This window comes from Aromatoleum evansii (assembly GCF_012910805.1).
GTDB lineage: Bacteria > Pseudomonadota > Gammaproteobacteria > Burkholderiales > Rhodocyclaceae > Aromatoleum > Aromatoleum evansii.
Genome location: NZ_WTVK01000023.1, coordinates 1 through 82,983, shown reverse-complemented (window position 1 = coordinate 82,983; position 82,983 = coordinate 1). Strand labels below are relative to the sequence as shown.

The 82,983-nt window shown below is 66.1% G+C and carries 70 protein-coding genes, 2 tRNA genes and 1 pseudogene; 34 read left to right on the top strand and 39 right to left on the bottom strand.

The features are described 5' to 3' along the window. Positions 1 to 39: 39 nt before the first annotated feature. Positions 40 to 825 carry a DODA-type extradiol aromatic ring-opening family dioxygenase gene (locus GO615_RS13600; protein WP_169128893.1) on the bottom strand — a complete coding sequence of 262 codons (786 nt, stop codon included), beginning with the start codon at positions 823 to 825 and terminating at the stop codon, positions 40 to 42. 256 nt (positions 826 to 1,081) lie between these two features. Between GO615_RS13600 and GO615_RS13595 the strand changes: the two genes are divergently transcribed. Further along, a complete protein-coding gene (locus GO615_RS13595) occupies positions 1,082 to 2,008 on the top strand; it encodes a CobD/CbiB family protein (RefSeq protein WP_169128891.1) in 927 nt (308 codons plus the stop codon). 19 nt (positions 2,009 to 2,027) lie between these two features. Then, a complete protein-coding gene (locus GO615_RS13590; RefSeq protein WP_169128889.1) occupies positions 2,028 to 3,209 on the top strand; it encodes an acetyl-CoA C-acyltransferase family protein in 1,182 nt (393 codons plus the stop codon). A gap of 73 nt (positions 3,210 to 3,282) precedes the next feature. Here GO615_RS13590 and rsgA read toward each other — a convergent pair whose 3' ends face one another. Further along, positions 3,283 to 4,215, bottom strand: a complete 933-nt coding sequence (gene rsgA, locus GO615_RS13585; RefSeq protein WP_169128887.1) for a ribosome small subunit-dependent GTPase A — start codon at positions 4,213 to 4,215, stop codon at positions 3,283 to 3,285. Between the two features lie 13 nt (positions 4,216 to 4,228). Next, positions 4,229 to 5,485 carry a M48 family metallopeptidase gene (locus GO615_RS13580; protein WP_169128885.1) on the bottom strand — a complete coding sequence of 419 codons (1,257 nt, stop codon included), beginning with the start codon at positions 5,483 to 5,485 and terminating at the stop codon, positions 4,229 to 4,231. Between the two features lie 83 nt (positions 5,486 to 5,568). Between GO615_RS13580 and orn the strand changes: the two genes are divergently transcribed. Then, positions 5,569 to 6,120 carry an oligoribonuclease gene (gene orn, locus GO615_RS13575; RefSeq protein ID WP_169128884.1) on the top strand — a complete coding sequence of 184 codons (552 nt, stop codon included), beginning with the start codon at positions 5,569 to 5,571 and terminating at the stop codon, positions 6,118 to 6,120. A gap of 59 nt (positions 6,121 to 6,179) precedes the next feature. Here orn and GO615_RS13570 read toward each other — a convergent pair whose 3' ends face one another. Both GO615_RS13570 and rpmE read right to left on the bottom strand, forming a co-directional pair. Further along, entirely contained in the window at positions 6,180 to 7,817 is a 1,638-nt protein-coding gene (locus GO615_RS13570) for an ArnT family glycosyltransferase (RefSeq protein ID WP_169128883.1), read from the bottom strand. Between the two features lie 143 nt (positions 7,818 to 7,960). Next, positions 7,961 to 8,179 (bottom strand): 50S ribosomal protein L31, encoded by a 219-nt coding sequence (rpmE, locus tag GO615_RS13565; protein WP_169128882.1) that lies wholly within the window; start codon positions 8,177 to 8,179, stop codon positions 7,961 to 7,963. Positions 8,180 to 8,491: 312 nt separating this feature from the next. On the opposite strand from rpmE, the gene GO615_RS13560 reads away from it, so the two are divergent. The 5 genes from GO615_RS13560 (at position 8,492) to GO615_RS13540 (ending at position 11,731) form a co-directional block, all read left to right on the top strand. Continuing rightward, positions 8,492 to 9,478 carry a tRNA dihydrouridine synthase gene (locus GO615_RS13560; RefSeq protein ID WP_339380030.1) on the top strand — a complete coding sequence of 329 codons (987 nt, stop codon included), beginning with the start codon at positions 8,492 to 8,494 and terminating at the stop codon, positions 9,476 to 9,478. 14 nt (positions 9,479 to 9,492) lie between these two features. Continuing rightward, positions 9,493 to 10,197, top strand: a complete 705-nt coding sequence (gene trmB, locus GO615_RS13555) for a tRNA (guanine(46)-N(7))-methyltransferase TrmB (RefSeq protein WP_169128881.1) — start codon at positions 9,493 to 9,495, stop codon at positions 10,195 to 10,197. 21 nt (positions 10,198 to 10,218) lie between these two features. After that, positions 10,219 to 10,944 carry a UPF0149 family protein gene (locus GO615_RS13550; protein WP_169128880.1) on the top strand — a complete coding sequence of 242 codons (726 nt, stop codon included), beginning with the start codon at positions 10,219 to 10,221 and terminating at the stop codon, positions 10,942 to 10,944. Positions 10,945 to 10,972: 28 nt separating this feature from the next. Then, the gene (locus GO615_RS13545) at positions 10,973 to 11,302 is read left to right on the top strand and encodes a YkgJ family cysteine cluster protein (protein WP_169128879.1); all 330 of its coding nucleotides are present in this window, start codon (positions 10,973 to 10,975) and stop codon (positions 11,300 to 11,302) included. A gap of 69 nt (positions 11,303 to 11,371) precedes the next feature. Next, the gene (locus GO615_RS13540) at positions 11,372 to 11,731 is read left to right on the top strand and encodes a YkgJ family cysteine cluster protein (protein WP_169128878.1); all 360 of its coding nucleotides are present in this window, start codon (positions 11,372 to 11,374) and stop codon (positions 11,729 to 11,731) included. Here the strand turns inward: GO615_RS13540 and GO615_RS13535 are convergent, their stop codons facing one another. Then, positions 11,732 to 12,595 carry an ATP adenylyltransferase family protein gene (locus tag GO615_RS13535; RefSeq protein WP_169128876.1) on the bottom strand — a complete coding sequence of 288 codons (864 nt, stop codon included), beginning with the start codon at positions 12,593 to 12,595 and terminating at the stop codon, positions 11,732 to 11,734. A gap of 107 nt (positions 12,596 to 12,702) precedes the next feature. Here GO615_RS13535 and GO615_RS13530 point away from each other — a divergent pair, with 107 nt between their 5' ends. Further along, positions 12,703 to 12,921, top strand: a complete 219-nt coding sequence (locus GO615_RS13530; RefSeq protein ID WP_169128874.1) for an RNA-binding S4 domain-containing protein — start codon at positions 12,703 to 12,705, stop codon at positions 12,919 to 12,921. 30 nt (positions 12,922 to 12,951) lie between these two features. Here GO615_RS13530 and GO615_RS13525 read toward each other — a convergent pair whose 3' ends face one another. The 4 genes from GO615_RS13525 to acnA form a co-directional block, all read right to left on the bottom strand. Then, entirely contained in the window at positions 12,952 to 14,685 is a 1,734-nt protein-coding gene (locus GO615_RS13525) for an NAD-binding protein (protein WP_169128872.1), read from the bottom strand. Positions 14,686 to 14,699: 14 nt separating this feature from the next. Continuing rightward, positions 14,700 to 15,083 (bottom strand): DUF6394 family protein, encoded by a 384-nt coding sequence (locus tag GO615_RS13520; protein WP_169128870.1) that lies wholly within the window; start codon positions 15,081 to 15,083, stop codon positions 14,700 to 14,702. Positions 15,084 to 15,192: 109 nt separating this feature from the next. Further along, positions 15,193 to 15,582, bottom strand: coding sequence for a YchJ family protein (locus tag GO615_RS13515; RefSeq protein WP_169128868.1), 390 nt, complete (start codon positions 15,580 to 15,582; stop codon positions 15,193 to 15,195). Between the two features lie 18 nt (positions 15,583 to 15,600). Continuing rightward, a complete protein-coding gene (acnA, locus tag GO615_RS13510) occupies positions 15,601 to 18,318 on the bottom strand; it encodes an aconitate hydratase AcnA (protein ID WP_169128866.1) in 2,718 nt (905 codons plus the stop codon). Between the two features lie 327 nt (positions 18,319 to 18,645). On the opposite strand from acnA, the gene GO615_RS13505 reads away from it, so the two are divergent. From GO615_RS13505 to GO615_RS13490, 4 genes are all read left to right on the top strand, one after another. Continuing rightward, positions 18,646 to 21,243, top strand: coding sequence for a bifunctional aconitate hydratase 2/2-methylisocitrate dehydratase (locus GO615_RS13505; RefSeq protein WP_169128864.1), 2,598 nt, complete (start codon positions 18,646 to 18,648; stop codon positions 21,241 to 21,243). A 464-nt stretch (positions 21,244 to 21,707) separates the two neighbouring features. After that, the gene (locus tag GO615_RS13500; RefSeq protein WP_169128862.1) at positions 21,708 to 21,965 is read left to right on the top strand and encodes a DUF4212 domain-containing protein; all 258 of its coding nucleotides are present in this window, start codon (positions 21,708 to 21,710) and stop codon (positions 21,963 to 21,965) included. Positions 21,966 to 21,975: 10 nt separating this feature from the next. Then, the gene (locus GO615_RS13495; protein ID WP_169128860.1) at positions 21,976 to 23,787 is read left to right on the top strand and encodes a sodium:solute symporter family protein; all 1,812 of its coding nucleotides are present in this window, start codon (positions 21,976 to 21,978) and stop codon (positions 23,785 to 23,787) included. 126 nt (positions 23,788 to 23,913) lie between these two features. Further along, positions 23,914 to 24,291, top strand: a complete 378-nt coding sequence (locus GO615_RS13490) for a hypothetical protein (protein ID WP_169128858.1) — start codon at positions 23,914 to 23,916, stop codon at positions 24,289 to 24,291. A 36-nt stretch (positions 24,292 to 24,327) separates the two neighbouring features. On the opposite strand, the gene GO615_RS13485 is transcribed toward GO615_RS13490, so the two are convergent. The 5 genes from GO615_RS13485 to GO615_RS13465 all read right to left on the bottom strand — a co-directional run bounded on the left by GO615_RS13485 (position 24,328) and on the right by GO615_RS13465 (position 29,496). Beyond that, positions 24,328 to 24,588 carry a DUF4212 domain-containing protein gene (locus GO615_RS13485; RefSeq protein ID WP_169128856.1) on the bottom strand — a complete coding sequence of 87 codons (261 nt, stop codon included), beginning with the start codon at positions 24,586 to 24,588 and terminating at the stop codon, positions 24,328 to 24,330. Between the two features lie 18 nt (positions 24,589 to 24,606). After that, positions 24,607 to 26,658, bottom strand: a complete 2,052-nt coding sequence (gene fusA / locus GO615_RS13480) for an elongation factor G (RefSeq protein WP_169128854.1) — start codon at positions 26,656 to 26,658, stop codon at positions 24,607 to 24,609. Between the two features lie 76 nt (positions 26,659 to 26,734). After that, a complete protein-coding gene (locus GO615_RS13475) occupies positions 26,735 to 28,357 on the bottom strand; it encodes an MFS transporter (protein ID WP_169128852.1) in 1,623 nt (540 codons plus the stop codon). Positions 28,358 to 28,408: 51 nt separating this feature from the next. Then, positions 28,409 to 29,140 carry an LrgB family protein gene (locus GO615_RS13470; protein WP_169128850.1) on the bottom strand — a complete coding sequence of 244 codons (732 nt, stop codon included), beginning with the start codon at positions 29,138 to 29,140 and terminating at the stop codon, positions 28,409 to 28,411. Next, complete coding sequence (locus GO615_RS13465) at positions 29,137 to 29,496, bottom strand: CidA/LrgA family protein (RefSeq protein ID WP_169128848.1); 360 nt, start codon at positions 29,494 to 29,496, stop codon at positions 29,137 to 29,139. Before GO615_RS13465 ends, GO615_RS13470 begins: the two co-directional genes overlap by 4 nt. Before the next feature lie 378 nt (positions 29,497 to 29,874). Here GO615_RS13465 and GO615_RS13460 point away from each other — a divergent pair, with 378 nt between their 5' ends. Further along, complete coding sequence (locus GO615_RS13460; protein ID WP_246262276.1) at positions 29,875 to 31,926, top strand: TonB-dependent receptor plug domain-containing protein; 2,052 nt, start codon at positions 29,875 to 29,877, stop codon at positions 31,924 to 31,926. 7 nt (positions 31,927 to 31,933) lie between these two features. On the opposite strand, the gene GO615_RS13455 is transcribed toward GO615_RS13460, so the two are convergent. Continuing rightward, positions 31,934 to 32,872, bottom strand: a complete 939-nt coding sequence (locus GO615_RS13455; protein ID WP_169128844.1) for a nucleoside recognition domain-containing protein — start codon at positions 32,870 to 32,872, stop codon at positions 31,934 to 31,936. A gap of 130 nt (positions 32,873 to 33,002) precedes the next feature. Between GO615_RS13455 and GO615_RS13450 the strand changes: the two genes are divergently transcribed. Then, the gene (locus GO615_RS13450) at positions 33,003 to 33,428 is read left to right on the top strand and encodes an acyl-CoA thioesterase (protein WP_169128842.1); all 426 of its coding nucleotides are present in this window, start codon (positions 33,003 to 33,005) and stop codon (positions 33,426 to 33,428) included. A gap of 91 nt (positions 33,429 to 33,519) precedes the next feature. On the opposite strand, the gene GO615_RS13445 is transcribed toward GO615_RS13450, so the two are convergent. From GO615_RS13445 to GO615_RS13435, 3 genes are read right to left on the bottom strand one after another with little or no spacing between them, the layout of a single operon-like run. After that, positions 33,520 to 35,697, bottom strand: a complete 2,178-nt coding sequence (locus GO615_RS13445) for a malate synthase G (RefSeq protein WP_169128840.1) — start codon at positions 35,695 to 35,697, stop codon at positions 33,520 to 33,522. A gap of 13 nt (positions 35,698 to 35,710) precedes the next feature. After that, positions 35,711 to 36,487 (bottom strand): sulfite exporter TauE/SafE family protein, encoded by a 777-nt coding sequence (locus tag GO615_RS13440; RefSeq protein WP_169128838.1) that lies wholly within the window; start codon positions 36,485 to 36,487, stop codon positions 35,711 to 35,713. Continuing rightward, complete coding sequence (locus GO615_RS13435; RefSeq protein WP_169128836.1) at positions 36,484 to 37,191, bottom strand: haloacid dehalogenase type II; 708 nt, start codon at positions 37,189 to 37,191, stop codon at positions 36,484 to 36,486. The genes GO615_RS13440 and GO615_RS13435 overlap by 4 nt, the downstream gene beginning before the upstream one ends. Before the next feature lie 177 nt (positions 37,192 to 37,368). Between GO615_RS13435 and GO615_RS13430 the strand changes: the two genes are divergently transcribed. Next, on the top strand, positions 37,369 to 38,310 hold the full coding sequence (locus GO615_RS13430) for a LysR family transcriptional regulator (protein ID WP_169128834.1): 942 nt from the start codon (positions 37,369 to 37,371) through the stop codon (positions 38,308 to 38,310). A gap of 7 nt (positions 38,311 to 38,317) precedes the next feature. On the opposite strand, the gene GO615_RS13425 is transcribed toward GO615_RS13430, so the two are convergent. Continuing rightward, on the bottom strand, positions 38,318 to 39,934 hold the full coding sequence (locus GO615_RS13425; protein ID WP_169128832.1) for a bacteriohemerythrin: 1,617 nt from the start codon (positions 39,932 to 39,934) through the stop codon (positions 38,318 to 38,320). Between the two features lie 156 nt (positions 39,935 to 40,090). Between GO615_RS13425 and GO615_RS13420 the strand changes: the two genes are divergently transcribed. Then, positions 40,091 to 40,166: transfer RNA gene (locus tag GO615_RS13420), tRNA-Thr, on the top strand. Here the strand turns inward: GO615_RS13420 and GO615_RS13415 are convergent. Beyond that, a complete protein-coding gene (locus GO615_RS13415) occupies positions 40,150 to 40,347 on the bottom strand; it encodes a hypothetical protein (RefSeq protein ID WP_169128830.1) in 198 nt (65 codons plus the stop codon). The two genes, GO615_RS13420 and GO615_RS13415, sit on opposite strands and share 17 nt — an antisense overlap. Positions 40,348 to 40,370: 23 nt before the next feature. On the opposite strand from GO615_RS13415, the gene GO615_RS13410 reads away from it, so the two are divergent. Both GO615_RS13410 and GO615_RS13405 read left to right on the top strand, forming a co-directional pair. Beyond that, a complete protein-coding gene (locus GO615_RS13410; protein WP_169128828.1) occupies positions 40,371 to 40,931 on the top strand; it encodes a DUF2889 domain-containing protein in 561 nt (186 codons plus the stop codon). Positions 40,932 to 41,100: 169 nt separating this feature from the next. Then, entirely contained in the window at positions 41,101 to 41,499 is a 399-nt protein-coding gene (locus GO615_RS13405; protein ID WP_339380029.1) for a cupin domain-containing protein, read from the top strand. A 198-nt stretch (positions 41,500 to 41,697) separates the two neighbouring features. Here GO615_RS13405 and GO615_RS13400 read toward each other — a convergent pair whose 3' ends face one another. Genes GO615_RS13400 through GO615_RS13385 form a run of 4 tightly spaced genes read right to left on the bottom strand, consistent with a single transcriptional unit; the run spans position 41,698 to position 47,518 of the window. Beyond that, positions 41,698 to 42,819, bottom strand: coding sequence for a mechanosensitive ion channel family protein (locus GO615_RS13400; RefSeq protein WP_169128826.1), 1,122 nt, complete (start codon positions 42,817 to 42,819; stop codon positions 41,698 to 41,700). Continuing rightward, entirely contained in the window at positions 42,816 to 43,964 is a 1,149-nt protein-coding gene (locus GO615_RS13395; RefSeq protein ID WP_169128824.1) for an osmoprotectant NAGGN system M42 family peptidase, read from the bottom strand. Before GO615_RS13395 ends, GO615_RS13400 begins: the two co-directional genes overlap by 4 nt. Next, complete coding sequence (gene ngg, locus GO615_RS13390) at positions 43,954 to 45,723, bottom strand: N-acetylglutaminylglutamine synthetase (protein ID WP_169128822.1); 1,770 nt, start codon at positions 45,721 to 45,723, stop codon at positions 43,954 to 43,956. Before ngg ends, GO615_RS13395 begins: the two co-directional genes overlap by 11 nt. Before the next feature lie 16 nt (positions 45,724 to 45,739). Continuing rightward, positions 45,740 to 47,518 carry an N-acetylglutaminylglutamine amidotransferase gene (locus GO615_RS13385; protein WP_169128820.1) on the bottom strand — a complete coding sequence of 593 codons (1,779 nt, stop codon included), beginning with the start codon at positions 47,516 to 47,518 and terminating at the stop codon, positions 45,740 to 45,742. 248 nt (positions 47,519 to 47,766) lie between these two features. On the opposite strand from GO615_RS13385, the gene GO615_RS13380 reads away from it, so the two are divergent. From GO615_RS13380 to GO615_RS13355, 6 genes are all read left to right on the top strand, one after another. Beyond that, positions 47,767 to 49,203 carry a circularly permuted type 2 ATP-grasp protein gene (locus tag GO615_RS13380; RefSeq protein ID WP_169128818.1) on the top strand — a complete coding sequence of 479 codons (1,437 nt, stop codon included), beginning with the start codon at positions 47,767 to 47,769 and terminating at the stop codon, positions 49,201 to 49,203. A gap of 51 nt (positions 49,204 to 49,254) precedes the next feature. Continuing rightward, on the top strand, positions 49,255 to 50,208 hold the full coding sequence (locus tag GO615_RS13375) for an alpha-E domain-containing protein (RefSeq protein ID WP_169128816.1): 954 nt from the start codon (positions 49,255 to 49,257) through the stop codon (positions 50,206 to 50,208). A gap of 71 nt (positions 50,209 to 50,279) precedes the next feature. Further along, positions 50,280 to 51,008, top strand: coding sequence for a proteasome-type protease (locus tag GO615_RS13370; RefSeq protein WP_169128814.1), 729 nt, complete (start codon positions 50,280 to 50,282; stop codon positions 51,006 to 51,008). A 106-nt stretch (positions 51,009 to 51,114) separates the two neighbouring features. Next, positions 51,115 to 54,480 (top strand): transglutaminase family protein, encoded by a 3,366-nt coding sequence (locus GO615_RS13365; RefSeq protein ID WP_169128812.1) that lies wholly within the window; start codon positions 51,115 to 51,117, stop codon positions 54,478 to 54,480. 8 nt (positions 54,481 to 54,488) lie between these two features. After that, positions 54,489 to 57,104, top strand: coding sequence for a circularly permuted type 2 ATP-grasp protein (locus GO615_RS13360; protein ID WP_169128810.1), 2,616 nt, complete (start codon positions 54,489 to 54,491; stop codon positions 57,102 to 57,104). A gap of 2 nt (positions 57,105 to 57,106) precedes the next feature. Continuing rightward, complete coding sequence (locus GO615_RS13355) at positions 57,107 to 58,009, top strand: transglutaminase family protein (RefSeq protein ID WP_211167096.1); 903 nt, start codon at positions 57,107 to 57,109, stop codon at positions 58,007 to 58,009. A gap of 30 nt (positions 58,010 to 58,039) precedes the next feature. On the opposite strand, the gene GO615_RS13350 is transcribed toward GO615_RS13355, so the two are convergent. The 9 genes from GO615_RS13350 to tssJ all read right to left on the bottom strand — a co-directional run bounded on the left by GO615_RS13350 (position 58,040) and on the right by tssJ (position 68,093). Beyond that, complete coding sequence (locus tag GO615_RS13350) at positions 58,040 to 58,582, bottom strand: hypothetical protein (RefSeq protein WP_169128743.1); 543 nt, start codon at positions 58,580 to 58,582, stop codon at positions 58,040 to 58,042. A gap of 167 nt (positions 58,583 to 58,749) precedes the next feature. After that, the gene (locus GO615_RS13345) at positions 58,750 to 59,199 is read right to left on the bottom strand and encodes a hypothetical protein (protein ID WP_169128808.1); all 450 of its coding nucleotides are present in this window, start codon (positions 59,197 to 59,199) and stop codon (positions 58,750 to 58,752) included. Positions 59,200 to 59,203: 4 nt separating this feature from the next. Further along, positions 59,204 to 60,148 carry a hypothetical protein gene (locus tag GO615_RS13340; RefSeq protein ID WP_169128806.1) on the bottom strand — a complete coding sequence of 315 codons (945 nt, stop codon included), beginning with the start codon at positions 60,146 to 60,148 and terminating at the stop codon, positions 59,204 to 59,206. Between the two features lie 4 nt (positions 60,149 to 60,152). Further along, positions 60,153 to 60,866: a hypothetical protein gene (locus tag GO615_RS13335; RefSeq protein ID WP_169128804.1), complete on the bottom strand. Its 714-nt coding sequence runs from the start codon at positions 60,864 to 60,866 to the stop codon at positions 60,153 to 60,155. Beyond that, positions 60,863 to 62,530, bottom strand: coding sequence for a hypothetical protein (locus GO615_RS13330; protein ID WP_169128802.1), 1,668 nt, complete (start codon positions 62,528 to 62,530; stop codon positions 60,863 to 60,865). Before GO615_RS13330 ends, GO615_RS13335 begins: the two co-directional genes overlap by 4 nt. 76 nt (positions 62,531 to 62,606) lie before the next feature. Then, the gene (locus tag GO615_RS13325; protein ID WP_246262274.1) at positions 62,607 to 65,393 is read right to left on the bottom strand and encodes a type VI secretion system Vgr family protein; all 2,787 of its coding nucleotides are present in this window, start codon (positions 65,391 to 65,393) and stop codon (positions 62,607 to 62,609) included. A 5-nt stretch (positions 65,394 to 65,398) separates the two neighbouring features. Further along, the gene (gene icmH / locus GO615_RS13320) at positions 65,399 to 66,169 is read right to left on the bottom strand and encodes a type IVB secretion system protein IcmH/DotU (protein ID WP_169128800.1); all 771 of its coding nucleotides are present in this window, start codon (positions 66,167 to 66,169) and stop codon (positions 65,399 to 65,401) included. Next, on the bottom strand, positions 66,166 to 67,509 hold the full coding sequence (gene tssK, locus GO615_RS13315) for a type VI secretion system baseplate subunit TssK (protein WP_169128798.1): 1,344 nt from the start codon (positions 67,507 to 67,509) through the stop codon (positions 66,166 to 66,168). Before tssK ends, icmH begins: the two co-directional genes overlap by 4 nt. Before the next feature lie 20 nt (positions 67,510 to 67,529). Next, positions 67,530 to 68,093, bottom strand: a complete 564-nt coding sequence (gene tssJ, locus GO615_RS13310) for a type VI secretion system lipoprotein TssJ (protein ID WP_246262273.1) — start codon at positions 68,091 to 68,093, stop codon at positions 67,530 to 67,532. On the opposite strand from tssJ, the gene GO615_RS28630 reads away from it, so the two are divergent. Genes GO615_RS28630 through tssH form a run of 8 tightly spaced genes read left to right on the top strand, consistent with a single transcriptional unit; the run spans position 68,092 to position 77,649 of the window. Next, entirely contained in the window at positions 68,092 to 68,946 is an 855-nt protein-coding gene (locus GO615_RS28630; protein ID WP_211167095.1) for a tetratricopeptide repeat protein, read from the top strand. The genes tssJ and GO615_RS28630 overlap by 2 nt on opposite strands. 53 nt (positions 68,947 to 68,999) lie before the next feature. Further along, positions 69,000 to 69,521: a type VI secretion system contractile sheath small subunit gene (tssB, locus tag GO615_RS13300; protein WP_169128786.1), complete on the top strand. Its 522-nt coding sequence runs from the start codon at positions 69,000 to 69,002 to the stop codon at positions 69,519 to 69,521. Further along, on the top strand, positions 69,518 to 71,005 hold the full coding sequence (tssC, locus tag GO615_RS13295; protein WP_169128775.1) for a type VI secretion system contractile sheath large subunit: 1,488 nt from the start codon (positions 69,518 to 69,520) through the stop codon (positions 71,003 to 71,005). Before tssB ends, tssC begins: the two co-directional genes overlap by 4 nt. A gap of 30 nt (positions 71,006 to 71,035) precedes the next feature. Continuing rightward, positions 71,036 to 71,572 (top strand): Hcp family type VI secretion system effector, encoded by a 537-nt coding sequence (locus GO615_RS13290; protein WP_169128766.1) that lies wholly within the window; start codon positions 71,036 to 71,038, stop codon positions 71,570 to 71,572. A 52-nt stretch (positions 71,573 to 71,624) separates the two neighbouring features. Further along, a complete protein-coding gene (gene tssE / locus GO615_RS13285; protein WP_169128764.1) occupies positions 71,625 to 72,104 on the top strand; it encodes a type VI secretion system baseplate subunit TssE in 480 nt (159 codons plus the stop codon). A gap of 1 nt (position 72,105) precedes the next feature. Continuing rightward, positions 72,106 to 73,938 (top strand): type VI secretion system baseplate subunit TssF, encoded by a 1,833-nt coding sequence (gene tssF / locus GO615_RS13280; RefSeq protein ID WP_169128762.1) that lies wholly within the window; start codon positions 72,106 to 72,108, stop codon positions 73,936 to 73,938. Continuing rightward, the gene (gene tssG / locus GO615_RS13275) at positions 73,902 to 74,972 is read left to right on the top strand and encodes a type VI secretion system baseplate subunit TssG (protein WP_169128753.1); all 1,071 of its coding nucleotides are present in this window, start codon (positions 73,902 to 73,904) and stop codon (positions 74,970 to 74,972) included. Before tssF ends, tssG begins: the two co-directional genes overlap by 37 nt. Positions 74,973 to 75,003: 31 nt before the next feature. Then, entirely contained in the window at positions 75,004 to 77,649 is a 2,646-nt protein-coding gene (tssH, locus tag GO615_RS13270; protein WP_169128751.1) for a type VI secretion system ATPase TssH, read from the top strand. 93 nt (positions 77,650 to 77,742) lie between these two features. Here the strand turns inward: tssH and GO615_RS13265 are convergent. The 5 genes from GO615_RS13265 to rpsU form a co-directional block, all read right to left on the bottom strand. Next, a tRNA-Ile gene (locus GO615_RS13265) sits at positions 77,743 to 77,821 on the bottom strand. A gap of 85 nt (positions 77,822 to 77,906) precedes the next feature. Continuing rightward, a complete protein-coding gene (rpoD, locus tag GO615_RS13260; RefSeq protein ID WP_169128749.1) occupies positions 77,907 to 79,901 on the bottom strand; it encodes an RNA polymerase sigma factor RpoD in 1,995 nt (664 codons plus the stop codon). Between the two features lie 49 nt (positions 79,902 to 79,950). Continuing rightward, a complete protein-coding gene (dnaG, locus tag GO615_RS13255; RefSeq protein ID WP_169128747.1) occupies positions 79,951 to 81,777 on the bottom strand; it encodes a DNA primase in 1,827 nt (608 codons plus the stop codon). Positions 81,778 to 81,814: 37 nt separating this feature from the next. Next, positions 81,815 to 82,261, bottom strand: coding sequence for a GatB/YqeY domain-containing protein (locus GO615_RS13250; RefSeq protein ID WP_169128745.1), 447 nt, complete (start codon positions 82,259 to 82,261; stop codon positions 81,815 to 81,817). A 97-nt stretch (positions 82,262 to 82,358) separates the two neighbouring features. After that, the gene (gene rpsU, locus GO615_RS13245) at positions 82,359 to 82,571 is read right to left on the bottom strand and encodes a 30S ribosomal protein S21 (RefSeq protein ID WP_011238288.1); all 213 of its coding nucleotides are present in this window, start codon (positions 82,569 to 82,571) and stop codon (positions 82,359 to 82,361) included. 145 nt (positions 82,572 to 82,716) lie between these two features. Between rpsU and GO615_RS13240 the strand changes: the two are divergent. After that, positions 82,717 to 82,983: pseudogene (locus GO615_RS13240) on the top strand (tRNA (adenosine(37)-N6)-threonylcarbamoyltransferase complex transferase subunit TsaD); the annotation flags it as partial.

Here is an 82,983-nt window from a genome sequence, read left to right as displayed (position 1 = left end):
GGAGAGGTGTATAAGAGACAGGTCGGGGCGGCCGTCCGATCAGCTCGCGCCGAAGACGTAGGCGTCCATCGCGAGCATGCCGTAGCGCACGTCGGCGGCGGCCAGGCGGCGTGCGCCCGCCGGCATTCCGGCCGCGCCGTGGGCGAACATGAGCGGCATGAGGTGCTCGTCGGTCGGATGGGCGCGCTCGGCATGCGGCGCGCGCCGCCGATAGTCCAGCAAGGCATCGACGTCGCCCACGGCCAGCGTGTCGGCGACCCACTCGGCGAAAGCATTGACGTAGGGTGCGGTTCCCGTTGCCGCGCCGGTGAACTCGTAAAGGTTATGGGTGAGGCTTCCGGATCCGACGATCAGGACGCCCTCCTCGCGCAGCGGCGACAGCGCCCGCCCCAGGGCATGGAACCAGCTCGCCGAGCGGCGCCCGGGCATCGAGATCTGCACGACCGGCACGCCGGCGTCCGGGTACATGTGCCGCAGGGGCACCCACGCGCCGTGATCAAGGCCGCGAGTCCCGTCCGGCTGTGCATCGATTCCGGTGGCGGCGAGGAGCCCGATCGCGCGGGCGGCAAGGTCCGGATCGCCGGGCGCCGGGTAGCGCAGGTCATACAGGGGGGCGGGGAAGCCGCCGAAATCGTGGATCGTTTCCGGCTGTCGGCTTGCCGACAGCTTCAGTGCGGGAGTCATCCAGTGCGGCGAGGCGATCAGGATTGCGCGGGGCGTGGGGATCGTTCGTGCCAGGGCGGCGAGTTCGCGTCCGGCTTCGCCCGGCTCGAGCGCGAAAGTGGGGGCTCCGTGGGAAACGAAGAGGGTGGGCATCGTACTCATTTGGGCTCCAGTGCATGCCGGGTGCGGCCCTTCCTGACCGCTCCCGTTTGCTGCAGTCTATGGAGCGCACGCGCGGCGATAAACCCGGAGCGGCGGCACGCACTGTTCAGTCATTTGCAACAATCGCCGGTTTGCTGTTGTCGAACCCATCAATCCAATTTCGTGCGCGCTTTTTCCGCGTTGCACAATCGCGCAGTGCTTTTATGGTATCGTCAGTGGCTATCACGGGTCCGGCCCTTTCTCAATCGCAATACGAATGACGCTTCTTTCGCTGATCGTTGCGCTGCTGCTCGAGCAGGTTCGGCCCTTGCCGGTGCGGCACATCGTCCTGGATCCGCTCCGTCGCCTGTCGGGCGTCCTGGTCGAACGTTTCAACGACGGCCAGGCCCGCAACGGCGTCGTTGCCTGGCTGCTCGTCGTCGTCTCGGTGGTCGCGGGCGGTGCGCTCGTCTTCTTCCTGCTGTGGCTTGTCCATCCGCTGCTGGCGGTGCTCTTCAACATCGCGGTGCTCTACCTGACGATGGGCTTCCGGCAGGAAAGCCATTTCTTCACCGACATCCACCTCGCCCTGCGCATGGGCGAACTCGACCGCGCGCGGTCGCTGCTGGGCGAATGGCGCGGCGGACAATACGTCGGGGCGAGTTCCAGCGAGGTCGCGCGGCTCGCGATCGAGGAGGGGCTCGTCGCCGCTCACCGCAACGTGTTCGGCGTGATCTTCTGGTTCATCGTCCTGCCCGGGCCGAGCGGCGCGCTGCTGTATCGCCTTGCCCGCTTCCTCGGCGAGGAGTGGGGGGAGCGCACGGATGCCGAGTTCGGCCAGTTCGGGCGCTTCGCCCGCAAGGTCTTCGAGGTGATCGACTGGCTGCCCGCGCGCATGACCGCGGCGTCGTTCTCGGTGGTGGGCGACTTCGAGGACGCGGTGTTCTGCTGGCGCACCCAGTCGATGCTCTGGGCCGACAGGGCGTCCGGTATACTCATCGCGGCAGGCGCGGGCGCGCTCGGTGTGCGCCTGGGCATGCCCGTCCATGAATCCGGCGAGATCGTCGAACGACCGGAAATGGGCGTCGGGGAAGAGGCCGACGCCGACTACATGCAGAGCACAGTGGGGCTGATCTGGCGCGCACTGGTGCTCTGTTTGCTGATGCTGGCCCTGCTGGTGATTGCCGGCTGGGTTGGTGCCTAACATCCAGGAGGGAGCACAGATGGCGAATCGTGAAGTTGTGGTTTTGAGCGCAGTCCGTTCGGCTGTTGGCGGTTTTAACGGCTCGCTGAAGGACATGGAGCCCGCCGAGCTGGGCGGCGTGGTCGTCAAGGAAGCGATCGCCCGTGCCGGCGTCGATCCGAAGCAGGTGACCTTCGCCACCGTCGGCAACTGCATCCCGACGGAATCGCGCTATGCCTACGTCGCGCGCGTTGCGACGATCCAGGGCGGCATGTCGATGGATTCGGTGGCTTTCGCCGTCAACCGTCTGTGCGGCTCGGCGCAGCAGGCCATCGTCAACTCCGCCCAGGCGATCATGCTGGGTGATGCGGACTTCGCGATCGGCGGCGGCGTCGAAGTGATGTCGCGCGGCGCCTACCTGCTGCCCGCGCTGCGCAGCGGCGCACGCATGGGTGACACCAAGGCCATCGACGCGATGGTTTCCGTGCTGACCGACCCGTTCGGCGTGGGCCACATGGGCATCACGGCCGAGAACCTGACCGCCAAGTGGAGCATCAGCCGCGAGGATCAGGACGCCTTCGCGCTCGAGTCGCAGAACCGTGCCGCTGCTGCGATCGCCGACGGCCGCTTCAAGAGCCAGATCGTCCCGATCACCTTCGAAACCCGCAAGGGCCCGGTCGTGTTCGATACCGACGAGCACCCGCGCATGACCACCATGGAAGCGCTGGGCAAGATGAAGCCCGCCTTCAAGAAGGATGGTTCGGTCACCGCCGGTAACGCGTCCGGCATCAACGACGCGGCTGCCTTCCTCGTGCTGGCCGACGCGGCCAAGGCTGCGGCCGGCGGCCACAAGCCGATCGCGCGCCTCGTGTCCTATGCGATTGCTGGCGTGCCCAACGACGTCATGGGCGAAGGCCCGATCCCGGCGTCGAAGCTTGCGCTGCAGCGTGCCGGCCTGTCGCTGGACAAGATCGACGTGATCGAATCCAACGAAGCCTTCGCGGCGCAGTCGATCGCGGTGAACAAGGGGCTCGAACTGGATCCGAAGAAGACCAACCCGAACGGCGGCGCGATCGCGCTGGGTCACCCGGTCGGCGCAACCGGCGGCGTCATCATTACCAAGCTGCTGCACGAGCTGATCCGCGTCAACGGCCGCTACGGCATGGCCACGATGTGCATCGGCGGCGGTCAGGGCATCACGACGATCTGGGAACGCATCTGAGCGATCCATTCCCGGAAAGCAAAAAACCCGCTGCGGCGGGTTTTTTTTCGGGCGTCGGGCGGGCCGCGGAAGGCTACCAGCCCTGTGACTGGCGTTTCGCCTCGCGGATCTCGTCGCGGATCAGCCGGTAATGTTCGAAGCGGCGCGCATCGATCGCGCCGGACGCGAGCGCAGCCTGCAGGGCACAGCCCGGCTCGGACTCGTGCCGGCAATCGCGGAAGCGGCATTTGCCGAGGTGATCGTTGAATTCGACGAAGCTCGCCGCAAGCTCATCGGGCGTGAGGTGGGCGAGACCGAAGGCCTGCAGTCCGGGGCTGTCGATCAGCCAGCCGCCGTCTAGCGGATACAGGCGGGCAAAGGTGGTGGTGTGCTTGCCGCTGTTGAGTGCTTCGGAAATCTCGCGTGTCGCGGCACGGGCTTCCGGGATGAGCGCGTTGGTGAGGGTCGATTTTCCCATGCCCGACTGCCCGACGAAGATGCTGCGCTGGCCGGCGAGGTAGGGCCGCAGCTCGTCGGCGCCGGCGCGTGCGCTCAGCTCGATCACCTCGTAGCCGAGCCGCTCGAAGGGTGCGAGCATGCGGTGCGCGGCAGGCAGGGAATCGGCGAGGTCGGCCTTGTTCAGGACGATGAGGGTCCTGAGGTGCTGGCTTTCGGCCGCGGCGATGCAGCGGGAGATGAGCAGATCCGAGAACCCCGGCTCGGTTGCCGTCACCAGCACGACCTGGCTGAGGTTTGCCGCGATGAGCTTCTCGCGGAAGGCGTCCGAACGCCACAGCAGGTTGCGCCGCGGCTTGAGCGCAGTGATGACGCCCTGATCGCTGCCGGTCGCTTCGATCTCGACCTCGTCGCCGCACGCGAAGACGCTCTTCTTGCCGCGCGGGTAGCACTTCAGCGGTTTGGTTTCCTGCCTGGCCTGTCCCGCGACGACGACCTCGTAATGGCGGCCGAACGCGGCGACGATGACGCCCTCGAGGGCCGTGCCGTGCTTCTGTCTGGGCTTGCTCACGAAATGGCGGTTCTCAGCTGGAGGAGCGCAGGCGCGCGACACGCAATGCCGCCGGCGGGTGGGAGTCGAAGAAACTCGAGTACAGCGGGTCGGGGGTAAGTGTCGAGGCGTTGTCGCGGTAGAGCTTGACGAGTGCCTGCGCAAGATCGGCGGCGCGGGTTTGCCGCACCGCGTACGCGTCGGCCTCGAATTCATGCACCCGCGACCAGTAGCTCATCAGCGGCGCGGCGGGGAAGGTGAAACAGGGCAGGGCCAACGCGAACAGCGCCAGCGCGACCGCGGTGCCGGCCGAGGCAGGGGCAACGCCCAGTCCGGCATAGAACCACGGCTGCCCCATAAGCCAGCCCAGTAGCCACAGCAGGCCGAGGCTTGCGGCGGAGATCACCGCGAGGCGTTTCCAGATGTGGCGGTGGTGGAAATGACCGAGCTCGTGAGCGAGCACGGCCTCGACTTCCTCGGGTCGGAGCTTTTCCAGCAGGGTATCGAAGAAGACAATGCGCTTGGCGGCGCCGAAGCCGGTGAAGTAGGCGTTGCCGTGTGCCGAGCGGCGCGAGCCGTCCATCACGAACAGGCCGCGGGAGCGGAAGCCGCAGCGTGCCAGCAGTGCCTCGACGCGCGACTTGAGCGCCTCGTCCGAGAGCGGGGTGAACTTGTTGAACAGCGGCGCGATGAAGGTCGGCCAGATGAAGAGCGCCAGCAGGTTGAAGGCGAGCCAGAAGAGCCACACCCACAGCCACCAGCGTTCGCCCATTGCGCCCATCAGCCACAGCACGGCCGCAAGGACCGGTAGCCCGATCAGGGCGGCAAGCAAGGCCTCGCGCGCGAGGTCGGCGAGGTAGAGGCCGGGCGTCATGCGGTTGAAGCCGAAGCGCTTCTCGATGCCGAAGGTGCGGTAGAGCGCGAACGGCAGCTCGATGGCCCAGCCGGCGACGCCGAGCGTCGCGAGCAGGGCAACGCCATGCACAAGCGTTCCCGCTTCGAGAAATCCGGCGAGCAGGTCGTGGATGGCCTGCAGCCCGCCGCCGAGGGTGAGGGCGAGCAGCCAGGCCGTGCCGATGGCAGCATCGACGGTGCCGAGCCCCATCCGTGCGGCGGTGTAGTCCGCCGCCTTGCGATGCGAGTCCAGGCTGATCGATTCCGCGAACGCGGGCGGTACCGATTCCCGGTGCGCACGCACGTGCCGGATCTGGCGCATCATGAGCACGAGCCTGGCGAACAGGGTGAGTGCGGCGGCGGCAAGGAAGAGGTACGAGAAGGCGTGCGGGGACATTCGGCGAGTGTGGGCAGACGGACAGGCGGGCGGCGCGGCATCTATGCCACAATCGCGCCTTTGCTCAAGCGGGGCGGACGATTATGGCACAGGATCAGAATCACCTCATCTGGCTCGACATGGAGATGACAGGGCTCGAGCCGGATACCGATCGCATCATCGAGATCGCGATCGTGATCACCGATTCGCAGCTCAACACCGTTGCGGAGGCGCCCGTGATAGCGGTGCATCAGCCCGACAGCGTGCTCGACCGCATGGATCAGTGGAACCGCGATACGCATGGCAAGTCGGGCCTGACCGACCGCGTGAAGACGTCGACGACCGGTGAGGCGGATGCCGAGGCGCAGATGCTGGCCTTCCTGCAGCAGTACGTGCCCGCGCGCACCTCACCGATGTGTGGCAACTCCGTGTGCCAGGATCGCCGCTTCCTCGCTCGCTACATGCCGCAGCTCGAGGCGTGGTTCCACTACCGCAACCTCGACGTGTCGACGCTGAAGGAGCTCGCGCGCCGGTGGCGCCCGGAGATCTACAAGGGCGTCGTCAAGAAGGGCAAGCACGAGGCGCTGTCGGACATCTACGAGTCGATCGGCGAACTGCGCCACTATCGCGACAACTTCCTGCGCCTACAGGACTGAGTCGGCAGCCCCGGCGGCGCCCCTTGAGGGCACGCGCCGGGGTCGAGTGCCGGCCCGGTTCAGTCGCGCCGGTACAGGCGGAAGATTTCCTGCTGTCTCCCGCCGCCGCGACGGAATTCCCAGATCTGCTGCCATTCCGGCGCGGGTTTTTGCGTCTCGCTGCGATCGTCGAAAACCAGCAGGAAGCCGCACGGGGTTTCGTTGTTGACGACCCGCTCCGGCCGGATGCCGGCGAAGTAATGGAAGGAGGCGCGCTGGCTGGCTGACAAGCCCACCATCGCGACACAGCCCTCACGCTCGCCCGACAGCGCGATCTTCAGCGAGGTTGCGGCCGGACGATAGCTGCGGTCATGGTCGAACCAGGGCTTGAGCAGCGCGATCGTGAGGCACCACAGCATCGTCATCCCGAGCGCCCAGTTCGCCGGCGCGCGGTTCGGCGAGCGCGGCAAACGCCACGCCAGCAGTACCCATGCGGCGATGATGGCGATGCCGGCGATGGCCGAGATCTCGGGTGCGCGCAGGGCGAAGTCCGGCGCCACGCGCACGAGGTGGCGTGCGAGTCCGGGCGGCCACAGGAAAACCTGGGCGCTCCATGCGATCCACACCAGCAGGGCGAAGACGCCGAAGGTCATGATCCCGAACCAATCGAAGGCGTTCGCGGCGCCGCGTCGCAGGGTCGGCACCCCTGATGCCGCAAGCAGCGCGAGCGGCGGCACGAGCGGCAGCATCGAGGCCGGGCTGAGGCTGCCGTTCAGGATGATCCAGGCCAGGGCGAAGACAAGGGCCGTGATCGGCAGCAGCGCGGACGCGCGCAGCAGGCGGCGGCGCGTGCGCCACAGCGACCACAGCGCGATGGGCCACAGCGGCCAGGCGAACCAGCCGAGCAGTTCGACCAGGCGCGCGAATTCGTTGCCGCTCATCGCTCCGGCCCACAGGTCGTGCCACTCGTTGCGCCACCACAGCGCGAGCAGTTCGGGGGACTGATAATGCAGCGCCAGCGGCCACAGCGCCGATGCGCCGAGGGCGATGCTCAGCCCGATGATCAGTCCGCTACTGGCGCGCGGATTGCGGCATTCGGGACAGGCGGCGATGACGACGACGAAGAGTGGCAACGAAAGCACGACACCGGGCAGGCCGCCGGCGAGGAAGGCGAGCGCCGCGCCCATTCCGGCCTGGACGCCGCCGAGCACGGGCCGGGTCGGGATGTGCGAGAGGCCCGCCAGCGTGAGGGTCTGCATCGCCATGAGCGCAATCATCGGTTGCGTTTCATGCGCATGCAGCACGAGGCCCAGCGTGCCGAGGGTCAGCAGGGCTGCGGGGGTGCGTGTCTCGCGCCCGTAGAGGCGGGTTGCCGCGCGCGTGATCCAGAAGATCGCCAGGGCCGTGAACAGCGTGGTCGCCAGCCGGGCGCCGTCGTGCAGCGGCAGCAAGGGGGCGAGCAGGCGCGCGAACGCGGCGCCGGCCCAGTAGTAGAGCGGCGGGAAATCGGTTTCGGGCTGGCCGGCGATGGCGGGGAACAGCAGATGGTTTCCCTGCAGCATCTCCAGGATCGGGCCGAAATGGCGTGCGTCGTCGCCGCGCCAAGGGTCATGGCCGGTCAGTCCGGTGAGCAGGTACAGGGCGATGAGCAGCGCCAGGCCGGTCGCGCCGTACAGATGCCGCCGGATCATCGAGGTCCGGAAGGATTCTCCAGTCATGTCATGGTGCGCCATCCGTCATGGTGCGGACGGCGTCGGAACGTCGGGTGCGGAATTTTAGCCGGCGCGCGCGGCTGCGCCGTGTTTCGAGGAACAAAAAAGGCAGCCGAAGCTGCCTTTTTGTCGCGACCGGAAACCGGGGTTCAGCCAAGGCGCTGAACGCTGCCGTATTTCTGGCGGAAGCGCTCGACGCGGCCGGCGGTATCGACGATCTTCTGCTTGCCGGTGTAGAACGGGTGGCAGGCTGCGCACACTTCGACGTGCAGCACGGGCTTGCCCAGCGTCGAGCGGGTTTCGAAGGCGTTGCCGCAGGAGCAGGTGACCTGGACGACTTGGTAATTCGGGTGGGTATCCGCTTTCATGGTGATTCCTCGAACGAGCGGGCGGTGAATGTGGCCGCCCTGACAGCAGGTGGAAACCGTAGATTATCACTGATCCGGTGTCGCAAGGCAAGCAAGCCGCTGTTTTGCAGGGCAAACGCACGATCGGCCGGGCAGCATTTCGGGTGCGCCTTCCGTCGTGAATCGAGCGGTCCGGAAACGCCGGACGTCGATTCGCGGCTGAAGCCGCTCACACGGTCGGACTGAAGTGCGTCCGGGGGCGTACATCCGGGTCGCAGGTGGCTCTCCTGCTGCCGTTGGCCGTACAATACGCCCCTTTTTCAGGGAGTTGGTGTGCGTCTGCTGCTCGCGCCGATGGAAGGTCTGCTCGACGCCGATTTGCGCGACGTTCTCACCCGCGCCTGCTCCTATGACTGGGCCGTGAGCGAGTTCGCGCGAGTGTCCGGCACGCTCCTGCCGCATCGCTTCTACCGGCGCATCAGCCCCGAGTTGCTGTCCGGCGGACGGACCGCGGCTGCGGTGCCGGTGCGCCTGCAACTGCTGGGCTCGGACCCTGCCTGTCTGGCCGATAACGCCGCGCGTCTCGTGGAGCTCGCGCCGCCTGGCGTGGACCTCAATTTCGGTTGTCCCGCTCCGACGGTAAATCGTCATCGCGGCGGAGCCGTGCTGCTCGACGAGCCCGAGCTGCTGCATCGCATCGCTGCCGCCGTGCGGGCTGCCGTGCCGGCCGGGATACCGTTCACGGCGAAGATGCGGTTGGGCGTCGCCGACACCGCGAGAGCCGTGGAATGCGCCCAGGCGCTCGCCGCCGGAGGCGTGGAAGCTTTGGTCGTGCATGCGCGCACCAAGCTCGACGGTTACCGTCCGCCGGCACATTGGGCGTGGATCGCCCGCATTGCCGAGGCTGTGGACATTTCCGTGACTGCCAACGGCGAAGTGTGGTCCGAGGCCGACTGGCGGCGCTGCCGTGCGGAGAGCGGGGTTGCCGACGTGATGCTGGGGCGCGGCGCGGTTGCCGACCCCTTCCTTGCGCGACGCCTGCGCGCACATGGCGGCGAGGCCGGTCGCGTTATCGACCGCGAGGCGGAGTGGGCTGAATTGCGACCCCTCCTGGCTCTTTACTGGAAGCGCGTCCAGGTCAGGTTGCGTCCGCAGCATTCGCCGGGCCGCCTCAAGCAGTGGCTGAACCTGCTGCGCCGCAATTACCCGCAGGCCGAGCAGCTGTTCCGCGAAATCCGCGCGGCGCGCAGGCCCCCCGAGATCGAAGCCGCGCTCGCACGCCACGGCATCGCCGCCGTTGCGCTGCCGCTGGCGGCCTGAACCGGAAGCATCCGATGAGTTACGCAAACTCGCGCATCCCCGAGAGCGCCCAGGCGGGCGTGCATGAACAGTTGCTGCGACGCGTGCAGCGCCACCTCGCGGAGCCCTTCCGCAAGCCCTGCCTGGACTACAACCGCGAAGCCTTCGAGGCCAGCCTCGCGGGATGGGACCGCAGTGCGCCGCTGATCCTCGATGCCGGTTGCGGTGTCGGTCACAGCACGATCCAGCTGGCGCGCGCCTTCCCGGATCACTGGGTGATCGGCGTCGACCAGTCCGAGGACAGGCTCAAGCGCCGCAAGCCTTATCCCGATGCACTGCTGCCGAAGAACATGGTCTTCGTGCGCGCGGATCTCGTCGATTACTGGCGCCTGATGAGCGATGCCGGCCTGCGGCTCGCACGTCACTACATCCTCTACCCGAACCCCTGGCCCAAGATCGGCCATCTCGCGCGGCGCTGGCACGCGCACCCGGTCTTCCCGTTCGTGCCGCGGCTGGGCGGGGTGCTCGAGTGCCGCACGAACTGGCGCGTGTACATCGAGGAGTTCGCGTGTGCGCTCGGCCTGGCGACCGGCCGCGACATCGCATGGGAAGCCTTCGAGGCTCCCGCTCCGCTGACGCCCTTCGAGCGCAAGTACCGCGATTCCGGCCAGACGCTCTTCCGCCTGGTCTGCGATCTCGACGCGCAGGCTTGCGCGCTGCAAGAGGATGGCGCACGCTGAAAGGCATTCCGGAGAAAGACGATGACGAACGAAACCGCTGCAAGCGCAGAGAACGACAACCCCCACCTGCTCGACGACGAGGAATTCGAGGCGCTCGAGGAACTGCTGACCTCGGATGTCGTGCCCGAGGATTGCATGGACCTGGAGATGCTCGACGGCTACCTCGCCGCGGTCATCGCCTCGCCCGTGCCGATTCCCCCTGAGGAGTGGCTGCCGCCGGTGTGGTCGGCGCACGGGGACGAAATTTCCTTCGGTTCGGGCAGCCAGATGCAGCGCGCGATCCGCCTGGTGCGGCGCTATTACAACGAACTCGCGACCACCTTGGGCGAGCCCGAAGGGTGGGAGCCGTTCTGCTACGCGGCGAGCGAGGGCGACACCATCGCGATAGGCGAGGAGTGGGTCGAAGGTTTCGCGCAGGGGCTCGAGTTGTGGCCCGAGGACTGGGATGCCGGACTGCCCACGGAGGCGGCGGAGGCCGTGCGTGACGCGCTCGACAAGCTGATGGCGCCTTGGGCTTCCGACGACGCCGAATTGGCGGACGAGGAAACCCGGCTGGAGTGGCTCGAACAGGCTGTGAACTGCATCGAGACTGTGCTTGGGCAATGGCGTGCGCTCGGAATGGCGGCGCCTGCGCTGCTGTCCGTGGAGCAGCCCGCCATGCACACGCCGGCCGCGGTCGGCCGCAACGATCCCTGCCCTTGCGGTAGCGGCAAGAAGTACAAGAAGTGCTGCGGAGCGCTCGAGTGAGGGTTTGCGCCAGGGTGCGGGGCGCGGCGTGAGCGACGACCACTGCACCCGCTGCGGCGCCTGTTGTGCCGCCTTCCGCGTCGATTTTCATCGCTCGGAACTGGCCAGCGTGACCGCAGGAGGCGTTCCCGATGCGATGACGGTTGCGGTGACCGGCGAGCTCGTGCGCATGCGCGGCACCGACGAAGCGCCGCCGCGCTGCGTCGCGCTGGCAGGGGACATCGGTTGCGGGGTCCGGTGCACGATCTACGCCGGGCGGCCGTCCCCCTGTCGCGACTTCGCGCCCTACGCGGCGCTCGGCATCGGTGAGGATGCCTGCGACCGCGCGCGGCGGCGCCACGGACTGCCTCCGCTGTGAGGTGAGCCTGCAAGGGCGTGGCGACCTTGGGTAGAATCGCGCCGAAACCTGCACCGGCACCGACTTGCGATGAGTGATCCGAACCCCTGCCTGGACTGCGGCATGTGCTGCGTCCAATTCCGCGTCTCGTTCTACTGGGGCGAGGCGGACGACGCGCCGGGCGGTTTCGTGCCCGCCGGGCTGACGGAAAAGCTCAACCTGCACCTGCGCTGCATGCAGGGGACCAACGCGGAGCCGCGCCGCTGCGTGGCGCTGGAAGGTCGGCCCGGCGGGCGGGTGTTCTGCACGATCTACGATCGGCGTCCGACACCATGCCGCGAGTTTCCGTCGCACGAGGCGGACGGTTCGCCAAATCGGAAATGCAACGAGCTGCGCGCGCAGATCGGCTTGCCGCCCTTGCAGCCGCTCGCGGCGGGGCAAGCCGCCTGATCAGCGCGGGCGCGCGACTGCCGCGAGCAGCCTGAGCGGGCCGATCGCGCGCACGGTCTCGATCTCCTCGGGGCGCCGCACGAACAGCGAGCCGGCGAAGCCCAGCGCATTGACCGAGATGTTTTCGTGACGCTCGCGGACGCGCGGGATCACGGTCATCCAGTCGCGCGACACGAGGAAATTGTAGGGGGGCATGGGATCCGCAGCGGGGTCGATGCCGAGCGTTTCGCAGCCGTTCCGGAACGCGAGGTGCATGGCTTCGCCGAGCGATATGGCGTCGTCGCAGGGCGGCAGGCGCACAAAGGTGTGCCGCCAGGGCAGGGTGTCGAGGATGGCGTGCGCGAAGGGGGGCAGGTCCGCGGGGAGCTGGCTGGTAAATAGGCCCAGGCGCGCCGTCTCCGCGGCGTCGGGAACCCACTGCAGGTGCTTGTGGCGCTGGCTGGCACCCGCCTCGCTGCCTCCGTTGTAGAAACCGAGCCCGCCGAGCGAGGTCATCACGGTCGCGAGCGCGATGAAATCGGTCCGCGTCAACGGCGCCGTCTGCGCCTCGAAGGCACGGGTGACGATCAGCAGGTGGCGGTCGATGACGGGAAACTTGTTCAGCACTCCCAGGTGCTGATCCCCGAGGGGGCCGACGGTCAGTTCCGGGTCGGGCGGGAGAAAGGGGTTGAAGTCCGGGTCGCGCTTCACCGCGGCCTCGACCCGCGCGGCGTCCTTGTGCGCCAGCGTGGACACCCAGCGCACCGTGAAACCGATGCCGGCGTCCTCGATCGGCGTCCGTTCGGTGCGGATGGGAAGCAGCGCACCGGTGTCGGCTGCGCGACTGAGCGTGCGGTCGATCCGCTGCAGCAGGTCGTCGGACATGGTATGGGCGATCACGGGACGGCAGAGGTTTAGCCGGCAGTGTAGGCTGACGGCTCGAGGTCGATCAATTTGAATTGTGCAGCCTGCGGGCTGCCCGGGAGAAATGCATGACGCTTTCGTTTGCCGTGCGCGGCGAATATATCCAGCTCGATCAACTGCTCAAGGCCACCGGCATGACCGGCACCGGGGGCGAGGCCCACGCCGCGGTCGAAGCGGGGCGGGTCATGGTCGATGGCAAGGTGGAGTCGCGCAAGCGCGCGAAACTGAGGCCGGGCGCAACGGTGTGCTTCGGCGGCGAAACGGTGGTGCTGGTCGCGTCGGAGTGATTCCGGTGTTGGCGGGGCGAGCCAGCGTCGCTATGCCGTCTCGCTCCGCTCCGCCCGATTGCGCGACAGCCGTTCCCAGATCCAGCCGCCAGGCAGGTCCGTGCCGGTGAGGACATAGACGAGCGCATGGTCGTTTGAGATCAGCAGGCCGAATTCCCTCTGGGCTTCCGCGGTGCCCACCAGCAGGAGCTCGTCGCCTGCTCGCAGTTCCGTGTCGCCCTCGGGGATCAGCAGATGGTCGTCATCCTCGCGCCGCAGCAGCAGGATGTCGCACGCGAGGGCGTCGTCGCGGTTCGACGGTGACTTGAGCAGCGACCGAAGTTCGATCGTCACGCCCTTCATCAGCTTGCGGTACAGCGCGGGGGCTCGGCTGACGTTGATGCGCTCGCTCCATACTGTCGGGACTTCCCAGCCGAAGCGATCCGTCAGGCGTCCAAGCAGCCGGTCGCACCAGTCCTCGTCGTGGCGTTTCATGTCCTCGAGGAAGGGGACCAGCAAGGGCGTCGTGAGGATCGCCAGGCACTCGTGCGCAATGATGCGGCTGGGTACCACATTCACGTCGTAGTCGAAGGCCTCGAACAGCGAATTGTTGGCAAAGTGGTTCTGGCGCAGGATCACGAACAGTTTCGGATTGAGCTCGCGCGCGGTGACGACTGTCGACAGGTTGTCCACGTCGTTGGCCGTCGCGGCGACGATGCCGGCGGCACGCCGCACGCCTGCCGCTTCGAGGGCGGGGGCTCCGGTGCCTTCGCCCTGCACCCAGCGCGCCGACGGTGCCGGTGGGGGCGCGTTGCGGTCGATGATCGTGAGGGGGACGCCCTCGCGCTCGAGGACGTGTGCGAGCATTCGTCCGAAGCGACCATGTCCGCACAGGATCCATTCGCCGTGCGGGGGATCGCGCTGGCGCTCCATCGTCGTGCCGGGAACGCCCGTGAGCCAGGTGAGCAGGTGCCACGCGGCGGGGGCGTGCAGTGCGAGCGCGAGGTATTCGGAGAATTTCTCGAACGGGTTGATGATGTGGCGCGTGCCGAAGGAGGCCATGTTGGCCGCCGTTTCGGCGGACTCCGCACGGCACAGGGCGGGGATTTTCGGGGCGAGGAGGCGCGCGGCGATCGCGATCGCGAGGTTGGCGCTGTCGTCGTTGGTCAGCGCGATGACGCCGATGCAACTGCGGTGTGTGAGTCCCGCGAACTTGAGGTTTTCGGGGTTGCGTGCGTCGGCGCACAGGGCGGGGATGTCGGCGTGGTAGCCGTACAACTCGATTTCGCCAACCTTGGTATCGTCCAGCTCGATGACCACGGCGCGGAATCCGAGACGGTCGAGCGCGTCGCAGATCAGCCGCCCGGTCTCGCCGAATCCGCACACGAGGTAGAAGGGTTCGCGCAGGTTGCGCACCGCGCGCATGAAACTCTGTGTGCGGATCGCCTGCTGCAGGTTGCGGTCGGCGAGTAGCGCGAAGACGGTGCCTACCGTGTAGGCCCAGCCGATCACGGACAGGTAGATGCAGGCGAGGACCCACAGCCGCTGCTGGTCGGAGAAGGCGTAGGGAATCTCGCCGAAGCCGATCGTCGTCGCCGTGTAGCTGATGAAATACAGCGCATGGAAGAAGCTGAGGTAGACCGTCTTGCCGTTTTCGTCGACGCCCGGCGCGAGCGTGAGTCCCATCACCGAGATCGCGATGATGGCGATCAGCAGGATCAACGGCGCGCGCATGCGCCGCATGATCAGGAAGAAGACGCTCTGATGGCGCAGCAGCGGCATCATCGCGAATGGCTCCGTCAGCGGCGCTGCATGATCGTTTCGGCGATCAGGATGATTACCGATACGACGTTCGCGAACAGCGCACCGCCCGACAGCGACACGATGCGAGCCACCATCTCGGGTGTGAGGCCGTCCGCGGAAATGTGTGCCGCATAACCCCAAACCATCGCCGCCGCGATCAGCTGGAGGTCCGCGACCAGGCTCGTTGACAGGTGTACCGCGCCGATCTGCGTGCGGTCGCCGAGCTTGAGCACCGTGGCGATGAGGCTGACGACGATCGCGAAGAACAGCTCGTAAATGTCGTGGTGCTGGGGATTGTCGATGTCCCCGACGAAGAAACCGAAGTTGAGCGTCGCCGCCAGGACGATAAAGAAGCCGAAGATGACTTTTTCGAGGTTCATGCCGGTCTCGCGACAAGGCAGCGGAAGCGCCGCTGGAGAGGTGCCCGCCCAGGTGAGGGGCATATAGCGGTCCGATTATATGCGGAGGCGATCGGCAGCGGTTGCGCCGTCATTCGTGGATGTCGCCATCCACGTAATACCAGCGATGCCCCTCCCGCACGAAACGGCTGGTCTCGTGCAGGCGATGCGCGCGCCCGCCCACCCGATAGCGGGCGACGAACTCGACGATGGCGGTGTTTTCCCCGGTCTGAAGGTGTTGGCGCACCTGCAGCCCGATCCACTTCGGCGCCGGTTCCCCTCCGGCGAGGTCAAGCGTCGCAGGGCGCGTCGACTGATGCCAGCTCTCGAGCAGGTAGGCCTCGTTGGACTGCGTGAAGGCGGTGTAGCGGCTGCGCATCAGCGCCTCGGCCGAATCGGCCGGCACTTCGCCGGCGATCACCGGCGCGCAGCACTCGGTGAAGGTCTTGCCGGACTGGCAGGGGCAGGGGATGGCGAGCATGGCGAAAATGTCCGGATGTCAGTCCGGGCGACCGAGAATTTCCCGCAGCACGTAGGGCAGGATGCCGCCGTGGCGGTAGTAATCGACTTCGATCGGGGTGTCGATGCGGCACGTCACCGCCACGTCGCGCACGCTCCCGTCGCTGCGCCGGATCGAAAGCGTCAGGTCCTGGCGTGGTTGCAGCGTCGCGTCGATGCCCCGGATGTCGAAGGTCTCGTCGCCCGTCAGGCCGAGATTCTCCCACGAATCTTCGCCCTTGAACTGCAATGGCATGACGCCCATGCCGACGAGATTGGAACGATGAATTCGCTCGAAGCTCCTCGCGACCACCGCCTTCACGCCCAGCAGCTGTGTGCCCTTGGCGGCCCAGTCGCGGCTCGAGCCGGTGCCGTACTCCTCCCCGGCGAACACGACGGTGGGAACGCCTCGCGCCAGGTAGCCGGTTGCGGCCTCGAACACGGTGGTCTGGCGTCCGTCGAGCACCGTGTAGCCCCCCTCGATGCGCGACCCGTCGTCCCTCGGAGGCAGCATCATGTTCTTCACGCGCACGTTGGCGAAGGTGCCGCGCACCATCACGTCATGATGGCCGCGCCGCGAGCCGTAGGAGTTGAAATCCTGCTTTGCGACGCCGCGCGCCAGCAGCCACTGGCCGGCCGGCGTGCTGTCCTTGAACGAACCGGCGGGCGAGATGTGGTCGGTGGTCACGGAGTCGCCCAGCATCAGCAGCATGCGTGCGCCGACGATGTCGCCGACGGGGCGCGGCTGCATGGCGAAGCCCTCGAAGAAGGGTGGGCGGGCGATATAGGTCGATTCCGGCCAGCCGTAAACTTGTCCCGGGGTGGCCGGGATTTCGTTCCACAGGTCGTGGTCCCGGGTGAAGTCTGCATACAGGCGCGTGAAGGTCGCAGGGTCCAGCGCGAACGGTAGCACCGCGGCGATCTCCTCGGAACTCGGCCAGATCTCGCGCAGATAGACGGGGCGACCGTCGCGATCGGTGCCCAGCGGGTTCTCTGTGAGGTCGACGTTCACGCGGCCGGCGATCGCGAATGCCACGACCAGCGGCGGCGAGGCGAGGAAATTCGCGCGCAGGTTGGGGTGGATGCGCGCCTCGAAATTGCGGTTGCCCGACAGCACCGCAGCAGCGATGACGCTGTGTTCGTTGATCGCGTCGTTGAGCTCGGGTGCCAGATCCCCGGCGTTGCCGATGCAGGTCGTGCAGCCGTAGCCCGCCAGGGCGAAGCCCAGTTGTGCGAGAGGCTCGAGCAGCCCCGCGCGGCCGAGATAATCGGTCACCACGCGCGAACCCGGCGCGAGCGAGGTCTTCACGTGCGCTTGCACTGACAGTCCCTTTTCGACCGCCTTCTTCGCCAGCAGGCCCGCGGCGATCAGCACTGCCGGGTTGCTGGTGTTGGTGCATGAGGTGATTGCCGCGATCAGCACGTCGCCGTGGCCCAGCGTCACGCCCGGCAGCGCGGTCGGGAAGCGCGTGCCGAGCGCGGCTTCGGGCTGGCCGAAGCCGTTGTCGCTCGCCGGCAGGGAGAACAGGCGGTCGAACACTTCCTCCATGTCCTGCAGCGCGATGCGGTCCTGCGGCCGCTTCGGCCCTGCCAGCGACGGGATTATGGACGCCAGGTCGAGGCGCAGCGTCGTCGAATAGTCGATCTCGCCCGTGCGGGGAACGCCGAACAGGCCCTGCGCGCGGAAATAGGCCTCGAAGAGCTCGCATTCGGCTTCGGTGCGCCCGGTGTCGCGCATGTAAGCGACGGTTTTTTCATCGACGGGAAAGAAACCCATCGTCGCCCCATACTCGGGCGCCATGTTGGCGATCGTCGCGCGGTCGGTGACTGACAGGCTCGCGGTGCCTTCGCCGAAGAACTCGACGAACTTGCCGACCACCTTCTGCTTGCGCAGCATTTCGGTGACGGTGAGCACGAGGTCGGTCGCGGTCACGCCCTCCCGCAGTTGTCCCGTCAGCTCCACGCCGACGACGTCCGGTGTGAGGAAATACACCGGTTGGCCGAGCATCCCGGCCTCGGCCTCGATGCCACCCACGCCCCAGCCGACGACGCCGACGCCGTTGATCATGGTCGTGTGCGAATCGGTGCCGACCAGCGTGTCCGGGTAGTACAGCCGCCCCTCGGCGGTGTCGTGCCCGCGCACGCCGCGGAACAGGTATTCCAAGTTCACCTGATGCACGATGCCGATGCCCGGGGGGACGACCTTGAAGGTGTCGAAGGCCTGCATGCCCCATTTCATGAACTGGTAGCGCTCGCGGTTGCGCTGGAACTCGAGCTCCATGTTCTGGCGCAGCGCCTGCGGCGTGCCGTAGTGATCGACCTGCACCGAGTGGTCGACGACCAGATCGACCGGAACCAGCGGTTCGATCAGCTTGGGATTGCGCCCCGTAGCCGCTGCCACGTTGCGCATCGCGGCGAGGTCGCACAGCAGCGGTACGCCGGTGAAGTCTTGCAGCACCACGCGCGCAACGACAAAGGGGATCTCCTCGGTGCGTTCAGCGTTCGCCCCCCAGTTCGCGAGCTGGCGCACGTGCTCCGTGGTGATCTTGCGTTCATCGCATTGGCGCAGCACGGCTTCCAGAACGATGCGCAGCGACACCGGCAGCCGCGACACCTTGCCCGTCCCGGTGGCTTCCAGCGCCGGCAGCGAATGGAAAAGACCCCGCGTCCCGGAAACGGTGGTGAAGGTCCTGAGGGTGTCGAAAGCGCCTTGGGGCATGGTCGATCTCCTTCCTTGCGGTTCGTGGATGCCATGCCCGATGGCGGTTCGGGTGGCAAGTCATCCGTTTTTCATTGGAACGGCGTGTGCCGGATGCGTTCCCGTGCAGTCCTCGTGCGTTTCTGCGACGGGAGGGGCAAAGCAATCCCCGGAAGCCCCCCCCGCAGGGATACGCAAGTCCTTGGGGAGGAGTAGAATTCGCGCGCTGACGAGCGATCGTTGTTGCATTGCACCTCAAGTCTTATAAAAGACATATAATCTCGCAGCGTCGTCCGGGGCCGCATCCCCGACGCCCAGCCAACGTCACGAAAAAGGAAGGAATCCGCCGTGCTTGAAGCCTACCGTGCCCACGTCGCCGAGCGTGCCGCCCTCGGCATCCCGGCCCTGCCGCTGTCCAAGCAGCAGACGCAGGATCTGGTTGCCCTGCTGAAGAACCCGCCGAAGGGCGAGGAAGCCTTCCTCGTCGAACTGATCACCTATCGCGTCCCCGCCGGCGTGGACGACGCCGCCAAGGTCAAGGCCGAGTTCCTCGCCAAGGTCGCCAAGGGCGAGGAAGCCTGTGCGCTGATCTCGCGCGAGAAGGCGACGGAGCTCCTCGGCACGATGCTGGGCGGCTACAACGTCAAGCCCCTGATCGACCTGCTGGCCGACGCTGCCGTGGGTGCCGTGGCTGCCGAAGGCCTCAAGAAGACCCTGCTGGTGTTCGATTACTTCCACGACGTCGCCGAACTGGCTAAGGCCGGCAATGCGAACGCCAAGGCCGTGATGCAGAGCTGGGCCGACGCCGAGTGGTTCACCTCGCGTCCGGAAGTCCCCGCCTCGCAGAAGCTGACCGTGTTCAAGGTCACCGGCGAGACCAACACCGACGACCTGTCGCCCGCGCCGGACGCCTGGTCGCGCCCCGACATCCCGCTGCACGCGCTGGCGATGCTGAAGAACCCCCGCCCCGGCATCGAGGCCGACGAGCCGGGCGCCCGCGGCCCCGTCAAGCAGCTCGAAGCGCTCGCGAAGAAGGGCAACCTGATCGCCTACGTCGGCGACGTCGTCGGCACCGGTTCCTCGCGCAAGTCCGCCACCAACTCCGTGCTGTGGTTCACCGGCGAGGACATCCCCTTCGTCCCGAATAAGCGCTTTGGTGGCGTGTGCATCGGCTCCAAGATCGCCCCGATCTTCTTCAACACCATGGAAGATGCCGGCGCGCTGCCGATCGAACTCGACGTCGGCCAGATGGACATGGGCGACGAGATCGAGCTCAAGATCGACTCCGCGACCGCCAAGGTCACCGCGCTCAAGAACGGCGCCGTGATCGCCGAATCGCAGCTCAAGACCCCCGTGATCCTCGACGAAGTGCGCGCCGGTGGCCGCATCCCGCTGATCGTCGGCCGCGGCCTGACGACCAAGGCGCGTGAGGCGCTGGGCCTGCCCGTGTCGACGCTGTTCCGCCTGCCGGCGCAGCCGAACGATCCGGGCAAGGGCTACTCGCTCGCGCAGAAGATGGTCGGCCGCGCCTGCGGTCTGCCGGAAGGCAAGGGCATCCTGCCGGGCACCTACTGCGAACCGAAAATGACCACCGTCGGCTCGCAGGACACCACCGGCCCGATGACCCGCGACGAGCTCAAGGATCTCGCCTGCCTCGGCTTCTCCGCCGACATGGTGATGCAGTCCTTCTGCCACACCGCCGCCTACCCGAAGCTGGTCGACGTGCGTATGCACCGCGAGCTGCCGTCCTTCATCTCGACCCGTGGCGGCGTTGCGCTGCGTCCGGGCGACGGCGTGATCCACTCGTGGCTGAACCGCCTGCTGCTGCCGGATACCGTCGGCACCGGCGGCGACTCGCACACCCGTTTCCCCATCGGCATCTCCTTCCCGGCAGGCTCGGGCCTCGTGGCCTTCGCCGCGGCGACCGGCGTGATGCCGCTCGACATGCCGGAATCGGTGCTTGTGCGCTTCAAGGGCAAGCTGCAGAACGGCGTCACGCTGCGTGACCTGGTCAACGCGATCCCCTACTACGCGATCAAGCAGGGCCTGCTGACCGTCGAGAAGAAGGGCAAGAAGAACGTCTTCTCGGGCCGCATCCTCGAGATCGAAGGTCTGCCGGACCTGAAGGTCGAACAGGCCTTCGAACTGTCCGACGCCGCCGCCGAGCGTTCCGCTGCCGCCTGCGCGATCCAGCTGAACAAGGAACCGATCATCGAGTACATGCGCTCGAACATCACGCTCATGAAGTGGATGATCGCCAACGGCTACGAAGACAAGCGCACCCTGGGCCGCCGCATCAAGGCCATGGAGGCCTGGATCGCCAAGCCCGAGCTGCTCAAGGCCGACGCCGACGCCCAGTACGCCGCCGTGATCGAGATCGATCTCGCGGACGTCAAGGAGCCGATCGTCGCCTGCCCGAACGACCCGGACGACGTGAAGCTGCTGTCCGAAGTCGCCGGCGACAAGATCGACGAAGTCTTCATCGGCTCGTGCATGACCAACATCGGCCACTTCCGCGCCGCCGGCAAGGTCCTCGAAGGCAAGTCGGACATCCCGACCCGTCTGTGGATCGCCCCGCCGACCAAGATGGACGCGATGATCCTGAACGAGGAAGGCTACTACTCGGTGCTGGGCAAGTCGGGCGCGCGCATGGAAATGCCGGGCTGCTCGCTGTGCATGGGCAACCAGGCGCAGATCCGCAAGGGCTCGACGGCGATGTCGACCTCGACGCGCAACTTCCCGAACCGCCTCGGCATCGACACCCGTGTGTACCTCGGTTCCGCGGAACTCGCCGCAGTGTGCGCGCTGATGGGCAAGATCCCGAGCGTCGCCGAATACATGGAGCAGGTGCAGGCCGTCAATGCGAAGGCTGCCGACGTGTATCGCTACATGAACTTCGACCAGATCGAAGAGTTCAGCTCGGTCGCCGACACCGTCACGATCTAAGCGACTGTCGCCGCAGGCACAAAGCCCCGCGCCGGGAAACCGGCGCGGGGCTTTTTCATGTGCGCCCAGCATGGGCGCACTCCTACGGGTGCAAGTCCGGCCGTAAGTTGATCCCCAAGGGACTTCCCGTCAACCTCTTCCTTGCAGACCGGCCGCAGGCCGAATCCGCTGTTGATCATGCGGACATCTCAATCCTTTCCTGTTGATCACGCGTGGTCGTAACCAGTTTTAGACTGCCGCCCGGTGCGGACCCGCATGCCGGGTGGTGTGGGAGGGGAACGGTCAGGTGACCTGACCGCCCCTATCCCGATCGGTGCAGTCCGCATTTCTGCAAATGGGTGCATTTAAAAATTTTAAGCTTTGTAAGCGAACAGTAAGGGAGTGTTTCAACAATCCCGATGCGGCCTTGTCGGTCGAGCATCTCCGGCCGGGTGTCACACAAGGCGGAAACTATAAGAGGAGACATGATGGACGACACAAGTGCAGCGTATTGGCGTGCGACCCTCGGGTTGCTCGTCAAGGTTCTGGTGATCTGGTTCGTGATCTCGTTCGGGGCGGGCATCCTCTTTGCGCCAGCGCTGAACAGCATCTCCCTCGGCGGTTATCCGCTGGGATTCTGGTTCGCGCATCAGGGTTCGATCTACGTCTTCATCGCGTTGATCTTCTACTACGCGAAGAAGATGGGCGACATCGATCGTCAATTCGACGTTCACGAAGACTGAGGGCCGCGACATGGATCTGCAAACCACAATCTACATCGTCGTCGGGCTGAGTTTCGCCCTGTACATAGGCATCGCCATCTGGGCACGGGCGGGTTCAACGTCCGAGTTCTACGTCGCCGGCGGCGGTGTGCCCCCGGTCATGAACGGCATGGCGACGGCGGCCGACTGGATGTCGGCGGCCTCGTTCATCTCGATGGCCGGCCTCATCGCCAACATGGGCTACGGCGGCGGCCTGTTCCTGATGGGATGGACCGGTGGCTACGTCCTGCTGGCGTGCCTGCTGGCTCCCTACCTCCGGAAGTTCGGCAAGTTCACCGTGCCCCAGTTCATCGGCGACCGCTTCTACTCGAAGACCGCCTCGACCGTGGCCGTGATCTGCCTGCTGACCGCGTCGATCACCTACATCATCGGCCAGATGACGGGTGTGGGCGTCGCGTTCTCGCGCTTCCTCGGAGTGTCGAGCGAAACAGGGATCTACGTAGGTATGGGCATCGTGTTCATGTACGCGGTGTTCGGCGGCATGAAGGGCATTACCTACACGCAGGTGGCCCAGTACATCGTGCTGATCTTCGCCTACACCATCCCGGCGATCTTCATCTCGCTGCAACTGACCGGCAACCCGATTCCGCAGCTCGGCCTGGGCTCGGACATGAGCGGCAGCAACGTGTCGCTGCTCACCACGCTCGACCAGGTGGTGACCGACCTCGGGTTCGGCAAGTACACGACGACGACCGCGGGCAGCACGCTCAATATGTTCGTCTACACGATGTCACTGATGATCGGCACGGCGGGCCTGCCGCACGTCATCATGCGCTTCTTCACCGTGCCGAAGGTGGCCGATGCACGCACCTCGGCCGGCTGGGCGCTGGTGTTCATCGCCATCCTGTACACGACTGCCCCGGCCGTCGCGGCAATGGCCAAGCTGAACCTGCATTCGACCGTGAATGCCGCGGTGATGAAGGGCGGCGACCTGTACGCGCCCGAGGCCAGCATCAAGGCCGACGAGCGTCCGGACTGGATGAAGCGCTGGGAGAAGACCGGTCTGCTGAAGTTCGAGGACAAGAACGGCGACGGCCGCATCCAGTACTACAACGATGCGACCAAGAATGCCGACGCCAAGGCCAAGGCCGAACAGGCTGGCTGGAAGGGCAACGAGCTGACGGTCAATGCCGACATCATCGTGCTGGCCAACCCGGAAATCGCGCTGCTGCCCAACTGGGTGATCGCGCTGGTGGCCGCGGGCGGTCTGGCTGCCGCGCTGTCGACCGCTGCCGGTCTGCTGATGGCGATCTCCGCCGCGGTGTCGCATGACCTGATCAAGGGCGTGTTCATGCCGGACATCAGCGAGAAGGGCGAGCTGATGGCCGGCAAGATCGCCATGGCGGTCGCGATCGTGATCTCCGGCTGGCTCGGCCTGAATCCTCCCGGATTCGCGGCCGGTACGGTGGCGCTGGCCTTCGGTATCGCGGCCAGTTCGCTCTTCCCGGCGATCATGATGGGCATCTTCAGCAAGAAGATGAACAAGGAGGGCGCTGTGGCCGGCATGCTGGCGGGCCTTTTCGTGACCTTGTTCTACGTGTTCGCACACAAGGGCATCTTCTTCATCAAGGGCACCGAGTTCCTCGATCTGATCGGGGGCGCCAACAGCTTCTTTGGAATCACGCCGGAAGCCTTCGGTGCGATCGGCGCGCTGGTCAACTTCGGGGTCGCCTTCGTGGTCGACAAGCTCACGCAGGAGCCGCCGGAGCACATCCAGCATCTGGTGGAGAGCGTGCGTGTGCCGCGCGGAGCCAAGGCGGTCGATGGCGCCCATGCGCATTGATCGCTGACTGAAGCAGAAGCACCATCGCGGTGCCGCCCCCGGCCGGGGAGCGGCACCGCAGCCCCGGCCCGCGGTCGGGGCGGTTTTCCCCGCGGCGCGCGGCGCCGCAAGAGTCAGGAGCGTCACATGGCTTTCGACGTCGGCATCGCCCTCAACTGGATTCTCTTCCTCGCCTTATTTCCGATTGCCTTCTACTGGCTGCGGCGGGCGTGGCGCATCATCTTCCGGCGGGACTTCTCAGAAGTCGCGCTCAAGCGCGGCCAGCCGCCCGCAGACCCGCAGAAATTCGCGCCGTATACGGCGGTTATCAATCTGCTCGGTGGCGGCGTGGTGGCCTATGTGATCTTCGGTGTGCTGGCCGGGATCCTGCCTTACGAGACCTGGAGCGCCCTCGCCGGCGGCACGATCTGGTGCAAGTTCCTGGCAGATTTCATCCTGAGTCGCCATGCCCACCCTTTCGCTCTCCGGAAGAAAGGTGAGGCGGCGCCGGCCGCGGCCGACTGAGGGGCATCGCCCGGTCGCACCGGGCCGCGATGCGGATCAGCGCTTCTCGCCGATCTGGTACTTGCGGTCCAGATGGTTCATCGCCAGCACGTAGATCCCGATCAGGATGACAAAGGTGATCTGCGAGCCCTGGGCGAAGATGTAGAAGCCGAGCGGGAAGCTCATGAACGTGAAGCGGTTGAGTTCGTCGGCATAGTAGCCGGCGACGAAGCTCACGAGAAACCACACCGACAGCAACGAGAAGGTCAGCAACAAGTTGCTGCGCCAGTAAACCCGGTGCTGTTCGGTGAGCTTCATCGTGATTCTCCGGCAGCCTTACTGCCCGCTGCCGTGGCCGGTCCAGGCCTTGGCGAGACGTTGCTGCACGTCCTGCGGCGCTGGCTCGTAGCCGGTGGCGGTCATCGAGAACTCGCTTTCCCCGGCGCAGATCGCCTTCAGGCGTGCCTCGAAGCCTTCCATCTCGGCCAGCGGCAGCGTCGCAGTGAGCAGCGTGACGCCGCTCGCGGGGCTTTCGGTCGTCGTCAGGTGGCCGCGCCGGCCCGCGAATTCGCCGCTGACCTCGCCGAAGTTGCCGTCGGCGATCTTCACCGTGACGCTGACGAGCGGCTCCAGCACCACCGGACGTGCGCCGAGCAGCGCCTCGAGCGTCGCGTGCCGGCCGGCGGTGACGAAGGACACCTCGTTCGAGTCGACGGCGTGGGCCTTGCCGTCCGTGAGCACGACGCGGACGTCCTGCACCGGGAAGCCGGCTAGGGCGCCTTCGGCCAGCGCCTGACGCACGCCCTTCTCGACTGCGGGCAGGAAGTTGGTCGGGATCGCTCCGCCCTTGACCTCGTTGCCGAGTTCGATGCCCGAGCCGCGCGGCAGCGATTCGACGCGCAGCGCGACTTCGCCGAACTGGCCGGCACCGCCGCTCTGCTTCTTGTGCCGGTAGCGCGCCTCGGCCGTGCCGTTGATCGTCTCGCGGTAGGGCACGGACGGTGTCGCGGTGTCGAACTGCAGGTTCCAGCGCGCACGCAGCTGCTCGAGCATGATCTTCAGGTGCAGCTCGCCGAGCCCGCGCACGACGGTCTGCCGGGCCTGGTGGTCGAAGCCGACCTCGAGGCAGGGGTCTTCGTCGAGCAGGCGCGCAAGCGCCTCGGCGAGCTTCTGTTCGTCGCCGTGCTTCTGCGGGATCAGCGCGAGTCCGAACACGGGCTGCGGGTAGCTGGCAGGGGCGAGGTGGTAGTTGTCCTCATCGTGCGAGTCGTGCAGCACGGCGTCCGGGTGGATGTCGTCGACGCGCGCGACCGCGCAGATGTCGCCGGGCACGCCCAGAGGCGTCTCCGTCTGGTTCTTGCCCTGCAGGCGCAGCAGGTGCGAGACCTTGAAGGGCTTGCGGCTGTCGCCGATGTAGAGCTGGGTGTTGGGGCTGATGCGCCCCTGGTGGATGCGGAACAGGCCCAGCTTGCCGCGGTAGGGGTCGTTGGCGACCTGGAAGACGTGCGCGATGACGTGGCGGTCCGGATCGGCGGCGACCTCGACTTCCTGTGCGGCTGAGCCTTCGCCCTTGAGGAAGCGCGGCGGATTGCCTTCGGTCGGGTCGGGCATGAGGCGGCCGAGGATGTCGAGCAGTTCCTTGACGCCGGCGCCGGTGCGGGCGGAGACAAAGCACACCGGGATCAGGTGGCCTTCGCGCAGGGCCTGCTCGAAGGGGGCGTGGAGCTGCTCGGGGTCGAGCGATTCGCCCTGTTCGAGATAGCTTGCCATCAGGGCCTCGTCGAGCTCGACGACCTGATCGACGATGCTGTCGTGCGCAGCCAGGACGGAGGAGAAGGCCGGTTCGCGGTTGGCGTCGGGGGCGAAGAAGCAGTCGATCACCGCATCGCCACTAGCGGACGGCAGGTTGATCGGCAGGCATTCGCGCCCGAAAGTCGCGCACAGCTCATCCAGCAGCGCGGCGAGCGAGGCCGGCGTGGCCGCGTCGATCTTCGAGACGACGATGAGGCGGCATTTGTCGCGTGCGGCCTCCATCATGCGGCGGGTGCCGCTTTCGATGCCGGCGGGCGCGCTTACCAGCACCGCCGCGGTTTCGACTGCGGGGAGGGCGGACAGGGCGCGGCCGGCGAGATCGGGCAGTCCCGGGGTGTCGAGGAGGTTGACCCAGTGCCCGGCCCATTCGAGGTGCGCGAGCGAGGTCGATAGCGAATGCCCCATCGCCTTTTCCTGGGGGTCGAAATCGCTGATGGTATCGCCGCGCTCGATCGTGCCGGCGGCGCCGATGGTGCCCGAGGCGACGAGCAGGGCTTCGAGCAGGGTGGTCTTGCCACTGCCGGCGTGGCCGAGCAGGGCGAGGTTGCGGATGTCGTGAACCGAAGCAGGTGTCATGGACTTGTCCTCACGTGGCCTTTGTCTCGCAGTTTCCCCCTGTCGCCGCGGCTGCGCAACGGTTTTGCACCTATGCTCATGCGCTGCGCAGCCCGAGCAGCCGCGTCGTGGCGATGGCCAGCAGCGGCAGGGCGAGGCCCAGCAGCAGCACCGTGGCGAGGAGGTGGCCGAGTTCGGCGTAGTTCGCCGCCACGGTGACAGCGCCGCTCGCGACGTCGCGCACTTCGCGGGTGATCGTGTAGATCTCGTTGAGGTACTTGGTGCCGAGCTGGGAGGCCGACAGCGCAAGGTTCGTGAACGAGGCCATCACCGCGAAGAAGGTGGCCTTGAGGTGGGGCGGGGCGGAATTCGCGATCCACGCGAGCATCGGCACCATGGACACCTGTCCGAGCGGCGATTCCAGAGCCGTGTTGGCAATGGCGATGAAGCGTGCATCGACGATGCCGCCGGTTGCGGCAGCCGTCCACTCGTGCAGGCCGTGGAACATGCCGAGGATGGGCAACGACAGCAGGGTGCTCGCCATGGTCAGGAAGATCACGATGTGCGCGATCGACTTCTCGGCCATGAAACGGCGGAAGAGGAAGAGGCCGGCGAGCGTCAGCGTGCTGGTGATGAGGTCCAGCCGCGACAGGAAGCTCTGGTCGAAACCCAGCTCGTCGATCATCCACCAGCTCGCGCCGGCGCCGGGCCCGGGCATGGCACGGAAGACGAAGATCACGATGATGGTGCCGAGCAGGGTGCGGCGGGCCTCGTCCGACAGTTCGCGCACCAGGCGGTAGATCATCACGCCGATGATCGCGAAGGAGGCGCCGAAGATCAGTTCCTGTCCGTAGCCGAGGCCGGACAGTCCGACCGCAAGCGTGAGCGCGACGAACACGGCGCTGCCGCCGAGGATCCACCAGTTCGGCGCGGTGGCCTGCTCGGGGGCGTGGACGAGACGGTCGATTGTCGCCGCGTCGTGCCCGAGGCGGGCAAGGCGCCGGGCTTCGCGGCGCTTGAGGATGCCCGCGAGCAGCACGCCGCTGACCGACAGCAGCGGGATGATCAGCGCGTATTCGTAGATGCGCACGTAGATTGCGACCTTGTCCGCTTCGGGCAGGCTTTCGCTGCCCTGGAACATGGCGACGTTGGCCAGCGACACGAGCACGGTGCCGCCGATGATCGCGACGCGGCCGAGCATCTGCATCGTCGTGTGCATCAGGCGTACGGTCTCGTCCGGGTAGGGATGGCCGTCCTCGTCGAGCCGCGGCACGGCCTCGACGGTCATCGCGTCGGCGACGGCGTCCTGCATCACGTAGCCGACCGGTGCGAGCAACGCGGACAGCACGAACCACGCTTCGGCGGACATCACCTGCCGCATCGCGGCGGGGTTGCCGATCAGGCCGATCATGATGACGAGGCTGGCGGTGATGAGCGAGGCGCCGAGATACACGAGGCCGGCCTTGTGCCGCCACAGCAGATCGACGAGGTGGCCGATGGGCATCTTCAGCGCCCACGGGATGCCTGCCCAGAAGCCCAGTGCGGCGAGGAAGGAAGCGGACAGGCCGAGATAGTCCTTGACGAAGAAGGTACCGACGATGCCGGTGAGGCCGGAGACCCCCGCCGCGACATAAACCATCAGCGGCGGCAGGTAGGACAGGCGCATCTCGCGGCCGAGTTCGAGGATGTTGCGGTCGAACCAGCGAAGCAGGGCAGTCATCGGTGGAAGATTCCGTTGGGGCGTGGTCGGGGGAGCGGGACGGGGTGGCGATCAGTGCAGCAGCGATTCGAGCCAGGGCAGGATCCACGGCAGCATCAGCGCGGTGAGCAATCCGTTGAGCCCCATCGCCAGCGCCGCGAAGGCGCCGGCCTGCTCGCTCACCTGGAAGGCGCGCGCGGTGCCGATGCCGTGCGAGGCGATGCCGATCGCAAAGCCGCGAACGGCGTGATCCTCGATGCGCAGCAGGCGGTAGACGTAGCGGGCACCGACGGCGCCGAGGATGCCGGTGCTCATCACCAGCACGGCGGTGAGCGAGGGCAGGCCGCCGAGGCGCTCGGCGACGCCCATCGCGATCGGCATCGTGACGCTCTTGGGGGCCATCGACATCACCGACTCGCGGCTGGCGCCGAGCAGCGCAGCGATGCCGACGGCCGACAGGGCAGCCGTCAGCGAACCGGCGACGAGCGTGACCAGGAGCGGGAGCAGCATCCCCTTCAGCCGCTCCCACTGCGCGTAGAGGGGGATCGCGAGGGCGACGGTCGCCGGGCCGAGCAGGAAGTGCACGAACTGCGCGCCGTCGAAGTAGGTCTGGTAGGGCGTTCCGGTGAAGCTCAGGACGAGCACGAGGACGGTCACGGCAACCATCACCGGATTGAGCAGCGGGTGATGGTTGGCCCGACGGTAGAGCCACAGGGCGCCCTGGTAGGCGAGCAGCGTGAGGGTCAGGCCGAGCAGCGGCGTGGTGGAGAGGTAGACCCAGATCTCGCCGAGTGCAGGCTTCATGACCGGTCCTCGCCGTGCGGCGTGCGTCGGGAAAGCAGGTGGAGGAGCAGCGCCGAGACGCCGATCGACAGCAGGGTGCTCGCGATCAGCGCCACGGTCAGCGGCAGCCATTCGTCGGCGAGGCGCTGGAAGTGGAGCATGACGCCGGTGCCGGCGGGAATGAACAGCAGCGACAGGTGCTGCAGGATCCCGGTAGCGGTGCTGCGCAGGTCCCCGCCAGGTCCGCCGCGCATCACCAAGACTGCAAACATGAGACCCATGCCGATGACCGGGCCGGGGATGGGGAGGTCGAGTCCGCGGGCGAATGCCTCGCCGATAAGCTGGAACACAAGCAGTACGGTCAATGCGCCAATCATCGGATCGCGTGCTTCCTGTCGTGCGGGGTGGCCGTCATTCTAGTGTCAGGCGCTACCGCGACGTAAGGGTGCGTGCCCCGCAGTGTGCCGGGAGATGCATGAGGAGATCGTGCCGGCGTCCCGACGCAATCGCCGAGGTGACGAATATGCCCGTAAAGGGAAATGATGCATGGCGGCAAGCGGAATTTCTGGTTCAATGACGAATGCGGTGCTTCGCGAGCAATCGCGAACGGGAGAGCGCCGCAGCGCCGCGCATGAGGCGGAATCGCTTCGCGGAGGCAGGATTGTGTTGCATTGCGGCAGGCGGCGGCGACGAATCATTGCCGTTTGGGAGCGGAAGGGGGAAAGATGGGGGTAAGGAACGCTTCGGTGGTCCTGATGGCAGCGCTCGCCGGCTCCGCCTCGGGGGCGGAGGAAATCGGTCCGCTCGCCCGGGTGGTCGAGGACCCTTTCTTCGACGAGTTGCCGGTCGTGCTGTCGGTATCGCGCCTCGCGCAGCCCTTGCGCGATGCGCCGGGTTCGGTGACCGTGATCGATGCCGACACGATACGCACCTCGGGGGCTCGCGATCTCGCGGATCTGCTGCGGCTGGTGCCGGGCTTCCTGGTCGCGCATTCCTTCAACGGCGCGCCGAATGCCGTCTATCACGGCGTGACCGACGAGAATCCGCGCGGGTTGCAGATCCTGATCGACGGGCGCTCGCAGTACAGCCCGCTGTTCTTCGGCGGCGTGGCGTGGAACCTGATCGACGTGTCGCTCGACGAGATCGAGCGCATCGAGGTGATTCGTGGCTCGAATTCGGCAGCCTATGGTTCGAATGCGTTTCTCGGTGTCGTGAATGTCGTGACCCGCGAGCCGCGCGATACCCAGGGGGTGCGTGTGCGTGTCGGTCAGGGCAACGACGGGATTGCGGACCGACATGCGCGGGTCGGCATGCGCATCGGCGAGGCTGCACTGCGTCTGAGTGCAGAGACTACCCGTGACAACGGGGTCAAGCATTTCGATGACCGTCGCAAGAACCGGCGGGTGAATCTGCGCGCCGATATTCCGCTCGGTGCCGCGGACGAGCTGCAGGTCCAGGCTGGCAACGTCGAGATGGCTCTGCGCGCGGGGGAGGTCGGTGCCGTCACGAACCCTCCTCGCGAGCAGAAGGCGCTCAAGGAATTTCTCTCGCTCGGCTGGACGCGCAATCTCATCGACGGCGGCTCCGTGTCCCTGCGCTACACGCGTTCGAACGAGGTGTACGACGACGCATTCCTCGCGCGGGATTCCGGGTTGAGCCTGTTGATCGACTATCACACGACCACGACGCGCGACGAGCTGGAGTTCCAGCATACGGCGGTTCCGTCGCCCGAGACGCGCCTCGTTTGGGGTGTGGGCACGCGCCATGACGCGGTGCGGGGGGAGCAGTTCTACGGCCGTGGCGGTGACGCGGTGCGGCAGAGCGTGCATCGTCTGTTCGGAAATTTCGAGTGGCGTCCTTCCGAGGCGTGGACAACCAATCTCGGGCTGACCTGGGAGAACGACTCCCTCTCCGATACCTCGCTCGCGCCGCGCCTGGCGGTGAATTACCACCTTTCGCCGCGGCAGACGCTGCGTGCCGGGTTGTCGCGTGCGCATCGCATTCCCTCGCTGACGGAGGCGAAATCGCGCGAGTTCTACGGTGCCCTGGATGTGGGGCCGCCCTTCGGCGTGATTCCGCTGGAGATTGATCGCAATGCGAGCGGGGACGTCCACAAGGAGCGCATCGATGTGGCCGAGATCGGTTACCTGGGCGATTTCCGCGAACAGGGGGTGTTCGTCGATGTGCGCGTGTTCCAGGAGGAGGTCCGGGGGCGGATCCTGCCCGTTGCGCTCAGGCTTGCGCCGCCGCAGTGCGAGGTGCTCAGTCTCCTGGAAAGGCCCAGGAGTTGCGGGGATTACAAGGACTACATGAACGGGCAGGATGTCGACATCCGCGGTGCGGAATACCAGGTCCGCTGGCGTCCGCGCCAGGGCAGCGAGTTCACCCTCAACCAGTCCTTCGCGACGATCACGGCACATGCCAATTCCCATCTGGTGAAGGTCAATCGCGGTCTCGCGCGGGATGCCGAGCGCCATATGGAGCATTCGGTGCCCGACCACATCACGATGCTGCGCTGGACCCAGGCGTTGCCGGCGGGCATGGAAATGTCGATTGCCCATTTCCGCTATGGGCGTTTCCAGTGGACGACGCACACCTCGGTCGACGCGTACGAGCGTACCGATGTGCGGCTGGGCTATCCCTTCCGTGCGGGGCCGACGCGTGGCGAGCTTGCGCTGGTTGCTCAGGGCATCGAAGGGCGCCGTGCGGAATTCAGGCGGCGCGGTGCGGATCGCCACGACCCGGACTTCGCCGAGCCGCAATTCCTCGACCCGCGTGCCTGGGTGAGCCTGACGCTGGAGTTCTGAGGCCGCTTCAGGCGAGCAGGGCGTGACCGGCAGTGCGTGCGAGGATGCCCACCGCCGCGCCAAGCGCTGCCGGTTTCCACACGCTGGCGACGCGCCGGCCGGCCGAGATCAGCACCGCAACGCCTGGCACGTCCAGCGGGTGGATCAGGAAGCCGGCGCTGCGGTTGAGCATTCCCACGCTGGTTGAGCCTTCCCGCAGCATCTCGTCCATCACGCCCATCATGGCGGTGCCGCCCCCGATGTACTTGGTCAGCGTTGGCAGGATCAACGCAGGGTCGATCGACACGGCGGTCATCACCGGGGCGAGTAAGCGCGTGAGCAGGTCCACGGCGCCGCTCGAACGCAGTGCCAGCACCGCGACGAGCGCAAGTACGAGCATGGGGATCGCCCCTACCGCGATCTTGAAGGCTTCCGCTCCTGCACGGTTGATGACATCGAGCACCCCCTTGGCGTCTTCGGCGACGCGATGGTGCAGGGTCTCGTCGACTTGCCCTTCGACGGCCGACAGCCCGCGTGCGAAGCCGTGGTAGGTGACGGCAGCGGCGACGAGGCCGCCGACCACGGACAGCGCGAGGGTCAGCCCGAAGTCGAGTCCCATCGCGATCATCGGAAAGACGGCGTTGGCCTGCGCCATCGCCATCACCATCGCGAGGGTCGCAGCGAGATGGCGGTTGGAGGCGCCTCGGCCCTCCATCATCGTCAGTGTCGCGATCGGTGCGGCGAAGCTGACGAAATTGATCTGCAGTGCGGCAAAGACGCCCAGCCCGGTCAGGCCGGCGGGGCGCAGCGCGGGCGCGAGCACATGGACGACACGGTCCAGGACGCCCCTTGCTTCGAGCAGGCGCATCAGCGACAGCATGACGACCATCACCGGGAGGAGCACGAACAGCGAGAGTTCGACTGCGGAGCGCCCGGCGCGCAGGATGATGTCGGTGATGATGTCCATGTTGGTGGTCTGGATTGTGCAGTGCAGCGAATTCTACCGGAGCGAGTGCTCGGGATGCGGGGATTGCCCTTGCGCGGCGTCGGAGGCTATCGTTCGAGTTCAAACAATCGGGGCGAACCAGGAGACGGGCATGGCGATGGTGGAGACGGCGCGCGGCACGGTGTACGAGTGGCAGCGGGACCACATGGGGCACATCAACGTGCGTGCCTACCTGGACCTCTTCGATGCGGCCTGCTGGCAGTTCTACGGCATGGTCGGGCTGGGGCCGTCGCGGCTGCGCAGTGGTGAGCTCAAGCTGGCGGCGGTGCAGCAGAACGTCAGCTACATGAGCGAGCTATACCCGGGCGATACCGTGTTCGTGCGCACGGGGGTGGTGGAGATGCGCGAAAAGGTCATCCGGTTTCGCCACGAGCTGGTGAGCGTGGAAAACGGCGAGCTGTCGGCGGTATGCGAATTCACCGCCGTCTGCCTGGATCCGGAAACGCGCCGTTCGCGGCCCTTTCCCGCCGACGTCGCGGAGCGCGCGCATGGGCTGATGCTGCCGGCCGAGGGCTGACACGCGGAGGCTGAAGAAAAACGGCACCGCATGTGCGGTGCCGTCCGTGCGCCTGCCGGCCGGACGCGAGGTCCGGCCTCCGCGAGGCGACTCAGCCCTGCGCCTTCTTCACTTGGCGCCACTTGTGCAGCAGCGGCTCGGTGTAGCCGCTGGGCTGGGCGCAGCCCTTGAAGATCAGGTCCTTGGCGGCCTGGAAGGCGACCGACTTGTCGAAGTCCGCAGCCATCGGCTGGTACAGCGGGTCGCCCGCGTTCTGCTGGTCGACCACCGCGGCCATGCGCTTCAGGGTTTCCGTGACCTGCGCCTCGTTGGTGACGCCGTGGCGCAGCCAGTTGGCGATGTGCTGGCTGGAGATGCGCAGCGTCGCGCGGTCTTCCATCAGGCCGATGTTGTTGATGTCCGGCACCTTCGAGCAGCCCACGCCCTGGTCGACCCAGCGCACGACGTAGCCGAGGATGCCTTGGGCGTTGTTGTCGAGTTCCTGCTGGATCTCGGTGGCGCTCCAGTTCGCGGTGGCCGCGACCGGCACGGTCAGGAGGTTGTTGAGGAGGGTTTCGCGCTCGGCGGCGAGGCTGATCTTCTCCATCTCCTGCTGCACGGCCTGGACGTCGACCTGATGGTAGTGCAGCGCGTGCAGGGTCGCGCCGGTCGGCGACGGCACCCACGCGGTCGTCGCGCCGGCCTTCGGGTGGCCGATCTTCTGCTTCAGCATCTCGGCCATCAGGTCCGGCATCGCCCACATGCCCTTGCCGATCTGCGCCTTGCCGCGCAGGCCGCAATCGAGGCCCACCAGCACGTTCTGGCGCTCGTAGGCCTGGATCCACGCGGAGCTCTTCATGTCGCCCTTGCGGATCATCGGGCCCGCTTCCATTGCGGTGTGCATCTCGTCGCCGGTGCGGTCGAGGAAGCCGGTGTTGATGAAGGCGACGCGCGACTCGGCGGACTTGATGCAGGCGGCGAGGTTCACCGAGGTGCGGCGCTCCTCGTCCATGATGCCGACCTTCATCGTGCTGGCGGGCAGGCCCAGCAGCTGCTCGACGCGACCGAAGAGCTCGTTGGTGAAGGCGACTTCGGCCGGTCCGTGCATCTTCGGCTTGACGATGTACATGCTGCCGGTGCGCGAGTTGTTCTTCAGCTTCAGGTCGCGCAGCGAGATCAGCGCGGTGACGACGCCGTCCATGATGCCTTCGGGGATTTCCGCGCCGTCAGCAAGCAGAATCGCCGGGTTGGTCATCAGGTGGCCGACGTTGCGGATGAAGAGCAGCGAGCGGCCGTGCAGGCGCAGCGTGCCGCCGTTGGGCGCCGTGTATTCGCGGTCCGCGTTCATGCGGCGCTCGACCGTCTTGCCGCCCTTTTCGAAGCTCTCGACCAGGGTGCCGGTGATCAGGCCCAGCCAGTTGCGGTAGGCGAGGACCTTGTCCTCGGCATCGACCGCGGCGACCGAGTCTTCGCAGTCCATGATGGTCGAGATCGCGGCTTCGACGAGCACGTCCTTGATGCCGGCCGCGTCGGTCTTGCCGATCGGGTGGTTGCGGTCGAACTGGATCTCGAGGTGCAGGCCGTTGTTCTTCACCAGCACGGCCTTCGGTGCGGCGGCGTCGCCCTGGAAGCCGGCGAACTTCGAGGCGTCGGCGAGGCCGGTCTTGGTGCCGTCCTGGAGCGTGACGACGAGCTTGCCGCCTTCGACGGCGTAGCCCGTGGCCTTGGTGTGGTCGCCCTGGGCGAGCGGGGCGGCCTGGTTCAGCACGTCACGCGCGAAGGCGATGACGCGCGCGCCGCGCACCGGGTTGTAGGTCGAGCCGGCTTCGGCGCCGCCGTCCGAGGGGATCGCGTCGGTGCCGTAGAGGGCATCGTACAGGCTGCCCCAGCGCGCGTTCGCGGCGTTCAGCGCGTAGCGGGCGTTCATGATCGGCACGACCAGCTGCGGGCCGCACTGTTCGCGGATCTCGATATCGACGTTGGCGGTCGTGACCTTGAACGGGGCCGGCACCGGCTGCAGGTAGCCGATCTTCTCGAGGAAGGCGCGGTAGGCCGGCATGTCCTGGATCGGGCCGGGGTGGGCGCGGTGCCAGGTGTCGAGTTCGGTCTGCAGGCGGTCGCGTTCGGCGAGCAGTGCACGGTTCTTCGGCGCGAGTTCGTTGGCGAGCTCGCTGAAGCCTTTCCAGAACGCGCCGGCGTCGATGCCGGTGCCGGGCAGGGCCTCGGTTTCGATGAAGCGGTGCAGTTCGGCGTCGACCTGCAGCTGGTGGCATTGGATTCTCGTGCTCATGATTCCTCGCTCTTCAGATGAGATAGGTTTTATAGAAATAGTAGGTGGTGAGGACGCTGCCCACCCCGATGATGAAACGCCTCAACCACACGGCCGGCACCTTGCGGGCACCGACTGCCCCCCAATAGCCGCCGATGGCGGCCGTGACGATCATGACCAGCGTGTGTGGCCAGCTGACCGCGCCGGCGACGACGAAGGTGACCACCGCGACGCTGTAGATGATGGCCGACAGCCAGTTCTTCAGCGCGTTGATGTCGTGGATGTCGCGGTGCCCCTGGATGGCGAGCGCGGCGATCATCACGATGCCCATGCCGGCGCCGAAGAAGCCGCCGTAGACGGACACGCCGAGCTGGAACAGCAGGCCGCCCGCGGTGCCGTGCGAGGGGCCCTCGTTCGCGCGTTGGCGCAGGCGTGCAAGGAGCGCCGAGATCTGGCCGCTGCCGGCGAACATCACGGTCGCGACGAGCAGCAGCCACGGGATCAGCATCGAGAAGGTGTCGTCCTTGGTCGACAGCAGCAGCAGGCCGCCGCCGATGCCGCCGACCAGGGCGACGAGTGACAGCGCCAGCAGCCCCTTGCGGAAGCGCGCGAGCTCCTTGCGGTAGGCCCAGGCGCTGGAGAGGCTGGCGGGCCACAGCGCGACCGCGTTGCTGGCGTTGGCCACCACCGGCGGCACACCGACGGCGAGCAGGGCCGGGAACGAGAAGAAAGTGCCGCCGCCGGCGACCGAATTCATCGCCCCTGCCATTGCGGCGGCCAGTCCGATGATGAGGATCTCGCTGGCGGTCATGGGCGGGCAGCGGGCGCGCAGCGCGCCTGCACGAATTCGACGATGTCGGTCAGGCGCTGGCCGACTGCGGTGGGCGCCACGCCGAGTTCTTCCATCGGCAGCTGTGCGCGGTTGATCCAGAAGGTGGTGTAGCCGAACCAGGTCGCGCCGGCGGCGTCCCAGCCGTTCGAGGACACGAAGAGGATCTCCTTCGCCGGCACACCGAAGGCGTCGGGGCCGAGCTGGTAGGCGGCGTCGGCGGTCTTGTACTGATGCACGGCGTCGACGGAGAGCACGTGGTCGAACAGCCCGGTCATGCCGGCGCTCTTGATCGCCACGTCGAGCATCTGCGGCGTGCCGTTCGACAGCACGGCCATAGGCAGGCCGAGCGCGCGCAGCGCCTTCAGCGCACCGAGGTTCTCCGGGAAGGGCGACAGGCAGGCATACTGGTTCATCAGCTGGCGGCGCTGCGATTCGCTCAGCGCGAGGCCGAGCTTCTTCGCCGAGTACACGAGGCCGTCCTCGGTGATCTCGAGGAAGGGCTTGTAACGGGCGGACAGCGTGCGCAGGAAGGAGTATTCGATCTGCTTGAGGCGCCAAAGCGCCGTGAGCGCCTCTCCCTTGCCGGGAAAGAGCTGTTCCGCGAGCGCGCCGACCGAGTACACGTCGAAGAGCGTGCCGTAGGCGTCGAAGGCGACTGCGCGGATGCGCTCGGTGGGTTTCATGCGGGGGTCCTGGTGTTGTCGTTCGCGCCTTGAGTGGCCGGCATCGCTGCCGGCCACGGTGGCGTCTGTCGTCGGGGTAGCGTCTCCTCCACCCTTCGTTGAGGATGAAGTGTATTGAACTCTTGTATAAGACTGAATACCCTGTCAGGTCAATTGATCTTTTACTAAAAGTATAAAATGGATGCATTCAAGCAGGTCGAAACCTTTGTCAGTGTCGCGACCAAGGGGAGCCTCTCGGCTGCCGCCCGGGCGGAGGGGGTCACCCCCGCGGTGATTGGTCGCCGGCTCGATGCGCTGGAGCAGCGCCTGGGTGTCAAGCTGGTGACGCGCACGACGCGCAGTATCTCGCTCACCTTCGAGGGCGCGGCCTTCCTCGAGGATTGCCAGCGCATCCTCAACGACCTCGCCAATGCGGAGGCGTCCGTGAGCCTGGGGGGGGTGAAGGCGAGCGGCCACATCCGGGTATCGGCGCCGGCCGGCTTCGGTCGGCTGCACGTCGCGCCGCTGTTGCGCGAGTTCCTGGAGATGAACGCGGATGTGTCCTGCACGCTGGACCTCACCGATCGCGTCGTCGATCTGGTGAATGAAAGCATCGACTGCGCGATCCGCATCGGCGAGCTGCCGGATTCCAGCCTGGTGTCGATCCGCCTCGCGGACAACCGGCGTGTGGTGGTCGCCAGTCCTGCCTATCTTGCGCGTCACGGCTCGCCCGTGGCGCCGCCGGATCTTGCGTCGCACAATTGTCTTTCGCTCGGCCAGCAGCGCGGGTGGCTATTCTGCGGCGAGAAGGGCGAGACGATCGCGGTGAAGGTGAGCGGGCGGCTCGAATGCAACGACGGGGCGGTGCTGCATCAGTGCGCGCTGGCTGGCGACGGGCTGGCGTGGCGTTCGCTGTGGGAAGTGGATGCCGACCTGCGGGCCGGGCGCCTGGTGACGGTGCTCGACGAGTTCGCCACGCCGACGATGGGGATCTACGCGGTGTTCCCGCAGCGCAAGCGGCTTGCGCTACGGGTGCGCCTGTTCATCGACCATCTGAAGAACCATTACGGCAGCCCGGACTACTGGGTGTCCTCGCCTCCGACGATCACTGCACCGTCGATCGCCGGGAGAGCGGCCTGACCGGACTTCAGGCGGCCTGCCTGAGCTCGCGCGCGAGCGCCTTGTCGGTCTTCATGATGTGGTTGACCAGCCAGTCGCGCAGGAAGCTCAGCAGCTCGGACGACAGCGCATGCCCCGCGTCGAAGCGGGCCTTGTGCGCGAGCACGTCCTCGACGAGCTTCTTGTGCTGCTGCTGGTGGCGGAAGAAGTCGGGGTAGTTCGCCTTCTTCATCAGATCCTCCTCGAAGCCGAAGTGGAACGCGGTATAGCGGACCAGTTCGTCGAGAACTGCGCCAATCGCGCTGCGTTCATCGCCCCGCTGCATCGCGGCGTTCACGGCGTTGGCGAGTTCGATCAACTTGCGGTGCTGCGCGTCGATGTCCGCGTGGCCGGTCGCCAGTGCGCCGTTCCACGTCATCACCGGTGCGACCGCGGCGCGACCGGTGCTTTTCGCGGGCTCCAGCGCGCCGCCGAGGTGCGTGAAGAAGCCCAGCCGCCGCAGCAGGCTGGTCGAATGCGTCTCGAGCTTGGCGGCGGTGCCGGAGGTCTCGCGGATGATCGCTTCGGTCTTCTCCGCCGCTGCAATCATGTTCGCGACGCCCTGCACGATCTCCTTTGCTTCCGAGCTTTCCTTGGCCGTCGCGGCGGCGAGTTCGCTGATCTTCTTCAGCGCGTCGTGCGACTGGTTCTTGATCCGACGCAGCATGTCCGCGGCGTGCTGCGCTTCTTCGACGCCGGTTTGCAGCTCGGGGGAGATCTCGGCCATCTGGGTCACCGCGGCACTCGTGTCGGACTGGATGGTGCCGATCATGCGCGTGATCTCGGCGGTCGCGGTCGCCGTGCGCTCGGCGAGCTTGCGAACCTCGTCCGCAACCACGGCGAAGCCGCGGCCCTGTTCGCCCGCTCGAGCGGCCTCGATGGCGGCGTTGAGGGCGAGCAGGTTGGTCTGGTCCGCAATCTCGGCGATGATCCTTGCAATGCCCCCGATCTCGCGCACGCTCGCGACCAGCGATTCGATCTGAGCGGCCGAGGTCGTCACGGACTGCACGATCCGGGTCATCTTCTCGGAGGCGCGGCCGACGAATTGCTCGCCGCTTAGTGACAACTCGGCGACGTCGCGCGAGTCGGCTTCGGTGTCGGCTGCAAGCTGGGAAACGAGCGCGATGTTGCGGTCGATCTCGTGGATCGCGGTGGCGACCTCATGGTTCGTGCTGGCCTGCATCTGCAGTGTGAGCGCCATCTCGGTCGTCTGTCCGGACATGCGCCGCACGTTGGCGGCCAGTTCCTGCGCGTCACGCGCTACGTCGTCGATCACGCCGCGCAGCGTGTGCTGAGCGGTTGCCGCGTGTCCCGAGATGCTGTCGGCGGATGCGCCGCCATTTGCGGCCTCGGCGAGCCGGCCGCCCGACAAACCGTTCAGCAGCGCTACGACATGCGGCAGATCGCCTCCGAGCCGGCGCAGCGCCAGCGCCCGCGCGGCAATGAGGACCCCGCCGTACACGAGGCCGAGCATCAGGACAATGGCGGCAGCGTACGGCGCAAGTGCCGGAATGAAGTGCAGGCTCGCCGCCGTTGCGGAACTCAGCACGACAGCGAGGATTGCGGGAAACAGCAGGCAGGTGCCGATTTGCGGGGTCTTCGCCATTGCGCTCGATCCGGGTCCGAGGTTGGTAACATAATGTTACTACGGCAGTATATCTTTGGTTATACCCATGTCGTCGACCCCGTATTTACCCCATGTTGTTTGGCGTTTCGGGGTACTTGTACGATCCGGGACCATGGGGTATATTCCCGGCTCTTCGCCGTTGTAGCTCAGTTGGTAGAGCAACTGATTCGTAATCAGTAGGTCGAGTGTTCGATTCACTTCAACGGCACCATCGATTCAGGCAACAGGCCAGTCCTCCGGGGCTGGCCTTTTGCTTTTCGGCTGTCGAAATGCCTGCGGATCGCTAGATCCTCATGCAGTTCTGCCCGAACTCCGAGTGGCCGCGCCGACGATCCGCGGACCAGACAGGCGTTACCATGGAGCCATTCGTCATCGCGTTCGATGGCGATCATTACCGATTCGAGTGGGGGCAGGAATGCTTGGAGACTGCGAGCGCGAGCTCACGCATACGCGCCAGATCACGTGCCACGCCTATCGCCGCAAGGACGGCCTGTGGGAAATCGAGGCGACGGTGGTGGACGAAAAAGGTGAGGACGTCCCGTTCCGCTCCCGCAAGCCGGTGCACGCGGGCGAGTTCATGCACCACATGGGCATCAATTTCCTGATCGACGACAATTTCACGATCCTCGACGTACGGGCCGCGATGCAGGTGACGCCGTGGTCGGCGTGCCCTGAAGCGGTGGATGCCTACCGCGGCCTGATCGGGTTGCAGATCGGGCCGGGCTTCGGGCGGAAGATTCGCGAACGCATCGGCAGCGAACGGGGATGCGCGCATCTTACCGACCTCATCACGCAGGTCGGCAATACCTACACCCAGGCCTCGTGGCCCGAGCGCATGGCGCGGCAGGTCGCGATCGACCCGGATCCGCGGCGCTGGCCGGATTCGCGCGCGTTGGCCTTTGTCGGCGAGTGCCTCGCGTGGAAGCGCGACGGCGACGCGCTGCGGCAGGAATATCCGGAACTCGCGGACGATTGAGGCTGTGTCGGCGGGAGCGACCGGCGGCACGGGAGCATGACCGCGCCGTGAGTTGCCTCGACAGTGCCGAATCGGCGGGCTACGCTGAACGAGTTGCGGCGGACCCGCCGCAGAGCCTCCGATCAAGAGGAGCCCGCTGCCGACACGAACGCCAGAATCGTCCGGGACCGTGGTCGCGCTGCGCCCGGACCGCGAAGTCCTCACGCGGCAGAGGCTGCCATATTTCGTCGGGATCTCTGGCGAGACGGCCGGCAGCCGCGGGCTGTCCATGCATATCGTGGTCATTCCGCCGGGCGGGGTCGCAGCGCCGCACCGGCATCGCGGTTACGAGACCGCGATCTATGTGCTCGAGGGGCGGGTCGAGACGCGGTTCGGGCCCGGCCTGCGCGAGCGGGTCGTGAGCGGCGCGGGGGAGTTCCTGTTCATCCCGCCGGACGTCCCGCATCAGGCCTGCAATCTCAGCGACACCGATCCGGCGAGGGCGGTCGTCGCACGCAACGATCCGGCGGAGCAGGAGAACGTCGTGCCCTACGACCCCGCCGAAGATTCCGGCGCGGACGGCGGCTGAGCCGGTTCCGGGCCGGGTCGCGTCGCGAAATGTGACGGGGTGGTGAGGGGCCGTCTGAGTTCCGGCGGGGGGCGATTGCCGCTCACCGAGCTCTGCGCAGGGACGCGTTTCGCGGCCTGCTTGAGGAGTGACGGCACTCGGGGGACCCTTGGCGGTGATCTGCGGGATCCGGGATGGCACGGAAAGGGTGAGCTCGGCTCAGGCGACTTTCCGGGGCCGCGCTTGAGGCGCTTCGAGTGCATCGTCGCCGTCCGGGCGCCGAAGGCGTACGTCGCCGTTCAGATGGAGGGTCTGGGTCGGGAAGGCGAATTCGAGGCCGCGCGCGGAAAATTCTCGCACGAGGCGGAGGTTGATCGCCTGCTGCGCGTCCATGTAGCGCAGGATGTCAGGCTGCTCGACGTAATACACGACCTCGAAGTCGAGTGAGGAGGGGCCGAAGCACTTGAAGTGGGCTCGGTCAAAGCGCAGTCCGTCCTGATCCTCGATTGCGTTGCGGATCAGGGCGGGGATCGCTTCCAACTCGTCGGGCGGCGTGTCGTAGGTGAGGCCGAGCATGAACGCCACACGTCGTTCCTGCATGCGCTTGTAGTTGCGGATGCGGCTGCCGAGGAGGTCGTTGTTGGAGAATACGATTTGCTCGCCGCTCAGGCTGCGGATGCGGGTGGTCTTTAGGCCGACGTGTTCGACGGTACCCATCAGGTCGTCCACGATGATGAAATCGCCGATCACGAAAGGCTTGTCGATGGCGATCGATAGCGAGGCGAACAGATCGCCAAGGATATTCTGCACGGCCAGCGCGATCGCCACGCCGCCAATCCCCATGCTTGCGACCAGGACGGTGACGTTGAGGCCCATGTTGTCGAGAATCATCAGCAGCACCAGCGCCCACAGCACGATGCGACCGATGAAGGACAGCAGCGAACGGGTCGTCGCGCGCGCGCCCTCTTCGGTGGCCGTATCGGCAGCGAAACGCCAGCCCAGCCAGAAGTCGAGCCCGCGATTGGCCCACATTCCCGCCTGCAGCAGCAAGAGGGCAACGAAGCCACGGTCGACGGCGACATCGAAAGCGGCGGGCAGGGTCAGCAGCTGGGTCGCCACGTACAACGCGATAGCGGCGGCCAGCAGGACGCGGGTCGCCGACACGATTCCGAGCAGCAGGGTGACGAGGTTGCTGTCGTTCGCGGCAAGGCGCTTGCGCAGGCGGCGCAGCAGCACGCCGCGCACAGTGTGCAGGATCAGCATGCAGGTGGCGATCGCCAGCAATGCGATCGCCCAGTCCTGAGGGCTGTTATCGTTCAGCAATTGACGGACGAGATTCATGGGTGGGGAGGCTCCGGCTGAGTGTCGTCGAGATCGGGCGTCTGCACCTCGGCCGGTGGGAAATCGTCCAGCGGTCCGAGTGCGCTGCGGTCCCGATGGAACAGTGGCGGGCTCGTGAGGTAGGCGATGAGCAGGCGCGCGAGTGCGTCGAGTGAATCGATATGAACCCGCTCGTGGCCGTGCGAGGCGTCCAGCCCGAAGCACACCAGCGCGGTGCGGATGTCGTTGCCGGCCTCGATGGCGGCCGCTGCATCGCTGCGGTAGAAGCGGAAGACGTCGCGCGAATGCTCGATGCCTTCGCTGGCGCATAGTTCGAGCAGGCGTCGCGTGAGGTGCCAGTCGAAGGGGCCGCTGGAGTCCTGCATCGAGATCGTGACGCCGTATTCGCTGGTGTATTGCCCCTGCGCGACGGTGCCGTTGTCGATGGAGATGAGCTCCGCGACGTCGCCGTGCAGCACGTGCGAGGCGCCGACGCCGATTTCCTCGGAGATGGTGAACAGCGGGAAGCAGTCGACGGGCAGCTTGACGCCGCTCTCGCGGATCGCCCGCAGCGCGGCGAGGATGGCTGCCACGCCGGCCTTGTCGTCGAGGTGGCGGGCGTTGATGAAGCCTTCGGGGCCGAACTCGGGATTCGAATGCACTGAGATGGTGTCGCCGACGTGAATGCCGAGGGCGCGCGTTTCGGCCTCGCTCGCGGTGCGGGCGTCGACGCGAAGCTCGAGGTTGTCCCAGCTGACCGGCTGGGTGTCGATCTCCTTGTTGAAGGTGTGTCCCGAGGCCTTGGCGGGCAGCAGGGTGCCGCGGTGGATGACGCAATTGTCCGAGTAAATGGTCACGCGCGCGCCTTCGGCAAAACGCGAGGACCAGAAGCCGATGGGCACGACTTGCAGGCGGCCGTTCGGCTTGTAGCCCTTGACCATCGCGCCGAGGGTGTCGAGGTGGGCGACCACGGCGCGCGCCGGGGTGCGCTGGCGGCCCTTGAGGCACGCGCGGATCGCGCCGCGGCGGGTGAGCTCGTAGGGGATGCCCAGTGCATCGAGCTCGCTGCAGGCCACATGCACGACCGCATCGGTCATGCCCGAGGGGCTGGGGGTGTTGAGAAGCCGGGCCAGAACCTCTTGCAGGTAGTCGCGGTCAGGGTGCATGCATTCTCCGTTCCGGTTCTTCGCGCGTTGCGCTGCGGGTTTGCGGGAAGAGGAGGTCGATGAAGCGCTCGGCGGTCGGCTGCGGCTCGTGGTTGGCGAGGCCGGGACGTTCGTTGGCTTCGATCACGACGTATTCGGGCCGGTCCGGCGCGGTGACCATGAAGTCGAAGCCGACGAGGGGGATCTCCAGCGCGCGGGACGCGCGTTCGGCGGCCTCCTTGAGTGCGGGGTGCAGTGCCGCGGTGACGTCGTGGATCGTGCCGCCGGTGTGCAGGTTTGCGGTCTTGCGCACCTGGATGTGGCGGCCGGCCTCGGGGACGTCGTCCAGCGCGTAGCCCTGCGCTTTCAGGCAGCGCCGCGTTTCGTCGTCGAGCGGGATGCGGCTCTCGCCGGCGGTGGCGAGCTGGCGGCGGCGGCTTTGTTTCTCGATGAGCCGTTGCAGCGTGTGCCGACCGTCGCCGACCACGGTGGCCGGGCGGCGGGTGGCAGCGGCGACGACCTGGTGGTCGATGACGATGATGCGCAGGTCGTCACCGGCGACCATCTGCTCGACGATGACGTGCTCGCAGAATTTCCGCGCCGCTTCGATGGCGGAGTGCACCTCGGCAAGCGTGGCGAGGTCGACGCGCACCCCCTGGCCCTGTTCGCCGCGGGCGGGCTTGACGACGACGCGGCCGTGGCGCGCAAGAAAGGCGGCGACGGCATCCTCCTCGTCGGCTGCGATCTGTTCCGGCACGGCGACGCCTGCGTCGGCCAGGATGCGCAGCGTGACGCGCTTGTCGTCGCAGCGGCTCATCGCGATCGCCGAGGTCAGTTCGGACAGGGATTCGCGGCAGGTGATGCTGCGCCCGCCGAGATTGAGCCGGAAGAAGCCGTGCTCGGCGTCCAGCACCTCGACGCCGATGCCGCGCCGGCGCGCCTCGCGCACGATGATTCCGGCGTAGATGTTGAGATCCTCGGCGGGGTCCGGGCCGAGGAAAAGCGGCTCGTTGATCGGGTTCTTGTTCTTCACGCAGTAGACGGGTACACGCACGAAGCCCAGCTTCTCGTAGAGCGCGATGGCCTGCGCGTTGTCGTGCAGCACCGAGAGGTCGAGGAAGCTGCGTCCGCGTTTGCGGTACAGCGTGGCCAGTGCTCGCACCAGCGCCTCGCCGATGCCGGGGTGGTTGCACTGCACGTCGACGGCCAGTGCCCACAGGCTCGCGCCGCCGTCCGGGTCGTGAAAGGCGCGCACGTGGTCTATGCCGGTGACGACGCCCAGAATGGTCTCGCCATCGGCATCCTCGGCGATGAGCAGGTCGATCTCGTCGCGTTCGTGTAGGCCGGCGAAGAAGGCGCGCGGCGGCGGCACCATGCGGCGCGCCTGATAGATGCGCCGCATGGTGGCAGCATCGTCGGGGCGCGCGCCGCGTATCGTCCAGCCGTCCGCCTCGGGTGCTTCGATCGAAGGGTTCAGCGCGAGGCGGAAGGTGTAGGACGGGTCGATGAAGAGTTCCTGCGGGGCGAAGGACACCACCACCTGCGGATCGCGTAGGTACAGCGCGATGTCGCGCCGGCCCGGCTGTTCGCGGCGGATCGTTTCGGCCAGCGCCTGCGGGTCGGCGAAGGTCTGGCCGAAGATCAGGCGCCCCCAGCCGCAATCGACGATGGCTTCGCTCTCCATCGTGGCGTGCATGGACAGGTCGGCGGGACTCTCCCAGTGGCGCAATGACATCATGTGGGTGGGGTCGAGCGGATTGCGTTCGTTCGCGACGTTCATCGTGCCTCCTTTCTGCTCAGATGCCATGCGCCTGCAGCCACAGTTCGAGCAGCGCGACCTGCCACAGCTTGGAGCCGCGTAGCGGCGTGATGTGACGGTCGGGCGCGGCCAGCAGCTGGTCGATGTAGGCGGGGCGGAAAAGCCCGCGCTCGCGAGCGGCCGGGCCGTGCAGCGCTTCCTTGACCCACTCCAGCGTCGGGCCCGAGAGGTATTTGAGGGTCGGCACGGGGAAGTAACCCTTGGGGCGGTCGATGATGTCGCGCGGGAGCACGCGCCGTGCAATCGCCTTGAGGATGCCCTTGCCGTCGTCGGCGAGCTTGTCTGCGGCGGGGAGGCGGGCGGCGAGCTCGACGAATTCGTGATCCAGGAACGGCACGCGCGCCTCCAGACCCCAGGCCATGGTCATGTTGTCGACGCGCTTGACGGGGTCGTCGACGAGCATCACCGTGGCATCGATGCGCAAGGCCTTGTCCAGGGGGGTTTCGGCACCCGGCCGTGCGAAGTGGCGGGCGATGAAATTGCGGCTCGCACCGGGGCTCGCATAGGCTTCGACGACGGTGCGCAGGTATTCGTCCTCGTCGCGGTCGAAGAAGACCCGGGCGTAGTCGGCGACCGCGTCCCGGCTTTGCGCCAGCGGCGGATACCAGTGGTAGCCTGCGAGCACCTCGTCGGCCCCCTGGCCGCTCTGCACCACCTTGACGTGCTTCGAGACTTCCTTCGACAGGAGGTAGAAGCCGATGTTGTCGTAGCTCACCATCGGCTCGGACATCGCGTGGATGGCGTCCGGCAGGTTGGCGAGCAGCGTCGTGCCGTCGACGCGGATCTTGTGGTGCCGGGTGCCGAATTCCTTCGCAACGAGGTCGGAGTACTTGAACTCGTCACCGTGTTCGCCGTTGGCTGCTTCAAAGCCGATGGAGAAGGTGTTGAGGTCCTTCTGGCCGGCGCGGGCCAGCATTGCGACGATGAGGCTGGAGTCGACACCCCCCGAAAGCAGCACGCCGACGGGCACATCCGCCACCATGCGGCGCTCGACGGCCTTTTCCAGCGCGAGTTGCAGCATGCGCTCGCGCTCCTTGTAGGGCGTGTCGACGAGTGCGCTATCGGTCGCGAAGGGCGGATTCCAGTAACACATGTCATTGCGGCGCCCGTCCGCCTCGAACACCGCGATGGTCGCCGGTGGCAACTTGCGCACGCCGCGCAGCATGGTGTGTGGGGGCGGCACCACGGCGTGCCACATCAGATAGTGTTCCAGTGCGACGGGGTCGATGCGGGTGTCAACGTCGCCTGCAGCGAGAATTGCCGGCAAGGTCGAGGCGAAACGTAGACGCTTGCCGTCGGCCGATTCGGACAGGTATAGCGGCTTGATGCCGAAGCGATCGCGCGCCATGACGACGCGGCCGCTGTCGCGCTCCCAGATGGCGAAGGCGAACATGCCGTGCAGGCGCGCGACGCAGCCGAGACCCCAGCGCCGATAGGAGCGCAGCAGCACCTCGGTGTCGCCGTCGGAGAAGAAGCGCTCGCCTTCCTGTTCGAGTTCGGCGCGCAGTTCGCGGTAGTTGTAGATGCAGCCGTTGAACACCAGCGTGAGCCCGAGATCGGCAGCCACCATCGGTTGCTGGGCACGTTCGCTGAGGTCGATGATCTTGAGGCGGCGGTGGGCCAGCGCGATGCGGCCCTGCTGAAACGCGCCGCCGGCATCGGGACCACGCGGGCGCAGGGTGTCGGCCATTCGGCCCACGGCGGAAGCATCCGCTTCCGTTTGGTCGAAGCGGATTTCTCCGGCAATTCCACACATGGAATCGTCTCCTCTGACTGTTCGAGGGACGTTCAATGTTATTGGACAAAATATATGTGTGCAAATTTAAATCCCTGCCCGGCTCCCGGTTGATAGGGCACCGCCCTTGTGCGCGGACCTGCACCAGTCCGGTGCGGGTGCATTCACCCGCGGCTCTGCTATGGTGGTAAGTGTCTGTAATCGCGGGGTTGAGCCCGTTTGGCACAGTCCTCGCTGATATGCGACACACGTGTATGGATCGAAACAACATGACGCCGACGTTCTACGATGAAATGCACACCTCGGCCGCGGACATTCGCCCTCACTATGTTCCGTTCGAGAACTGGGCGCGTGCGTTGCAGCCGGGCGTGATGGCGCGCAAGCGGGCCGAGGCGGACCTCGCGTTCCGTCGCCTCGGCATTACCTTCGCCGTGTATGGCGAGGAGGCCGGCACCGAGCGGCTGATTCCCTTCGACACCATCCCGCGCATCATCCCCAATGCGGAATGGAAGACGCTGCGCGCCGGACTCAAGCAGCGTGTGAAGGCGCTGAACATGTTCCTGGGCGACATCTACAATGGACAGGACATCCTGCGCGCGGGCCGCATCCCCGCCGACGAGGTGCTCAACAACGCGCAGTTCCGCCCGGAGATGAAGGGCTTCAAGGTGCCCAACGGCATCTATGCGCACATCGCGGGCGTGGACATCGTGCGCGCGGGGGCGGGGGAGTTCTACGTGCTGGAGGACAACCTGCGCGTGCCCTCGGGCGTGTCCTACATGCTGGAGAACCGCAAGATGATGATGCGGCTCTTCCCCGAGCTCTTCGCGCAGCAGAAGATCGCGCCGGTCGAGCACTACCCCGATCTGTTGCTGGAGACGCTGCGTGCGGTGGCGCCGGCCGGCGTGGATGATCCGACGGTGGTGGTGATGACGCCGGGGGCATTCAACTCGGCCTACTTCGAGCATTCCTTCCTCGCCCAGCAGATGGGCGTCGAGCTCGTCGAAGGCCGCGACCTGTTCATCGACCACGATGCCGTCTACATGCGCACGACCTGCGGTCCGAAGCGCGTGGACGTGATCTATCGCCGCATCGACGACGACTTCCTCGATCCTCAGGTCTTCCGGCCGGATTCGATGCTGGGCGTGCCGGGCCTGCTGAAGGCTTACCGCGCCGGGCGCGTGACGCTGTGCAATGCGATCGGCACGGGCGTCGCGGACGACAAGTCGATCTACCCCTATGTCGGCGAGATGGTGCGCTTCTACCTCGGCGAGGAGCCGATCCTCAACAACGTGCCCACCTGGCGCTGCCGCGAGAAGGACGACCTGCGCTACGTGCTGGCGCATCTGCCGCAGCTCGTCGTGAAGGAGGTGCACGGCGCGGGCGGCTACGGCATGCTGGTCGGGCCGGCGGCGACCAAGGCCGAGATCGAGCAGTTCCGCGCGGTGCTCACCGCGCACCCGGACAAGTACATCGCGCAGCCGACGCTGGCGCTGTCGACCTGCCCGACCTACGTCGACAGCGGCATCGCGCCGCGCCATATCGACCTGCGGCCCTTCGTGCTCTCGGGCAAGGAGGTTTCGCTGGTGCCGGGCGGGCTCACGCGGGTGGCGCTGCGGGAGGGCTCGCTGGTGGTCAATTCCTCGCAGGGCGGCGGAACCAAGGACACCTGGGTGCTGGAGAACGGCCATGCCGAACCGCATCGCTGAGTCCTGCCGTCTTCGCCCCCCGACCACGACCGCCGCGCCGGAGCCCCGATCATGCTGAGCCGTACCGCCGATCACCTCTACTGGATGGCCCGTTATTCCGAACGCGCGGAGAATCTCGCGCGCCTGCTGGACGTCAATTATCAGATGTCGCTCGTGCCGCACGACGCGGAGACCGAGCGCAGCAGCTGGAACGCGATCATCGCGCTGAACAGCCTCGAATACGCCTACGCGAAGCGGCACGACGAGGTCACCGCGACGAAGGTGCTGCATTTCATGGTGCGCGACGAGACGCATCCGTCGTCGATCTACAGCTGCCTGCGTGCGGCGCGCGAGAATGCCCACGCGGTGCGCGGCACGCTCACCGCGGAGATGTGGGAGACGATCAACGAGACCTGGCTGCAGCTGCGCGACCAGAGTTTCGCCGAGATCCATTCGGGCGGTATCGCGGCCTTCTTCGACTGGGTGAAGCAGCGCGCGTCGCTGCTGCGCGGGGCGATGTTTGGCACGATGCTGCGCGACGAGGCCTTCCAGTTCATTCGGCTAGGGGCCTTGCTCGAGCGCGCCGACAACACCGCGCGCATCCTCGACGTGAAGTATCACGGCCTGCCCGGCGCGCAGCAGAGCCAGGGAGACGACCTCGTAGATGCCAACGATTTCTACCACTGGGGCGCACTGCTGCGCTCGGTGTCGGCCTTCGAGGTGTATCGAAAGGTCTATCGCGACGTGATCACGCCCGAGCGCGTCGCCGAACTGCTGATCCTGCGCGAGGATCTGCCACGTGCGCTGCATTCGTGCATGCAAGGGGTGGTCGAGATCCTGGACAAGGTGCGCAACAGCCGCTCCGACGAGACCGTGCGCCGCGCCGGCCAGCTGTACGCGACGCTGCGTTACGGCCGCATGGACGACATCTTCGAGCGCGGGCTGCACGCGTGGCTGGACGATTTCATCGACTCGATCGGTGACCTGAGCGTGCGCATCAGCGAGGACTTCCTCGTCGGCGCCTGAGCCGGGCGGGGGAAGCGTGTGAGCCGCCGCGGCGGGAGCCCTCCGGCCGCGGCACCAAGCGAGCAAATGCCATGACCTACTGTGTCGCGATGCGCCTCGAAAAGGGGCTGGTGTTCCTGTCCGACTCGCGCACCAACGCGGGCGTCGACCACATCAACACGTTCCGCAAGATGCGCGTCTGGCAGCGTCCGGGCGAGCGTGTGGTCGTGATGTGCACGTCCGGCAACCTGTCGGTGAGCCAGTCGGTGGTGAACATCATCAGCGAGCGGCTCGCGCTCACCGATTCGGCCAACCTCTTCAACGCGCCCAACATGTTCGAGGTGGCGCGCCACGTCGGCGAGGTCGTGCGCGAGGTGCACCGGCGCGATGCCGACGCGCTGCACGAGTTCGGTGTCGAATTCAACGCTTCGCTGATCGTCGGCGGCCAGATCTTCGGCGAGGCGCCGCGGCTCTTCAACGTCTATGCGGCGGGCAACTTCATCGAGGCCACCGAGGACACCCCCTACATCCAGATCGGCGAATCGAAGTATGGCAAGCCGATCATCGACCGCGTGCTGCGGTACGGCTCCACGCTCGCCGACGCCGCCAAGTGCGCGCTGGTGTCGATGGATTCGACGATCCGCTCGAATCTGTCGGTGGGCCTGCCGCTCGACCTGTGCGTCATCGAGCGCGACGCGCTGACCGTCAAGTCGCACATCTCGGTCAACCTGGACCACGCCTACTACGCACAGATCCGAAGCCAGTGGGGCGAGCGGCTGCGCGAGGCCTTCGCCGAACTGCCGAACCCGGACTGGCTGTGAGCGCGCCGCGTCGCAGCGGACCGCCCGGCCTCTACAACAAGATCACATCCCCGAACGTCGCCGGCGGCTCGTCCGGCGACGCCCCGACAATCCGCGGAGATCCAGCGTGTCGATCCACGTCGCCCTGAACCACGTCACCCACTACAAGTACGACCGCCCGGTCCAGCTCGGACCGCAGGTCGTGCGCCTTCGACCGTGCCCGCACAGCCGCACGCGCATCCTGTCGTATTCGCTGAAGGTGCTGCCAGCCACGCACTTCATCAACTGGCAGCAGGATCCGCAGAGCAACTATCTCGCGCGCCTCGTCTTCCCGGACAAGACGCGGGAGTTCCGCGTCGAAGTCGACCTCGTCGCCGAGATGGCGGTGCTGAACCCGTTCGACTTCTTCCTCGAACCCGAGGCCGAGGAATACCCCCTCGCGTACAACGCGGAACAGCGCATCGAGCTCGCGCCCTACCTGCACCGCATGAGCGTCGGTACGGGGCTGGGCGAACGTTTCGCGGCGTATCTGGGAGCGATTCCGCGTGACAGGCGCCGCACCGTCGACTTTCTTGTCGACCTCAACGCGCAGTTGCAGCAGGACATCGCCTACCTGATCCGCCTCGAGCCGGGCGTCCAGACACCCGAGGAAACGCTCGAGAAGGGCAGCGGCTCGTGCCGCGACTCGGCCTGGCTGCTGGTGCAGCTGCTGCGCCATCTGGGGCTCGCGGCGCGCTTCGTGTCCGGCTACCTGATCCAGCTCACCGCCGACGTGAAGTCGCTCGACGGTCCGAGCGGCCCAGAGGCCGATTTCACCGATCTGCACGCGTGGTGCGAGGTCTATCTGCCCGGCGCGGGCTGGATCGGCCTCGACCCGACCTCCGGTCTCTTCGCCGGCGAAGGCCACATCCCGCTCGCGTGCAGCCCCGAGCCCTCGTCGGCCGCGCCGGTCAGTGGCGTCATCGACGAATGCGAATGCGAATGCGATTTCGACCATGCGATGAAGGTCGAGCGCATCCGGGAGGCGCCGCGCGTCACCAAGCCCTACGCGGAAGAACAATGGGCGCGCATCGAGGCCCTGGGGCACGCGATCGATGCTGAACTCGCGGCCCACGACGTGCGCCTCACGATGGGCGGCGAGCCGACCTTCGTTGCTGTCGACGATCCCGACGGCGACGAATGGAACACCACCGCGATGGGGCCGACGAAGCGCCTGCGCGCCGCCGACCTCTACCACCGCCTGCGCGAGAAATACGGCGCGCAGGGGCTGATGCACTTCGGCCAGGGCAAGTGGTATCCCGGCGAACAGCTCCCGCGCTGGTCGTTGAACGCCTTCTGGCGCCGCGACGGCGAGCCGATGTGGCGCGACGCGGCGCTGTACGGCGACGAGCGCAATCCCGCCGGCGCCGACGCCGCCCTCGCGAACCGCTTCCTCGCCGGTGTCGCCGAGCGGCTCGCGCTCCACCCGAAATACGTGTTCGACGCCTTCGAGGACGTCTTCTACTACCTGTGGCGCGAGCGCCGCCTGCCGGCCAACGTCGATCCCTTCGATGCCCGGCTCGACGATCCGATCGAGCGCGAGCGCCTGATGCGCGTGTTCTCGCACGGCCTGTCGAACGCCGCCGGCGCCGTGCTGCCGATCGCGCGCGATGCCGCCGGACACTGGGTCAGCGGCTCGTGGTTCCTGCGCTCCGAACGCTGCTACCTGATCCCCGGCGACTCGCCGCTCGGCTACCGCCTGCCGCTCGACTCGCAACCCTGGGTGAGCAAGAGGGACTATCCCTACCTGCATCAGCCCGACCCGACGCAAGCCTTCCCGCCGCTCGCAACGCATGCCGAAGTGCGCCGTCAGCTGCGGGACCATCCGGCGCGCGCCGCGGTGGGGGAGGGCGCGGCCGCCGCAGCCATGCGCGTGCCGGGCAAGCACGAATCGGCCGCGTGGATCACGCGCACCGCGATGTGCGCGCAGGCGCGCGAAGGCACCCTGTACATCTTCATGCCGCCCACCGGCGCGCTCGACGACTACCTCGCGATCGTCGCCGCCGTCGAGGCCACCGCCGCGGCGCTCGGCCAGCCGGTCATCCTCGAAGGCTATGCGCCGCCCGCCGACCCGCGCCTCGCGCATTTCAGCATCACGCCCGACCCCGGCGTGATCGAGGTCAACATCCACCCGGCCGCCAGCTGGGACGAACTCGTCGAGCGCACCACCCACCTCTACGAGGCCGCGCGCGAGTCGCGCTTGTCGACCGAGAAATTCATGCTAGACGGGCGTCACAGCGGCACCGGCGGCGGCAACCATTTCGTGCTGGGCGGCGCGACCACCGCCGACTCGCCCTTCCTGCGCCGGCCCGACCTGCTCAGGAGCCTGATCGGCTACTGGCACAACCACCCCTCGCTGTCCTATCTCTTTTCCGGCCTCTTCATCGGCCCGACCTCGCAGGCGCCGCGCATCGACGAGGCGCGCAATGATTCGGTGTACGAGATCGAGATCGCCTTTCGCGAGCTGGAGCGGCAGATCGGCCTCAGTGGACAACACTCCGAGCAATGTCCGCCCTGGCTCGTCGACCGACTGCTGCGCAACCTGCTCATCGACGTCAGCGGCAACACCCACCGCGCCGAGTTCTGCATCGACAAGCTGTATTCGCCCGACGGCCCCGCCGGCCGCCACGGCCTGCTCGAACTGCGCGCCTTCGAGATGCCGCCGCACGCGCGCATGTCGCTCACCCAGCAACTGCTGCTGCGCGGGCTCGTCGCGCGCTTCTGGCAGCAGCCCTACGCCCCGGAGCGCCTCGTGCGCTGGGGCACGGAACTGCACGACCGCTACATGCTGCCGCACTTCGTCGAGCAGGACTTCGCCGACGTCATCGCCGAGATGAACGACTTCGGCCTGCCGATCCGGCAGGAATGGTTCGCACCGCATTTCGAGTTCCGCTTCCCCAAGGTCGGCGACTTCGCCGTGCGCGGCATCGAGGTCGAATTGCGCCACGCCCTCGAACCCTGGCACGTGATGGGCGAGGAGGGCGGTGCCGGTGCCACCGTGCGCTACGTCGACTCTTCGCTCGAGCGCCTGCAGGTCAAGGTGAGCGGCATGGCGCCGGACCGCTACGTGCTGGCGGTCAACGGCGCGGCGCTGCCCTTGCAGGCGACCGGCACCGTCGGCGAGGCGGTCGCCGGCGTGCGCTACCGCGCGTGGCAACCGGCGTCCTGCCTGCACCCGACCATCGGTGTCGATGTGCCGCTGGTGTTCGACCTCGTCGACACCTGGATGAAGCGCTCACTCGGCGGCGCGCAATACCACGTCGCCCACCCCGGCGGGCGCAGCCACGATACTTTCCCGGTCAATGCCTTCGAAGCCGAATCGCGCCGTCTTGCGCGCTTCTTCCGCATGGGCCACACGCCCGGCAGCCGTCCCCTGAATATCGAACCCGTGCGACGCAACGCGGAGTTCCCCTTCACGCTAGACTTGCGGGGAGTTCCCAAGGCCAGGTCCTGACCCCGACGATGCCGCACCAGCTGCTCTCGCTCTACGCCCGCCAGTCCGGCCGCTACGATGAAATGCTCGCGGGGGCGGAGCACTTGCGGCCTCACTGGCAGCCGCTGTTCGAGGCGCTGGACGCCTCGACACCCGACCAGATGCGCGCGCGCCAGGCCTTCGTCACCGAGCGCATCCGCGAGAACGGCACCACCTACAACGTCTATGCCGACCCGCAGGGCGCCGACCGGCCGTGGACCCTCGATCCGCTGCCCTTGATCCTCCCGGCCGACGAATGGGCGCAGATCGATGCCGCCATCGCACAGCGCGCGGATCTGCTCGATCAGGTCCTCGCCGATCTCTACGGTCCGCAGAACCTGATCCGCAGCGGCGCGCTGCCCGCCGCGCTGGTCTACGGCCACAACGGCTTCCTGTGGCCCTGCCAGGGCACGCGCCCGCCCTCGGGCCACTTCCTGCACGTCTATGCGGCTGACCTCGCGCGCTCGCCGGACGGTCGCTGGTGGGTCATCGCCGACCGTGCGCAGGGCCCCTCGGGCGCCGGCTACGCGCTCGAAAACCGCCTGATCGTCTCGCGCCTGTTCCCGGAACTTTTCCGCGACCAACGCGTGCATCACCTCGCTGACTTCTTCCGCCACCTGCAGGACAGCCTCGCGCGCTGGGCCCCCGTCGATCCCGGCGAGACGCCCTTCGTTGTGCTGCTCACGCCCGGGCCCTACAACGAGACCTACTTCGAGCAGTCCTACCTCGCGCGCTACCTCGGCTTCCCGCTCGTCGAAGGCCAGGACCTCACGGTGCGCGGCGACGCCGTGTATCTGAAGACGCTCGCCGGACTCAGGCGCGTCCACGTGATCCTGCGCCGGCTCGACGACGACTACGCCGACCCGCTCGAACTGCGCGGCGACTCCTCGCTCGGCGTGCCCGGCCTCGTCGAGGCGGCGCGTGCCGGCCGCGTGCTCATGGCCAACGCGCTGGGCAGCGGCGTCCTGGAATCCTCGGGCCTGCTCGCCTTTCTGCCCAAGCTCGCCGAACACCTCCTCGGCGAGCCGCTCGCGATGCCGGCCGTCGCCAGCTGGTGGTGCGGCGAAGCCCCAGCGCTCGACTACGTCGTCGAGCATCTCGCCGAACTCGTCATCAAGCCCGCCTATCCCTCGCAACGCATGCAGCCGGTGTTCGGGCGCGACCTCGACGCCCGCGGGCGCGCGCACTGGACCGAACGACTGCGCCATCGCCCGCACGCCTACGTCGGGCAGGAACTGGTGGAGCTGTCGCAGGCGCCGGTGATGCCCGACGCAGGCAGCCCGACCCTCGACCGCCGCGTCGTCGCGCGCGCAATCGGTGTGCGCGTCTATGCGGTCGTCACGCCCGAGGGCTGGCGCGTGATGCCCGGTGGGCTCACGCGCGTCTCCGGCAGCAGCGACGTCGACATCCTGTCAATGCAGCGCGGCGGCTCGTCGAAGGACACCTGGGTCCTGTCCAAGGAGCCGGTGAGCCAGTTCAGCCTGCTCAAGGGCGAACTCGGCGCCGGCGACATCGTGCGTGCCGGCCCCGAGATCGCCAGCCGCACCGCGGAGAACCTGTTCTGGCTCGGCCGCTACGCCGAGCGCGTCGAAAACAGTGCCCGCCTGCTGCGCTTCGCCTGCGACAGGCTCAGCGAGGAAGGCGAGGCGGCCGCAGGCGCGGCTGTACTCGGGGAAGCGGTGCGCGGCGAGGCCCGGGGCGAGCTCTTCGAGGAACCGGGCGTCCTCGTCACCGCCGTCGGCTACTGCGAACTCTTCGGCCTGCTTCCGCCCGCCAAAGAGCGGTCCGTCGCGCGCCGCCTCGTCGAAGGCGCGCTCGACGAGAACGGCCCCGCCAGCCTCGCCGCCAACCTGCGCCGCGCCGTGTGGGCTGCGACCCAGGTGCGCGACCGCCTGTCCCTCGACCACTGGCACTCCCTCAACCGCCTGCACGACATCCTGCGCCGGCAGCGCCCGGACGGCGCCGCGCCTGCCGACATCGGCGCGCTGCCCTCGACGCTGGACCGCGTGCTGCTCGGCTGCATCTCGCTGTCGGGCTTCGCGATGGACGAGATGATGCGCGACAGCGGCTGGCGCTTCCTGATCCTCGGCCGCCGCATCGAGCGCCTGCAATGTCGCAGCCGCGTCGTCGCGCATTTCCTCGAGGCCTGCGGCGGCCAGCCGGCCGGCGTCGACGCCTTGCTGGAGCTGTCCGACTGCGCCGAAGCCTATCGCCAGCGCTACCTGCGTACGCCCGACATCCTGCCGACGCTGGACCTCGTCGTGTTCGACACCGACAACCCCCATTCGGTGGCGTTCCAGACCGACATGCTGCTGCGCTACCTCGAATCGCTGCAGCGCGAATTCGCCGGGTCCCCGGCGGGCGACTACGGTATCCCCGCGTTCCGCGACGCAGTGGCCGCGCTGAACGCCTTCTCGCTGCACGAGCTCGAAACGGGGCGCCCGGGCGGCGGTGCGATCGCGCAACGCTGCACCAACTGCGCCGGCTGCAACGATCTCGCGCGACGCCTACGCACCGTGCACGACGCCTCGGCGACACTGTCCGACCGCATCGCCGAACGCTTCTTCACCCATGTCCTTCCCGCTGCGCGGGTGCTCTCGGCCTGAACATGCGCTACCACGTCCTGCACACCACCGAATACCAGTACGCGCAGGCGGTGCAGACCGCGCGGCATGTCCTGCACCTCGTTCCGCAGCCCCTGCCCTGGCAGGCGCTCGAACGGCAGTCCCTGCACATCGAACCCGAGCCGACGACGCACGTGCGCAGTGCCGACCCGTTCGGCAACCCGGTCGACCGCGTCGAGTTCGCCGCCCCGCACGACCACCTGCGCGTCGAGAGCGAACTGATCGTCGCCGTTGGGGAACGCCCCTGGCTCGCCATGCCGGGCGACGGCCCTGCCTGGGAACAGGTGCGCGACGCCCTCGACTACCATGCCGCCCCGCTCGGAGACGCCGTCGCCGACGCCCAGCGCATGCGCTTCGAATCGCCCGGCGTGCGCGTCAAGCGCGAACTCGAAGAGTACGCAGCCGCCTCGTTCGCCCCCGGCCGCCCGGTGATCGACGCCGCCCGCGACCTCATGCGCCGCATCCACGCCGAGTTCCGCTACGACCCCGAAGCCACCGAAGTCGGCACCTCCGTCGTGGAGGTGCTGGAAAACAAGCACGGCGTCTGTCAGGACTTCGCCCACCTCATGATCGGATGCCTGCGTTCGCTGGGCCTGGCCGCACGCTACGTCTCCGGCTACCTGCGCACCGACCCTGTGCCGGGGCAGGCACGGATGACCGGCAGCGACGCCTCCCACGCCTGGGTCGCCGTGTTCGTTCCCGATACCGGCTGGATCGAATTCGACCCCACCAACGATTGCCTCGCCGACGAACGACACATCGTGCTCGCCTGGGGCCGCGACTTCGGCGACGTATCCCCTCTCCGCGGCGTCATCCAGGGCGGCGGCGAGCACACGTTGAAGGTCGGGGTCACGGTCAGCTCACAGAGTGCCGACGGCGGCGCGTGATGCGGTGAAGGCCGGAGCCAGGCTCGAGTCTCAGATCGTCGGCGCAGCCTGATCCGGCGCCCACTGCCAGAACGTCTGTCCGTAGTCGCCGCCGAGCGCGGGCATTACCTCACCCTGCCGGAAGTAGCGCCGGCTGTTGGCATTGGCCGGCGTGAGCCACCAGCCTGCTTCAGGGCACGGGAGTCCAGCGGGAACGTTTGGGCGCGGCTTCGAACCTGAGCCTTGTGTGGTAGCAATGACCTCCGCCGGCAGTTCGTCTTTCCAGTTCGGGGGGCAGTCGATGGGACCGGTCAAGTCGGTGTCCAATATGTCGTCGCCATCCCACGCATCTTCTACGGTGATACGAATGTTCTCTTGAATGCGCAGCATTTGCCCAACAAGCTCGTTCAGCCTTTGCCGTTCTCCATCAGACAGTTCTTGATATTCGTTTACTCCGGCGTAGTCCATTCCGCGGTTGAAATTGTAGGAAATGGTAGTGGTCCAGCCGGTTTCTTTTCCCGCTTTCCATGAAGTTCGTGGAATGGTTCCGGGTTTGGAGATCCGATCCAGGTTGAAGAATACTGGGCTGATCATGCCCCGGTAATCGCTAGGGTGGCGTTTTTGAAGCGCGGGATCAGACCAATGACGTTTCAAACTCGTAAGATAGTCCTCGTGAAGACGTAACAACTCCTCGTGGTACTCCTACGATCCGAATTTCTGTTTGAGCCATGCCTTGCGCAGCTGTTTTTCTGTTTCCGCTGTCATTGGTATGCGAGGTGTCGTGAGTTTTGGGGAGGAAGAACGGCCTGATCGAGCGGGGTGTTCTCGAACAGCAGGCTGTAAACATGACCGATGTTGCCGCGGCTGCCGTCCGCATTGACTACCGTGGGATCGTAGTCCCTGAAGTTGGTCGGTTTGCGGTCACTGATGAAGCCGTGCTTCTTGAGGATTTCCATCTGCTTCGGGGCGAAGTAAAGTTGTTCGGAACCTCCCGGTAGATAAAAATTGTCGGGAACAGTTCTGCCCGTGTTCGGGTCGGTGTATTCGTAACGCTGGGAGGCGGCTGGACCCTCCCAACCCTTGAGCGAAGGATTGTCGGGGTCTTTCGCCAACTCCTGCCACATTGGATGTCCTTTCGGCGGCTTCCGGAAGTAGTCTGCGCTGGTATAGCGTTCGATCAGGTAGATTTCCTGCGGGATCCGCGGTGTCATGCGGTCAGAGCCGGGGTGCGGATTGGTCGGGTGACCATTGCCAGAAAGTGTCGCCGTAGTCGCCGCCGAGCGCGGGCATGATCTCGGCCTGCTTGAACCAGCGGCGCGAGTTGGCTTGGGCCGGCGTGAACCACCATCCGGCTTCCGGGCAGGGCTGGCCAGCGGGGACGTTGGGGTGGCGACGTTCGCCGATGTCGTACGCCGCTTCTTCTCCGGGCACGCCCCCGCCGCTGTCGGCTACGCGCTCGACCAGCGTCCACACGGTATCGACCTCGCTGATGTTTTGCCCGGTCTTCGGGTCATAGCCCACCGACGTGGACGTTGCATGAGGCCCCGCGTAGAAGAATTGGGCGCAACTGTCGTCCGCGTCGGGCAGATAAACGCCGGTGACCGTGACCGGTTCGTCGGTGGCGACGCGGACCGCAGGGTTGAGCCGGTAGATGGGCCAGGTCGGCGGGGCATCCAGCGGGCCGCGGCTGTCCAAGTTGTAGCGCGAGGATAAGCTACCCTTGATCCAACCTATAAAAGCGGTAATCGCGATGTTGTCGGCGTAACGACAAGCGAGCTTTCCGGATTCAGAAAATCGAAAGGCGTATAGTTCGGGCATCCACTCATACGTATAGTCTCGTCTCTGACCGGCGAAGGCAGTCGCGACGTTGCCTGCCATCTCGATGGCGGACGGGTCACCGCGCAGCAAGGCGACATGTGCGTCCTCCACCATTCGGAGGGTGTCGCGGAAGTTCGGCAGCACGACGCCGCCCCAGGTGATATCCGGCTGTTGCCAGCGCGGGCGGCTGCGGTAGTCCGGCGGCAGGGTGCGCATGACGTGAGCGAGCGCGTCCTCGGCGACTTGCACGGTCTCGGCGAAGGCGTCGCGCAACTTCCTGAAATAGTCTGCGCTGGTATAGCGTTCGAGCAGGTAGATTTCCTGCGGGATCAGGGGCGTCATGCGATCAGAGCCGGGGTGCGGACTGGTCCGGTGACCATTGCCAGAAAGTCTGCCCATAGTCGCCGCCAAGCGCGGGCATGATCTCGTCGTGCCGGAACCAGCGGCGGCTTCCGGCTTGTGCGGGCGTGAACCACCATCCGGCTTCGGGGCACGGGTGTCCAGCGGGAACGTTAGGGCGCGGCTTCGGAACTGAGCCTTGTGCGGTAGCAATGACCTCCGTGGGCAGTTCGTCTTTCCAGTTCGGGGGCCAGTCGATGGGACCGGTCAAGTCTATGTCCAATATGTCGTCGCCATCCCATGCATCTTCTACGGTGATACGAATGTTCTCTTGAATGTGCAGCATTTGCGCAACAAGCTCGTTCAACCTTTGCCGTTCCGCATCAGACAGTTCTTGATATTCATTTACTCCGGCGTAGTCCATCCCACGGTTGAAATTGTAGGAAATGGTAGTGGTCCAGCCGGTTTCTTTTCCCGCCTTCCATGAGGCTCGTGGAATGGTTCCGGGTTTGGAGACCCGGTCCAGGTTGAAGAATACTGGGCTAATCATGCCTCGGTAATCGCCGGGGTGGCGTTTTTGCAGCGCGGGATCAGACCAATGACGTTTCAAACTCGTAAGATAGTCCTCGTGGAGACGTAACAACTCCTCGTGGTACTCCCACGATCCAAATCTCTGTTTGAGCCATGCCTTGCGCAGCTGCTTTTCTGTTTCCGGTGTCATCGGTATGCAAGTTGTCGTGAGCTTTGGGGGGGAAGAACGGCCCGATCGAGCGGGATGTTCTCGAACAGCAGGCTGTCACCATGAATGATGTTGCCGCGGCTGCCATCCGCATTGACCACCGTGGGATCGTAGTCTCTGAAGTTAGTCGGTTTGCGGTCACTGATGAAGCCGTGCTTCTTGAGAATTTCCATCTGCTTCGGGGCGAAGTAAAGTTGTTCGGAACCTCCCGGTAGATAAAAATTGTCGGGAACGGTTCTGCCCGTGTTCGGGTCGGTGTATTCGTAACGCTGGGAGGCGGCTGGGCCTTCCCAACCCTTGAGCGAAGGATTGTTGGGGTCTTTCGCCAACTCCTGCCACACTGGATGTCCTTTCGGCGGAACGGTTAGCTCGACGTAGCTTCCATCTTTGTTCCAACCCTCCTTGACCGCAGTGCCCGCTCGTAGTTGTCGGCCGTCCTCGGGAAGCTCACGGGTCCAGAACGCCCCCCAGTCCGAATACGGTTCTGCGTCGTGGGCGACGACCCGAACAATTTTGTCGCCGGGGCGAAGGTCGGTCTTGCGTAAATCCGAGAAGGTATCGTAGCTACTTGTTGGACGTCCTTTGAAGTCAGGGGCCGTCAGATCCGGGTAACCCTCTTCGGTAGCGCTGTGATGTTTGCGCCAATCCTTGGCCTTTAGCTGAGGGTTTTCAAGAATGGTCTCCCCCTCATGAAACGGCTTCGCACCAATCGGAATCCCTTTGTTGTTGACGTACTTGAATTCTTGACGGTGCTTGGGAACGTGGAATCGCACGATCCTACGCTCCGGCAGACGACGAGTATTGCCTGGTTCAGGCTTTGCACTGCGACCGCTACCAGGGTGGCGATCGTCCGGAATTGCACGTTTGACCTTCGGTGCCGTCTGGCCGCTGATGATTACATGGTTTGTTTGTGTAGCGGTTCGGAGATCGCCGGCCAGAAGCGCTGCGAGGCGATTGTCCATCTCGGCGAGTGCCAGCGGGATCATCCTGCGGCTCGTGGCGCGTAATTCTTCGAGCTGTTTGATAAGGACGGGGCAATAGGCAATCGCTTGCATCATGCGAGTGCGACCAGGCAGCCAGTGCGGAAGGGAGTCGGGAGACAACTTGCTCAGTCGAGTCTGGAACCCGCGTACCAGGTTCGCCATTCTGTCGATCTGCCCGTTCAGGCCATCGACGACTACCTGTCGGTAGCGGCTGAACTTGATCTCGCCGAGGGCCTTGGCGGCGTTGCCGTAGCCGTGACCCTGCAGAAATTCGAGGACGGCCCGCAGGCCGACCCCACCTTTCTTTACCAGCATGAGAGCCACTGCGCGCAGGAAGCCGCCCAGTTCAGCTCCGACCAAGGCGCCGACGCCCGCCACAACTGCACCGAGGAGCGTGATGATCAGGGGCAGGAGCATCGCGATGAGCAGAATCCACTCGTCGACATCTTTGCGCTTCTCGGGATACTTTGCCAAGCGCACGATGACAGCGATCAGGTCGCGTAAGGTGATGATGCTGCCGACGCCAAGCACAAGCCCGGCCAGCGCGTCGCTGACCACTTGGCTGGTCGATCGGTCGTCTTCCCATTCCCCGAGGACGACGCCGCGCAGCCACTCCCAAGCGTCGCCCAGGCCGTCCCACGTGCGGTCGAGGATTTCTTCCATGATCTGTATTCGCGTTGTTGTTGTATTTCGGTTTCACTGCTTGGGGGAAAGGGGCGGTGCATCCCCAGCGTTGCGATCACCCTTTCATCCAAACATCGACATCCTCGTCTGGTCGCGCCGGCAGCTTGAAGTCCGTGTACGGGCGGATGTCGCTGCCCACGCTGATCTCGATACCACCCGGCTTGACGTTTTCGAGGTGCAGGTAGCCCTGATCGTCGAGGCGGCCGCGGCGTGTGCTGCCATCGGCCAGTCGGGCGATGAATTCGGCACCCTTCACCGGTTCTCCGTCGTGATAGGCGTAGCGGAATTCGACGCTTTCCGGGGGAATGGACTCCAAACCGGAGGGCAGGTGAGTAGATGCGGATACACTATTCTCCGGTCCCTCGAACGCATGCCCCGCCCCCTTCACCGAAAACGTTCCCGGGCAGGCGAAGGTGATATCGGCGCCTTCGAGCTTGACCGAACTCTGGCCGGCCTGCAGCACGATGCGCTCCCTGGCGAGGACATGGATCTCGTCGTTCGAGCTGGTGACGCTGACCGACTGGTCGGCGAGGATTTCCATCGCGTCGGTGTGCGCCTGGATCGTCTGGCTGCCGGCCGCGGCGATGCTCTTGATGCCACCGGAGTGGCTGAACCAGCTCGCCCCTTCGCCGACCGTGGCGCTGAAGGTATGTGCGGCTGAAGCCTGAAGATCCTTCTGGGTCGTGGCGTGCAGATGTCCGCCGGCAAACAGCAGGACGCTTGCCGGCGTGGAAAGGCCGATGTCGTCCGGCCCCTCGGTGACGATGAAGGGGCGCGAGAAACGTTCGGCGGGGACGTCCGGCTCGCGGCTGCCGGGGCGTGCCTTGGCGACGTCCTGGCCTCCGACCTTGCCCGTGTAGTGTCCCTCGCGTGCCGCGTCGATGGCATCGATGAAGGCGCTCTGGTTCCTGTTGGCGGCCAGCGGGCGGGCCGATTGCGCCGCAGCCGCGTCGGAAAGGGCTTGCGCGGTGTGTTCGGCGCCCCGCAGCTGGCCGACCGCCTCGGCGACGTCCATCTGCGTCGATGCGCCATTCGGGCGGGCGGTGGAGGAGATCAGCATGCCATCGCCTGCGCGCAGGGCCAGCCAACCGTCGCTGCGCAACTCGAGGCCGGCGCCGCGCCAGGGGCCGCGCGAGGAGGTGTGCGGCGCCTGTTCGACCAGATGGCCGAGCGACAACTGCGATGTCGCGTGACTGCTGGCGAGCCGGGTACGCAGCTGTCCGGGCGTGTCGTCGGCGAGCCACTGATTGACGTCCTGTCCCCCGCCTGCATGGGTGTCGCTGCTCCAGCCCGAGATGACGCCGGGGTGGTTGGTGGCGCTCGCTTCGCCCGCGCTGAAGGGTGGCAGGTCGGTGCCGCCATAGAGCTGTCCGACGACGAGCGGGCGGTCGATGTCGCCGTCGACGAAATCGACCAGCACTTCGGTGCCGGTCCGCGGCAGGAAGTGACTCCCCCAGTCGGGGCCGGACAGCCATTCGGCTACGCGCACCCAGGTGCCGCTGCGTTCATCGCCGGGCGCGTGTTCGTCTCCCGTCGCCTGCCCCGCGTTCGCAAGACCGCCCGGGTTGGGCCGTTCGCCACGTTGCCAGTGGAACTGGATCCTGACGCGGTGATCGCGATCCGTGCTCAGGGCGGCGCCTGCCTCTCCGACCACGAGCGCGGTTTCCGGGTGTGCGGCCGGTTTGCTGCGCGGCATGGGCAGCACGGGGGCCGCTGCGGGCTGCAGGACGAATTCGTTGCGGTAGCTGCCGCGCTCGATGCCATTGGCGGGCAGGAGTGCCGTGGCGCCGCTGCCGAGATTGTTCGCAGCCCGGTGCTCGACGCTGAGGACGGCAAAGTTCGCGTTGTCGCCGGCGAACTGCGCATGGCCTTCCAGCACGAAATGGCTGCCAGCGGCCAGGCCGCGCACGCTGCCATGCCCGCTCAGGCGCCGGTAGCGGGCCTCATGCCCGGCAAGGGCGATATCGGCGTGCTCCGCCGCCGCAGTCTCTGCGTCGAAGCGGCAGGCTCCGCTGCCGTCATGGTCCTCCAGAGGGGGCAGGTCCGTGTGGTCGATGCTGTTGCGGGCCTGCGCGGCCGTTGCGACCAGCGTGCGGTAATCCCAGGAGCTGCGGCTGACGGCATTGGCGCCGACGCGATGTTGTTCCGCCAGCGACTGGATGGTGTCGTCGGTCTCGGTGGCGTCGGCACGGTGGAAGCGGATGCGATCCTGAAGCGTCGATCCAGGTGCGGCATGATGGTCGAAGAGGACGATGCAATGCCGTGCGCGTTCCGCGGCAGTGTCGCCCTGCGGCGTCTGTTCGTGTTCGAAGCGGAAGGAGATGCCTTCTTCCGCGAGCAGTCGCAGGAGAAAGTCGAGATCGCTCTCGCGGTGCTGGATGCAGAGACTGCGCCGGCGCAGCGTCCGGGTGACGTCGAAACGCCAGTTCGCGTGCATCCGGTAGCCTGCGAACACGGCGTCGCACAAGCCGCGCAGGTCGAGATCCTGGTACACGCGGCTGCGTCGCCCCTGGGCGAGCAGCGCGAGCCAGGGGTCGAGCGTCAGGCGGTAGCGCGCGAGTCCGCCGTCGCTTCCGAGTGGCGCCGAGTGGGTACAGTAGCCGTGCCAGGTCCGCAGGTTTCCATCGGCGAGGCGCAAGCGCAGCGCGAACTGCGTGCCGAGCAGGTCGGACGGGGGGAGGTAGGCATTCGTCGCGATGCAGTCGACATCGAAGCGGAACAGTTCATTGACGGCTTCGCGTCCCGTCATGCTCTCGACGAGCAGCGGCGCCGGTACCGTCGAACGGATCTCGATCAGCCGCGAATGCTGGGACAGCAATGCCTCGAAATCGGTGCCTGGCATCGCGTTCAAGGCAGGGTGATGGTGATGTGGGGACGCTTCGCGGCAAGCTTGATGATGTCGCGATATCCGGCGAGGGTTGCCTGCGTTTCGTGGGCAAGGTGGGTGCGGATGCCCGTGTACGCGACCAGCGCGCTGAATGCCACCACCGCGACCGTGACCCATGCGGGCAAGCTGCGCCGAAGTTCGTGTGCAATGCTGTCGGGGCGGGCGCCGTGAGGGGCGAAACTCGCCTTGCGGCCCTTGATGTGGGCGATCTGCTCCCCGAGACGGGCCGTCAGGTAAGCGAGCTTCTCGGGGCCTTCGAGCAGGTACTTGCCGCGGAAGCCGAGGAGCAGGCACATGTGGAACACCTCCAGTGCCTGTATCCGCCGCGCGCCGGCGTCGCGGGCGGCGCCAAGCTTGTCGAAGAAGTATTCGCCGGCGAGCTGGTCGCCGAACAGGCTCAGCTGCAGCGGGCGGCGTTCCCAGTCGTCACGGATGGACAGGCGCGAGGACAGGATGGCCTCGTCGACGGTTGCGCAGAAGGCGTACTTCGCATCGAAGATATCCTCGGGCGCGAAGTCCTGTTTCTTGGCCTGGCGCTCGAACTCCCCGAGGAAGGCCGTGACGCTGTCGGAGAATTCCCGGGCCTCGCGGGGCGTCTTGTTGTTCTTGAGCAGGAACACCATGTAGAACCCTTCGTACAACAGGTCTGCGAGCGTGGTCCTGACGGTGGGGGGCGAGTGCGGCCCCGACATGGGGGCATTCTCGGCAAAGATCGACGGATTCGCGTTCATGAGTTGACTGCAATGAGCTCGAGCTTGAGTTCGGGGTAGCCGGTGGGCGTGTAAATGGTGATGCTGCGTGCCTTGAGCATGCGTTCGTACAGCGGGCCGTGGGGGTCCAGGCTGAAGTAGCAGGCCCCGGGGCGCACCGGGATGGCGGGCGGAACCTGGGCGCAATGCGTGAGCGGCACGCCGCCCATGGCAGAAAGCACCAGCTTGTCGACGTCGTCGGGCGCGCCGGCCTTGAAGCGTGCGGGTACCGACTCGATGATCTCCGACAGCGGCAGCGTTGCGGACACGGCGAGGAAGAAGCGGGTGTCCTGCGTGATCTTGTCCGAATCGATGCGGCCCAGATGGAACGACGGTTTCTGCTCGTCCAGGTTGATCGCGAAATAGCGCGTCGAGATCACGGTTTCCAGAAGGTTGCGCAGTATCCCGTCGATCTTCGCGAAGCACGAGGAAGGCCGTGCATGCTCGTAGGCTGGCAGGTCGGCGAGGGTGTGCGTCTTGGAGAAGGTCATCAGCCCGCCCGCGAGGCGCAGCAGTTCCTGGTACAGGCGCTCGGGATGGAGCGACGGATTCCAGTGGATGTGACCGAGTGCCGCGAAGGCGCTGCTCGCCGTATGCAGCAGCCAGAAGGATGCGATATCGCCCGAGCGGAATTCGATGACGTTCTTCGACGGCTCGCGGTGGAAACCGTACAGGGCGTCGACTTTCGCCTGGAGTGAATCGAGCAGGCGCCGCAGCATCAGGTGCAGGGCAGGGGCGCCGTCCACGCGCAGGCTCGGCGCGATGAAACCCGGGTCGACCTCGTAGCCGTTGGTTGTGGTCCTGCGGAGGCGAACGAGTGGAAGCGTCAGGTATTGATCGGGCGCCTGTGTGCCTGCGATGAGGCGTGCCTGCTTGCGCAGCACGCCGAGCTCGGCCTCGACCGCATCGGTGAACAGGTCGGGCACCTGGCAGGTGTCGAGCACATACCGACAACCGCCCGGGTTGCTGTCGCCCGCGTCGTAGTTGTTGCCGAAGTCGCGCAGGTGATGGAGCGCCAGATGGAGTTCGACCTGTCCTGCGCCCCAATCGAGCTGATCCAGCGCAAGAGGCGCTGGCAGGCGGTCCTCGCCCGGTGCGAGATAGATCTCTCCGTCGGGCAGTACCACGTCGAGACGGTCGATGCGCAAGGACCCGTTCGCCAGCGCGTCACGATCCAGTTCGAGCGCACGAACGCCCCAGGCGAACGGCTCCGCGGTGAGCATGGCCCTGCGGATGCCCGTCTCGTGACGTGCATCCTGCTGCTGAAAGTGCTGCGGGCGAAGGAAGAGTCCTTCGCCCCAAAGGATCTTGGGGGGTGTCACGGTGTTGTGCGCTTCCTTGGTCAGGTACAGCGGACGCCCGACAGCGAACGGGCGGAAGCTGTTGTTGCGGGTTGGGCGAACTCCCCGGCCCCGGCCGTCATCGCACAGGCGTGGAAGGCGACCGCGATGCCGGTCTCCTGCGACGCCTCGCGATCGAAGGCCAATTTCCAGCGATTTGCCGCGGGGCGATGGAACTGTGCGGTGATGCCAATGACTTTGACATGGTCGGGCACTTGCTCCTCGAACCGGTAGGTCTTGCCTGGCAGCAGCGTCAGTTCGCGCACTGTCACCAGGTCATCCTGCAGCATGTTGCGCTCGGCTTCGGGCGTGCTGGCCTGTGCGTAGGTGAGACGGGCGAAGGCCGTGTTGCTGCGCAATTGGTAGATGCGCACGACGAGTGCGAGCGCGTCGCCCTTCCGGGTGGCATTGGTCGCAGGGCCGGTCGAAAGGGTCATCGCGACCGGGTGTACCGCCTCGGCGGCGGGCCGCTCGTCGGCCTTCTTCAGTCCGGCCGCTTCAAGTGCAACGCCCGCCACGGTTCCGGCGAGCTGTAGCGCCGACACGGTCGAGCAGCCAGTCGCCATGGCGAACAAGATGGCGGTCAGTACGACACGTACGGGGGCGCTCAAGAATCCCGTGGGCGCACGGTCAGGTAGCGTTGTGGACGCATATAGCATAAAAAATAATGCCAGAAGATTGCATTTTGTGACGATGCAAATGTACTATGCCGGGCTTTGCGGCGCAATGCCGGTATGTCAAATCAATAATTCGGGGTTGGTGATGAAGATCGGAATTCCAGGAAAGGCAGCAGTTCTGGCGATGGCTGTGCTTGTTACGGGCTGCGCATCGACGCCGCAGAAGATGTCCCGGGACGACTACTCGCAGTACCTGAAGACGACCACGGTGCAGGTCGATCAGCTGCTCGCGGAGAGCAAGCGGGACGAGGCGGTGGGGCTGCTGGCAAAGGCGGCCGAGCTCGGTCCGGAGTCGAAGGAGCCATGGGTGCGAATCGCGCGGATCCAGTTCGATGGGGGCAAGTACGGCGAAGCGATCGTCGCGGCGGGAGAGGTCCTGCAGCGCGATCCGGCAGATCGCGTGGCGAAGAGCGTGCGTGCCGTGAGCGGATTGCGTGTGGCGACGGAATCCCTGGCCGATCTGCGCAACGACACCGAGATGACGGGCTCCGCGCGCGGCGATGCGGTCGCGCTGGCCAAGGTCATGCGCGAATCGCTCGGCGAGTCGGTGCTGATTCCCCCGCCCACGCCCGAAGAGCTCGAGGCGCGCCGGCTGGAGGAGGAGCGCGAGAGGAGTCTGAAGCAGAAGCCGAAGGCCAAGCCGAAGGCGCGCGTGAAGAAGGTCTTGCCCGCAGCCAGCGCCGGGCAGGAGCCGACAGCGACTGCTGCAAACGGTTCCGGGCCGTTCGGTGCGCTGAAGTAAGAAGCACCGACGGGGCGGCGCACGGTGCGCCGGTGACTTGCCAGGAGGCTATTGTGTCCAGGAAGGAAAGTATTCAGAAGCGTCTGCAGAAGGTCAGGCCGCCGCGTGTGCAGCTCACCTACGACGTGGAAAAGGGTGACGCCGTCGAACAGAAGGAGTTGCCCTTCGTGGTCGGTGTGCTCGGGGACTTCGCCGGGCAAAGCGAAGGTGGCGAGGCAAAGCTGCGTGACCGGAAGTTCGTCGGGATCGATGGCGACAATTTCGATGACGTGATGGACGCGCTCGCGCCGCGTGCCGCATTTCGTGTCAAGAACCGTTTGTCCGAGCAGGGCGGCGAGCTTGCCGTGGATCTCACGTTTCGGAGTTTCGAGGATTTTCGCCCCGAGTCGGTCGCGCGCCAGGTCGAGCCGCTGCGCAAATTGCTCGAAGCACGTGCGCGGCTCGCGGAGCTTCGCAACAAGCTCGCAGGAAACGAGAAGCTTGACGACCTGCTGAGCGACGTGCTCAGCAACACGGAGAAGCTGCGCTCCATCGGTGCGACGACCCCCTCGGCTGATTCGGGGGGCGAGCGATGAGTGCGCTGCCGCAAGCATCCGCCAATGCGGAAGTGGTCGGGGGCGACATTCCGCTCCTGGATCGCATCATCGAGGAGAGCCGTGTCGCCCGCTCGGAGTCCGAGCGCAGCCATGCGCGGGACATCATCGGCGAACTGGCGCGGCAGGTCCTGGAAGGCGAGGTCGTCGTGTCCGAGAACCTCTCGGCGTCGCTCGACGCCAGGCTTTCCGATCTGGACCAGCTCATCTCGGCGCAGCTCAGCGAGGTGATGCATGCCGCGCAGTTCCAGGCGCTGGAGAGTGCCTGGACCGGGCTGCATTACCTCTGTCGCCAGACCTCGACCGGCACTCAGCTGAAAATCAAGATGATGAACGCGACCAAGCGCGATCTCGTCAAGGATTTCAAGACCGCGATCGAGTTCGACCAGAGCGCGCTCTTCCGAAAGGTGTACGAGGAGGAGTTCGGCACCTTCGGTGGCTCGCCCTTCGGGGTCCTGCTTGGCCAGTACGAGATGACGCGCCAGCCCGAGGACCTCTACCTGCTCGAGCAGATGTCGCATGTTGCCGCTGCGGCGCATGCACCTTTCATCACCGCGGCTTCACCCGAGCTGTTCGGTCTCGAATCCTATGTCGAGCTGAGCCGGCCGCGTGACCTGTCGAAGGTGTTCGACACCGTGGAGTATGCGAAGTGGAAATCCTATCGCGACTCGGAGGATGCGCGTTACGTCGGTCTCACGCTGCCGCGTTTCCTTGGCCGCCTGCCGTATAACCCGATCGACGGAACGACGACCGAGGGATTCAACTTCGTCGAGGACGTCGACGGCGCGGACCACTCGAAGTACCTGTGGTGCAACGCGGCCTTTGCCTTTGGGGCGCGCCTCACCAATGCTTTCGAAAATCATGGATGGTGCGCGGCGATCCGCGGCGTGGAGGGGGGCGGCCTGGTCGAGGATCTGCCGGCGCACACCTTCCGCACCGGCGAAGGCGAGGTGGCGCTGAAGTGCCCGACGGAGGTTGCGATCACCGACCGGCGGGAAAAGGAACTCAGCGATCTTGGCTTCATCCCGCTCGTCCACTGCAAAAACACCGACTACGCGGCGTTCTTCGGTGCGCAGTCGACCCAGAAGGCACGCCGTTACGACACGGATGCGGCCAACGCCAACGCGTCACTTTCGGCGCAGCTGCAGTACATCTTTGCCGTGTGCCGCATCGCGCATTACATGAAGGCGATGATGCGCGACAAGATCGGCAGCTTCGCCAGTGCCGCCAACGTCGAGATGTACCTGCAGCGGTGGATCGACCAGTACGTTACCGCAGACGACACCGCTTCGCAGGAAACCAAGGCGCAGTTTCCCCTGCGCGAAGCCTCCATCGAGGTGGACGAGGTTCCCGGACGCCCCGGCGTCTATCGCGCGGTCTCGTTCATCCGTCCCCATTTTCAACTCGACGAACTCTCCGTTTCGCTGCGGCTGGTCGCCGAACTGCCGCAGTCCGGCAAGGCCTGATTGTTCGACTAATTCAAGGAGCTGAAGGCAATGAAGGATATCTACATCGAATTCAAGGGTAGCGACCTCAAGGGCGACTCGCGCGACACCAAGCACAAGGACCAGGTCGAGGTGTACTCGTGGTCGCACACCATCCGTCAGCCGAAGTCGGCCACCGCGTCGAGCGCCGGCGGGCACACCGCCGAGCGCTGCGAACACGGCGAGATGATCTTCGTGAAGGATATCGACGGAGCCAGCCCCAAGCTTTACCAGGCCTGCTCCTCCGGACTCATCGTCAACGACGCGATCATCTACTTCTACCGTGCGTTCGGCGGCAAGAACACGACCGGAAATCCGAGCGGCACGCAAAACCGGCACCAGTACCTGAAGGTCGAACTCAAGAACGTGCTGATCTCTTCGGTGTCGCCGTCGGTGTCGAGCGAGGGCATTCCGACCGAAACCTTCGCGCTGAAGTATTCGGCGGTGAAGTGGACCTACGACGAGCTCAATATCGACGGCAACAAGTCGGGCAAGGTGAACATCCAGGGTGCCTGGAACCTCGCGAAGAACGCTCCGAGCCTGACCTGAACCGTCCGGAAGTCGCGTGGGGCCCGGGGGCTGCCCGGGCTGCGCCGTCATCATGAAAGGGTTCGAACCCACCTTCTTCGACAAACTGTTCGACGACAGCCCTGCCGGCCCCGCCCGGCCCGTTCTGTCGCTCGAGCAACTGAAAGACTCGGTTGCCCGAGATCTTGAAGCCCTTCTCAATGCGCGTACGACCGTGGATGAATCTCTGGCCCTGTACCACCCCGAAGCGGCCAGATCGCCGCTCACGTACGGGCTGAGGGATTTCGCGGCCATGAGCCTGAACAATCCGCACGATCGCGCGGCGATCTGCCAGTCGATCGAGACGGCGATCGCCCGTCACGAGCCGCGGCTGCGGGATGTCGAAGTCCGGATCGAGCTGGATCGCCGCTCGGTCAATGCACTGTACTTTTCGATCAAGGCCCTGCTCGTAGTCCGTCCTGCCCGCGAGCCGGTCAATTTCGACGCCTTGTTGCAGCCGACGACCCTTCTCTACTCGGTGAATCGGCAGGCTCCGCGCAGCGGCCAGAATTGAAATGGAAGACCTCCTTCCCTATTACGAGCGCGAGCTTGCGTTCCTGCGCGGCAATTCCCGCGAGTTTGCCGAACGCTATCCGAAGATCGCTGCGCGACTGCTGCTGAACGGCGAGGGATGCGACGATCCGCACGTCGAGCGGATGATCGAATCCTTCGCGCTGCTGTCGGCCCGTATATCGAGGAAACTCGAGGACTCGTATCCGCTATTCACCGAGGCCCTCCTGCAGGTCCTGTATCCGCATTACCTGCGCCCCTTCCCCGCCTGTTCGATTGCACATTTCGACGGCGGGGACGGGGCGTCGCAACTTTCCCGGCCTGCGGCGCTGCAGCGGGGAACGGAACTGCGGTCGCGGGCGGTGAATGGCGTCTCCTGCCGGTTCCGCACCGCATGGCGGGTGGAGCTGTTGCCGCTGCGCGTCGATGAGCTCCGCTTCGAGCCGGTTGCGAACATTCCGGCGGCCGTGCGCGCGCCGCTTGGCGTCTCGGGGATGCTGTCGTTGCGGTTTGCGGTTCAGGGAGGCGGTGGCGCGCTGGGGGGCATCGAACGGGTGCGCCTGTACATCGATGCGGAACCGTCTGTCGCAGCCGCGCTGCGCGATGCGCTGTTCCTGCGCGTTCTGCGGACGTGGGTGGAAGACGCGAGTGGTACCTGGCATCGGGTCGAGGGACCGGTGATCGGGGAGGTCGGTCTGGCGGCCGATGAGGCGCTGGTCGATTTTCCAGACAACGCCCATGATGCCTACCGTCACCTGACGGAGTACTTCGCCTTTCCCGAGAAGTACAACTTTTTCGATCTGCTTCTCACCCGCCTGCCGGGCGTTGCCCGCGGCGGAGGGGCGCTCCGTGTCCATTTCGCACTCAAGGACGTGCGGCCGGACGGAGAGATCGCCCGGCTTCTGGGCGGATTAGGCGGTGATTCCCTCAAGCTGGGCTGCGTGCCGGTGGTCAACCTGTTCCAGCGGCCCGGCGATCCGATCCGCCTCACGGGGCGCACGTCGACGTATCCCGTGGTCGCAGACGGACGTCAGGCGCATGCTTACGAGGTCTATTCGATCGACGCGGTCAGCCGCGTGAGTCGCAGGCCGGACGGCGAGGCGCAGACTGAATATCGCCCATTCTTTTCCCTGCGTCATGGCGAATCGCCCGGTCGGGATGGCCATTACTGGCACGCGCAACGCGACGCGCGCGTGGCGGAGCGCAGCCCCGGCTACGAGACTGCGCTAACGATCGTCGATGCCGGCTTCGAACCGCTCCAGCCCGGCACGGACATCCTGAGCGTAGCGCTCACATGCACCAACCGTGATCTTCCGGCGCGGCTCGCGATCGGCCTCGAGGGCGGCGACCTCCATGTGGAAGGCGGAGGCGCGGTACGAACGATCCGGCTCTTGCGCGTGCCGACGCTGTCGTGCCGCTTCAGTCATGAGCGTGACGGACTGTGGCGCCTGATCTCTCACCTGTCGCTGAATCACCTTTCCCTGACCGGCAACGGCCTCGCAGCCTTCAAGGAAATGCTCGGACTCTATGACGTGCGCCGCACGCCGGTGTCGCGACGCCAGATCGACGGGATCCGGGGCATCGAGCAGCGGGAGAAGACCTGCTGGATGGCCGGGCGCCCCTTCGCAAGTTTCGTTCGAGGGATCGAGGTGCGCCTGACGGTCGACGAGGACAGTTTCGTCGGCGCCGGTCTCGATGTCTTCGCGCGGGTTATCGATCGCTTTCTCGGTCTTTATGTGCAGTTGAACAGTTTCGTTCAGCTCGTGCTTGTATCGGTCAGGACAGGGGAGGAGCTCGTTCGATGCGAGCCACGCTCGGGCGATTCGATCCTGGTGTGATCGAGCAGCTCGTCGAGGCGCCGTACCGGTTTGAGTTCTTTCAGGCCGTACGTCTGCTCGATGGCCTGTTCCGTGGCGAGAACTCAGGGCGCCGGCACGGCGCCGATGTGCTGTCGGAGCGCATCCGTTTCCGCAACACCCTGCATCAGGGCTTCGCTCCCGCCGAGATCGAAGCCCTCGATGCGTGGCCGGACGACGCCGACGGCAACGACGGCCCGCAGCGCTGGCGCAAGGTCGAGATCACCCCTTACGCGATCGGGCTGCTCGGCGTGCATGGCGCCTTGCCCGCCCACTACACCGAGCGCATCTCGGAGCGCGAGCGCGTACACCGCGACCGTGCGGCGCGTGCCCTGCTAGATATCTTTGCCAATCGTGCGGTCGCGCAGTTTTACCTCGCATGGAAGAAGTACCGCCTGCCGCTCCAGTACGAGAGCGACCGCCGCAACCGCTTCCTGCCGCTGGTGCTGGCGGTGGCGGGGCTTGGTTTCGATGCCCTACGCGAGCGGATGCGCGACGGCCCTGGGCGGATCGAGGACGAGGCGATTGCCCGCGTGGCGACGCTCCTGTCGCAGCGACCCTTGTCGGCGCGGGCGCTCGAACGCATTCTCGCCGGGCATTTCCGCGTACCGGTGCGCGTCGAGCAGTTCGTCGGAGCGTGGTATGCACTGCCCGACGATCAGCGCACCACCCTCGGTGGACGCAATGCCCTGCTCGGACTTACCGCCCTGTCCGGCGAACGGGTGTGGCAGCGCAACCTGAGGGTAAGAATCCACCTGGGGCCGCTTGCAGCGGCCGATTACCACGCATTCCTTCCCGGCGGCGAATCGGCAGCAGCCCTCGCAAAGTTGCTGCAGCTGGCGACCGGGCACCAGTTTGAATATGAAGTCCGGCCTTGCCTGCGTGCCGCGGATGTCCGTGCTGCGGCGCTCGGGGCCGCCATGAGCCCGCGTCTCGGGCGCGATGCCTTCCTTGTCTCGCGCCTGTCCGGCCGCGACCGGGACGATGCCGTCTATTCTCCCGGCGCGTGCCATTGAGCAACGCTTTCCCCATCCTGTCTCCGCTCCCATGAGTACATCCCTCAAGACCCTGATCTGCAAGCTCAACACGATTTGTCGCGGTGCCGTCGAGCGTGCCGCCAACCTGTGCATGGCGCACGGCCAGTATGAAGTCGACCTCGAGCACGTATTGCTTGCGTTGTGCGAGCGGCCGGCGAGCGACTTCGCGGCCGTCCTCGCGCGAAGCGGCGTCGGGATCCCGGCCGTCCGGCGCGATCTCGAGCGCGAGGTCGGCCGCCTTCGCAGCGGCAACGACCGCACGCCGGTCTTCTCGCCACGGCTGCAGCTTCTCCTGGAGCAGGCCTGGCTGATCGCATCGCTCGATGGGCGTTTGCCGCGCATCCGCTCCGGGCACCTCCTGCTGGGGATGCTGACCGAGTCCGGGCTGGCGCAGCTTGCCCTGCGTGCTTCGGCGCAGTTCGGTCGCGTGCGTGTTGACGAGCTCAAGCACAACTTCGACGAGGTCACGGCGGAGTCCGAGGAGTCGCGCGAGGTCGGCGGGGCAGGGCAGGGTTCCGAACCGGCCTCGGGAGAGGACCAGGAGGCGTCGGTCATCGACGGTCAGCGCGAGAACCCTGCACTGGAACGCTACACGACCAATCTCACGCGGAGCGCGCGCGAAGGAAGGCTCGATCCGGTGATCGGGCGCGACGCCGAGATCCGCCAGGTCATCGACATCCTGATGCGGCGGCGGCAGAACAACCCCATCCTGACGGGCGAGGCCGGGGTGGGCAAGACCGCCGTCGTCGAAGGTCTGGCGCAGCGCATTGCCGCGGGTGATGTTCCCGAGGCGCTGCAGGGTATCGAGTTGCATGTGCTCGACATGGGCTTGCTGCAGGCCGGCGCGAGCGTCAAGGGCGAGTTCGAGAACCGCCTGCGTGGCGTCATCGACGAGGTGCGTTCGAGCCCGGTGCCGATCGTGCTCTTCATCGACGAGGCTCACACGATCATCGGTGCCGGCGGGCAGGCGGGGCAGAACGATGCGGCGAATCTCCTCAAGCCGGCCCTCGCGCGCGGCGAGTTGCGTACCGTCGCGGCGACGACCTGGGCGGAGTTCAAGAAATACTTCGAAAAGGATGCGGCGCTCGCGCGCCGCTTCCAGGTCGTGAAGGTCGAGGAGCCGTCCGAAGACGTCGCATCGGCGATGTTGCGGGGCATCGTGCCCCTGATGGAGCGGCATTTCGGCGTGCGTGTGCTGGACGAGGCAGTGACCGAGGCGGTGCGCCTGTCGCACCGCTACGTCAGTGGCCGGCAGCTTCCGGACAAGGCGATCAGCGTGCTCGACACCGCGTGCGCCCGGGTGGCGTTGTCGCACAGTTCCGTGCCGGGTCGCATCGACGACGCGGACAAGATGCTCGCGCGCCTGCGCGCCGAGGCCGCCGCGCTGGAGCGCGAGGCGCAGGACGGCGCCCTGCATTCGAAGCGCCTGAACGCGATTGGAGGGCAGATTGAGGCCGTGGAGGCGGAGTTGCAGGACCTGCGCGCGCGTCACGAGCGGGAAAAAGCGCTGGTGGCACAGATCGGCGACCTGCGGGGGCGTCACCGCGGCGAATCTGTCGTGGATGCGTCGGAGCGGTCCTTGCAGTCGCTTTCCGACGAGTTGAGGGCCATGCAGGGGGAAGATCCGATGGTGCCGCTCGAGGTCGATGGCAACGTCGTCGCCGGGATCATCTCGGCGTGGACCGGTATCCCGCTCGGCAGGATGGTCAAGGACGAAATCACCACGGTGCTTCAGCTCAAACCGTTGCTCGAGGAGCGCGTGATCGGCCAGTCCCATGCGCTGGATGCGATCGCGCAGCGCGTTCGCACCGCGCGTGCGAATCTGGAGGATCCCGACAAGCCCAAGGGCGTGTTCCTGTTCGTCGGCCCCTCGGGCGTCGGAAAGACCGAGACTGCCTGCGCACTCGCGGACATTCTATACGGCGGAGAGCGCAAGCTCGTGACGCTCAACATGAGCGAGTATCAGGAGGCGCATTCGGTTTCAGGCCTGAAGGGCTCGCCGCCGGGCTACGTGGGTTACGGCGAAGGGGGCGTGCTGACCGAGGCGGTACGGCGCAATCCCTATTGCGTGGTGTTGCTGGACGAGGTCGAGAAGGCGCATCCGGACGTCCTGGAGCTCTTCTTCCAGGTGTTCGACAAGGGCGTGCTCGATGACGCGGAGGGCAGGGAGGTCGACTTCCGCAATACGCTCATCATCCTCACCAGTAACGTCGGCTCGAGCCAGATCATGCATGCCTGCCTGAACAAGGCGAAGAAGGAGATACCTTCCGCCGATGAACTCGGTGAGTCCTTGCGTCCGGTGCTGTACCAGAACTTCAAGCCGGCCTTTCTGGGGCGCATGAAGGTGATCCCGTATTACCCGATTTCCGACGAGATGCTCGCCGAGATCATCCGGCTGAAGCTGCGCCGCATCGGCGACCGGGTGGCGGCCAACCACCAGGCGAGCTTCGAGTGGGACGAGAAGATCGTCGATGCGGTGTTGCAGCGCTGCACCGAAACCGACTCCGGGGCACGCAACGTGGATCACATCCTCAACGGCAGCCTGCTGCCCGACATCGCGGAGAGCGCGCTCGTCCGCATGGCCGAAGGTACTGCGATCAACGCGATCAAGGTGAGCGCCGACAAGCGCGGCGCGTTCCGCTATACGGTCCGCTGATTGCTGGACCGACTCGCGGCGCCGCCTGCGCGGCGCCTGCGTTCCGTCCGGAAAGACGAAGGGGTTACATCGTGCGATGTAACCCCTTCGATATGGTGGGCCCCCTGGGAGTCGAACCCAGCACCAACGGATTATGAGTCCGCTGCTCTAACCAGGCATGAGCTAGAGGCCCGTGAACCGATTGTTACCCCGGCGCTTGTCCGGCGCCGAACGACGGGCGCTGCAAGCGGGCGCCCGCCGCAGCGGGCGCAGGGGCGTCAGGCGTCGCTGTCGAGGAAGCTGCGCAGGCGTTCCGAGCGGCTCGGGTGACGCAGCTTGCGCAGTGCCTTGGCTTCGATCTGGCGGATGCGCTCGCGCGTGACGTCGAACTGCTTGCCGACCTCCTCGAGGGTGTGGTCGGTATTCATTTCGATGCCGAAGCGCATGCGCAGCACCTTGGCTTCGCGTGCGGTAAGGGAGTCGAGCACTTCGCTAGTGGCGTCGCGCAGGCTGGAGTACATCGCCGCGTCGGCCGGGGCCAGCGTCGCCTGGTCCTCGATGAAGTCGCCCAGATGGGAATCGTCGTCGTCGCCGATCGGCGTTTCCATCGAGATCGGCTCCTTGGAGATCTTCATGATCTTGCGGATCTTCTCCTCGGGCATCTCCATCTTCTCGGCGAGCGTCGCGGGATCCGGTTCCTGACCGGTTTCCTGCAGGATCTGCCGGCTGATGCGGTTCATCTTGTTGATCGTTTCGATCATGTGAACCGGGATGCGGATCGTGCGTGCCTGGTCGGCGATGGAGCGGGTGATGGCCTGACGGATCCACCACGTCGCATAGGTCGAGAACTTGTAGCCGCGACGGTATTCGAACTTGTCCACTGCCTTCATCAGGCCGATGTTTCCTTCCTGGATCAGGTCGAGGAACTGCAGGCCGCGGTTGGTGTACTTCTTGGCGATGGAGATCACGAGGCGCAGGTTGGCCTCGGTCATCTCGCGCTTGGCGCGGCGCATCTTTGCTTCGCCGGTGGACATCTGGCGATTGATGTCCTTCAACTCCTTGAGCGGAATGCCGATGCGGGTCTGCAGGTCGATGAGCTTCTGCTGCTCCTCGAGCACCGCGGGGTGCACCCGCATCAGGCCTTCGGCGTAGTTCTTGCCGAGCGCGATCTCGTCCTTGAGCCAGTCGAGATCGACTTCCTTGCCGGGGAAGACCTTGATGAAGTGCTGGCGCGGCATGCCCGCGCGGTCGACGCATAGTTGCAGGATCTGGCGCTCGTGGCCGCGTACCTGCTCGACCATGTGGCGTACCGAGTCGCACAGGCGTTCGATCGACTTGGCAGTGAAGCGGATGTTGAGAAGCTCGTCCGAAATCTGCTGCTGCAGCGAAAGGTAGTCCGCGTCCTGCGAGCCACGGTCGGCCAGGGCGGCCATCTTGCGCTCGTTGAGTTCGCGAATGATCGCGAAGCGCGCGAGGGCTTCGTTCTTGAGCTGCAGGAGCGTCGCGGCGTTGGCTGCGGCCTCCTTTTCCTCGGCGTTCTCGTCGTCGTCGTCGCCGACGTCGTCCGCGCCTTCCTCGTCCTCGGCGTCCTCGTCGCCTTCCTCGGCCTCCGACATGGCCGCTTCCGCTTCGGTCGCGGCGGCGTTCGGGTCGATCAGGCCGTCGACGAGTTCGTCGATGCGCATTTCGTCCTGCGCGACCTTGTCGGTGAGCTCGAGCATCTCGACGATGGTGGTCGGGCAGGCGGAGATCGCCTGGACCATGTGGCGCAGGCCGTCCTCGATGCGCTTGGCGATCTCGATTTCGCCTTCACGGGTGAGCAGCTCGACGGTGCCCATTTCGCGCATGTACATGCGCACCGGATCGGTGGTGCGCCCGAATTCGGAGTCGACCGAGGACAGGGCCTGTTCCGCTTCTTCCTCCGCGACGTCTTCGTCCACCGTGCTCGGCACGGCGTCGGACATCAGCAGGTCTTCCGCGGCCGGGGCTTCGTCGAAGACCCGGATGCCCATGTTGTTGAAGGTCGCGATGATGCCTTCGATCTGCTCGGCGTCGGCGACGTCGTCCGGAAGGTGGTCGCTGATCTCGGCATAGGTGAGGTAGCCGCGCTCCTTGCCGAGCGTGATCAGGGTCTTGAGGCGGGTCCTGCGGATTTCGGCGTCGATGGGCCCGAGTTCCGGCCCTTCGGCGATCAGAACGGCCTTGTCCTTGGCCTTGGAGGCTCGTCCTTTGGGGCTATCCTTGCGCGAATCCTTGATTTTTTCGCGGGCCATGGCACTCCTTGAATCGGGCGAAAGATGAGTTGGGTAACCTGCAATTATACTAAACGTCCAGCGGTTTGCGGGCGTTGACAAGGCTCATTTTTTCGAGCAGCAGCTCGGCGAGGCGGTGTCGGTCCATCGGGGAAAGCCCGGATTCGCGCTCCTGTGCGGACAGCGCCGCAATCTCCCGTGCGATCGCGTCGGCGTGGAGTTTGTTCAGGGCATCCTCGAAGAGGATCTCGACGACGGCTTCGTCAAATTCGGTATCGACCAGTTCCCCTGCCACTCGCGCCAAGGTTTCGGCGTGAGCTGTGTCGCGGAACTGTTCGACCAGTGCCCCCAGTCCCGCGTTCATTGCCAGGTCGCCGGTGCTCGACAGGTCAACGATCGCGACCAGCGCCCGGCCTTCCGCGGTGTGGGTCGGGATGAGGTCGACAGGCAGGCGTGCGGCCCATGCGGGATGCTGCAGGACGAGGCGCAGGAGGGTGTTTGCCGCCGAAGGCTGCTGTCGGCGCTGGCGGTTCGAGGTCGGCGCGGGAAAGCCCGACGGGCCACGATCGCGCCGGCCGTCGAATGCGGCTTCGCGCGATTGGCGCACGGTGTTCTGTTGTTTCAGGCCGAACGCCGATTCGACTTCGCCCTGGCTGAATCCGGACGCGTCGGCGATCGCCTTGATGATCTGCAGGCGCAGCATTGGTGCTGCGATGCGTGTGACCAGCGGCTTGGCGTCGTGTACGAGTCGCGCACGGCCTTCGGCCGTATCGAGGGGGCATTCGGCACGCAGTTCGTTGAGCAGGAAGGCGGTCAGCGGCGTGGCGTCGTTTGCGGCCCGGTTGAACGCCTCGGCGCCGTATGCGCGAACGAAGGAATCCGGGTCGTGCTCTTCGGGCAGGAACAGGAAAGCGAGCGTGACGTCGTCGCGCAGCGCCTCGAGTGCAGACTCGAGGGCGCGGCGGGCCGCCTTGCGTCCCGCATTGTCGCCGTCGAAGCAGAAGACGATGCGCTGCGACTGGCGCAGCAGGGTGTTGATGTGGTGCGGAGTGGTCGCCGTTCCGAGGGTTGCGACGGCATTGGCGACGCCGAATTGCGCGAGCGCGACGACGTCCATGTAGCCCTCGACGACAATCGAGTAGCCTGCATCGCGGATCGCCTTCTGCGCCTGGGAAAGCCCGTACAGCTCGCGTCCCTTTTCGAATAGTGGTGTTTCGGGGGAGTTGAGGTACTTCGGTTCGCCTGCGTCCAGGACTCGTCCGCCGAAAGCGATGATGCGTCCGCGGCGATCCTGGATCGGGAACATGATGCGGTTGCGGAAGCGGTCGTAACGGCGTCCGGCGTCGTTTTCGATGACGAGACCGGCGTCGAGCAGGGGCTTTGCGTCGTAGTTGGGGAAGGTGGCGCGCAAGGCTTGCCAGTCGTCCGGTGCGAAGCCGATGCCGAAGCGCGCCGCGATCTCGCCCGATACGCCTCTTCGCTTCAGGTAGTCGATGGCCGCGGGTGCCGACTTGAGTTGCTCGCGATAGAAGCGTGCGGCGGCAGCCATGGCGTCGATCAGTCCGTCATGAGCCGGTACTGATTCAGGGCGGAAGCCGGGGCGGGTTTCCTGGGGAACCTGCAATCCGGCGTAAGAGGCGAGCTCCTTGACTGCTTCCACGAACGACAGCCCGGTGTATTCCATCAGGAAGCCGACGGCGCTGCCGTGCGCGCCGCAGCCGAAGCAGTGGTAGAACTGCTTGCTCGGGCTGACGGAGAACGAGGCGGACTTTTCCCCGTGGAAGGGGCAGCAGGCGAAGTAGTTCGCGCCACTCTTCTTGAGGGTGAGGTGGCGTTCGATGACGTCGACGATGTCGACGCGCGCGAGCAGGTCCTGGATGAACGACTGGGGGATCATGGTTGCCGCCGCCCGTGTCCGGGCGGGCGGTGAGTGCTCAGGCCGAGAGTCTGGCGCGTACCCGGCGCGAGGCTTCCGCCATGTCTGCGCGTCCGGCGAGGCGAGCCTTGAGTTGCGGCATCACGCGGCCGAGGTCGGCAATGCCGGTGGCTCCCGCTTCGGCGATCGCGGCGGCAATTTCGGCGTCCAGTTCGGCGTCGGTCAGCTGGGTGGGCAGATAGGCCGACAGCACCTCGATCTCGAAGCGCTCGTTGGCGGCGAGGTCGGGGCGGTTCGCGGCGTCGTACTGGCTCGCCGAGTCGCGGCGCTGCTTGACGAGCTTTTCGACCGTGGCCAGGACGCCGGCGTCGTCGAGTTCGATCCGGTCGTCGATTTCGCGTTGCTTGATTGCGGCGATGAGCAGGCGCACCGCGGACAGGCGCGCGCTATCCTTGGCGCGCAGGGCGGCCTTCATGTCGTCCTGGATGCGCTGCTTGAGGGACATGGGAAATGCTCCGAATGGAAATGCAAAAGCCACGCCGGGCGCAAGTCGACTGACTTGCGCCCGGCGTGGATGACCGGCTGCTGGATCCAGGTGTGGATCAGTACAGCTTCGGCGGCAGGGTCTGGCTGCGCAGGCGCTTGTGGTTGCGCTTGACGGCGGCGGCCGACTTGCGCTTACGCTCCGCGGTGGGCTTTTCGTAGAACTCGCGGGCGCGCAGCTCGGTCAGCAAACCGGTTTTTTCGATGGTGCGCTTGAAGCGGCGAATGGCGACTTCAAACGGCTCGTTCTCCTTGACGCGGATACCCGGCATTGCGAACTTCCTTGTGTGTCTGGTAGGCGGAAAACGCGGATTATATCCATTTGATCAGAACAAGCCAAGTACAAACTTAGCTTTCCGAGTGCCCGCCCGCTAGAATGGCGCCCTGTCCGATCGGCGAGGCTGCTGGCTGCAAATCATGAGAGTTCTGGGAATCGAAAGCTCCTGCGATGAAACGGGCGTGGCGGTGTTCGACGTCGATGCCGGATTGCTCGGGCACAGCGTGCATTCGCAGATCGATCTGCATGCGACCTATGGCGGCGTCGTTCCGGAGCTGGCGTCGCGTGACCATATCCGCCGCCTGCCCGCTCTGGTGCGGCAGGTGCTTGCGGAGTCGGGCTGCACCCTTGCGCAGATCGATGCGATCGCCTATACGGCGGGGCCGGGGCTGGCGGGGGCTTTGCTG

Coding starts and splice junctions, on each gene's coding strand:
- tssJ (WP_246262273.1), bottom strand. CDS start 68,093: ATGGCGACTGGCTGCTCGACCGTGTCGGCGCTACAGCTCGCCGGAACC.
- GO615_RS13455 (WP_169128844.1), bottom strand. CDS start 32,872: ATGGACATCATCACCGACATCATCCTGCGCGCCGGGCGCTCCGCAGTC.
- GO615_RS13580 (WP_169128885.1), bottom strand. CDS start 5,485: ATGTCCCCGCACGCCTTCTCGTACCTCTTCCTTGCCGCCGCCGCACTC.
- GO615_RS13345 (WP_169128808.1), bottom strand. CDS start 59,199: ATGACACCGCGGATCCCGCAGGAAATCTACCTGATCGAACGCTATACC.
- GO615_RS13340 (WP_169128806.1), bottom strand. CDS start 60,148: ATGACGCCCCTGATCCCGCAGGAAATCTACCTGCTCGAACGCTATACC.
- fusA (WP_169128854.1), bottom strand. CDS start 26,658: ATGACACCTGCTTCGGTTCACGACATCCGCAACCTCGCCCTGCTCGGC.
- tssH (WP_169128751.1), top strand. CDS start 75,004: ATGAGTACATCCCTCAAGACCCTGATCTGCAAGCTCAACACGATTTGT.
- GO615_RS13415 (WP_169128830.1), bottom strand. CDS start 40,347: ATGATCGCCATCGAACGCGATGACGAATGGCTCCATGGTAACGCCTGT.
- GO615_RS13590 (WP_169128889.1), top strand. CDS start 2,028: ATGGCGAATCGTGAAGTTGTGGTTTTGAGCGCAGTCCGTTCGGCTGTT.
- GO615_RS13515 (WP_169128868.1), bottom strand. CDS start 15,582: ATGCTCGCCATCCCCTGCCCCTGCCAGTCCGGCAAGACCTTCACCGAG.
- GO615_RS13540 (WP_169128878.1), top strand. CDS start 11,372: ATGAGTGATCCGAACCCCTGCCTGGACTGCGGCATGTGCTGCGTCCAA.
- GO615_RS13460 (WP_246262276.1), top strand. CDS start 29,875: ATGGCAGCGCTCGCCGGCTCCGCCTCGGGGGCGGAGGAAATCGGTCCG.
- GO615_RS13425 (WP_169128832.1), bottom strand. CDS start 39,934: ATGGCGAAGACCCCGCAAATCGGCACCTGCCTGCTGTTTCCCGCAATC.
- icmH (WP_169128800.1), bottom strand. CDS start 66,169: ATGAACGCGAATCCGTCGATCTTTGCCGAGAATGCCCCCATGTCGGGG.
- GO615_RS13525 (WP_169128872.1), bottom strand. CDS start 14,685: ATGATGCCGCTGCTGCGCCATCAGAGCGTCTTCTTCCTGATCATGCGG.
- GO615_RS13440 (WP_169128838.1), bottom strand. CDS start 36,487: ATGACCGCCAGCGAGATCCTCATCATCGGACTGGCCGCCGCAATGGCA.
- GO615_RS13600 (WP_169128893.1), bottom strand. CDS start 825: ATGAGTACGATGCCCACCCTCTTCGTTTCCCACGGAGCCCCCACTTTC.
- trmB (WP_169128881.1), top strand. CDS start 9,493: ATGAGTTACGCAAACTCGCGCATCCCCGAGAGCGCCCAGGCGGGCGTG.
- GO615_RS13400 (WP_169128826.1), bottom strand. CDS start 42,819: ATGAATCTCGTCCGTCAATTGCTGAACGATAACAGCCCTCAGGACTGG.
- GO615_RS13290 (WP_169128766.1), top strand. CDS start 71,036: ATGAAGGATATCTACATCGAATTCAAGGGTAGCGACCTCAAGGGCGAC.
- GO615_RS13490 (WP_169128858.1), top strand. CDS start 23,914: ATGGCTTTCGACGTCGGCATCGCCCTCAACTGGATTCTCTTCCTCGCC.
- GO615_RS13375 (WP_169128816.1), top strand. CDS start 49,255: ATGCTGAGCCGTACCGCCGATCACCTCTACTGGATGGCCCGTTATTCC.
- rpoD (WP_169128749.1), bottom strand. CDS start 79,901: ATGGCCCGCGAAAAAATCAAGGATTCGCGCAAGGATAGCCCCAAAGGA.
- GO615_RS13380 (WP_169128818.1), top strand. CDS start 47,767: ATGACGCCGACGTTCTACGATGAAATGCACACCTCGGCCGCGGACATT.
- GO615_RS13530 (WP_169128874.1), top strand. CDS start 12,703: ATGACGCTTTCGTTTGCCGTGCGCGGCGAATATATCCAGCTCGATCAA.
- GO615_RS13550 (WP_169128880.1), top strand. CDS start 10,219: ATGACGAACGAAACCGCTGCAAGCGCAGAGAACGACAACCCCCACCTG.
- GO615_RS13330 (WP_169128802.1), bottom strand. CDS start 62,530: ATGGAAGAAATCCTCGACCGCACGTGGGACGGCCTGGGCGACGCTTGG.
- GO615_RS13350 (WP_169128743.1), bottom strand. CDS start 58,582: ATGATCAGCCCAGTATTCTTCAACCTGGATCGGATCTCCAAACCCGGA.
- GO615_RS13570 (WP_169128883.1), bottom strand. CDS start 7,817: ATGACTGGAGAATCCTTCCGGACCTCGATGATCCGGCGGCATCTGTAC.
- GO615_RS13335 (WP_169128804.1), bottom strand. CDS start 60,866: ATGACACCGGAAACAGAAAAGCAGCTGCGCAAGGCATGGCTCAAACAG.
- GO615_RS13435 (WP_169128836.1), bottom strand. CDS start 37,191: ATGAAACCCACCGAGCGCATCCGCGCAGTCGCCTTCGACGCCTACGGC.
- GO615_RS13465 (WP_169128848.1), bottom strand. CDS start 29,496: ATGATTGGCGCATTGACCGTACTGCTTGTGTTCCAGCTTATCGGCGAG.
- GO615_RS13520 (WP_169128870.1), bottom strand. CDS start 15,083: ATGAACCTCGAAAAAGTCATCTTCGGCTTCTTTATCGTCCTGGCGGCG.
- GO615_RS13355 (WP_211167096.1), top strand. CDS start 57,107: ATGCGCTACCACGTCCTGCACACCACCGAATACCAGTACGCGCAGGCG.
- GO615_RS13395 (WP_169128824.1), bottom strand. CDS start 43,964: ATGCACCCTGACCGCGACTACCTGCAAGAGGTTCTGGCCCGGCTTCTC.
- GO615_RS13450 (WP_169128842.1), top strand. CDS start 33,003: ATGGCGATGGTGGAGACGGCGCGCGGCACGGTGTACGAGTGGCAGCGG.
- orn (WP_169128884.1), top strand. CDS start 5,569: ATGGCACAGGATCAGAATCACCTCATCTGGCTCGACATGGAGATGACA.
- GO615_RS13360 (WP_169128810.1), top strand. CDS start 54,489: ATGCCGCACCAGCTGCTCTCGCTCTACGCCCGCCAGTCCGGCCGCTAC.
- rpmE (WP_169128882.1), bottom strand. CDS start 8,179: ATGAAAGCGGATACCCACCCGAATTACCAAGTCGTCCAGGTCACCTGC.
- GO615_RS13535 (WP_169128876.1), bottom strand. CDS start 12,595: ATGTCCGACGACCTGCTGCAGCGGATCGACCGCACGCTCAGTCGCGCA.
- acnA (WP_169128866.1), bottom strand. CDS start 18,318: ATGCCCCAAGGCGCTTTCGACACCCTCAGGACCTTCACCACCGTTTCC.
- tssC (WP_169128775.1), top strand. CDS start 69,518: ATGAGTGCGCTGCCGCAAGCATCCGCCAATGCGGAAGTGGTCGGGGGC.
- GO615_RS13470 (WP_169128850.1), bottom strand. CDS start 29,140: ATGAAGCCTGCACTCGGCGAGATCTGGGTCTACCTCTCCACCACGCCG.
- ngg (WP_169128822.1), bottom strand. CDS start 45,723: ATGAACGTCGCGAACGAACGCAATCCGCTCGACCCCACCCACATGATG.
- tssF (WP_169128762.1), top strand. CDS start 72,106: ATGGAAGACCTCCTTCCCTATTACGAGCGCGAGCTTGCGTTCCTGCGC.
- tssG (WP_169128753.1), top strand. CDS start 73,902: ATGCGAGCCACGCTCGGGCGATTCGATCCTGGTGTGATCGAGCAGCTC.
- GO615_RS13325 (WP_246262274.1), bottom strand. CDS start 65,393: ATGCCAGGCACCGATTTCGAGGCATTGCTGTCCCAGCATTCGCGGCTG.
- GO615_RS13475 (WP_169128852.1), bottom strand. CDS start 28,357: ATGACTGCCCTGCTTCGCTGGTTCGACCGCAACATCCTCGAACTCGGC.
- GO615_RS13410 (WP_169128828.1), top strand. CDS start 40,371: ATGCTTGGAGACTGCGAGCGCGAGCTCACGCATACGCGCCAGATCACG.
- GO615_RS13385 (WP_169128820.1), bottom strand. CDS start 47,518: ATGTGTGGAATTGCCGGAGAAATCCGCTTCGACCAAACGGAAGCGGAT.
- dnaG (WP_169128747.1), bottom strand. CDS start 81,777: ATGATCCCCCAGTCGTTCATCCAGGACCTGCTCGCGCGCGTCGACATC.
- rpsU (WP_011238288.1), bottom strand. CDS start 82,571: ATGCCGGGTATCCGCGTCAAGGAGAACGAGCCGTTTGAAGTCGCCATT.
- GO615_RS28630 (WP_211167095.1), top strand. CDS start 68,092: ATGGCGAACAAGATGGCGGTCAGTACGACACGTACGGGGGCGCTCAAG.
- tssE (WP_169128764.1), top strand. CDS start 71,625: ATGAAAGGGTTCGAACCCACCTTCTTCGACAAACTGTTCGACGACAGC.
- GO615_RS13595 (WP_169128891.1), top strand. CDS start 1,082: ATGACGCTTCTTTCGCTGATCGTTGCGCTGCTGCTCGAGCAGGTTCGG.
- GO615_RS13495 (WP_169128860.1), top strand. CDS start 21,976: ATGGATCTGCAAACCACAATCTACATCGTCGTCGGGCTGAGTTTCGCC.
- GO615_RS13445 (WP_169128840.1), bottom strand. CDS start 35,697: ATGAGCACGAGAATCCAATGCCACCAGCTGCAGGTCGACGCCGAACTG.
- GO615_RS13500 (WP_169128862.1), top strand. CDS start 21,708: ATGATGGACGACACAAGTGCAGCGTATTGGCGTGCGACCCTCGGGTTG.
- GO615_RS13485 (WP_169128856.1), bottom strand. CDS start 24,588: ATGAAGCTCACCGAACAGCACCGGGTTTACTGGCGCAGCAACTTGTTG.
- GO615_RS13370 (WP_169128814.1), top strand. CDS start 50,280: ATGACCTACTGTGTCGCGATGCGCCTCGAAAAGGGGCTGGTGTTCCTG.
- GO615_RS13250 (WP_169128745.1), bottom strand. CDS start 82,261: ATGTCCCTCAAGCAGCGCATCCAGGACGACATGAAGGCCGCCCTGCGC.
- GO615_RS13430 (WP_169128834.1), top strand. CDS start 37,369: ATGGATGCATTCAAGCAGGTCGAAACCTTTGTCAGTGTCGCGACCAAG.